At 62.1% G+C, this 115,343-nt stretch carries 86 protein-coding genes (2 of these 86 cut by a window edge); 32 read left to right on the top strand and 54 right to left on the bottom strand.

All coding sequences use genetic code 11. The features are described 5' to 3' along the window. From HY962_08945 to HY962_08920, 6 genes are all read left to right on the top strand, one after another. Positions 1 to 62 carry the end of a glycosyltransferase gene (locus HY962_08945; GenBank protein MBI5647050.1) on the top strand. It extends 1,969 nt beyond the left edge of the window, so the window shows 62 of its 2,031 coding nt (coding positions 1,970-2,031); its start codon lies off the left edge, out of view; the stop codon is at positions 60 to 62. Positions 63 to 68: 6 nt separating this feature from the next. Beyond that, the gene (locus HY962_08940) at positions 69 to 1,019 is read left to right on the top strand and encodes an acetyl-CoA carboxylase carboxyltransferase subunit alpha (protein MBI5647049.1); all 951 of its coding nucleotides are present in this window, start codon (positions 69 to 71) and stop codon (positions 1,017 to 1,019) included. A 4-nt stretch (positions 1,020 to 1,023) separates the two neighbouring features. Then, positions 1,024 to 1,452 (top strand): acyl-CoA thioesterase, encoded by a 429-nt coding sequence (locus HY962_08935; GenBank protein ID MBI5647048.1) that lies wholly within the window; start codon positions 1,024 to 1,026, stop codon positions 1,450 to 1,452. Positions 1,453 to 1,699: 247 nt separating this feature from the next. Continuing rightward, positions 1,700 to 2,353, top strand: coding sequence for a hypothetical protein (locus HY962_08930; protein MBI5647047.1), 654 nt, complete (start codon positions 1,700 to 1,702; stop codon positions 2,351 to 2,353). A gap of 111 nt (positions 2,354 to 2,464) precedes the next feature. Then, complete coding sequence (locus HY962_08925) at positions 2,465 to 3,865, top strand: hypothetical protein (protein MBI5647046.1); 1,401 nt, start codon at positions 2,465 to 2,467, stop codon at positions 3,863 to 3,865. A 123-nt stretch (positions 3,866 to 3,988) separates the two neighbouring features. Then, positions 3,989 to 6,679 carry a patatin-like phospholipase family protein gene (locus HY962_08920; GenBank protein MBI5647045.1) on the top strand — a complete coding sequence of 897 codons (2,691 nt, stop codon included), beginning with the start codon at positions 3,989 to 3,991 and terminating at the stop codon, positions 6,677 to 6,679. A 53-nt stretch (positions 6,680 to 6,732) separates the two neighbouring features. Here HY962_08920 and HY962_08915 read toward each other — a convergent pair whose 3' ends face one another. The 20 genes from HY962_08915 to HY962_08820 form a co-directional block, all read right to left on the bottom strand. Beyond that, complete coding sequence (locus tag HY962_08915) at positions 6,733 to 8,196, bottom strand: leucyl aminopeptidase (protein MBI5647044.1); 1,464 nt, start codon at positions 8,194 to 8,196, stop codon at positions 6,733 to 6,735. 239 nt (positions 8,197 to 8,435) lie between these two features. Next, positions 8,436 to 9,443, bottom strand: a complete 1,008-nt coding sequence (locus tag HY962_08910; GenBank protein ID MBI5647043.1) for a bifunctional oligoribonuclease/PAP phosphatase NrnA — start codon at positions 9,441 to 9,443, stop codon at positions 8,436 to 8,438. A gap of 1 nt (position 9,444) precedes the next feature. Further along, positions 9,445 to 11,304, bottom strand: coding sequence for an ABC transporter ATP-binding protein (locus HY962_08905; protein MBI5647042.1), 1,860 nt, complete (start codon positions 11,302 to 11,304; stop codon positions 9,445 to 9,447). After that, positions 11,222 to 11,965, bottom strand: a complete 744-nt coding sequence (locus tag HY962_08900; protein MBI5647041.1) for an HAD family hydrolase — start codon at positions 11,963 to 11,965, stop codon at positions 11,222 to 11,224. Before HY962_08900 ends, HY962_08905 begins: the two co-directional genes overlap by 83 nt. Before the next feature lie 34 nt (positions 11,966 to 11,999). After that, positions 12,000 to 13,286 (bottom strand): serine--tRNA ligase, encoded by a 1,287-nt coding sequence (gene serS, locus HY962_08895; GenBank protein ID MBI5647040.1) that lies wholly within the window; start codon positions 13,284 to 13,286, stop codon positions 12,000 to 12,002. Positions 13,287 to 13,372: 86 nt separating this feature from the next. Continuing rightward, positions 13,373 to 14,311, bottom strand: a complete 939-nt coding sequence (locus HY962_08890) for an NAD(P)-dependent oxidoreductase (GenBank protein MBI5647039.1) — start codon at positions 14,309 to 14,311, stop codon at positions 13,373 to 13,375. Beyond that, positions 14,308 to 15,210 carry a carbohydrate kinase family protein gene (locus HY962_08885; protein ID MBI5647038.1) on the bottom strand — a complete coding sequence of 301 codons (903 nt, stop codon included), beginning with the start codon at positions 15,208 to 15,210 and terminating at the stop codon, positions 14,308 to 14,310. Before HY962_08885 ends, HY962_08890 begins: the two co-directional genes overlap by 4 nt. Further along, the gene (locus HY962_08880; protein MBI5647037.1) at positions 15,207 to 16,280 is read right to left on the bottom strand and encodes an MCE family protein; all 1,074 of its coding nucleotides are present in this window, start codon (positions 16,278 to 16,280) and stop codon (positions 15,207 to 15,209) included. Before HY962_08880 ends, HY962_08885 begins: the two co-directional genes overlap by 4 nt. Continuing rightward, complete coding sequence (locus tag HY962_08875) at positions 16,277 to 17,017, bottom strand: ATP-binding cassette domain-containing protein (GenBank protein MBI5647036.1); 741 nt, start codon at positions 17,015 to 17,017, stop codon at positions 16,277 to 16,279. Before HY962_08875 ends, HY962_08880 begins: the two co-directional genes overlap by 4 nt. After that, complete coding sequence (locus HY962_08870; GenBank protein ID MBI5647035.1) at positions 17,017 to 17,757, bottom strand: ABC transporter permease; 741 nt, start codon at positions 17,755 to 17,757, stop codon at positions 17,017 to 17,019. The genes HY962_08875 and HY962_08870 overlap by 1 nt, the downstream gene beginning before the upstream one ends. A gap of 218 nt (positions 17,758 to 17,975) precedes the next feature. After that, positions 17,976 to 18,377, bottom strand: coding sequence for a type II toxin-antitoxin system MqsA family antitoxin (locus HY962_08865; protein MBI5647034.1), 402 nt, complete (start codon positions 18,375 to 18,377; stop codon positions 17,976 to 17,978). After that, positions 18,374 to 18,682, bottom strand: coding sequence for a hypothetical protein (locus HY962_08860; GenBank protein MBI5647033.1), 309 nt, complete (start codon positions 18,680 to 18,682; stop codon positions 18,374 to 18,376). Before HY962_08860 ends, HY962_08865 begins: the two co-directional genes overlap by 4 nt. 16 nt (positions 18,683 to 18,698) lie before the next feature. Next, complete coding sequence (gene hppD, locus HY962_08855; protein ID MBI5647032.1) at positions 18,699 to 19,814, bottom strand: 4-hydroxyphenylpyruvate dioxygenase; 1,116 nt, start codon at positions 19,812 to 19,814, stop codon at positions 18,699 to 18,701. Between the two features lie 136 nt (positions 19,815 to 19,950). Continuing rightward, positions 19,951 to 20,856, bottom strand: a complete 906-nt coding sequence (locus tag HY962_08850; protein ID MBI5647031.1) for a class I SAM-dependent methyltransferase — start codon at positions 20,854 to 20,856, stop codon at positions 19,951 to 19,953. Positions 20,857 to 20,942: 86 nt separating this feature from the next. Then, complete coding sequence (locus tag HY962_08845; protein MBI5647030.1) at positions 20,943 to 22,940, bottom strand: OmpA family protein; 1,998 nt, start codon at positions 22,938 to 22,940, stop codon at positions 20,943 to 20,945. 18 nt (positions 22,941 to 22,958) lie between these two features. Continuing rightward, the gene (locus HY962_08840) at positions 22,959 to 27,047 is read right to left on the bottom strand and encodes a choice-of-anchor D domain-containing protein (protein MBI5647029.1); all 4,089 of its coding nucleotides are present in this window, start codon (positions 27,045 to 27,047) and stop codon (positions 22,959 to 22,961) included. A 1-nt stretch (position 27,048) separates the two neighbouring features. Next, positions 27,049 to 28,590 (bottom strand): DUF1501 domain-containing protein, encoded by a 1,542-nt coding sequence (locus tag HY962_08835; GenBank protein ID MBI5647028.1) that lies wholly within the window; start codon positions 28,588 to 28,590, stop codon positions 27,049 to 27,051. A gap of 13 nt (positions 28,591 to 28,603) precedes the next feature. Then, complete coding sequence (locus HY962_08830) at positions 28,604 to 30,139, bottom strand: DUF1800 domain-containing protein (GenBank protein MBI5647027.1); 1,536 nt, start codon at positions 30,137 to 30,139, stop codon at positions 28,604 to 28,606. Between the two features lie 106 nt (positions 30,140 to 30,245). Continuing rightward, positions 30,246 to 31,247: an aspartate-semialdehyde dehydrogenase gene (locus HY962_08825; protein MBI5647026.1), complete on the bottom strand. Its 1,002-nt coding sequence runs from the start codon at positions 31,245 to 31,247 to the stop codon at positions 30,246 to 30,248. A gap of 18 nt (positions 31,248 to 31,265) precedes the next feature. Further along, positions 31,266 to 34,457 (bottom strand): PD40 domain-containing protein, encoded by a 3,192-nt coding sequence (locus HY962_08820; protein MBI5647025.1) that lies wholly within the window; start codon positions 34,455 to 34,457, stop codon positions 31,266 to 31,268. 245 nt (positions 34,458 to 34,702) lie between these two features. On the opposite strand from HY962_08820, the gene HY962_08815 reads away from it, so the two are divergent. From HY962_08815 to HY962_08800, 4 genes are all read left to right on the top strand, one after another. Next, positions 34,703 to 36,460 carry an amidohydrolase gene (locus HY962_08815; GenBank protein MBI5647024.1) on the top strand — a complete coding sequence of 586 codons (1,758 nt, stop codon included), beginning with the start codon at positions 34,703 to 34,705 and terminating at the stop codon, positions 36,458 to 36,460. 143 nt (positions 36,461 to 36,603) lie between these two features. Continuing rightward, complete coding sequence (locus HY962_08810) at positions 36,604 to 37,479, top strand: hypothetical protein (protein ID MBI5647023.1); 876 nt, start codon at positions 36,604 to 36,606, stop codon at positions 37,477 to 37,479. Positions 37,480 to 37,497: 18 nt separating this feature from the next. After that, on the top strand, positions 37,498 to 38,325 hold the full coding sequence (locus HY962_08805) for a hypothetical protein (GenBank protein MBI5647022.1): 828 nt from the start codon (positions 37,498 to 37,500) through the stop codon (positions 38,323 to 38,325). Between the two features lie 126 nt (positions 38,326 to 38,451). After that, positions 38,452 to 40,086, top strand: coding sequence for a BamA/TamA family outer membrane protein (locus tag HY962_08800; protein ID MBI5647021.1), 1,635 nt, complete (start codon positions 38,452 to 38,454; stop codon positions 40,084 to 40,086). 62 nt (positions 40,087 to 40,148) lie between these two features. On the opposite strand, the gene HY962_08795 is transcribed toward HY962_08800, so the two are convergent. From HY962_08795 to HY962_08725, 15 genes are all read right to left on the bottom strand, one after another. Further along, positions 40,149 to 41,879, bottom strand: coding sequence for a DEDD exonuclease domain-containing protein (locus HY962_08795; GenBank protein MBI5647020.1), 1,731 nt, complete (start codon positions 41,877 to 41,879; stop codon positions 40,149 to 40,151). Positions 41,880 to 42,126: 247 nt separating this feature from the next. After that, the gene (locus HY962_08790; protein MBI5647019.1) at positions 42,127 to 42,783 is read right to left on the bottom strand and encodes an ATP-binding cassette domain-containing protein; all 657 of its coding nucleotides are present in this window, start codon (positions 42,781 to 42,783) and stop codon (positions 42,127 to 42,129) included. After that, positions 42,780 to 43,793: a 4-hydroxythreonine-4-phosphate dehydrogenase PdxA gene (gene pdxA, locus HY962_08785; protein ID MBI5647018.1), complete on the bottom strand. Its 1,014-nt coding sequence runs from the start codon at positions 43,791 to 43,793 to the stop codon at positions 42,780 to 42,782. Before pdxA ends, HY962_08790 begins: the two co-directional genes overlap by 4 nt. A gap of 108 nt (positions 43,794 to 43,901) precedes the next feature. Continuing rightward, on the bottom strand, positions 43,902 to 45,266 hold the full coding sequence (locus HY962_08780; protein ID MBI5647017.1) for a GWxTD domain-containing protein: 1,365 nt from the start codon (positions 45,264 to 45,266) through the stop codon (positions 43,902 to 43,904). Next, complete coding sequence (locus HY962_08775; GenBank protein ID MBI5647016.1) at positions 45,263 to 46,633, bottom strand: sigma-54-dependent Fis family transcriptional regulator; 1,371 nt, start codon at positions 46,631 to 46,633, stop codon at positions 45,263 to 45,265. Before HY962_08775 ends, HY962_08780 begins: the two co-directional genes overlap by 4 nt. Then, a complete protein-coding gene (locus HY962_08770) occupies positions 46,630 to 47,880 on the bottom strand; it encodes a PAS domain S-box protein (protein MBI5647015.1) in 1,251 nt (416 codons plus the stop codon). The genes HY962_08775 and HY962_08770 overlap by 4 nt, the downstream gene beginning before the upstream one ends. Positions 47,881 to 47,956: 76 nt before the next feature. Next, positions 47,957 to 49,939 carry a DNA topoisomerase (ATP-hydrolyzing) subunit B gene (gene gyrB, locus HY962_08765; protein ID MBI5647014.1) on the bottom strand — a complete coding sequence of 661 codons (1,983 nt, stop codon included), beginning with the start codon at positions 49,937 to 49,939 and terminating at the stop codon, positions 47,957 to 47,959. Positions 49,940 to 49,958: 19 nt separating this feature from the next. Then, positions 49,959 to 51,374: a tRNA uridine-5-carboxymethylaminomethyl(34) synthesis GTPase MnmE gene (gene mnmE / locus HY962_08760; GenBank protein MBI5647013.1), complete on the bottom strand. Its 1,416-nt coding sequence runs from the start codon at positions 51,372 to 51,374 to the stop codon at positions 49,959 to 49,961. After that, positions 51,371 to 51,664, bottom strand: a complete 294-nt coding sequence (locus HY962_08755; protein MBI5647012.1) for a DUF721 domain-containing protein — start codon at positions 51,662 to 51,664, stop codon at positions 51,371 to 51,373. The genes mnmE and HY962_08755 overlap by 4 nt, the downstream gene beginning before the upstream one ends. After that, positions 51,661 to 52,788 (bottom strand): DNA replication and repair protein RecF, encoded by a 1,128-nt coding sequence (gene recF, locus HY962_08750; GenBank protein ID MBI5647011.1) that lies wholly within the window; start codon positions 52,786 to 52,788, stop codon positions 51,661 to 51,663. The genes HY962_08755 and recF overlap by 4 nt, the downstream gene beginning before the upstream one ends. Positions 52,789 to 52,790: 2 nt before the next feature. Beyond that, positions 52,791 to 53,918, bottom strand: a complete 1,128-nt coding sequence (gene dnaN, locus HY962_08745; protein MBI5647010.1) for a DNA polymerase III subunit beta — start codon at positions 53,916 to 53,918, stop codon at positions 52,791 to 52,793. A 171-nt stretch (positions 53,919 to 54,089) separates the two neighbouring features. Beyond that, positions 54,090 to 55,652 carry an Rne/Rng family ribonuclease gene (locus tag HY962_08740; protein ID MBI5647009.1) on the bottom strand — a complete coding sequence of 521 codons (1,563 nt, stop codon included), beginning with the start codon at positions 55,650 to 55,652 and terminating at the stop codon, positions 54,090 to 54,092. After that, complete coding sequence (locus HY962_08735) at positions 55,649 to 57,268, bottom strand: hypothetical protein (protein ID MBI5647008.1); 1,620 nt, start codon at positions 57,266 to 57,268, stop codon at positions 55,649 to 55,651. The genes HY962_08740 and HY962_08735 overlap by 4 nt, the downstream gene beginning before the upstream one ends. Further along, positions 57,265 to 57,783 (bottom strand): TlpA family protein disulfide reductase, encoded by a 519-nt coding sequence (locus HY962_08730; GenBank protein MBI5647007.1) that lies wholly within the window; start codon positions 57,781 to 57,783, stop codon positions 57,265 to 57,267. The genes HY962_08735 and HY962_08730 overlap by 4 nt, the downstream gene beginning before the upstream one ends. Before the next feature lie 62 nt (positions 57,784 to 57,845). Next, entirely contained in the window at positions 57,846 to 58,448 is a 603-nt protein-coding gene (locus HY962_08725) for an HAD family phosphatase (protein ID MBI5647006.1), read from the bottom strand. Positions 58,449 to 58,801: 353 nt separating this feature from the next. On the opposite strand from HY962_08725, the gene HY962_08720 reads away from it, so the two are divergent. Then, positions 58,802 to 59,257, top strand: a complete 456-nt coding sequence (locus HY962_08720) for a hypothetical protein (GenBank protein MBI5647005.1) — start codon at positions 58,802 to 58,804, stop codon at positions 59,255 to 59,257. 143 nt (positions 59,258 to 59,400) lie between these two features. Here HY962_08720 and HY962_08715 read toward each other — a convergent pair whose 3' ends face one another. The 8 genes from HY962_08715 to HY962_08680 all read right to left on the bottom strand — a co-directional run bounded on the left by HY962_08715 (position 59,401) and on the right by HY962_08680 (position 66,920). After that, positions 59,401 to 60,060 (bottom strand): CoA pyrophosphatase, encoded by a 660-nt coding sequence (locus HY962_08715; protein ID MBI5647004.1) that lies wholly within the window; start codon positions 60,058 to 60,060, stop codon positions 59,401 to 59,403. Further along, positions 60,053 to 60,916, bottom strand: a complete 864-nt coding sequence (nadC, locus tag HY962_08710; GenBank protein ID MBI5647003.1) for a carboxylating nicotinate-nucleotide diphosphorylase — start codon at positions 60,914 to 60,916, stop codon at positions 60,053 to 60,055. Before nadC ends, HY962_08715 begins: the two co-directional genes overlap by 8 nt. A gap of 10 nt (positions 60,917 to 60,926) precedes the next feature. After that, positions 60,927 to 61,508: a gamma carbonic anhydrase family protein gene (locus HY962_08705; protein ID MBI5647002.1), complete on the bottom strand. Its 582-nt coding sequence runs from the start codon at positions 61,506 to 61,508 to the stop codon at positions 60,927 to 60,929. Beyond that, a complete protein-coding gene (locus HY962_08700) occupies positions 61,495 to 62,373 on the bottom strand; it encodes a DUF3108 domain-containing protein (protein MBI5647001.1) in 879 nt (292 codons plus the stop codon). The genes HY962_08705 and HY962_08700 overlap by 14 nt, the downstream gene beginning before the upstream one ends. Positions 62,374 to 62,383: 10 nt before the next feature. Then, a complete protein-coding gene (locus HY962_08695) occupies positions 62,384 to 63,991 on the bottom strand; it encodes a S41 family peptidase (protein MBI5647000.1) in 1,608 nt (535 codons plus the stop codon). Between the two features lie 334 nt (positions 63,992 to 64,325). Further along, entirely contained in the window at positions 64,326 to 65,072 is a 747-nt protein-coding gene (locus HY962_08690) for a glycosyltransferase (GenBank protein ID MBI5646999.1), read from the bottom strand. 14 nt (positions 65,073 to 65,086) lie between these two features. After that, positions 65,087 to 66,145 carry a hypothetical protein gene (locus HY962_08685; protein ID MBI5646998.1) on the bottom strand — a complete coding sequence of 353 codons (1,059 nt, stop codon included), beginning with the start codon at positions 66,143 to 66,145 and terminating at the stop codon, positions 65,087 to 65,089. Further along, on the bottom strand, positions 66,129 to 66,920 hold the full coding sequence (locus HY962_08680) for a hypothetical protein (protein MBI5646997.1): 792 nt from the start codon (positions 66,918 to 66,920) through the stop codon (positions 66,129 to 66,131). Before HY962_08680 ends, HY962_08685 begins: the two co-directional genes overlap by 17 nt. Before the next feature lie 336 nt (positions 66,921 to 67,256). On the opposite strand from HY962_08680, the gene rlmN reads away from it, so the two are divergent. The 3 genes from rlmN (at position 67,257) to HY962_08665 (ending at position 72,012) form a co-directional block, all read left to right on the top strand. Then, entirely contained in the window at positions 67,257 to 68,351 is a 1,095-nt protein-coding gene (rlmN, locus tag HY962_08675; GenBank protein ID MBI5646996.1) for a 23S rRNA (adenine(2503)-C(2))-methyltransferase RlmN, read from the top strand. 137 nt (positions 68,352 to 68,488) lie between these two features. Continuing rightward, positions 68,489 to 69,121, top strand: a complete 633-nt coding sequence (locus HY962_08670) for an ABC transporter permease (GenBank protein ID MBI5646995.1) — start codon at positions 68,489 to 68,491, stop codon at positions 69,119 to 69,121. 287 nt (positions 69,122 to 69,408) lie between these two features. Then, entirely contained in the window at positions 69,409 to 72,012 is a 2,604-nt protein-coding gene (locus HY962_08665; protein ID MBI5646994.1) for an ATP-dependent Clp protease ATP-binding subunit, read from the top strand. A gap of 77 nt (positions 72,013 to 72,089) precedes the next feature. Here the strand turns inward: HY962_08665 and apaG are convergent, their stop codons facing one another. The 5 genes from apaG to HY962_08640 all read right to left on the bottom strand — a co-directional run bounded on the left by apaG (position 72,090) and on the right by HY962_08640 (position 76,488). After that, entirely contained in the window at positions 72,090 to 72,473 is a 384-nt protein-coding gene (apaG, locus tag HY962_08660; GenBank protein ID MBI5646993.1) for a Co2+/Mg2+ efflux protein ApaG, read from the bottom strand. Between the two features lie 100 nt (positions 72,474 to 72,573). Next, positions 72,574 to 73,317 (bottom strand): LPS export ABC transporter ATP-binding protein, encoded by a 744-nt coding sequence (lptB, locus tag HY962_08655; protein MBI5646992.1) that lies wholly within the window; start codon positions 73,315 to 73,317, stop codon positions 72,574 to 72,576. A 9-nt stretch (positions 73,318 to 73,326) separates the two neighbouring features. After that, positions 73,327 to 74,133 carry a TatD family hydrolase gene (locus HY962_08650; protein ID MBI5646991.1) on the bottom strand — a complete coding sequence of 269 codons (807 nt, stop codon included), beginning with the start codon at positions 74,131 to 74,133 and terminating at the stop codon, positions 73,327 to 73,329. Continuing rightward, positions 74,120 to 75,370: an AmmeMemoRadiSam system protein B gene (amrB, locus tag HY962_08645; protein ID MBI5646990.1), complete on the bottom strand. Its 1,251-nt coding sequence runs from the start codon at positions 75,368 to 75,370 to the stop codon at positions 74,120 to 74,122. Before amrB ends, HY962_08650 begins: the two co-directional genes overlap by 14 nt. A 107-nt stretch (positions 75,371 to 75,477) precedes the next feature. After that, entirely contained in the window at positions 75,478 to 76,488 is a 1,011-nt protein-coding gene (locus tag HY962_08640; protein MBI5646989.1) for an ABC transporter ATP-binding protein, read from the bottom strand. A gap of 151 nt (positions 76,489 to 76,639) precedes the next feature. Between HY962_08640 and HY962_08635 the strand changes: the two genes are divergently transcribed. The 14 genes from HY962_08635 (at position 76,640) to HY962_08570 (ending at position 89,139) form a co-directional block, all read left to right on the top strand. Beyond that, positions 76,640 to 78,850, top strand: a complete 2,211-nt coding sequence (locus tag HY962_08635) for a SpoIIE family protein phosphatase (GenBank protein ID MBI5646988.1) — start codon at positions 76,640 to 76,642, stop codon at positions 78,848 to 78,850. Beyond that, the gene (locus HY962_08630; GenBank protein MBI5646987.1) at positions 78,847 to 79,236 is read left to right on the top strand and encodes an STAS domain-containing protein; all 390 of its coding nucleotides are present in this window, start codon (positions 78,847 to 78,849) and stop codon (positions 79,234 to 79,236) included. The genes HY962_08635 and HY962_08630 overlap by 4 nt, the downstream gene beginning before the upstream one ends. Positions 79,237 to 79,254: 18 nt before the next feature. Then, positions 79,255 to 79,695, top strand: coding sequence for an ATP-binding protein (locus tag HY962_08625; protein MBI5646986.1), 441 nt, complete (start codon positions 79,255 to 79,257; stop codon positions 79,693 to 79,695). 133 nt (positions 79,696 to 79,828) lie between these two features. Continuing rightward, complete coding sequence (locus tag HY962_08620; GenBank protein ID MBI5646985.1) at positions 79,829 to 80,386, top strand: adenylate kinase; 558 nt, start codon at positions 79,829 to 79,831, stop codon at positions 80,384 to 80,386. Then, a complete protein-coding gene (locus HY962_08615) occupies positions 80,383 to 81,342 on the top strand; it encodes a hypothetical protein (protein MBI5646984.1) in 960 nt (319 codons plus the stop codon). Before HY962_08620 ends, HY962_08615 begins: the two co-directional genes overlap by 4 nt. A gap of 20 nt (positions 81,343 to 81,362) precedes the next feature. Continuing rightward, positions 81,363 to 82,469: a hypothetical protein gene (locus HY962_08610; protein ID MBI5646983.1), complete on the top strand. Its 1,107-nt coding sequence runs from the start codon at positions 81,363 to 81,365 to the stop codon at positions 82,467 to 82,469. Positions 82,470 to 82,601: 132 nt separating this feature from the next. Further along, entirely contained in the window at positions 82,602 to 84,161 is a 1,560-nt protein-coding gene (locus HY962_08605) for a PglZ domain-containing protein (protein ID MBI5646982.1), read from the top strand. Positions 84,162 to 84,165: 4 nt separating this feature from the next. Then, complete coding sequence (gene tsaE, locus HY962_08600; GenBank protein ID MBI5646981.1) at positions 84,166 to 84,639, top strand: tRNA (adenosine(37)-N6)-threonylcarbamoyltransferase complex ATPase subunit type 1 TsaE; 474 nt, start codon at positions 84,166 to 84,168, stop codon at positions 84,637 to 84,639. Next, positions 84,636 to 85,325 (top strand): tRNA (adenosine(37)-N6)-threonylcarbamoyltransferase complex dimerization subunit type 1 TsaB, encoded by a 690-nt coding sequence (gene tsaB / locus HY962_08595; protein ID MBI5646980.1) that lies wholly within the window; start codon positions 84,636 to 84,638, stop codon positions 85,323 to 85,325. The genes tsaE and tsaB overlap by 4 nt, the downstream gene beginning before the upstream one ends. A gap of 207 nt (positions 85,326 to 85,532) precedes the next feature. Next, a complete protein-coding gene (locus HY962_08590) occupies positions 85,533 to 86,372 on the top strand; it encodes an acetyl-CoA carboxylase carboxyltransferase subunit beta (protein ID MBI5646979.1) in 840 nt (279 codons plus the stop codon). A gap of 23 nt (positions 86,373 to 86,395) precedes the next feature. Continuing rightward, positions 86,396 to 87,256, top strand: coding sequence for a pantoate--beta-alanine ligase (locus HY962_08585; protein MBI5646978.1), 861 nt, complete (start codon positions 86,396 to 86,398; stop codon positions 87,254 to 87,256). Beyond that, positions 87,253 to 87,651, top strand: a complete 399-nt coding sequence (locus HY962_08580; GenBank protein MBI5646977.1) for an aspartate 1-decarboxylase — start codon at positions 87,253 to 87,255, stop codon at positions 87,649 to 87,651. Before HY962_08585 ends, HY962_08580 begins: the two co-directional genes overlap by 4 nt. 47 nt (positions 87,652 to 87,698) lie before the next feature. After that, positions 87,699 to 88,496 (top strand): NTP transferase domain-containing protein, encoded by a 798-nt coding sequence (locus HY962_08575; protein MBI5646976.1) that lies wholly within the window; start codon positions 87,699 to 87,701, stop codon positions 88,494 to 88,496. Positions 88,497 to 88,500: 4 nt separating this feature from the next. Next, positions 88,501 to 89,139 carry a threonylcarbamoyl-AMP synthase gene (locus tag HY962_08570; protein ID MBI5646975.1) on the top strand — a complete coding sequence of 213 codons (639 nt, stop codon included), beginning with the start codon at positions 88,501 to 88,503 and terminating at the stop codon, positions 89,137 to 89,139. On the opposite strand, the gene HY962_08565 is transcribed toward HY962_08570, so the two are convergent. The 6 genes from HY962_08565 to HY962_08540 form a co-directional block, all read right to left on the bottom strand. Next, the gene (locus HY962_08565) at positions 89,136 to 89,678 is read right to left on the bottom strand and encodes a hypothetical protein (protein ID MBI5646974.1); all 543 of its coding nucleotides are present in this window, start codon (positions 89,676 to 89,678) and stop codon (positions 89,136 to 89,138) included. The genes HY962_08570 and HY962_08565 overlap by 4 nt on opposite strands. Positions 89,679 to 89,687: 9 nt before the next feature. Continuing rightward, positions 89,688 to 91,703: an OmpA family protein gene (locus HY962_08560; GenBank protein ID MBI5646973.1), complete on the bottom strand. Its 2,016-nt coding sequence runs from the start codon at positions 91,701 to 91,703 to the stop codon at positions 89,688 to 89,690. 76 nt (positions 91,704 to 91,779) lie between these two features. Further along, a complete protein-coding gene (locus tag HY962_08555) occupies positions 91,780 to 98,103 on the bottom strand; it encodes a hypothetical protein (GenBank protein ID MBI5646972.1) in 6,324 nt (2,107 codons plus the stop codon). A gap of 16 nt (positions 98,104 to 98,119) precedes the next feature. After that, positions 98,120 to 102,463, bottom strand: a complete 4,344-nt coding sequence (locus HY962_08550; protein ID MBI5646971.1) for an SBBP repeat-containing protein — start codon at positions 102,461 to 102,463, stop codon at positions 98,120 to 98,122. Between the two features lie 55 nt (positions 102,464 to 102,518). Beyond that, entirely contained in the window at positions 102,519 to 107,948 is a 5,430-nt protein-coding gene (locus tag HY962_08545; GenBank protein MBI5646970.1) for a hypothetical protein, read from the bottom strand. A 122-nt stretch (positions 107,949 to 108,070) separates the two neighbouring features. Then, positions 108,071 to 109,999, bottom strand: a complete 1,929-nt coding sequence (locus HY962_08540; protein MBI5646969.1) for a sulfatase-like hydrolase/transferase — start codon at positions 109,997 to 109,999, stop codon at positions 108,071 to 108,073. A 164-nt stretch (positions 110,000 to 110,163) separates the two neighbouring features. Here HY962_08540 and HY962_08535 point away from each other — a divergent pair, with 164 nt between their 5' ends. From HY962_08535 to HY962_08520, 4 genes are all read left to right on the top strand, one after another. Then, positions 110,164 to 111,336 (top strand): acyl-CoA dehydrogenase family protein, encoded by a 1,173-nt coding sequence (locus tag HY962_08535; GenBank protein ID MBI5646968.1) that lies wholly within the window; start codon positions 110,164 to 110,166, stop codon positions 111,334 to 111,336. A 33-nt stretch (positions 111,337 to 111,369) separates the two neighbouring features. Further along, a complete protein-coding gene (guaB, locus tag HY962_08530) occupies positions 111,370 to 112,845 on the top strand; it encodes an IMP dehydrogenase (GenBank protein ID MBI5646967.1) in 1,476 nt (491 codons plus the stop codon). 209 nt (positions 112,846 to 113,054) lie between these two features. After that, positions 113,055 to 114,092 (top strand): aminopeptidase P family protein, encoded by a 1,038-nt coding sequence (locus HY962_08525; GenBank protein ID MBI5646966.1) that lies wholly within the window; start codon positions 113,055 to 113,057, stop codon positions 114,090 to 114,092. 3 nt (positions 114,093 to 114,095) lie between these two features. After that, on the top strand, positions 114,096 to 115,343 hold the 5' portion of the coding sequence (locus tag HY962_08520) for a glycosyltransferase (GenBank protein MBI5646965.1). The gene runs 60 nt beyond the window's last position; the window shows 1,248 of its 1,308 coding nt (coding positions 1-1,248); its start codon is at positions 114,096 to 114,098; the stop codon falls past the right edge of the window.

Genomic DNA, 115,343 nt, shown 5'->3' with positions numbered 1-115,343 from the left:
TCCTGAGAACCTTTGTCACGTACGCAACCCGGCGTTCCCGCGCCCAAGCACACGGAGAATAACACCCCATGGCCAAAACCGTACTCGATTTCGAACGACCGATCGTCGAGCTGGAAAAAAAGATCGAAGAGATGAAAGCGGTGATGCAGGATCTCGAGATCAGCGATGAAATCGCCGCGCTCGAGACGCGCATCGAAGAGCTGCGCCGTTCCGTCTATTCGAATCTCACGCGCTGGCAGAAAGTGCAGCTCGCGCGGCATCCCGACCGGCCGTACACCCTCGACTACATCGGCAAAGTATTTTCCGACTTCGTCGAATTACACGGCGATCGCACCTTCGGCGACGACAAGGCGATAGTGGGCGGCTTTGCCCGGCTCGACGAAATGTCGGTGATGGTGATCGGTCATCAGAAGGGGCGCGACACAAAGAGCAACCTGTACCGCAATTTCGGCATGGCGAATCCCGAGGGATACCGAAAGGCGAAACGGCTCATGGAACTCGCGGCGAAATTCAACAGGCCCGTCATCACGCTCATCGACACTCCGGGTGCCTACCCCGGGCTCGAGGCCGAGGAGCGCGGGCAGGCCGAGGCCATCGCGCGCAATCTCTTCGTCATGTCGCAGCTTCCGGTGCCGATCATCGTCGCGATAATCGGCGAGGGCGCCTCGGGCGGCGCGTTGGGCATTGGCGTGGGCGACCGCATCCTCATGCTCGAAAACACCTGGTACTCGGTCATCGCCCCCGAATCCTGCTCGAGCATTCTGTGGCGCAGTTGGGACTACAAGGAACAGGCGGCCGAGGCGCTCAAACTCACAGCCCCCGATCTGCTCGCCGCGGGGATCATCGATCGTATCGTGCCGGAACCTCTCGGAGGCGCGCACCGCAATCCTTCCGAAGCGGCGATGCTGTTGAAGGACGCGCTGCAGGAGGAGATCGCGCCACTCGTGCGCATGAAGCCCGAGCAGCTCGTGAAGGCGCGCATCAAAAAATTCTCGCGCATGGGTGAATTTGCCGAGTGACCCCATGACGGCCCCGATCATCAGCCGCCACACACTGATCCGGGTTCGGTACGCCGACACCGATCAGATGCAGATCGTGTACAACGGCAAATACCTCGAATACTTCGAGGTGGGCCGCACCGAATTGCTGCGCTCGCTCGGCCTTCCGTACGCGGAACTCGAAAAGACCGGCGCGCGGCTCCCGCTCGTCGACGCGTTCTGCGAATACATCGCCCCCGCCCGCTACGACGATGTTCTCGACATCCGCAGCAGCGTCGAAACGTTCCGTTCACCGCGCCTGCGCATCCATTACGAGATCCGGCGCGAGGACGGCGGCCTGCTGCTCACGCGCGGGTACACCACACACGCGTGGCAGAACATCGAGACCGGACGTATCATCAGACCCCCGCGTTTATTCCTAGAAGCCATGGAATCCGGACTGCCGGAATACTGAAACACTCTCCAACCGGACTGCGTCCCACTGGGAGGGGTACAGTCTCTATATTATAAAACTTTCACAGCACGGCGCGCGATAATGCAATTATTGCATTCCGAATTTCGCTGCATCGTAGCGAAGCAGCGTTTTTGGTATCCTTTTGGGCCATTTGGTAGGAATTACCCTATGCCAAGCTCTCGGCATTGTTCTTGTCCCGTTTTTTGCATCCACAGGATTTGGACGCGTGAATCAGGACAAAGGAACTATGAAATCAACGATACGTAACTCCGTCATTGCCGTGTGTGCGGCCGCAGCGATCTTCGGCTTGGCCTCGTGCTCGGATCCATTCATGCCGGTTCTCCCGAATTGGGATGTGCCGATGAATGTGCCTTTCGCCTCGCAGAAAATCACCGTGCAGGATCTGGTGGCACAGGACACGTCGATCATGATCAACATCGGCCTGGACGGTTCCATCACCGCCACGCTCCGAAGCTGCGTGTACATCGACACGATCAAGTACACGCTGAAGCCCGACGTTGTGGAAAAACTGCGCATCGCCGACAACGGGAAGTTCGTCTTCGAGCTGGAGAACCACCTCCCCGTCGACGCGGTGATAGAGCCGGCTGTGCTTGATGAGAACTACCGGACCTTGTTTGTGCCGAAGCTGGAATCCGGCGACCTGATGCGCGTGGCGCCGGCTGTTGTGGCAGGCAACAACGAAGCCGTGATTCCGGTGAAGTCGCGTATCGAAGTGACACTTGGCAATTCGGATTTCCACAGGATCATCGAAGGGACATACGTGATGGTCCGCCTCACACTATCAACAACGGGAAGGATGCCGGTGACATTGAGCATGGCAGACTTCATCCGCCTGCAGACCTACGCAAAAGTCACCATTACTTCGGACGTGATCCTATAATCCAGGAGAGTCGCAATGAGTCAGGTCGAAAAATCCCTCACCCTCGCCGTTGTCATCTGGCTGGTCACCTTTGTCGCGCTGAGCGCGCTCTAACAGGATCGGTACACAGCCATGCGCAGCCCCAGCAATTCGCCCCGCCATTTTCTCACGGCCGTGTTCTGCGCCGCGCTCATCGGTGCCGCAGGCGCGTCCGCCCAGGATGTCTACGCCCCTGCGCGAGTCGCGGCAGCCGCGTACAGCAACCTGGCAGTGGTGCACGGGGTTGATGCGCTTGGAGTGAATCCGGCCCAGATCGTCCTCCCGAAAGGCAGCACCGTCTCGGTCTCGGTACTGCCGTTTACGTTCAGCGCGGGAATGGACTTCCTCTCGTACGAAACGTATCAGAAGTTCTTCGTCGGTGTTCCGAACAACGGCACGCGCATCCCCTACTATTTGAGCGACGCGGACAAGGCCGAAGTGCTCGGATCCTTCCGCGGCAACGACGGGAGCTTCCACACGAGCACAAGCGCGACACTCTTCGCCGCAACGGTTTCGACGCGGGCAGGGTCCTTCGGTTTCAGCATGCGCGACCGCATCGCGGGCACCGCGATACTTCCGCGCGCCATGGTGGAGTTCCTTCTCGACGGCAACACCCCCGGCCGCACCTTCGACTTCGGCAGCACGCGCATGACCTCGTCCTGGACGCGGGACTATGCGGTCACCTACGCGCAGCGCTTCGCTTTCACGCGGCAGTCGGCGCCGGCGATCTCGTTCGGCGCATCGTTCAAAATCGTACACGGGTTCGGGTATTTCGGACTCGACCGCTTCAACACCTCCTTCACTACGGATCCTGACTCCTTCGTCGTGACGGGCCATGCGGGTATGCACGCGCGGTATGCCGGCACGGAATGGATGGAGCAGGGCAATGTCTTCGCGTACTCGTTGTTCCCGACCCCCGCGGGTACGGGCTTCGGACTCGATCTCGGCTTCATGGCCGACATGACACAATCGATTCGTATTGCCGTCGCGATCAACGACATCGGCAGTGTGGTGTGGAATCGCAATGCGAAGGAAACCGCCGCCGACGAGGATTTTACTCTCAACGACCTGACCACCGGCGACCAGTTCGACGCGATACGCGAGAAGATGAACGGCAAGGAACGTTTGATCGGGTCCTTCACCACACCGCTTCCGACGGCCGTCACACTCTCCGCGGCATTCACCGCGCACCGCTTTCTCGGCGGTCCGCATCCCCTGGTCATGACCATGGCGCTGCGCGAGGGATTCAACTCCGTTCCGGGTAATTCGACTGTCCCCCACGTGAGTATCGGCGCCGAATTCGAGGCCATCGAACAGTTGCCCATGCGTGTCGGCATCGGTCTTGGCGGAAATCTCCCGGCAATGCTGGCTGTGGGTGTCGGGCTCCGCATGGATTCGTTCACGCTCGATGTGGGCACAAGTTCGCTCGACGCGCTTTTTGTCACACCTCACACCTCCGCCTCGTTTGCAGTGACAGGCCGGCTCGATTTCTAACCTCAGCCCCTCCGGCCTTGTTGCGTAGACGCCCCCGCCGCATAGACGCGGCAGGGGCGTCTCCATGTTCATGAACGTGTTCCCGGGGTTTGGTTCTGCCTGGCACGATCGCTACTTTTTGAGATGGTGCTTCACATTCGTCGATTGGCAGCCTGCATCGTGTTCGCGGGATTCATCTGCGGGCAGTGCGTTCACGCGCAGGAACTGCCGCGAACCGACGTCGAGGCACAGACATCAGCCGACTCCCTGCTGCCACGCGTCTGGCGGCCTGTGAGACCGTTCGGCTCGCAGCTCTTCCCCGAATGGCGGCGTCCGAAGATCGGCATCGTGTTGAGCGGCGGCGGTGCGCGGGGCCTGGCGCAGATAGGAGTGCTGAAGGCGCTCGTCGAGGCCGGAATCACGCCCGATGTGGTAGTCGGGACGAGCATCGGGAGCATCATCGGGGGCTTGTTCGCGGCCGGATATCAGATAGATGAGCTCGAAACAGCGATCAAGGCCATAGATTGGGACGAACTGCTCCGATTATCGAACCAGAGCGGAAGGGAGAATCTCTTCATCGATCAGAAGCCGGTATCGGACCGGTCCATTCTCACGCTGCGTTTCGACGGACTGCGGCCCGTGCTCCCCACATCCGTGTCGAACGGACAGCGGCTCACGAATCTTCTGAACGAACTGACACTCAACGCGCCCTACCATTCTCGCGATTTTGACGCGCTCAAAATCCCCTTCCGCGCAGTGGCGACCGACTTGTACAGCGGCCGCCGCGTTGTGCTCGGAAACGGCCCGCTGGCCGAGGCCATACGCGCAAGTGCCACGGTGCCCGTGCTGTACGCGCCCGTGATGCGGGATTCGATGGCGCTCGTCGACGGCGGCATGCAGGCGAATATCCCTGTGGATGTGGCGCGTGAACTGGGCTGCGACATCGTGATAGCGGTGAACACCACCAGTCCTCCGCGCCAGCCCTCGCAGATTACCAATCCCATCGAAACGCTCGACCAGGTGCTGAACGTACTGATGGAACGCAGCAATACCGAACAGCTCCGCCGTGCCGATATCGTGATAGAACCGGCGCTTGGCACCTTGCTGGCGACGGATTTCCAGATGACCGACACGCTCATCATCCGCGGATATCGTTCCGCGACGGAGCGCATCCCGGCCATCATTTCCACTGTGCGCCGGGCAGTGGACACGCTCCTGGCGGAGCGCACGGACGCGGCTCCCGCAACCGTCGTGATGGACGGGGTGACACGAGGCGGAGAGGATACAGGACAAGGGTCCGCACTGGCCGACAGGCTGTTCTCGAAGGCCTTCCGAAATTCCGCGAACCGTATCGACATGCCTGCGGCTTCGATCATCCGCGACATACAGGTCGAGGGCGCGCGGAACGATCACGCGTTGCGTGTCATCGCCGAAACGCAGTCGTCGCTGTATCGTCCCATGACCGGCTCGCGCGTGCGTCACCTGTGTGAAAACGTCCTGCGGTATTACCGGTCGCTGGGGTACGCGCTGGCTGACGTGACGATTCTCGAGGCCGACACGCTTCGCGGGTCGATATCGCTGCGTGTGCGCGAAGGGACCATCGCGGGAATAGATGTCGTGGGCAACACACGCACGAACCCGGTCGTTATCCTGCGGGAACTGCCCTTCCGCGAGGGGGAAACCTTCCGCGTGCAGGAAGCCCGCGCGGGATTGAACAACCTTGCGGGCCTGGGACTCTTCCACCAGGTTTCGCTCGAGATCCGCGATACGGAGGGGGGTCCGCGTGTGGTCCTGCACGTGGAGGAGCGCTCGTCGCAGGAGCTGCGCGTCGGTGTGCTTGTTGATGCGGAGCGCAACGCCCAGTTCGGAATCGATCTCCGCGACGCGAACATCTTCGGATCGGGCAGCGAACTTACCGGCCTGTTTTTCGGCGGCTTCGACAACCGGCGCTATGAGGGCGTGTACAATACGAACCGCCTTTTTTACACGAACCTGAACATGTCGCTGCACGGCTACTATGATCTGCGGGATTATTCGGTGTATACCGACGCGCCCGTGCAGAAGCCCAACCGATTCGAGCGCGAGCAGATAGCACGTACACGACTGGTGCGGTACGGCGCAAGCGCCACAGCGGGCATGTACGCGGGACGCTTCGGAAACCTGTATGCCACGGCACGTTTCGAGGATCAATCACTCCGCACGATCGACGCAAACACCGCCGAACCGCCGGGCGACGAACAGCAGACGGTGGTTTCGATCACACTCGGGACCACGATCGACACCCGCGATCGTTATCCCTATCCTACACGCGGCATGCACTTCGCCTTCGCGTACACGTCCGCACAGAGCGCCCTCGGCAGCACACGCGCCTTCAGCAAGGTCGCCACATCGTACAGTGTGGTGCTCTCCGACCAGCATGCGGACTGGTCCCTGCAGCCCCGCGTTCTTTTTGGCTACGGCGACCGCACCATGCCACGCGCGGAGGAATTCCGGCTGGGAGGCATGCAGATGTTCCACGGGCTGCGCGAGAATTCGTTCACCGGGCAACAGATATTTGTCGCAAGTTTTGATGCACGCTGGCACATCCCGCTGCGCATCCTTTTCGACAGCTATCTGTCGGTCCGCTACGACATCGGGCGGGTGTGGGAGATACCGGAACAGATCAAGTTCAAGGATCTGCGGCACGGTATCGGCCTGACTGTTGGTCTGGACACGCCCATCGGGCCGGCCGATTTTTCCATAGGCCGCAGCATGATGTTTGTAAAGGGCGCAAACGCGACGTACATGCGGCTGGGGCCCGTACAATTGTCGTTCTCGATCGGAACGGGATTCTGAAAATGAAAGGGCGGCTTGAGGGCCGCCCTGTATTCACACAACATTTCCCGGCGTCAGTTCTTTTCAGACACCGTGCGGAAAAATTCCGTCAGGAGACGCACGCCGACGCCGCTGCCTCCCTTCGGCGCGTAGTCGCTGGCCTCGTCGAGGATGGCGGTTCCCGCGATGTCGAGATGCACCCACGGTACGTCGCCCGTAAACGCCTTCAGGAACGCGGCGGCCGTGATTGCTCCACCCCACCTGCCGCCGATATTTTTCAGGTCGGCGACGTTGCTTTTCAGCATGCTGGAATACTCGTCGTACAGCGGGAGTTCCCACACGCGCTCGGAGGTCTGGTCGCCCGCTGTCCGGAGCTGATCCTTCAATTCATCGCCCGTGCCCATCATGCCCGTTGCATACGAAGCCAGCGCCACGACACAGGCGCCCGTCAATGTCGCAAGGTCGATGATACCCGCGGGTTTGTAGCGCTGCGCATAGATCAGAGCGTCGGCCAGAATCAGGCGCCCCTCGGCGTCGGTGTTGAGCACTTCGACCGAAGTGCCGTTCGAATAGCGGATGATGTCGCCCGGACAGAGCGCCCCGCCGCCCGACATATTGTCGGTCGCGGGAATCAAGGCGACCACACGCACGGGGAGTTTCAGCTTGGCGATAACCTGCATCGTGCCCAGCACCGCGGCGGCGCCCGCCATGTCCATCTTCATCTCTTCCATCGCGGCGGCAGGTTTGATCGACAGTCCGCCCGAATCAAACGTCACGCCCTTCCCCACCAGAACGTAGAGCGGGAGCCGACGCTTCGTCTCGTTGTACTCCATGATGATGAAGCGTGGTTCCTTCTTGCTGCCCTGATTGACGGCGAGCAGGCCCGACATCTTGTGCTGCTCGATTTCCTTGCGGCCGAGCACGACGGCCTTGAACGTGTGTTTCTTCGCGATGGCCGTGGCCTCTTTTGCGAGTGTCTCGGCCGACACTTCGTTCGGCGGCGCATTCGTGAGATTGCGCGCGAGTTCGACGCCGTCGCACACTGTGGCTGCAACATCGATGCCCACTTTGAGACGGCCCTGGAAGCCCTCGTCGGCAGTGACGAACTTGCATTCCTTGATGGGGGTCTTTTTCTCGTCGGGCTGCTTGCTCAGATATTTGTCGAATTTGTACGCGCCAAGAAGTGTGCCCTCGACAACCGCCTGCACCATCGCCTCGAAGGAAATGTGCACGTGTTTTTTGACGATGTCCTCGGTCGGACAATGCACGGCCACCGAGGTGCTCACAAAACGCATGGCATCGCGTACGCCGCGTCCCGCGGCGCGTCTCAGAGCTTCCGCGTGCAGAGCGTCTTTTGTTCCGAGTCCCACAAGAACAAAACGCAATCCGCCGGAGACAAAACTTATAGACTCGCCCGCCTTGCCAAGGAAGTCGCCACGCTCGCGCATGTCGAGTAGCTGAGCTTTGAACGGTGCGCCGGCCGCATCGGCGGCCTTCTTGAACAATATGTCATCATGGACAAAAAACAGAATGTGCACATCCGCTGGAATTCGCTCCGGTGAGCCGTAAAGTCCGGTGCATTTCACCATGGGGGGTCCTCGATCGATGGTTGCGGGGATGCGGGTCGCTGCTGGGCGCCTGAGTCCCTCCGGTGGGAAGACGCAGAATTGTGATGTCGAACAACCGGGTGGCGCGTGACAGGCGCGTGAATGGTAAACAAAGAAATGTAAACATGCAATACAAACGGAACGAAAAGCGGAGGGCCCGCGTCGGATTGTTACTGCCCGTCGAAAAGTTCCTGGAGCCCGCGTCGTACCCGGTCGATAATGTCGGCAACATCGGCGCCGTCGAGGGTCGCGCCGGCGGCGTACCGGTGCCCGCCGCCGCCGAAACGCTGCGCGAGCGGCTGTATAGACACGTCCCCGCGCGAACGGAAACTCACCTTCACTCCGCCGGGCATTTCCGTCACGAGCGCGGTGGCCAGAACACCGCGTATCGAGAGTCCGTAATTCACGATGTTCTCGACATCCTCGATCAAGCCATCCGTCGCATCGAGATCCTCTTTTGTGACGGCGAGCAGTGTGGCGCGTCCATCCGCGAGTGAACGGATTCCGGCCAATACGCGCCCCACAAGACGCGTTCTCCTCATGGGATATTCGTCGTAGATCCGCCGGTACACGTCCTGCGGCTGTACACCCGCGTCGAGCAGCTCCGCGGCGATACGAAACACGCGGGATGTTGTCCTTTCAAAACGGAAGGATCCCGTATCGGTGAGAATGCCCGTGTACAGGGCCTCGGCGATGGCGGGGGTCAGACCCTCCTCCGCTTCGATGAGATCGAAAAGGATTTCAGCGGTCGCACACGCGTCGGACCGAAGGCAGTAGCCATCGGCAAACGGCCGCGGGTCGAGGTGATGATCGATAACAAGGATGCGGATGCCCGCGGATGCGGCCACGTCTGCAATGCGGCCCATGCGTGAAGGGGCGTTCATGTCGACGGCCACGAGCAGATCAGCGCTGCCGAACAGTGCGTCGTGCTGCGCCGGATCGTATTCCTCTATGCCCGCGCCGTCGCGCAAAAAGTGCAGGTTCTCGGGTATCGGCCAATCGACCAGGACGCGCGCCTGCGTGCCCCGTGCGCGGAGAAACAAGGCGAGGGCGCCCGCGCTTCCAAGTGCATCTCCGTCGGGATTCAGATGTGTGGTGATCAACACCGATGCCGCGCCGCGTAATTCCTCGCGCAGGTCGGCAAGCGTCAGCATCGGAATCGAGTCGCCTCCGCGCATGTTACTCCAACTCCGCGAGTTCTTCGGTGAGCAACTGCTTCATGTGAAGCTCGGCGTACTCGCCGCCGAGCGCCACGAGCTGCTCGTGCGTGCCGCTTTCCACAACCGTCCCGTCACGGAGCACGATGATGCGGTCTGCGTGTTTGACTGTGGAGATGCGGTGGCTGATGATGATGCTCGTGCGCTCGCGCATCACCTCGCGGAGACGTCCGAGGATCTCCTCCTCCGTGTGTGTGTCCACCGCCGAAAGCGCGTCGTCGAGAATGAGTATCGCGGGCTTGCGGAGCACGGCTCGGGCCAGACTCACACGCTGTTTCTGTCCGCCCGAAAGCGTGATGCCGCGTTCGCCAAGCACGGTCCCATATCCTTGCGGGAAATCGCGCACATCCTTGTCGATGCGCGACACCCCGGCGGCCCAGGTGACGTCATCCTCCGTCGCGCCGTCGACGCCGTAGGCGATGTTCTCGCGTATGCTTTCGGAGAAGAGGAAGGTTTCCTGCGTGACATACGCGATGTGCCTGCGCAGCACGGCGAGGGGGATGTCGCGCACATCGCGTCCATCGATGGTCAGCGACCCGCCCGTGACATCGTACAGCCGCGGGATGAGGTTTACGAGTGTGCTCTTGCCGCTGCCGGTGTGCCCGATCACCGCGAGAGTCGTCCCACGCGGAATATCGAGATCGATCGAACGGAGCACGTCGCCCGCAGCGTCGTTGTAGCGGAAGCGTACGCCGCGAAATTCGATGCGGCCCTCGAGCGTGCTGATTGTGAGATCCGTGCGATCGGTGTCGCGGATTTCCGGCTCCTCGCTCAATATCTTGTCGATGCGTTTCATGGACGCCGATGCGCGCTGCACGAGGGAAATGACCCATCCCACGGCGATCATCGGCCAGATCAGCATCGATACATACATCATGAACTGGGTCAGTTCCCCGAGGGAAAGATCGCCGAAGGCCACCTGCAGACCGCCGTACCACACGACGACTATCACCGACAGTCCGATCAGCATCATCAACAGCGGCATGAAGAACGACTGGACACGCGCCATGCGCATGTTCTTCTCCATGTACAGTCGGCTCAATTCGTCGAAGCGCGCGATCTCGTGCTCCTCGCGGAGGTACGATTTTACGACGCGGATTCCGGAGATGGATTCCTGTGCGCGTGTAGTGACCACGGAGTAGTGCGACTGTATGTCCTCGAAGCGTTTGTGAATCAGCGTGCCGAGGCGGTTCACCGCAAAAGACACAAACGGCAGCGGCAGCAGCGCGTAGAGCGTGAGCAGGGGGTGTATGCTCAGGAGCAGCGCGAGCACAATCACAAAGGTGAAGAAGGTCTCGACACTGTACATCACCGCCGGACCCACAAACATGCGCACCGCGGCGATGTCGTTTGTGGAATGCGCCATGATGTCGCCCGTCGGCGTGTTCTGGAAATAGCGCAGCGAGAGTTGCTCGATGTGCCGCATGAAGTCGTTGCGCATGTCGTTCTCGATGCGCCGCGACGCCACGATGATGGTGCGCCTCTGCAGAAACAGGAACACGCCGCTGACGGCCGACGCGAGCAGCACGTACAAGGCGTATCGCACGAGGTCGTCGGTCGTACCCCCCGCCTTGATGGCGTCGATGGCTGCGCGGATAAGCGCCGGCGCAAGTACCGCGAAACACACGGACAGGACGATCGACACAATGCCCAGCGCTATCGTGCCGCGATGACGCCGGAAGTAGGGTAAAAGACGGAGCAGGGATTTCAAAGATGGTTCTTTCGCGAATGGGTGACTGCTACATAACGCCGGAAAGCCGTTCGATGATTCCCGGGACCTCGTCCCAACTCCACGCCACCGCCTGCGCGCGTGTGGGGGCATCGCCGTTAAAGGACATGGCGCCCGGGTCACCCCGGAAAAGTATGGCCTGCATACCCGCATCCAGTGCGCCGTCGATGTCCGTTCGTTCGATGTCGCCGATATGCACCGCGTCGCCGGCATCCGCCCCGAGGGCTGATAGTGCCGTCGTGAAGGCCTTGAGATGCGGTTTCGATACGCCGGTCTCGTCCGAGAACACCATGGTGCTGAAATGCCGCGCGACATCGTGATGTTCGAGCACCGCGCGAAGAACGCGTCCGGGAGAAAAGGCAGTATCGGAAATAACGGCCAGGCGGCGTGTGGCCGCAAGCCGTTCGAGCGCGTCGGCGGCGCCCGGCAGCAGCGCGGGCATTCCCAGCAGGATACTGTCCTCGAACACGGTGACCACGCGCGCATGTTCGTCGGCCGCGACAGACACATTCAGAAACGCCCACAGCGCCGCCACGCTTTCATCCGCGCTCGGTGTACGTTTTTCATCGAACCATGTGCGCTCGAAGGCCGCGTAGATGTGTTTCATGCCTGCGGCAAGGAGATCATCGTCCCACGCCACCCGGTGTGTGTGCAGCAAGTCGCGCAGCGCTGCATTGCGCGCGCGGCGCCGCGCCTCGCCGTTCGAAGTGTCGACGAGTGTGTTCCAGAAATCGATGGTGACTGCGCGTATCATGCGCCGGCGTCCGAGCGGCTGAGAATCCCGGCGATCAACCGATACTCTCGAAGCCGGTGTAGCGGCGCAGCGCCTCGGGTACACGTATCGTTCCGTCGGCCTGTTGATTGTTTTCGAGCAGGGCCACCATCAGCCGCGATGTTGCAAGTCCTGAACCGTTGAGTGTGTGCACGAATTCGGGTTTGCTCTGTGCATCCCGCTTGAAGCGAATCATTGCGCGCCGCGCCTGGAAGTCCTCGAAGCACGAGCACGATGACGCCTCGAGCCATTTGTTTTCGCCGGGCGACCACACTTCGATGTCGTATGTCTTCGCCGAGGCGAAGCTCATGTCGCCCGTGCACAGCAGCAGCACGCGGTACGGCACGTTGAGTTTCTGCAGTATATCCTCGGCGTCGGCGACGAGCGATTCGAGTTCGTCGTACGATGTCTCGGGCGTCGTGAATTTCACCATCTCGACCTTGTTGAACTGATGCACACGGAGGAATCCCTTGGTCTCCTTCCCGTACGATCCCGCCTCGCGACGGAAACACGCGGAATACCCGCAGAACTTGATCGGAAGCTGCGCGCCCTGCAGCACTTCGTCGCGGTAGATGTTTGTGAGCGGCACTTCGGCGGTGGGAATGAGGTACAGGTCCTCGTCGACGCAGCGGTACATGTCGTCGCTCATCTTCGGGAGCTGCCCCGTGCCGCGCATCGAGGCGGCGTTCACAACAAAGGGCGGGAACACCTCGGTGTAGCCGTGCTCGGCGAGATGCAGGTCCAGCATGAAATTGATGAGCGCGCGCTCGAGTGTCGCGCCCTTGCCGGTGTACAGCGGGAAGCCGCTGCCGCTGAGCTTGGTGCCGCGCTCGAAATCGAGCATCGCGTGTTTTTTGCCGAGTTCAATGTGGTCCAGCACGGGCGCAGGTGTCTCGGCGTTTAATCCGACTGTCCCCTCGGGCACCCAGCGACGTACTTCCACGTTGTCGGCGGCGCTGCTGCCCACCGGCACGCTCTCGTGCGGCATGTTCGGAATGTACAGGACGAGGTCGTCGATACCGCTCTCGGTGTCGCGCAGTTCGGTATCGAGTTCGGCGATACGATCCGATACACCTTTCATCTCTGCGATAAGAGCGTCGGCGTCTTCCTTCGCCTTCTTGAGACGCGCGATTTCCTGGGACACGGTATTGCGACGGCTCTTGAGTCCTTCGACTTCACCGATGATGGTCCGCCGGCGCAGGTCCAGTGCGAGGACTTCGTCGAGACGGTCCTTTTCGTTCTTCCGTGTTATTCCCGTGCGGATGGCGTCCGGATTCTCCCGGATGCGTTTCATGTCGAGCATGTTCGATGTCCTTCTAGTCTCAAAATCTGCAACTCGGTAAGATACAGCGGACGGCTCGAAGAGAAAAGGCGCGGACCCGCGCGGCTTCAGCGCGATGCGCCGGGAAGCAGGTCCAGATGCTGCGCACCGTGTTTGTACTGACGCCGAAGGCGCAGAAGTCCCTGCGACACGTCGCTGAGCCGGTACCGAAACTCCGACTCGAATTTGAGCGTGACAAAGGTGCTGCACAGCGGACGGTTCGCCGCCTGCCCGATGTCGATCGAGGTGGTTTCGCCTATCAGCGCCGGATCGAAATCGAACGTGCTGGCGATGCGCCGCGCAAAGGTGTAGCGGTCGATGGATTCGGGTCCGGACACATGGTACAGACCGGTCGCGCGGCTTTCACTGATCTTCAGCAGCGCGTACGCGAGATCGTCGACCAGCGTGGGATTGCCGATCTGATCGGTCACGACGCGGAACGCCGTCTTTTTCTCGAGCATCGCAAGGACCCAGGCCACGAAGTTCGTGCGCACGTTGAAGCCCGTGCCGTAGAGCACCTGCGTGCGCACCACCACACCGGGCACTCCGCTGGAAGCCAGCGCGTTTTCGGCCGCGAGCTTGGATTTGCCGTAATAGCTCAACGGATTCGGCCGCGAGGTTTCGCCGTAGGCGATGTCTTTCCCGTCGAAGACGTAGTCGGTGGACAGTTGAACGATACGGCACGAATCGAGGCGACGCGCGGAGATAAGCAGGTTCTTCAAACCGTCCACATTGAGCCGCCAGCATTGCTCGCGGTCGGTTTCACATCCGTCGACGTCGGTCATCGCCGCGGTGTTGATGATGACGTCGGGTTTGTACTGCGTGACGAGACTCTTGACGTCGCCGCGTTGTGTGATATCGAGCTGTTGATATTCGAAGCGCGGATTTGTAAAAAAGGTCTCGGAGGCGAGATCCGTCAGAAGCAGTGTGTGATCGGACTCCTGCGCAAAGACCACGGCGATTTTCTGACCGAGCAGTCCATGCGCGCCGGTGATGAGAATTTTCATGCGTGCTCCTGCACAATGTGCGAAAGGCCCGCCATGCCTTCTGATCCGCGCAGCGTGGCGACAAACGCGCCCGCGCGCGCGGCGCGGGACGCGGCCTCAGTGGCCGGAAGGCCCTTCGCGAGAAAGTACGCCAATGTCGACCCGAACGTATCACCGCAGCCGGTGGAGTCGACAACGGTGTCGAGCGGTACAGGTGCGATGTGTGTCTGTCCTTCGGCGGTGAAGAGTGTCGCGCCGCGCTCGCCGCGTGTGACCACAAGCAGGCGCGGTCCGCTCCCTTCGAACAGGGCGTCGGCCCGCGCGCGTTCGTCTCCTTCGACAGGCACAAAGGCGGCAAGTTCCCTCTCGTTGCACTGCAGCACGTCGGCCGTCGCCGCCCAGCGCCGCCAATCCTGCACGGGATGTGTCGCCCGGTGTCCGTCCCTGCCGACACGGTACGCGATCATGTGGAGGTCGAGGTAGATGAGGCAGCGTGTGGCGGCACGCAGAGACTCGGCGGTGTCGAGCGTGAGGTCCTCGCCGGTCATGAAGTTGATATACACGAGATCGCAGCCGTCGAGATGCGGGGCAAAACGCTCGAAGGGAATGGGGCCGAGACTGCGCACGAGCTGTGTGTTGTACTGCGCCTGCGCGTCGTGGAAGAGACGCACACGGGTTGTTGCGTCGGACACTTTCCAGATACCGCGCGTGTCCAGGCACGGAAACTCGCCCACCGCCCGCTGGAAGGAATCCCATGCGTCGGCTCCGGCCGGAAAACATGGGTATACCACATCCGATGTGGTGGAAATGGCGCCGAAGGCCGACACCGGGAAGTGAATGCCGCCGAAGCTCTCGATGACGGGACCGTTGTACGGATGTATTTCGTCCAGGACAAGATGCCCGAGAATCAGGATTTTCATTGCCCCTGCTTCGACGGTTCCGGCGCCTGCAGTGCGCGCTCCAGCTCGCGGATGCGCGCCTCGCGTTTGTCGAGTTCCGCGGTGCGTGCGCGTAATTCGCGCATGATCTTCTGATACGCGGGCGTCGGCGCGGGCGCGGTGTCGATGTCGTCACCGCCGAAGACGCGCCCAAGCAGCCAGTGCTGCCGCATAGCGTAGATGCTCTGGGTCAGTTGATTGGCGGCGTTGCCCGCGTCGTATGCGACGTCGTTGAACGAACCGACGAGCGTGACAAGTGAGTCGTATAGCTTGCGGTCGGTCAACAGCGCCCCGGCGGTGCCGCGGCCATTGTTGAGATTTTCGAGCAGTACGGCAAGCTCGCGGGTCGCGTCGTTCACGGTGCCGAGTGTGCTGTCGGAGCGCTGCACAAGACCGTCGACGTTTTTTGTGACACGCTGCAGGATGTCGGTCAAACGCACAAGTTGTGAGGTCGCGATTGTCAGTCCGCTGTCTACCTTGCCCGTGATGCCCGCGAGGTCCGCGTACAGCGCGTCGTCGCGCAGCAGACGGCCCAGGAATCCATCACCGTTGTTCAGGCGCACAAGCAGAGTTTTGATCTCGCTCGCGATGATCTTGGAGGTGTCGGTGATGGCGGACACGTTGTCGGCGAGTCCTGTCAGTGCAAACGGGGGCACGCCCTGGATGAAGTCGTTGTTCCCCACCGACGGGAGTGCGGGCGACCCGATGATCAGGTTGATGATTTTGTTCCCGACGAGGCCTTCCTGTTTGATCTCGGCCTTTGTGTCGGCCTTAATGAAGGGCCGCACCGATTCGTCAAGGCGTAATTCGAGCCGCACCGAGTCGGCATCCTCCGACAGACTGATGTCGGTGACGGAACCAACCGTGTAGCCGGAGAGAACCACATAACTGCCCGGCTTCACACCCTCGGCGCTCGAGAAATTGACGAGCACGGTGAAGGTGGAACTGAACATCTGCGTCTTCTCGCCGACGAGAAAGATGGCCACAACAAACGTGATCACACCCACAAAGATGAGGAAGCCGACGCGCGCGCGCGATAGCTGCTGTTTCATACTGCCGCCTGGAAGAAGGAACGTACCAATGGATCGTCGTTGTGTTTCAGGTCTTCATACCCGCCCGAATGGGTGAAGATACCGTCCTCGAGAATGTAGATGGTGTCGGCCACGATGCGCGCGCATTCGAGATCGTGCGTCACGGTGATCGACGAGATGCCGAAACGCTGTTCGAGGTCGAGGATAAGCTCGCTGATTTCGCGCGCCGTCATCGGATCGAGTCCCGCGGTCGGTTCGTCGTACAGCACCATGTCGGGCCGCGTGATGATGGCGCGTGCGAGACCGATACGTTTTTTCATGCCGCCGCTCAATTCCGAGGGCATTTTGTCGACGGCGTCCTCGAGACCGACAAGCTCGAGCTGCTGCATGACACGGTCGGTGATCTCGGCCTCGCTCATGGAGGCGTGTTTCCGCAGGGGAAATTCGAGATTCTCGCGCACGGTCATCGAGTCGTACAGCGCCGCGTACTGAAACACGTAACCGATGTTTTTTCTGATGCGGTTCAGGTCGCGCACGCCCATGCCGATAACCTCTTCGCCACGCACCCGAATACTGCCGCCCTCGGGCGTGAGCAAGCCGACGATACTCTTCAGCAGCACGCTTTTGCCGATGCCGCTTCTGCCCAGTATCACCTCACTCGAACCCGTGTCCACACGCATCGAGACGCCGCGCAGCACATGGTGGTCGTCGAAGGATTTGCGCACGTCGCGCACGTCGATCATCGGGATGTCGTTCATCAGGACCCGAAAAAAATAAGTGTCAGTTGAATGATCACCATGTCGACAAAGATGATGTTGAGCGAGGCGAGCACCACCGATGTGGTCGCAGCGCGACCCACGCCCTCGGTGCCGCGCGTGGTGTTGAAGCCCTCATACGCGCCGATGAGTCCGATGATGTACCCGAACACGGCCGTCTTGCCCACACCGGGCACGAGGTCGAGGAATTTGATGGATGAGATCGTTTCGGAGAAGTACAGTTGGAACGTGGAGTTCGAGGCCAGCGCTTCGGCGAGGAAGCCGCCGAAAATTGCGAGAAAATCGACATACGCCGTTAGCAGCGGCAGCATGATTATGCAGGCCACGATGCGCGTCACAACAAGGTAGTTGAACGGATCGACGGCCGAAACCTCGAGCGCGTCGATCTGCTCGGTCACCTTCATCGAGCCCAGCTCGGCGCCGATGCCCGACGAGACGCGGCCCGCGACAATCAACGCGGTTATCACCGGACCAAGTTCACGCACTATGGTCAGCGCGATCATTGCCGGAAGAAAGGAGCCGGCGCCGAAACGGTCGAGCGTGGGGCGTGACTGCAGCGCGAGAATCAGTCCCATGATGAGACCCACGACGGTGAGCAACGGAATCGACTTGGCTCCGAGTTCGTCCATGTGCTTCCGGATTTCACCGAGTTCATACGGCGGCCGGAAGACGTAGCGGAAGAACCGCATGCCGAACATCGTGATGCCGTACACCTCTTCCATAGCGCGCACGGCGCGCCGATAGTACAACTCAACGAGTGAGGCGAGTGCGCTGGGAATCAAAGGAAGCATTCGTGTGTGATCGAGACTGTCAACAAAGCTAGGACGCCGGGCAGCGAATTGCAAAGGAAACACTGCGTCGACGCCCGCACTCGATGGCGGAATCCACCGCCGGTCCGCTCTCGGAAAGGCCAACCGCGCGGCGATGTGACACGTGGGTACTACCGCTCAGAGTCCTCCCATTCCTCGAAGTCGGTCTCCATCAGTTTGGAGATCTCCTCGTCGGAGGTCAAGGGCACATCGCTCTCCTCATCAGCGGCGTCGAAGGCACGTTCGCTGGGCTGCTGACCCTTGCGCTTTGCAGCCGCCTTGGCGACGGTGAGCGGATCGGTGAAACCGTACACCGGCACGTCCATGGTGCGCCGCGGAGCACTCTTTGTGAGAGCGAACATTTTTTCCTGGGTGTCCGCACCGAGATACTCCTCGCCGCAATGGGAACACACGCCGGCTGGAACGTCCTCGAATACCGTGAGCGTGTCGCCGATCCAGGTCTCGACGCGGATGTGGCGTTCCTCGACGGCGCTGCCGCAGTAGGAGCAGGAACTGTAACGTCGCGATGTCATTCTTCGTCCGCTTCTTGTTTTGGTGGCGCGGGGGGCTTGCGATGGAACAGGCCGACGAGGCGGACGGTAGTCCCGTCGCCCGTCTGCACACAGACGATATCGTGCCTCCGCGTTGTGTCGCGTGTTCCGAGCGCGCATGCAAAATCAGGGTACGCGAGCACGTCCTCGTTCTTTATCTCCGAGATGGTCAGGGAGGTGACGAGGTCCGTGACCGCGTATCCGTCGCGGGTGAGACGCTTGAACATCTTTCGCGTCAGTTCGACGCGCCCCTCTTTCGCGAGGCGGCGCACGCGTGCTTCGTTCATGGGGATGGGTTTCCTGTCAGAGGTTGCCGCGGCGGTCCTGCTCACGTTCGATGGATTCGAACAACGCCTTGAAATTGCCCTTGCCAAAGCTCTCGCCGCCCTTGCGCTGGATGATTTCGATGAAAAGCGTCGGCCGGTCTTCGACGGGCTTGGTGAACAACTGCAGCATGTAGCCCTTGTCGTCGCGGTCCACCAGTATGCCGAGCGGCGCGAGCTGCGCAACGTCCTCGTCGATGGGCCCGACACGGTCGAGCAGGCCGTCGTAATAGGATGCGGGCGTGTCGAGGAATTCCACGCCCTGCGCGCGCAAGCGTGTGATGGTGTCGACGATGTTGTCGGTGATCATCGCGATGTGCTGCACGCCGGGCCCGTTGTTGAACTGGACGTACTCCTCGATCTGCGACTTCTTCTTGCCTTCCGCCGGTTCGTTGATCGGGAATTTGATCCATTTGTTGTCGTTCGACACCACCGTGGAGCGGAGCGCGGAGTACTCGGTCGAAATGTCCTTGTCGTCGAACGACACGAAACGCGCGAATCCGAATACGTCGTTGTAGAACTTCACGGTCTTGTCCATCTCGTCCCATCCCACATTCCCCACCACGTGATCGACGTAGCGGAGCCCGACGGGACGCGCGATCGGATCCGCAGCGACGGGGGTGAAGCCCGGAAGGAACGGACCGGCATACGCGCTCTTGTCGACAAAGGTGTGAACGGTATCGCCATACGTGGCAACAGTCGCGTAGGTGACCGTGCCGTGCTCATCGGATTCGATGTACGGTTCGGCGATCGAGCGGGCACCCCGGGCTATGGTCTCGGTGTATGCCGCTCGGGCATCCGGACATTCAAACGCCACGTCGCGCACGCCGTCGCCGTGTTTGACGAGGAAGGGTGTGATGGTCCCGTCTTCCGTGAGCGGCGTCGTAAGGATGAGGCGGATGCGGTCCTGCTGCAGCGCGTACGAGACTTTACCGCGCACGCCGGTTTCCGGTCCGCGGTATCCCACCAGCGTAAATCCAAAGGCGTAGCGGTAGTAATACGCCGACTGCTTGGCGTTGCCGCAGAAAAGCTCGAGGTGGTGAACGGCGCGCAAGCCGAGCGCGTTCTGGGTCTGGTCTGTCGATTCGCGATGCATGATATGGTGGCTCCGTGAGTTGCTGGATCGTGCCGCTGCCCCTCCCCGCCGCTTACACGTGCCGTGAGCGGATCGGTTCGCCGAGCGGGATGTCAGAATGCTGGAAAGATACGGAATACGCGCAAAAACGCGAAAATCAGCGGGGCCGGTACGACGCTTTTTTTCGCCTGTCGCGCGGATGGAGCCAGTCTTTGTGAAAATGGGGACATCCGTAACAGACGGCATTGTGCGGAACGGGATGCAGGCAGCGTCCGTCGGGAAGTGTGCGCTCCGTTGCACCGGTCAAAAGACACGGCACCACGCGCAGCGACGTATCACCCACCGCGGTTTTTGTGGCGATATAGACCACGTGATTCGACAAGGTCGGGAACATGGAGGCGAAGCGTGTTTGCCAGAAACGCAGCAGCGGAATTTTAAAGCAGGATCCGGTGCGTGTCTCGATGCCGAACCATGGCGACAAAAGCTGCGCGAGTGAAACGTGCGAGTAATGCGCCACATGTCCGTAGCGGCTGAATTCGATCGTCGAAACAAACCCTTCCTCTCCGACTTTCCGGAACAGCTTGTCCGTTCCAAGGAACGTGGCCAGGCGGTTGCCGAGGCAGTAGATATTGGGCGTTGTGATGACGAGCCGGCCACCCGGAGCCAGAATGCGGGCGAATTCGGACACAACCTCCTGCGGGAACGTGATGTGCTCGATGACCTCGGTGAATATCACCATATCGAAGACGGCATCGTCGAGCGGCATGCGCTGCGCGTGTTCGGTCGTGTCGGCCAGTTCGTGGAGGTTGAAGAGGTGCGGGCGGACGTCGGATGGGAAGCGCTCGAGCACCGAGGGAAGATAGTCGAGCACGTGCAGTTCCACGTCGATCCCCTGTGTCTGCGCGACCTCGCGCAGATGGTTGATCAGCGACCCGGTTCCGGGTCCGACATCAAGGATGCGCATGCCGGGTCGCAGCAGCGGTTCCACGAGGCGTTTCACCACCTCGATGTTTTCTCCCGCGTCGTACGACGCCTGCAGTGTGGCTTTTATCTTCGCGAGCATGGGTCTTTCGACGTGTGAATCAGAAACACCAGAATGGACAAAATATGCCGCGAAGCTTTCAGAATGAAGCGGACCGGCTGAAGATACTACTGACCGGCGACAGGCGTTTGTACATGCACCGACACGGTGCGGCAATAGAACCGTCCTTCGGGCAGCGCGTTGTCGTAGAGATCCGGCGCTTCGCCGATACCGCGGGCCTCGAGCGATTGATACACGGGGCTCTGCAGAAGCAGAATTTTTTTAACGTTGTCGGCACGCGCCGCGGACAGTTCTGCATTGTGCTGTTCCTCTCCGAGCCGGTCGGTGGAACCGGTGATCAGCACTGTCGATTGGGGGGTAATCGCCTCGGCGACAAAACGCTGTATCATGCGCTGATTCATCGGCAGAATGTCCGCGCGATCGAAATCAAAGACAATCAGGCTCAGGCGTCCGATCTCGAAGGAGTTCTGTTTTTTTCTGACGGGGATCTGCAGTTCCGAACTTCCCGTCGCTCCGTTCCCGTCGGTCACCGAAAGAGTCGCGACGAGTGGAATGTTATCGCGCACCTGCGCGGCGAGTGTGTCGCCAAGATTCCACTCGAGCGCCGCTGGAGGCGTGCCAGATCCTGCGAACTCCGCGACGGGCCGCCCGCCCTGCGTCACACGCAGCAGCCACTGCATGATTCCGGCGTTGCCCTCGCCGGCCAGCGTCATGGTCACGGTGGGCGGAGTGATCTTGAACTCGCTGAACCGTTCATGCACGACGGGCCGGAACAGCTCTGGCGATGTCGAGATGATGTCGACACGCCTGTTTTCCTCGTCGCCCTCGGCGTAGGCCTGGCTCGTCGGTATCGGGGGAAGCCGCTGTGTCGCGAGCACGAGCCGCTTCGAATCGATGCGCCAGACGTCGATGAGATAGGTGGCCACCGCGCGTGCGCGCGCCATTGCCAGCGACGTGTCGCCGCGTTCCTCGTCCTTGTCGTCGGTCGAACCGATGAGCGTGATGCGCGCGGTTGGATTCTCACACATCCGCGATCCGATGATGTCGAGGATGTGGTAGTAGATGTCGAGCGTCTTGCGGGGCAGATGCTGTTCGGAGAAGGAGTCCGCCTCTCCCGCTGTCGACCTGCGGTACTTGTCCGGCAACTTCGCCGATGCCCTTTCGAAAAAGAGGTATGGCAGAATCGGGAAGGTCTCCGTCACAAACGTCTCCGTAATGTCGACTGCGACATCGGTGGCCGTCTCGAGCCGCGCTATCGGCGGCGCGGGAGGCGCGGGCGGAGGAGGAGGTGGTGGTGGCGGCGGCGGGGGCGGTGGCGGCGCCTCGACGGGCGGAGACCAGGTGACACTCACGCCGGCGCGCGCGTGTGCGATTTTCCAGGCAGGCCCCGCTGCAGCGTCGGTCAGCGGATGTGTGTACACGATTTCGGGCGACACTTCCACATCGCCGCGCAATGGTATCGAATACCCTATACCCCCTGCAATCGCGGTACGGAGTTTTGTGTCGGCAATCTCCCCTTCCCCGTTCGACCGCCGCACCTGATAACCGGGAAACAGCGCTCCCGCGGGTGAAAGTATGCGCTCGTCCTGTGCGTAGCGCGCGCGAAACAGCGGGGCACCGACACTGATGCCCGCGGTGAGATACAGCGGCACGGAGAGCGGCATGACCTTGAACGCTGCCTCCACAAGGCCGTAATCGAGCTGCACCGTCTTTGTGTACTCGCGCACAAGCGGAGCAAATTCATTGTTGTTGCCGGTCGGCACGATGATGCCATTGTCGCATATGGTGCGCAATGTGCCGCCGAGCTGCGCCCAGCTTACACGCGTCGTTCCGCGCAGCCAGGGCAGCAATTCGGCCTCAGCCACCAGTCCGGCGGTCCCGCCGGACCCGCGTCCGTATGTGAAACTCCCACACCCTTCCGACAACGGCAGCACATCCTGCCGTGTGTTGTGCCACGCGTATCCGTATCCCGCATGTACTCCGAGATGCCAGCGCGGCTGCGCGGCGAGGTGCCCCGCGCCGATTATACAAATAACTGCGGCGAGGGCGAGGCGATGCGGCGCGCCCAAAATCGCGGAATGTCTCCCAATGCGTGTGTGTGTCATAGGTGCAGTGGCGCGTGATTACTGCGTGACGAGCATAGTGCGTGTCGCGGTGAAGTTGGCTGTTGTCATGACAAGGTTGTACAGGCCGCTTGCAATACCGGTGGCGTCGAACACAAGCTGGTAACGTCCGTGTTGATACGGCGCATCGGTGAGCACCGCGGCAAGGCGGCCCCGTGTGTCGCGCACCTCGATGCGTACCTGTGTGTCCTCGAGTGTTTCGAAGACAACGGTGGTGCGCGTGCGAAAGGGATTGGGGAAGTTCTGCGCCAGTTCATAGCGGTTCGCGCTGGTGACGATGCGCTGCACGCCGCAGCGCGGATTTATGGTGACGGTGCGAATGCACCCGTCGCCGAACAGCGCTATGAAGAAGGTCGAATCCGACGCGAAGTCGATGCTGTCGGTGCGCAGGAAAAAGCGCATGGAATCGGATGCGGCTACACGAAAACTGATGTATCCGATCGGTCCCGCGCCGACATTCTGATTCCCTCGCAGCGAGATTTTTACTCCTTCGGTACGAAGGGTATCGCGCGCTGCAATCCGTGTGTAGACGGGCTCGAAGCCAAGATACTGCAGTGCGCGGCGGTGGTATTGCACCACAAGATCGATGTCGAGCGGATTCTGCGGTATGCTGCGGTTCAGGGTCACGGGCAGTCGAAGCACCTGACCGATTTCGCCCACAATCGTGGTGTCCACGCAGATTGTGGTGAGCCAGGGCGGCGTGTAGCCCTCGCCCGAAATGCTGATCGAGGTATCGCGCTCGACGCAGCCCACACGCGTGACAAGCCGCACCTTCGCAGTGTACGTGACCGCTGCCCGCGGCAGGAAACCGAAGTTCAGCGACACACGCTGACGCGGCGCGATGACAAGCGGCAACGACCCGCTGTAGGAAAACACGCCCTGATCGGGCAGGAACGATACGGAGTCGATGTACAGCGTTTCGAGGTAACTCGGATTCTGGAAGGCGACGGGCGCCGGGGCCGCGGCGACACGCACGGGTGTTGCGGGAAACACAACGGCCGTGCGGTTCGGGATGAACTGCAGAATCCGCCCGCCAACAAGATTGATGGTGAACGTCTGCTGCCCGAGCCGTGTGGTTGCGGCGATGTGGAGCTGTGCCTGCGACTGTACCGAGGGCGAACGGTCGGGATGATACACGACATCGATGCTGTCCGCAAAGCGCGGGGGTGTCGCACGCGGCGGCGTTCCGCTGAAGGTGCGCCCCCGCCATTCAAACGCCGCGGCGTCCGGGCCGGTTAGCCAGATGGAATCGACTGTGATTGGGACGCTGCCGTCGTTGACAAGGCCGATGACGCGCACCACGCTGTCGCAGCGGCTGACTTCGGAGAAAACGACAGTGGACCACGGCACAAACAGCGGCACGATAATGCCGCGTCCCGTGAGATCGCCGGTGCAGCGCGTTGTGCACGGATCGGTGGACGTGGCCGTGATGGTTCCGGAGTACACGATGTTTGTTGCGGGCGCAAATTGCACGCCCACGAGCATCGTGTCGCGATAGCCAAGCACGGAACCAACCGGTGGCACCGCCGATACAACACTGAATCCGGGAGGCAACGGCGGAATCGATTCAACACGGACGGGTGTGGGACTCGGATTTGTCAGTTTCAGTATCCGGGTCTGGCTCGTGCCTACTTCCACATCGCCGTAATTCGTCATGCCGTCGATGGTGAGTTTCGGTTCGATGTTTGTGCCCGTCAGCATCATGCGCAGGATGCCGTCAGGTCCGTCGGTGTCGAATACGAGGTCCGCGCGTTCGGTAAGGAAATCGGGGGCGCCGTCGGGGCAATACTGCACCGCGTAGCGCCGCTGCGCTCCCGCGGAGAGAATCTCTCCCGGCACGGGCACCGGAGCGATAAGTGTGAATTTCGTGGAACCCGCGATGGTCACGGACCGCAGTGTCACTGGTCCGCCCGTGGCGTTGGTGACGGTCACTGTGTCGACGCGGCAGCGGCAGTTGATCACGTTGCCGCTCTGCACGTATGGCGGTTCGAATACCAGCGTCCCGAAGACGCCGTTGCCGACCAGCACCACCTTCGTGATGGTCTGACATCCCACATCCTGAAAACACAACGTGTCGCGGTATGCCTGTGCGCCGAGCGGACGGAAAGTAACCGCGACGGGTTGCGCCGCAGCGGGTGCAAGCGAGAAGCGGCTGCCTCCCGCAAGCGAAAACACGCGGCCGGAGGAGAGGTATACAAAGATGTCGCGCGTGTCGATCCCGTCGTTGCGCAGCGTGACCGGTAATGTGGCGCTGCGGCCGACTGTCACAGTGCCGAAGTTCACGAGTGTGTCGTTCGCGGCAAGTCGCAGGTCGATGATACGTCCGCGCAACGGTATGCTGCGGTACACGGTGCATCCGCGGAATGCGATGCGCACTCGAGCCGTGTCGGTATAGACGCCTTCGACATTCGAACGGAAACGGATGTACATGCGGTACGACTGTCCCGGCCTCGCCGTGAAAGGCATCGCGGTCGGCGTGCTGAAAGCGGCGTTCGTGAACTCGATCGTTTCAACCGTAAAGTTCTCACCTGACGTGTTGCGCAGGAAAAATTCCTCGGCGAGGTTCAGCGAGCGGCGGCACGGAATGCCGGGCCGGTCGAAATCGATGGACGAAATGGTGAGGCGCGCAATGTTCACACTGCGTCCCGATACGGGGATCAGACCGCTGCCCGGGCAGGGATCGTCGGAGATGACGCGCAGCGTGTCGGTGAATGTTCCGGTGTCGGAAGGTTCAAAACGGAGAAGGATGTCGCGGCATTCACCCGGCGCCAGCACCGCGGGCGCGGTCCATCCCGAAGGCAGCGCGGTGAACGCGCCGTTGGTGAAAGTGAATCCGCCGACGGTCAACGGCCCGCTGCCGGCATTGCAGAGACGCAGTGTGGTGTCGGATCTCTTTGCGTTCTCGCAGCCAAAAAGTGTGTCGAACACGACGCGGGGCATCGACGGCGCAAGCCGTGTTGCGCGGACAATATCGACCGGTATCACAACAGGCGCGTCACAGCCGTTGAGCGGTGTGACAACGACCTGAGCGCGTATGAGTCCGGAGATGCGCAAGTTCGTCCGCACCGGGACCAGCACCGGGGTGTTCTGCGACAGCGTCAACGAGGTCGCACCGAGGGAGAACGACCCCGCGTCTGGTCCGGCTAGCGCGAGTGACACACGCTGGCCGCAGGCCGACGTATCGGTGATGGTCACGTTCAACACGGTGTCGGAAATGCACCCGAGCGGCAGGGAAAACGCCGACGGAGTAATAAAGATGCTCGGCGGCACGGAGCGTGTTGCCGGACGGAAGTCGGCCGCACCGCGCCGGTTGCCGCGGCCGTTGAAACGCGAGGCGTCGCAGAGCACGTCGCCCGCGCCTTCATTCAGGCGGAAATACAGGATCAGCCCCGGTTCACTGCCGCGAAGCGCGGCGTGGCGCTGACAACGGAGTTCATCATCCGGTATTATGCGATTCCAGATGCGGAATTCGTCCACCGTTCCTTCCAGCGTTCTGAAGCGCGCGGGATCGTTCGATTGTCCGTTGAAGCTCGCGATCTGAAGATAGCTGATGGTGGATCGGATGCCGCGCAACGGATACTCGCTGTTTCTGCCGCGCGCCACGAGGCGGCCGTCGATGTACAGACGCGCCTCCTGCGTGCCGCCGTCCCACATCGCCGCAATGTGTATCCATGTGTTGTACAACATCGGCGCCTTCACCAGCGTGTTGTCGAAGGGACCGAATCCCGTCGAGTCGTTACTGAGTTCGAAGGCGAGCGAGTCGGTCGCGTCGATGTAGAGCAGCCATTTGTCATCGCGGTCGGTGCGCGGTCCCCATACGCCCGCCAGCGCCTGCATCACGCCCGGGCGCCGCACAACCAGGGCCCACATCTCGACGGTCATGGCGTGTGTGGTCTCGATGCTGTTGAGCGTCGGCGTGTTGAAGACGTCCACATAGTCGAGATCTCCGCCCGGGAAGTACAGGGCATTCCCGATGCAGGATTTGTCGATATCACAGGTCGACTGCGCGCGCAGCAGCGGCGCGGCCGAGACTATCATGGCGGCAAGAACTACGGCGCGGCGCAGGCCGCTGTGTGCAAGGACAGGCATGTCACCGCACAAGAAGTGTGCGTGTCACCTGCTGCCCGTCGACGCGGAGCTGATAGAAGTACGCACCAGGAGCCGCGTCGCGGAACGACACCGGCACACGATGCCGGCCCGCCTCGTAGCGGCCACGCGCGGCGACGGCGACTTGCCTGCCCGTCGCGTCATAGACGAGAAGTTCGACGGGCGCGGCGCGGCCGAGAATAAAACCCAGCGTGGTCTCGCCGGATGCGGCAACGGGATTCGGATGATTCTGCAGCAGCTCGAACTCGCGCACCGCGGACGGATCGGCCGCGCCGCTCGAGGAACGGATCAGCGGCAGCGGAATGAAGCGGCCATTGAGGAGCTGTGTCACATCGTCCTTCGGGACGTCGAACCAGTGCTCGAGCAGTTCCGAATAGATTTGCCTGTACTCGAAGGTGTACACGAGATCGCCGCTCGAATCCGTCACGTCGAAATCCGGATCCGCGCCCAGCACGCCGCTGTTCACCGGCTCGCCGAAGACGAACTGCACCGACGCCGTGCCGTGATCGGTGCCGCTGCTTCCGTTCTCGTGCGTGCGTCTGCCGAATTCCGACATGGTCAATCCGACCACGTTCTTCGAGAGCCCCTGATTCTGCAGGTCGAGAATGAACTGCTCCGCCGCGTCGGAGACGGATTTGAGCAGACTGGCATGACCGCCGAGCTGATTGCTGTGTGTGTCGAAGCCGCCGAGATACACCATGAACACGCGCGATTTGAGTCCACCCGAGATCAGGCGGGCAACAAGACGGAGCTGCTGGGCGAGTCCGCCGGACGCGTACGTGCCGACGTTGCGCCCCGCGTTGAACGCGTCGTTCACGCGCTGCGAGTAGGTATCGCTCTGTTCCTTGATCGCGCGGATGAAGAGATATTCATCGCCGTAAGGCGTGCCCGACGGCACTGCTTCGTCGATCACGTTGCGCCCGAGTTTGAAAAATATGTCGGGATCGGCCAGCGTGATGCCCATGTTCCCCTTGCGGCTCTGCAGCATCAGCGACAGTGTTCCGCCGATCTGCACCGCGAAGGGATCCGGCGGCAGTTGCAGCGGGAAGGTAGGATATGTGGCCTCGAGCCAGCGGCCCAGCCATCCAGTGTGCAGCACCTCGGCCGCGCCCGACCCTGTGAGCCAGATGTCCTGCGAGCGGAAATGCGACCTGTTGGCGTTCTCGTAGCCCACACCCTGCACCGCGGCGAGTTTGCCCGACTCGAACAGATTCCGCATGCCGGTCATCTGGGGATGAAATCCCATGGTCGGATTGGCGATCTTCAGCACCTGCGCGGGAGGAATGCCTATCGTCGGGCGCCTCTCGTAGTAGCGCGAATCGGTGAACGGCACGAAGGCGTTGAGCCCGTCGTTGCCGCCGAACATCTGTATGACGACGAGGATGTTGTCGTTCTGCGCCCAGGCCTCGGGCCGGTGCGCGCGCAGCGAGCCTGCGTGTACGGGAATGCCGCCGAATACGAGAGGAACCGAGGCCACGCCCGCCGAGGCGAGAAGAGACTGCTTCACAAAGTCGCGACGTTTCATGGATTGGCTCCGCTCAATGAAGTTGGAAATCCGGGGCGGACACGATGCGCACGAGCATGTTTCGGACGTTCAGCTCCGAATTTGGCGCGTCGATGTTCCATTCGTACACGGGCGCGCCGCCCAGCATGGTCTGCAGGTACCCAGCCCGGCGTGCGGTCGATACTTTCACGGGCAGCAGCAGCGTGAGGATCTCGTCGAGCAGCTTTTCGGCGTCGCGGTAGTTGTCGAATTGTTTGATCCACGCCACGGCGTCGACAGGCGTCTGCGAGCCGCCGCCCGGATACTGCCCGGTGATAAAACGCTCGGCGATGGATTTCCGCAGTGGATACGTCGTGGTGCTGATCCAGGTCCGGTACCCCTCCCATCCCGCCACGTTCGGCGGATCCAGAAGGTTCTGCTCGATGGCACGCATGTCGTCGGCGAGCCTGCCCCCTCCGGGATGTGCGGCGAACTGGCGGGCAAGTCCGACGGAAAACACCGCGGGACTCTTGATCATCGCGCCGATATTCACGGTGTCAAAAAAATGCGCGCTCTTGAGCAGCGTTTCGACCACTATTTTGAGGTCGTAATTGTTCGAACGTAATAACGCGGCAAGTTCGTCGACGATGGCCCCGTCGACCTGGGACGGGTTGTTGTACACAAAGGCGAGATACAGTTTGCGGCAGATGAACCGCGCGACGGCCGCATCCTCGAAGATGATGTCGACCACGTCGTCGCCCTCGAAGCGCCCGTCCAGGGATGAACGCCCGACTATTGTGCGGCCCATGAAGGTCTTGTTGCCCGAGTCGTGGTACAGCGGATTAAAGGTCGCGTCGAGGGATGTGAATTCGTCGAGCCGCCAGCCGGTAAGGCAGCGCGCCGCCTCTTTGATATCCTGCTCCGTGTAATGTCCCTCGCCCATCGAGAACAGCTCCATCAGCTCGCGCGCGTAATTCTCGTTGGGATTTCCGCCCGTGTTGATTTCGCCGTCGAGGTAGCGGAGCATCGCGGGATCGTGGTTCACCTCTTTCATGAAGTCCCGGAAATTGCCGAGCGCGAATACGCGGAACAGTACATTCTGTTGATAGAGGTACTGCGGCACCTTTACCACCGCGCTCTCGCTCGTGATATGCCCGTGCCAGAACAACGTCATCTTCTCGATGATGTTCGTGCCGCTCGCCACCATGAGGTCGGCCCACCAGGCGCGCAAGGATTGAGTCAGCGACTTGTTGTGCGCCTCGTAGGCGTCCTTCTCCGGCTGCGTCGTGGGCCGGTTGAAAATTTCGTTGACCCACGATGCGGGCGCGGGCGGCTCGGTCGGCGCCTCGAGAAGACGATCCACCAGCTCTGTCGGCTGCATGGTCAGCGCCTCGCGCACCGCGGCGTAGGTCGGCAGGTATGTCGCGCGGCGCAGCAGATGTGATGCACGCAGGGCGTCCCACGGCTCGGAAGGCGTGGGATTCCAGGGTTCAAGACCGGCCAGTGTCCGGCGCGAGGAGCCGTACAGCATGGGCGGGAGCGCGCGCCGTCCGCTTCGGGACTGCGCCGGGGTGTCGGTAATCGAGGACATTGCTCACCGGGTAATTATGGATACCGTCTGACCGAATATAGGTCGCCGGACACCCGCGTGGCAAGGCGATTACTGCACCCTGCAGTTTTTTCTTACAACAGCGCGGCTACACGCCGCCCTTCGCCCACAGCTCGGCGATCTGCACCGCATTCAGCGCGGCGCCCTTGCGCAGGTTGTCGGACACGATCCACATCGCAAGGCCGTTTGCCACGCTCTCGTCACGCCGGACGCGGCCGACAAACACCTCATCACGTCCGTCGGCATGTGTCGCCAGCGGATACGCGCTGTTCTGCGGATCGTCGACGAGAAACACGCCGGGCGCTCGCTCGAGAATCTCGCGCACCGCGCGGATATCGTAGGGCTTGTCGAACTCGACGTTCACGGATTCGCTGTGGCAGTTCGCGACGGGCACGCGCACGCAGGTGGGAGCGACCTTGATGAGCGGATCGCCGAGAATCTTGCGTGTCTCGTCGATCATCTTGTACTCTTCCTTCGTGTAGCCGTCGCTGTAAAACATCGCCACCTGCGGCAACGCGTTCGAGAGTATGGCGTGCGGGAAGGGCGGATTTTCAACGGGCAGCCGCGCCATCTCGTGCGAGAGCTGCGCCATCCCGCGCTGTCCCGCGCCGCTCACGGCCTGATATGTGGAGACGACGATGCGGCGGATATGGAATGCATCGTGCAGCGGCTTGAGCGCGACAACAAGCTGTATGGTGGAACAATTGGGATTCGCGATGATACGCTCGTGCGCCGCGTGCATCGCGCGGGGATTCACCTCCGGCACCACCAGCGGCACGCGCGGATGCATGCGGTATTCACTGCTGTTGTCGATCACCACCTTGCAATGTTTTGCCGCCACCGGCACCCATGCCTTGCTCACGTCGCCGCCCGCCGCAAAAAACGCTATCTCGGCGTGAACAAATGCCGCCTCGCTCAGTTCCACAACCTTGGGGCGATGATCCTTGTACATGATTTCCATCCCTGTGGATCGGGCGCTTGCAACGGGCACTATCCTGTCCACCGGAAAGGAGCGCTGTTCCAGAACCTCGAGTATTTTCCGGCCGACCAATCCGGTCGCGCCTACCACGACGACGTCGTACAGATTCATAGGTTCCTCCGGGGATTGTCAGAAATCTGCGCCGAGCGAAAAATAATACGTGGGTGTCGAAAATCCGGATCCGAGGTACGACCAGCCGACATCAAAACGAAGGGGGAAGCCGAGGAACCACATGCGCGTCCCGAAGCCGGTTCCAACAAGAAGATCCTCGTTGACGATCCCGCCGTTCTCGTCCCTCCCGAATCCCTTGAACTTCGAGAAGTCGTTCATCGCGGTGCCCACATCCACAAACACCGCCGTGTTGATCGACTGCAGGATGTAAGGCAGCACGCCGCCGAGGAAATACTTCACCAGCGGAAAGCGCAATTCCGCATTGCCGAGCAGCACCTTAGTCGCGATGCGTGCCGCGTAGTTGTATCCGCGCAGCGGCAGCACCGGTGTGAGGAAGGCAAAATCGTCGACGTCGTCTATGGGCACGCGCCCCGTCTCGAACGTGCGGTTGATCCAGTTTTCGGTGCCGCCGATAAAGAAGCTCTGCGGATTGCGTCCGAAACTCGCCCCTGCCGCACCTCGGAAGACCACGGAAAAATCGTCCCAGAACTTGGTGTACGTGCGGTAATCACCAAAGAGCGAAAAGAACTCGAGGGAATTCGAACCGACCGCAGGACTCCCCGTGAAGCGGATTTCGTAGCGCGAACCGCGGACGGGCGACCAGGTGCCCCAGAGACTGTTGTCATGCACGTATGCTATTTCCGGCAGCACGATCCAGCGCTTGGTGATCGGGATGCCGGGCGTCTCGAGATTCTCGCGTGAAATGTTGATGAGGCCGAGTCCGCCTTCTATCCTGTTGAACTTGTCGAGGGCGTACACGCCGATAATGGAACCGCCGAACTGGCTGTAGCGGTATATGTCCTCGGTCACGATCGCGGTGGTGTCGTCGATGGGCTGTACAGTGGGTGCGAAGAGGAAACGCGCCGTCTGATACGCCGAGAACCCCCAGTCGATGCGCCCGGGCAGATAGTAGTAGGCGATGGCGAGGTCGCTGTTCTTCAACTCGCCGTTGAAGTTTCCCTGCAGCATGATCTGATGATTGCCGAGCATGTCGCTGAAGGAAACGGCGGCAGTGCCGAGTACGCCGTAAAATGTGTTGTAACCGCCGTTGCCGTAGACAAAATCAGGGGAGAAGCTGATCTTGTATTTGTTCACCACATAGTCGCCCTTCTCGTCGATGTTTTTCTTCAATGCAAAACGGTCGGGCTTTTTCTTGTCGTCAAGCACCCGTTCACCGGGCCTGAACGTCAAGCGCCCTCCCTGTGATGCAACCGCGTTTGTGTCTCGTTCGCCTTGCTGCAGGCCGAGTGAAATGGAGATGTCGCCGTACGACTTCTGGTCGGACGAGTCCGATCCGGCCACACGGACAGGCGCCGCGGAGTCGGCCTGCGCCCCGCGCATCGCGGCTGCACGATCCAGCTCGAGGCGACGGAAAAATTCCGTGCGCTCGAGTGCCGGCAATGCGGGCAGGTCGAAGGGCGATTTGAGCAGGAACACATCGAAGCCCGCCTCGTAGAGGGAGGCAAACGCGAGCTTGTTGCCGTCGCGCGAGAGCGAAAGCTGGTACACGCCGGACATCGAATTGGTGATCGGATACTCCTGGCCCGTCTTCAGATTGCGCAGGTAAATGTTGTTGATGCCGTTCATGTCGGAGATGAAGAGCATGCGCGTGCCGTCGGGATGCATAACAGGGTAGGACTCGCCCGCGCGCGGCGTGTCGGTGATGCGCGTGATCCTGGCTCCCGCGACACCGACGGCGTACACGTCGGTCTGCGAGTAATCGTGCTGCGATATATCGATGTCGGCCGACACACCGTCACCGGAAAGAAATGCTCCACGATCCGAAACGAAATACACCGTCGTGCCGTCCGGCGACCAGGAAGGCTGTGCGTCCGAGAAAATGTCGTTTGTGAGATTCGTCGCCTGTTTCGCGGCGAGGTCGTACACCCAGATGTCGGACTGCCGCGCGGAATTTCCCACAAACGCGATCTTGTCGCCCTTGGGGGACCAGGAGACCGAGAAGATGCCGTCCATATGTACGTCGAGTCGCGTGCGGTCGCCGGTCTTCATGTCGATGACGAAGATCGCGTCGTCGGCGCCCGCCTTCACCGCGAGAGCGACCGACGCACCGTCGGGCGACCATGTCAGTCCGGGCGTGAGCAGATGCAGTTCCTCGAAGTCGGCAGTCGTCTGCCCCTCCACAAGGTGCTGGATGTCCCCACCGTCCGTGGCCGACATCGTGTACACGCTGAAGTAATCGTCGCGGTCCGAAATAAAAGCGATCCTGTCACCCGCGGGCGATATCGCAGGACTCGTGTTGTAGAAGTTCTTCAGTTTCGTGTGATTCGTCAGCCGCTTGGCGTAGTCCTCCACCATCACCCGTTTCGCGACATCGGGATAATACAGGACCTTCTGCTCCTTTGTCCAGCGTTCCGACAATTCCTCCACGGTCAGGCCGATGGTGGATTTGAAGCCTTGGTCCAGGTTGCGTGTTGAGCGGACGCGATTCAATATCTCCCCGACCTTCTGCTTCCCGTATTTCTCGGCGATGTACCACCAGACGGATTGGCCGCCGCGGTACGCGAAATAGCCGCCGAGTCCGCGTATGGGCGGGAGATAATTGCTGGTGGTCGCGTCGCGCAGGAACATGTCGGAATTGGTGTCCCACCCGCCGCGCGCCGTGTACTCGGCGAGTCCCTCGTTGAACCACAAAGGCAACTGCAGGCGAATGCTGTTCTCGATGATGGATTGGATGGATCCGCCGTAGAACATCTCGTTGATCACGGCGTGCACCAGTTCGTGGTGGATCACATGCCGGAACTGCTCGTACGATCCTTCGAACGGGACAACAACACGATTCTTGAACAGCTCCGTGACCCCCCCGATGCCCTCCTCGAGATACTCGTCGATGGCGTTTGTCTGTTGGAAATCGTTGTGCGAGTTGTACACGAGCAGGGGGATGCGATTGCTGATCTGATACCGGAACGTTTCCTGAATCTGCTGCAGGGCCGCCTCCGCCGCATTCGCGGTGAAGCGCGCCAGATGCTCGCCGTCCTTCGTGAAATAGACGTCGAAGTGGCTCGACTGGATATAATACCACTCGAAGGGCGCGTACTGCACCTTGTTCTTGCCGAAATACTGCGCCGACGCGTCGGGCGCGGCCGCGAGCAGTGCCGCAAGGAGGAGGACTGGAAGTATGAGTGGACGCATGAAGCCGCGGAATGTTCGTGAATGAATGCTGTATCCCGGCGGTGCGGACTTCACGCGGTAGCAGACACCGCCTCGTATCGTGTGCCCCTGCCGCGGGCGCCGCACCGGCAAAACATCCGGATTGGGTGACGCGGAAAACTAACGCGGGAATGAGGCCGAATCAAGGGACAATCCCGTCATCTTCCACATTGCAATCCAAACGCCATGCCGGTACATTTCGCGTCAACATTATCGGATTTTGTAGCATGGACACCACGCTTCGCCATTCCCCCGCCATAGTACTCCTGATTCTTATGACACTCGCCGTCCCCGCGCACGCTCAGGATTCGCCCGGCGTCCTTTTCGTCAACGCGACCTTTCATACCATCGATCCCGCAAATTCCACCGCCACGGCGATGATTGTGGGCGGCGGACGCATCCTGTTCATCGGCCCGGAGAAATCGCTTCCCGCGGAATACGCGTCCGCGCCGCGCGTGGATCTCGGGGGCCAACACGTTTTCCCCGCCTTCACCGACGCGCACGGCCACCTGTTCGGATTTGCGGAGGAACATACAATCCTGCGTCTGCATGGCCTCTCATCCAAAGAACTGGCCGTGTCGCGCGTTCGCGACCGCGCCGCGCAACTCACGTCCGGCGCTTGGATACGTGGCCGCGGCTGGGATCAGAATCTGTGGGCCGACAAACAATTCCCGCACAGGCGCGACCTCGATCTTGCTGTGCCGAACCATCCCGTATTCCTCTCGCGCGTCGACGGTCACGCGGCATGGGTGAACAGCGCCGCCCTCGGCGCCGCGGGCATCACGCGCAGCACACCCGATCCGCCCGGCGGACGCATCCTGCACGATCCCGACGGTGAACCCTCGGGACTGCTGCTCGACAACGCGGTGGATCTTGTTCGCGGCCGCATCCCCCTGCCCGACCGCGAGGCGATGGCGGCGCTGTACCGCGACGGCATGCGGCGCTGTCACACGCTGGGCATCGCCGGCATGCACGATATGGGCCTATCAGCAGAACAGATCGACGCGCTGCAGCTCCTGATCACCCGCGACGATTTCCCCTTCCGTCTTGTGGGATATATAGATGGCCGTGGCAACGCGTGGGAAAAATTGCTCGCGGAAGGCCGCATGATGCTGGGCGACGGGCGACTGACACTCGCCGGACTGAAGCTCTACGCCGACGGCGCGCTCGGCTCGCGCGGCGCGCTGCTGCTCGCCGATTACAGCGACGATCCGGGCAACCGCGGCATCGCCATCACAAACATCGACACCATACACTTCGAGACCGTCCGCGCAATCCGGGCAGGATTGCAGGTGTGCGTCCATGCCATCGGTGACGGAGGGAACCGCCTCACCCTCGACGCGTACGAGCGCGCACTCGCGGAAGCCGGGCGCCCGATGCATGCGTTACGCGTCGAACATGCACAGGTGATTGCGGATGACGATATCCCGCGTTTTGCACGACTGGGTATCATCCCGAGCATGCAGCCCATCCACTGCACGAGCGACATGTACTGGGCCGAGAGTCGTGTCGGTCCCGACCGGGTGCGCGGCGCCTACGCCTGGCGAGCGCTCATCGATGCGGGCGCATGGATACCCGCTGGAAGCGACTGTCCGGTCGAGGACCCGAATCCCCTGTTGGGCATCCATGCCGCATGCACACGCCAATCACCCGATGGCATCCCGGCATCGGCTCACGATATTGAAACGCGCTTCAACCGTGGAGGCGCATCTTCTCCGCGCGCCGAACAATACCAGGACGGATGGTATGGCGCGCAGAAACTCACGCGCTCCGAAGCGATCCGCGCCTACACGATCTGGGCAGCCAGGGCCGCAGGAGTCGACGGGGAATTGGGCAGTCTCGAAGAGGGCAAACGTGCCGACTTCATTGTGCTCAGCAACGATATCAGCAACACCCCCGCGGAGGACCTGCTGAAGACCACTGTCGAACGGACGTACGTGGGTGGTGAGCGGGTCTATGAGCGCGCGGAGAACACGCCCAGGTAGCGCGTTGCGCGAAGGCATATCCCCTAGGACGGTGCGGCATCACGCTCCAGTGCTGCCGCACACTGGTCCCTATTTTTCCCCTCCCGGAATCCCTGCTCTTTCGTATCTTGCATGGTTGTATTCGAAATAGTATGAGTCCCTGTATGTCCATTCGTGTCACCCCTCTCCTCCTCATGTGCGCCGTCCTGACACTCGGCGCCGTCGCGCAGAAACGCGAGCTGACATATCAACTCGCCGAAGGAACGACGATCAAGTACAAGAGGCTGGAGAATACAACCGGCATGGCCCACACGATGAAAGGGCTCCTGACGGAGATGAACAAATCCGTCGAGTCGTTCCTGACCATTCGCGTCGAGAAATCCTCGCCGGAACAACTGGTTCTTACTGTAGTGCAGGATACTGCGCTCGTGACCGACCGCGCGGTGAGTCAGTCCCCCGGAGTGGACTTCGACAACGTATTGACGCGTCGTCCTGTGCGTTTGACCCTGAGCCGGAAGGGTGCCCTGTTGCGCGCCGAACCGCTTGCCCCGCTCGAGGTGCAGGGATCCCCTATCCCGGTGAATCCGGGCACGTTCGCCCGTCGCGCCATGGTATTCCCCTCCCTGCCGGCACGGACGTTGTCTGTCGGCGATACATGGACCGATTCAGTCAGCGACACTGCCCGGCCACGGTACAAAGATCCGACACTTGGCGAAGGAACGGGGCTCCGCTACACGCAGGCCCAGACGAACTACCACGTGGATTCTCTGGTAAAGCTGCATGGCCGCGAATGTATAAAACTTACATGGAGCGGCACTGTCAGCGCGGAAGGCAAGGCGCTGTTCTCGTCGAGCGAGCGGTTCACCGAAGACGAAACCACCGTCGACGGCACTCTGTACGTCCGTGTTTCCGACGGACTGCCCGTCCGGTTTACACTGCGCACGCGCAAACAGTCGACCGTGGCCGTGTTCGAACAGGAATCCGAAGTGCTGCCCTCCTCGTCCACCACAGAAACGACACTGATCTATCTACCTTCTTAACCAATCACCGGAGAACTCATGAAACGCCCGTCACTCGCGATGCTCGTGCTCGCGGCCCTCGTTGCCTGCGCGCCTCTTGCGTCCGCGCAGAACGCCATTTACAAATTCAAACAGGGAAAACCCTACAAGTACCTCCTCGAGTACAAGCGCGACGTGATTCAGGAGATGATGGGCAACACCATGAACATGAGCATGGAGGGTACCGGGAGCGCGGTGTACACCATGACAGCCAGGCGCGAGAACGGCGACATGGACATCACCATGAAAATCGAATCGTGCCTGCTCCTCATGGAGTCGCAGGAAGGTACACAGACCTTCGGTGAGGCGCTCAAGGATCGCGAATTCAAATACACGATCGCATCCAATGGCAAGGTGCTCGACCGCGACACCACCGTGGAATTCCCCGAGGATCCCAGTTCGCAGATCGTCGCCGAAATGATGGGCATCATGGTGCCTCTCGACGCCGAGAAACTCGCGTCCGAAAAAACCTGGGAACGCAACAAGATCGACACCCTGGGCGAGGGCGACAACACCACGATGCTCACGCGCAAGTCGATCTTCGAGAACAAGGGCACGAAGGATCTCAACGGCCGCTCCTGCACCGAGATAGCCGTGAAGACCGTCAAGAACTCGGAAGGCCGCATGGTTCGCGGCGATAACGACCTGGCCATGACCGGCGAGGAGAACGGCGAGGGTTCGCTTCTGTATGATCAGGCGGAGGGCCTCCTCATTACACTGAACATGACCGAAAAGGGCGAGCAGACGATCTCGCAGGTCGGCGGTGGTTCGATGAAGGTGAACATCGCCATTTCAACGACCAGGAAAACCGAGTACATACCGGACTAGAAATATGAACAGCGCGCGCGGGGGAGCAACAAACTCCCCCGCCGTGCGTATGATCGATGGTTCGGCCGTATTATCCGTGCGCCGACGTTCGGGCAGCTTCCTGTATCATCACGATCGAGGTACACCATGACACTCCGCTCCATCGCACTGTCTCTCCTCTTCCTGTCCTTCGCGGCTGCCGCCGCGACGGCGGCGCCCGTACACGCGGCGCAGGGCGAGGCTCCGGTCGCTGCATCGGACTCCGTGAAAAAAACCGTCGACCTGAAGGCCGAGCAGCAGCGGCTCAGCGCCGAGCTGCAGACACTCACACAGCAGTTGTCCGACATCAAACGTCAGTTGGAAAGCGGTGACAATGACGAGGCCCGCGAACGGCTCGCCGATACGGAACGCCGCGTGAAATCGCTCGAGAAGAAACTGGCCAAACTCCAGGCGCGCATCGACGCGGGCGACACCGTCGCCGAACTCGACGACGCGGAGGACGAGGAAATGTGGGATGAAGGCGATTTCGAGTTCGGTGAAGACTGGACGCTCGCCGACGGAAACGTCGATGACGACGAGGACCAGTTCTCGTTCAAACCCGACCTGTACCGCAAGATCCCGGGCGCCTTCACCATTCCCTTCCCGCTCGCCACGGGCTTCGCAGAGACCATCTTCCGCTATAATCGCGTCGATGGAGTATACATCGGGCTCGCGAAACCCAAGCGCCTGTACTGGCACAGCCAGCCGCATCTGGTCGGTTCAGGCTCGCTGGGCTACGGCTTCGCGAATCACCGCTGGCGGTATTCGCTCGGACTCTATCTCCCGTTCTACTTCGACAACATGATCGTGGACTTCGGCGGCGAAGGCCATTCGGTGACCGATTCGAAGGATCAGTGGGCGGTGGATCTGGAGGAGAACACCGGCATGGCGTTTTTCGCGCGCGAGGATTTTATGGACTATTTCAACCGCGAGGGCTTCTCGGTCTCGGCGTCATGGGCATATAAAGGACCCGAGAGTCTGAATCTCCGCGCATCGGCGGCCTACCTGCACGACACTTACGACAACCTCCGCCGGTACACCAACTGGTCGCTGTTCGGCGGCGACAAAGTGTTCCGTCCGCAGCCGTGGATAAACAGGGGTAATATCAACTCGCTGATCTTCAACGTCTCGGCGAGCACCACCACACCCACCTCCTCGTCGGCGCACGGCTGGACGGCCACGGCGGCGTACGAGATGGCGGGCGGCGCGACAAAGGGCGATTACGAATTTACGCAGGTGACAATCGACGTGCGCCGCTATCAGCCGCTGCGCGATTTTCTGAATCTGAACGTACGCGGCCGCATCGTGTTGAGCGACGGCGATGTGCCCGTGCAGAGAGCCGTGGAACTTGGCGGCCTCGGGACGCTTCCCGGATATCGTTTCAAGGAATTCGGCGGCACCAATGCGGCGATCGTCAATGCCGAGCTCATCTTCCGCAACACCCTGTTCGAGGAATCGAGCGATTGGGTTGCGCGTGCCGTGACGAGCATCAACCTCATTCTCTTTGCGGACGCGGGCGTGGTCAGCGACGCGGCCCTGGTGTCGGGCGCGGCGGATTTCCGCACGGGACTGCTCGACGCATCCTTCAGCGACACGTTCCTGAGCCGCCAGTGGAAGAGCGACTTCGGCGTCGCGATCGGCAATGCCGACGGCAATTTCCGCATCGGTGTCGCGTGGCCGATGGTCAAGACGGCCTTCTCAGAGGATGCACGTTTTGTGCTGCGCTTCTCGCGCCCGTTCTGACACACCTGCCGTACTACGAGCACGGAGGCCGGGTTTTCCCCGGCCTTTTTTTTCGGACGATATTACGCCCTTTCCGCGAAGCGTGCCGGCGCCTCGTCCCTGCCCAGCCCGCGCACCGCCGCGTACACCGCGTCGATCAGCGCATCGCGTGTCTGATGATCGTCGGCCTCGATCACGACGGACTCATCACGCCGCGTGAGGCACCATGAGGCGATGATGCGCATCTCCGCGATGTCTTCCTTCCCGCCGAGGAACAGTTCGTTCTGGCCGCTGAAGAAGGACTCCGACAGCAACGTGCGCACATTCTGCCGCGTGCACGCGCGCTGATCCAGCAGTTCCTGCGCCACGAGCATGCCGGATTTCATGCAGTGCACCTCCACGAAGGTGCGACGTGCGAGAGTGACGATCACCAGATTCTGATAACGGACCGAGCGCGCCATGACACGCTGCTGCCGCACGATACGTTCGAGATCGCGCAGACGGTCGCGCACCGACGCCGCTCCTTCGAAGTCGAGCGCCTCGGCACGCGACTCCATCGCCGCCCGCAACCCGTTGAGCACCGAGTCGTGCCGACCGCGGAGGAACTGTCGCACGCGCTGCACCTCCTCGGCGTACTCCTCGGCAGACTGCAGTGAAGCGCAGGGCGCGCCGCAGCGTTTGATGTCGTAGTACAGGCACGGGGTTGCGGTATCGCGGGGCGTGATGCGTCCGTCGCATTCGCGAATGAGGAAGATGCGATCGATCACCTCGAGTGCGCGTTCGACGGCGAAGCGCGAGCTGAAGGGTCCGTAATAGTCGGCGCCGTCGTCCTCCATGTCGTAGGTCCAGGAGATCGTCGGGAACGTGTCGGCGCAATCGATGCGGATGAACGGATACGCGCGCGCACTTTTAAGCAGCGCGTTGAAGCGCGGCTGATGCTGGCGTATGGCCCGCGCCTCGGCGAGCAGCGCCGACAGTTCGGTGTCGGTGGTTTTCCAGGTGATGGACGCCACCGCGCGCGCGAGTTTGAGGACCTTTTCGCTGTGCCCGACATTATAGCGGAAATACGAGTGCACGCGGTCCGACAGATCCCGCGCCTTGCCGATGTAGATGATGTGACCGCGCGCGTCGTGGAAGAAATAGATGCCGGGTTCATGCGGCAGGGCCGCCAGGGCCGGCTGCAGTTTCAGGAAGTTTTTCGGCGGTGTGGTGACCCGATACACCGGTTTGTTCTGGAACGAGAGCAGGTCGCCCAGATCAGCCACGTCGTGTTCCTCCGACACCATGCCGGCGAAGTGCAGCAGGATGCGGGCGGTCGTTTCCGCGTCACCCGAGGCGCGGTGCGCGCGGGGATTGCTGATGCCGAGATGGCGCGCGATGGAGCCGAGATTCTTCTTCGCCAGCGCGGGAACGAGGCGCCGCGCGAGGCGCGCCGTGCACAACACCGCGTTCTCCAAAGGCGCGAGCCCCGCGCGCCGCAGCGCGGCGTCGACGAAGGAAAAGTCGAAACGCGCATTGTGTCCGACAAAGACTGCGTCGCCGATGAATGCGCGTATGGCCGGCAGCACCTCGTCCGCATCGGGAGCGGAGTAGACCATCTCGTTGGTAATGCCCGTCAGTTCCGTGATGAACGGTGGAATGAACTGCCTGGGATTGATCAGCGTCTGGTACTTCTCCACCACCCGTCCCTCCGCCACACGGACGAGCGCGATTTCCGTCATCCTGTTGTGGTCCGGACTCAAGCCCGTCGTCTCAACGTCGCATACGACGAATTCCGCATCGGGAATCTGCAAGGCATGAAGCGGCGGTCGCATGGTGGAGTGAGGAGTTGGGAATTAGGATTTAGGAGTTAGGAATCGGGAGTTGGGATTGGAGACTGGGGACGAGGGACGAGGGACTGGGGACGAGGGACTGGGGACTGGGGACGAGGGACTGGGGACTGGGGACGAGGGACTGGGGACTGGGGACGAGGGACTGGGGACTGGGGACCGAAATAACTATCTGGAGGAATGTAACGCTTGGTGTCTACTATCTACCATCTACTCATCTACCATCTACTTATCACACCACATCATAAAAATTCCGATTCTGAATCTTGATGACACGGCCGGGACGTTGGACGAGCAGACCGTAGTCGTGCGTGGCAATGATGCAGGCGGTGCCACGCTTGTTGATGCGATCGAAGATGGCAAGGATGTCGCGGGATGCGACGGGATCGAGATTACCCGTGGGTTCGTCCGCGAGAAGAATCACGGGATCGTTCACCAGCGCACGCGCGATGGCCACGCGTTGCTTCTCGCCGCCGGACAGGTCGGAAGGCATGGCATGCTCCTTCGACGAGAGCCCGACCTCCGAAAGCACCTTGTGCACGCGCGGCCCGATCATCTGTCGTTTTGCGCCCGTGACGTGCAGCGCGAAGGCGACATTTTCGGCGACGGTGCGGTCCTCGAGCAGCCGGTAGTCCTGAAACACGATGCCGATGCTCCGCCGCAGAAAGGGAATCTGCTGCCTCCGCAGCGCGGACGAATCGTATCCGCCCACGCGCACGCGGCCGAAGGACGGCAGCACGTCCATGTATATGAGTCGCAGAAAGGAGCTTTTCCCGACGCCGGTCTCACCGATGATGTACACGAACTCTCCTTCCGAAATCAGAAGGTTCGCCCTCTCGAGCACGACCTGCGCGCTGAAGGTGAGACGGACGTTGTGGAATTCTATCATCGACTCGCGCCCGCAGAGGCGATGCCGCGATTAACCGCGATGGTTCGCGCCGCGAGTATCGCCTCTCGCATACTGTCGGCGCTCGCGATGCCCTGCCCCGCGATGTTGTACGCGGTGCCGTGATCGGGCGATGTGCGGACGATGGGCAGACCGGAACTGACGTTGACTCCCCGCCCCCGCGCCTGCAGCTTGAACGGAATGAGTCCCTGATCGTGGTACATGGCAACGACCATGTCGAAGAGATCGCGGTTGTGCGCGGAGAAAAAGCCGTCCGCGGGAAAGGGTCCTTCAACGGCGATGCCCGCCGCCCGTGCCTCCGCGATCGCAGGCACGATGGCCTCGATCTCCTCGCCGCCGATGGCGCCGCCGTCGCCCGCGTGCGGATTCAGCGCGAGCACCGCGAGCCGAGGACGCTGCACGCCGAAATCCGTCTCGAGCGCGGAACGGCCGGCCTCGATGGTGCGCAGCACGCGTTCGTGTGTCACCAGCGGCGCGACCTCGCGCAAGGGCACGTGAATGGTCACCAGACCCACGGTAAGCGTATTGCTCCGCAGTATCATGATCACGCGGTTGGCCGCACCCGCCATCGCGGCCAGCATGTCGGTGTGGCCCTTGTACGGACTGCCGGCAAGCGCTATCGCCTCCTTCGAGACCGGCGCGGTGACCAGTGCCTCGGCGCCGCCGTCGCGTACTGCCGCATATGCGGCTTCGATCGCACGTATCGCGTGCGCGCCCGCCTCCGCGGTCGCGCGGCCGATCTGCGACGGATCAAAGACGCCGCCTGTGTCGAACAGCGAAATGCCCCCCTCGCGGGCCTCTTCCAACGATGTGATGCGCGAAAATTCAAGTCCCGTGCCCAGGCGCGATTCACGCCACTCCATACACTCGGCCGGACCATAAACCACCGGGCGGCACTGGGTGAAGAGATCGGAGCGGACAAAGGCCTTGAGTATGACTTCGGGCCCGACGCCATTGACGTCGCCAAGCGAGATAGCGATGACTGGTTTCATGCGTTCGTGTGTGATACGGATCAACGGCGGCACATGGCGCGCCGAGGGTGAGAGGGGATGGGACGAAATCTACGTCGCGCGCGGTCGAGATGAAACCGCCGCCGTTCGCTATTGTGACGCGAGTTTGTAGTTGCCGTTCTTCTGGCGATCGATGAAAATGAAGGTGCGCCGCAAATCGGGATACTCCCAGGTCTCCTCGGCGGGAGAATCCGGCGCGAGCACACGCTGTACATCCCCCGGCGGACCGTACAGGATGTAGATCTTTCCCCTGTCGGTCAGCGCGCCGTTGGGGGCGGAGAGTGTCTGATACGCGTAATACGCCTCATCCACGCGGCGGAAGTATTCCACAAGCAATTCGTTGATCGCGGTGCCCGGGGTCGGATCTTTCTTCCGCCACCAATCAAGGATACGCTGCATGAGTTCCTCTTCGGGACCGCTCTCGAGATCCTCGGTTTCCTCTTCCGTCAGAATGTGCCGCATGACGAGCAGCGCGAATTGCGGATCCTGTATCGAGAGAGGCATGTCCTTCCAGTACACACGGAGGCCGCTGGATACGGTGTCGACGCGGTCCTCGTCGGTCGCGCGCGCGGAGAGGCGGTACATGCCCGGATCGAGCGTGTCGGTGGGCAGTGCAAACACAAACAGCGAGGCATCTGTTGCTGTCGTTTCCAGCAGCGGAAACGATGCCGCCAGTCCCGCGCTGTCGACCACCGTGGCGCCCTTGAGCACCGCGACGGGCTGGGTCGCGTATTCCCAGATCACGGCACTGGGCGATCCGGGCGTCGCGGCGCGAGACATCGTGAAGGTCCATTTCGCCTCGGGAGAGGCGACACCCGCGACCGCAATCCGCGACGGCCGCGCGAAGGGGACGCTACGTCCGAACACCGCCACCGAAGGGGTCTGCGCGTCCTGATCGGACCACGAGAGCGGAATGATGGAACTGATTACCGGACCTTCCTGTCCGAATTTTTTGACCGTGAGATGCTGGCGCAGCACGCGTTCGCGCGTCGAGGTGCCGTCGCCGACGGTGATGGCCAGGGTGTAGACGCCTGGATCGCAGCGGAAACTCCGGTGCATGAGCGCGAATTCGTCCCGCGAATTTGTCGCGAGATAACTTCGCGCCTCGACGGTGGCCCGGTCGTGCGCCGTGGCGACAGTCCCGCCCTGTGCATCGAGCAGTTCATACGACACCTCGAGCCGTCCGGCGAACAGCGAATCGCCCGCCCGCTCGGGCACGCGCTGGAATACGATATAATCGTGCGTCACACGCACAAACGCGTCGATGCGGCAGTGTCCGGCGGGAGCGGGAAACTGGTGCAGTTCCACCGCGATAAGATCGCCGTAGGCGGGTGCGGCCGGGGCCGCGGGGGTCGGGGAAAAGCGCAGTGCCTGCGCCCGTCCGTCTGCCGCGAGGATCAGGGCCGCCGCGAGGCACCATACGCGCAGTTGCGTGATTGTCGATGCGTGTTTCATGGTTCCTCGATGCGGTATTGCTGGATTTTTCTGTACAAGGTGCGGCGGTTGATGCCGAGTATTTCCGCGGCCAGCGAACGTTTCCATTCGACGTGCGCGAGCACGCGCAGAATGTGCTGCCGCTCCATGTCCTCGAGTGTCGTGTCGACGGGGCAGGCCTCGCCCGCGCGCCGCGCCGCCGTGCCGCCGTGCTCGCGCACGTACGGCGGAAGATCGTCGAGCGTCATGCGCGGACCGCGCGCGAGAATGAGCGCGCGCTCGAGTACGTGTTCGAGTTCGCGCACATTGCCGGGCCAGGTGTGCCGGAGCAGCGCCTCGAGCGCGTCGCGCTCGATGACGGGCGTCTCGCGCCCCTGATCGGCCGCAAGGCGAACGAGGGCGTGATCGATGAGCATCGGCACGTCCTCCATGCGCTCTCGCAGCGGGGGAATGTCGATGGTCACAACATTGAGGCGGTAGAACAGGTCCTCGCGAAAATCGCCGTGCGCCACGATGTCGCCGAGGTCGGTCTTCGACGACGAGATCACGCGGACGTCGATCTTTCGTGTCGCGTTCCCGCCCACGGGACGCACCTCCCAGTCCTCGAGCACGCGCAGAAATTTCGCCTGCATGTGCATGGGCATGTCGGCCACTTCGTCGAGGAATATCGTTCCGCTGTCGGCACTCGCGAGCAGACCCGCCTCGCGCGTCACCGCGCCGGTGTAGGCGCCTTTCTCGTGACCAAAAAGCTCGCTCTCGAGCAGCGTCTCGGGCAGCGCGCCGCAGTTGATCGCGACAAACGGCGCGTCCTTGCGCGCACCGCCATGATGGATCGCGCGCGCGATCAGTTCCTTCCCCGTGCCGGATTCGCCTGTCACGAGCACGTTGGTACGCGTGTGCGCCACGCGGCCGATCACGTCGAACACCTGGCGCATCGCGTCGCTGTGTCCGATGATGTTCCCGAAGGAGTACCGGCGCTGCACCCTTTCACGCAACACCTCCACCTCGCGCTGCAGGAGATGCTGACGGACCGCCTTCTGCAGAACCACCAGAAACTCGTCGTAGTTGAAGGGTTTGCTGATGTAATCGAACGCCCCCTCCTTCATCGCCTGCACGGCCGCGGTGACGGAACCGAAGCCGGTGATCATGATCACCACGGCCTCGGGCATCTGCTGGCGTATGTGTCCGAAAAGTTCCAGGCCGCTCATGCCGGGCATCTGCACGTCGGTGATCACGACGCCATACACCGTCTCCCCGAAATGCGTCAGGGCCGTGCGCGGGTCGGAGAACGTGTCGACTGCGATGCCGTGGCGCTGGAGGTAGCGCTCGAGTACGCGGAGCATCTCCTGGTCGTCGTCGACGATCGCGACGGGCACTGCGGGCGTCATGTCTCCTCCAACCTCCGCAGGGCGAACACGACGGTGAACACCGATCCCTCGCCGGGTGTCGATTCGGCCGTGATGCTTCCCCCGTGCTCCTCGACGATGCGGCGGCACACAGCGAGGCCGAGCCCCGTGCCCTTCCCCACGTCCTTCGTCGTGACAAAGGGATCGAACACACGGGCGAGCAGTTCGGGTTTCATGCCCGGGCCTGTATCGGATATACGGATGCGGATCTCCTTTTCGTCGGACCGCGCCTCAATGCCGATCCGCCGCGCGCGGCCGTCCTCGACAGTCGCCAGGGCGTCTATCGCGTTCACGAGCAGGTTCAGAAACACCTGCTGCATGTGGTGCGGATCCGCGCGAAGCTGGGGCAGCCCGGCCGGAACGTCCACGGTGATCGCGACGTCAAGTTTCTCGGCCTTGCCGCGCAGCAGCGAGACTGCGCGCAGCAGTTCAAGGCCCATCTCGATGCGTTCGAAACGCAGTGGTTGCGGACGCGCAAAGGCGAGCAGTTCGCGGATCAGGTTCGCGATGCGGTCGGTCTGGCCGATGATCGTCTCGAGGTCCTCGCGCTCGGAATGTCCGGCGGGCCTGTCGAGCAGCAGCACCTCGGCAACGCCCGAGATGATGTTGAGCGGGGTGCCCATCTCGTGCGCGATGCCGGCGGCGATCTGCCCGAGCAGCGCGAGCTTCTCGTTCTGAATCACCTGGCGCTCGAGCTGCCGCATTTCGGTCATGTCGCGGATGATGGCGATGGTGCCGAGTATCTCGTCGGCCTCGTCGCGCAGCAGCGTCACCGACATGCTCGCCATCACAGCGCGCCCGTCGCGCGTCACGAGCTGGGTGTGATGGTCGCGCACAAATCCGTCCCGCAGAATGCGCTCGCGCAGCAGCGCGTTTTCGTTCCGCCGCGCGTCGGCGGGCCAGAGGAATTCGACCGTGCGGTCGAGAACCTCATCCTGCGTGTAGCCAAATGTGGCCTCCGCGCCGCGGTTCCAGAAGAAGATGCGTTCGCCATTTTCGACGCCGATGATCGCGTCCACCGCGTGCATCACCACATGCTGCACGAATCGTTCGTGCACAGTCTTGCCCTTTTTCACGAAGGCGATCGTCTCCGTCACCGCGTCGGTCACAACCTCGCGCAGCGCCGACTTCTGCTCGTCGCTGAGCGTCGTGTCGCCGAGGATGCGCGCGATGCGGGCATCCATGTCGAGGAAGTAATCGTGCAGAAGTGAATGGAGTCGCGATTCCACGGGGCGATGCTCTCAGGGTGTGGGGTTCCGCGCGGAGGGCGCGTTTTCCGTTACAACACGCGACGGAAAAAAAGAGTTACACGTCGAGGTTGCGGACGTATTTTGCGTGCTTTTCGATGAACTGCCGGCGCGGTTCCACCGCGTCGCCCATGAGGATCGAGAACAGGCGGTCGGCCTCCGCGGCGTTCTCCATCGTCACCTGCATGAGTGTGCGGGTTTCGGGATTCATCGTCGTCTGCCACAGTTGCTCGGGGTTCATTTCGCCAAGACCCTTGAAGCGCGAGATCACGATGCCGTCCTTGCGTGTCGCGACTTCCTCCGTCGCTTCTTCGGCGGTCGAGGTTTCGTCGTCGCGCGCGCCGCGGAGAACCTTGATGATTTCGTCGCGCTCCTCGTCATCGAAGGCGTAGCGCTCCATGCGGCCTTTTTTCAGCTTGTACAGCGGCGGCTGGGCGATGAAGACGCGGCCGGCGTCGAGCAGGTCGCGCATGTAACGGAAGAAAAACGTCAGGAGCAGTGTGCGGATATGGCTGCCGTCGACGTCGGCGTCGGTCATGATGATGATTTTCCCGTAGCGCAGTCCGCTGAGATCGAAGTCGTCGCCGTTCCCGATGCCCACGCCGATGGCCGAGACCATCGCGTTGATCTCCTCGTTCTCGAGGATTTTATGCAGGCGCGCCTTTTCCACGTTGAGGATTTTTCCCTTGAGCGGAAGTATCGCCTGGAAGCGGCGGTCGCGGCCCTGTTTTGCCGAACCACCCGCGGAATCACCCTCGACGAGATACACTTCGCAATGCTCGGGATCGGTGATCGAGCAGTCGGCGAGTTTCCCCGGCAGGCTCAGCGATTCGAGCGCGTTCTTCCTGCGGGTCAGGTCGCGCGCCTTGCGCGCGGCCTCGCGCGCCTCGGCGGCGCGCAGGGCCGTGTCGATGATGCGCCGGGCGATGCCGGGATTCTGCTCGAGATGCATGGCGAGCTGTTCTCCGATCACCGTCTCGACGGCGCTCTTTGTTTCGCTGTTGCCGAGCTTCGTTTTTGTCTGCCCTTCGAACTGGGGTTCGGCTACCTTCACGCTGAGCACCGCCGTGAGTCCCTCGCGGAAGTCGTCGCCCGAGATCGTGATCTTCGCGCCTTCCTTGAGCAGGTTGTTCTTGTAGGCGTAGTTGTTCATCGACCGCGTAAGCGCGGTCTTGAATCCGATGAGATGCGTGCCGCCCTCGTGCGTGTTGATGTTGTTGACGTAGGTGTAGATGTTTTCGGTGTACGAATCGTTGTACTGCAGTGCAAGTTCCACGGGCGTGTTGTCGCGCTCGCCCTCGATGTAGATCGGTTCCTTCATGAGACTGGTGCGGTTCGCGTCGATGTATTTGACAAAATCGCGCAGCCCGCCCTTGAAGAAGTACGTCTCCTCCTCGCCGTTGCGGTCGTCGCGAAGGGTGATCTTGATGCCCTTGTTGAGATACGCGAGTTCGCGCAGGCGCTCCTCGAGCACGTCGAATCGGAAGTCCCGCATTTTGAAAATCTCGCCGTCGGGCAGGAAGGTGGTTGTGGTGCCGGTGCGGCGGGCCTTGCCTGTCGCGCGCACTTCACTGGTGGGAATGCCGCGCGCGTAGGTCTGCGTGAATACCTGTCCGTCGCGCTGCACCTCGACCTCGAGCCATTCCGACAGGGCGTTCACGACCGACACGCCGACACCGTGCAATCCGCCCGACACCTTGTAGGTCTGCTTGTCGAATTTACCGCCGGCATGCAGCATACACATGACGACCTGCAGGGTGCTGACTTTTTTCACGGGGTGCGGTCCGGTGGGAATGCCACGGCCGTTGTCGGACACGGTGCACGAGCCGTCCTTGTTTAGGGTGATGCTGATCGTGTCGCAGTACCCGGCGAGGGCTTCGTCGATCGAGTTGTCGACAACCTCGTTCACGAGGTGGTGCAATCCGCGCTGGCTCACGTCGCCGATGTACATGGCGGGCCGCTTGCGCACGGCCTCCAATCCTTCCAGAACCTTGATGCTGCTTTCTGAATACTCTGTTGTGGCTGCGATGTCGTTGGTCATGATATCTCTGTGCTGATGGTTATTTGCCTATGCAGAATCGTGCGAAGACGGCATGGAGCACGTCGTCGTTGGTGACGTCGCCTGTGATCTCTCCTAGCGCCGCAATGGCGGCACGGGTGTCGAGGGCGACGAGTTCTTCGCCCGCTCCGCCGTCCAGCGCGGCGGTGGCGGAATTGAGCGCGGCGGCTGCGCGGCGGAGGCAGTCCGCATGCCGCGCATTGGTGACAAGTGCCTCGGCGCCGGACGCGGCGGGCAGCCGTGTGCGCGCGTGCACGCAGAGCCGCGACAGCAGCGTGAGTATTCCCTCGCCGCTTCGGGCCGAGACGCGCAGGACGTCCGGGTCCTCGGACAGTGCGCCCGAAGCTTCGCCAAGCTGGTCGATCTTGTTCAGGACGGTGAGGAACGGTGTGCCCGTGTGCAGTGACGCGTGAAGCGCCTGTGCGGCGTCGTGCGCAAACCCGAGCCCGCCGGTTTCGGCCGCGTCGATAACCCAACAGACGGCATCGGCCTCCGCAAGCTGCTCGCGGCTGAATTCGATCCCCGCCTGCTCGGCCTCGTCCCGCGCCCCGCGCAATCCGGCGGTGTCCACAAAGCGAAACGCGGTTCCGTCGTGTGTCATCATCTCCTCGATGAAGTCGCGCGTGGTGCCGGGCGCGTCGGTCACTATCGCGCGGCGCGTGCCGAGCAGCGCGTTGAACAGACTCGACTTGCCCGCGTTCGGACGACCGGCAAGCACAACCTTGAATCCATCGCGCAACAGGCGGCCGCCCGCATACCCGTTGAGCGCGGTCGCAATGGCCGCACGCGCCGCGATAAGTTCGTCGCGGAGCTGCGCGCGTGTCACGAGTTCGACGTCTTCCTCGGCAAAGTCGAGATTCAGTTCGAGCAGCGACAGGCAGCGGACGAGCCGTTCGCGCATCTCCGCGACCGCGGCCGAAAGACGCCCCTGCATCTGCGCAATGGATGCGAGCCGGGCCGCGTCGGAACGCGCGTGTATCAGATCGGCGACGGCCTCGGCCTGCGCAAGATCCAGCCGTCCGTTTAGAAATGCCCGGCGGGTGAACTCGCCCGGTTGTGCGTGGCGCACGCCCTGCGCGAGCACGCGGTCGAGCACCGCGCGCGACACCACCGTGCCGCCGTGACAGGATATCTCGGCGACGTCCTCTCCCGTGTATGAAGCAGGCGCGCGGAACAGTGTCACAACCGCCTCGTCGATAGTCCCGCCATCGCCCGAGAGAATACGGCCGAAGTGCGCCGTGTGTGACGCAGCCGCGCGCAACCGCTCACCCGCGGAAAAGGTTGCCGCCGTCGCATCGATGGCGGCCGGACCCGACACGCGTATCACGGCGATACCTCCCGTGCCGGGCGGTGTTGCACATGCCGCGATGGTGTCGTGCGCGCCTGGGGAGCGCAGTGTCCGCGGATCCGCATTCATCGCACCACAACGTCCACGACAAGGTCCTCGTGCAGGGCCTCGTTCAGTTTTTTCCGGAGTTCGTCGCGGCGCAGCGACAGTTCCTGCCTCCACGCGGCGTCGGGCACGTGCAAGTGCAACACGCCGTCCTTGAACCGTGTCGGTGTCGCGTGTTTCGCCACCGCCGCGCCGGCAAGTTCGCTCCAGCGCACAAGCAGCTCGTGCTCCCGCACCTTGCGCTCCATGCCGTATTCCTTCAAGGCGTCGCGGAGTGCGCCATGGAACGGCGTAATGCCACCAAGCGGTCTCATGCGGCCTCCGCGTGCGCGTGGACGCCGCCGTCACTCACACGATACAGAGCGCGCTCGTCGGGCAGACCCGGCAGCGCATCGAGTATCGCGTGGTTGGCGGTGGTGATGAAGGTCTGCCCGAGGCGCGGTATCACCGCAAGGATGCGGCGCAGCCGCGTGTCGTCGAGTTCGCTGAACACGTCGTCGAGCAGGAACATCGGACGCTCGTCGAGGTGATCGTTCAGAAAGAACCACTCCCCCGCCTTGAGGGCGATGAGCAGGGTCTTGTGCTGGCCCTGTGAGGCGTGCGCGCGCACATCCATGCCGTTGAGTGTTATCTCGAGATCGTCGCGGTGCGGACCCACCGACGTCACGCCGCGATGGGCGTCGCGCTCGAGCGCGTGTCCCAGAGCCGCGCGGAATTGTTCGGCCGCGTCGCCCGCGTCCATGTCCACAACGGCGCTCTGCACATACCGGAAGGCGGGCAGTTCGCGGTCTTCGACCACGTCCGACATCGCGCGCCGGAAATAGGGGTCGTATTCGACAACAAACGCCCTGCGCCGTCGTGTGATGCGCACCGCGCACTCCGAGAGCGTCGTATCCCATGCCTCGAGCTGCGCGCGAAGCGCGTGTACGCGATGTCCGTGGTCGGAGAGCAGCGCGTTTCGATGACGAAGTATGCGCCGGTACTCGATGAGATCCAGCAGGTATTGGCGGCTTACCTGCGAGACGACAAAGTCCATAAACGACCGCCGTTCGGCGGGGCCGCCTGCGGTGATCGCCCGGTGCTGCGGCGAAAGAGTCACGACGGGGAATCGTCCGATGAGATCAGCCGCGGCTTCGAGCGGTGCGTTGTCGAGCTCGATTTTCTTGCGCATCGCCACCTGCACGCCCACGGTGTGGCGCACGCCGGAATCGCTGTGGAATACACCGTCCGCGCGCATCGACTCCTCGCCGCGCCGAAGCAGCGTGCGGTCGGCCGTGGTCACAAAACTCCGCGTCGTGCAGAGCAGCGACACCGCCTCGAGCACTGTCGTTTTTCCCGCGCCATTTTCACCCCACAGCAGAATGATGCCCGGGGGACATTCCAGTTCGCTCTGCCAGTGGTTCCGGATGTTCTGGATGCGGAGATGAGTCAGGATCATGATTACGCGTTGAGGCGCAGCGGCATCACCAGCATCAGGATGTCGAGATCCTCCGGCTGCGTCGTCGGGGCGAGCAGTCCCGCCCGCGTCGCGGAGCTGAACCGGAAGGTCACGTCGTCGCTTTCGAGATGGGACAGCGCCTCGGAGATGTATTTTGCGTTGAAGCCGACGTCGAGATCCTCGTCGGCGCTGAATGTCGAGGCCACGGTCTCGCGCGCCTCGCCGCCGAAATCCACGTCCTCGGCGAAGACGCGCACCATGTCTTTCGTGATCGAGAAACGGATCTGATTCGTCACCGCGTTCGAGAAGATGGAGCAGCGGTGCACGGCCGCGATCATCGCCGTGCGGTTAACCTCGAGAAGCTTGTCGTTCTCGAGAGGGATGACACTCTCGTAATTCGGGTAGCGCTCGTCGATGATGCGGCTCACAAGCTGCACGTCGGCGAGGGTGAAGCGCACATTGGTCTTGCCGAAGACGAGCGACACGGTGCCCGCGTCTATCGACCGCAGCACCAGCGTCAGGGCCTTCGAGGGGATGATCAGCTCGCGTTCGCCGCCGGTGTTCACCGCCGCGAGTGCGCCGGTGTGTTTGATGCGCACAAGGCGGTGTCCGTCGGTGGCCACGGCGCGGAACTCGCCGTTCTTCCACTGGAACAACACACCCATCATCGAGGGACGCAGGTCGTCGGTGCTGACGGCAAACGCCGTCTTGCCGATGATCGCGCGCAGCAGCGACGCGTCGAGTTCGAAGCCGAAATCCTCGGCCACGCTCTCGGGCTCGGGGAAGTTGGCGGCGGACTCGCCGGCCATCCGGTATTCGCCCTGTTCGGTTTTCAGCAGGACGCGGTTCGTCGAGAGGTCGGCCTGCACGGTCACGTCCACCGACGTCAGCGCGCGCAACGCCTCGTTGAGCTTTTTCGCGGGAATCGCAAGCACGCCGTCCTTCATGCCGTTCACGGGCAGGGTCACGCGCATCGTGATCTCGAGATCGCTCGCCGTCAGCCGCAGGTCGTTGCCCGTGAGTTCGAACAGCACGTTCTCCAATATGGGGAGGGTCGACTTCGCGGGCACGACGCTGATGATCTTGGCCAGCGCCTTGCTGAGGTCATTGCTGATTACCGAGAATTTCATGGGCTCCTCCGGATGTGGTCGCGATAAACCGCCGAGCGGCGGCGCTCGTTTCCCCCTTTCCGCTGCGCGGGAGAGGGGCAAAAGGGCATTCCGATGTATCGTTGAAATATACCGAAAATCCGCGCGCGGTTCAATGCCGCGCGCGGACCCCGGCTCCGTCTCGGGACGGAGTTATGTGCGGTACTGCGAGGTGATGTCGGCGTTGCGTTTCCGCGAGAGAAAACGGAACTCGTCGATGGGGAGCGTCGCGTCGGGCGTGATGGTGATGCGCAGGAAATGGCGCAGCATCAGACGGTTCAACACCGAGAGCGTGCCTTCGGTGAGATACGCCGCCATGGTGGGATGAACGATGAGCGTCAGCCGCAGTTCGCGCGAATCGACCCTGAAACGTTTCAGCCACCGCTCAATCTCGGTCAGCATCGAGGTCTTCGACTGCACACGCCCGGTGCCCTGGCAGGTCGGACACGTTTCACTGACCGACACCTGCACACTTTCGCGCACACGCTGCCGCGTGATCTGCATGATGCCGAACTCCGACAGCGGCAGGATGGTGAACTTCGCGCGGTCGCGGCGCATCTCGCGGCGCATCTCGTCGAAGACGCGCCGGTTGTTCTCGTCGTTGAGCATGTCGATAAAATCGATCACGATGATGCCGCCGATGTCGCGCAGACGCACCTGTCGCGCGATCTCATGCACGGCCTCGAGATTCGTGCGCAACGAATTGAGTTCCTGCTCGGCTTTCGCCGCGTAGCGTCCGCTGTTCACGTCAATCACCGACATGGCTTCGGCACGGTCGAAGATGAGATACCCGCCGCTCTTCAGCCACACCTTGCGGTGCATCGATTGCGCGATCTGTTTTTCGAGACCGAAGCTGTCGAAAATCGGCTCCTTGCCCCGGTACAGTTCGACGGCGTCGACTTTCGCCGGAGATACAAGGTTCACATAGGCGCGGATTTCGCGATACAGCTTGCGCGAGTCTGTCGCTACACGCGCCACGTCCGACGAGAACAGATCGCGGATCGCGCTCGACGAGGCGTTCATGTCCTTGTGTATCAGGGCGGGTGCCTTCGATTTCCGTATCGTCCGCTCGACCTGGCGCCAGGTCTGAATGAGCGACTGCAGATCGGCCCGCAATACGTCCTCGTTCTGCCCCTCCGCGACGGTGCGGATAATCACCCCGAAGCCCGGGGGCAGTATCGAACGCGCGAGTTTGCGGAGCCGGCGCTTCTCGCGGAAGTTCTGAATTTTTCGCGAGACGCCGACGGTGTCGTCGAAGGGCATCAGCACGATGAATCGTCCGGGCAACGACACTTCGGTCGTCACACGCACGCCTTTTGTGCCGACGGGCTCCTTGAAGATCTGCACCACCACGTCCTGCCCGCGCTGCAACTGCGGCGTGCGCATGCCGCGGTGGCGGCGACTGGATTTCCGATCGTCGCCGGATTCATCCTCGTCCTCGGTGTCGACGCCGTCTTCGTCGCCGGTGATCGCACCAAAATCGTGGAAGTTGTCACCCACGTCGGAAAAATGGAGAAACGCATCCTGCTCGAGACCGATGTCGACGAACGAGGCACGGATGCCGGGCATGACTTTCGCCACGGACCCGAGGTATATGTCGCCAACCATACGCTCGCGCTCGTCGGACTCGATAAAGAGCTCCGCGAGGCGGCCTTCTTCGACAATCGCAATCCTGTGCTGATTGTCGGTGGCGTTGATAATGATTTCCTTGGTCACAACTGCGTCAACAATTGGAAACGCACGCCTTCGAAGGGCTGCACGACGCGGCAGATGCCGTTCGAGCAGATGAGTCCGCCGCGCTCCGTGCCGTAACTCACGGTCGCGGTATGGACATTGCCGAGGCGGTACGAAAACTCTCCGGTGATCCAGCTTTTTTTGCCCGAGGGATCGTTCGCGTCGTTGGTGAATTCGCCGCGCAGCGATACCGCCCACGTGGGAGCGCGCGAGAGTGTCACCGATACGAACTCGTTGAAGAACGAGCGCTCATCGGGTGCGTAGGTATTGTCATGCGCCCACTGCTGTTCGAGGCTGATGCCGACGCTGTAGGCCTCGTCGAGCATGAGTTCGAGACGCACGGGAATTGTCGTGCTCGTCTGCACATGCGCGTCACGCGTCACTTCCTCGTACGGCGCGTCATAGCGGCGGTTGAAGGCGGCGCGCAGATACGATTGTCCGTCGAAATACCACTCGACCTCGGCATACGCCTCCCAAAACGGGGAGAACTCGGCGTCGAGCGCGGGGAAGAGGTCGTTCGTCTTTTTGATGGTGCGGAATGTGCCGCCGGGCAGTTGCAGATAACTTTTCTGCCGCGAGGCGACAGCGCCGTTGAGCGCGACGGTGAGTGTCGGGGAGAGGGCGTAAAACGCGTCGATCTGCCAGCCCACCTCGTCGTTGAAATCGATGGTGTGCGGCCGCCGCACCAGAAGTGTGAAGGCGTGTTCCTTGTGCACGATCGGAGGATTCTGCATGGGCAGCATACGCGTCGGACGGTTCACATCGGTTTTCTCGAGCGGATTCACCGGATCGAACTTGTAGTTCTTGTACTCGAAGGTGGCGCCAAAACCCGATTCATGGGTGTACGAGAGACTGCCGTACCATGCGTCGCCGCTGCGGTCATACCGCGTGTCGCCCGCAAGCTGATGGCGCATGCCGAACGAACGCTTGAAGGAATATTCCGCGGAGAGATCAAATCCGAGAAGGTGCAGAGCCATCGTGGCTCCGAGAATGTCGGCGTTGATCTCGTTCCAGACCGGTCCGCGCGGCGACTCGCCGCTCACGCCCGTGAGACTTGCACCCAGACGCAGCATGTGGACGGGAGTCACTTCCACATAACCGCTCTTCACGGCATAATTCTCGACGTAGGCCGAATTGAGCAGGTCGTAGTACCGCATCGTGCCCACAGCCATGATCGCGTTGAGGTAATCGTTGTGATACTCCCCGCGCAGTCCGTCGAGACCCGTGTCGTAATTGATGGCCCGGTTCTCGAACAGATTCATCGAAAGCCCCTTGCCGTAGAGCGTGAAGAAGTCGCCCGCGCGCAGTTCCAACCCTTCACGGGCATACTCGACGTAGCGTTTGCGTATGCCCTGATACCGCGGACCAAACTCGGGGGGATCGTCGTACAGATATTGAAAGCCGACAGTGAAGTCGTTCCAGAACAAGCGCACATTGGTCTGGTTCTCGAGATACTCCTTGCGCTGCTCCGTCCCGGAGATCATCTGTGTGCCGTTTCCGTAGCGGAGAAAGTTTCCGACGGAATACTGCACCTGGGCAAGTGCGGAGGCGGGGGCGGCGAGAAGGAGAACCAGTAGCGCTGCGCGGCGCGCGCTCACAACTGCCCCACCAGCTTGGCGACGTCGGCCTCGATCTCTTTTTCATCGCCGGCGATAAAGCCCACGCGTTTGGCGGCGAGCTTGCCCTGCGAGTCGAGAATCAACGAGTACGGCATGCTCTGGCCGTTGAGCTTCTTGAACACTTCACTGTTCGGATCGAGCAGGAACGTGTACGGCAAGCCCTGCGCTGACAAGTAGGCCTTCACTTTCGCGAGACTGCGGGGATTGTCGGTGTTGATGGCGAGATATCGGACGTTCTTGTCCTTATATTTCTCGAACATGGGTTTGAGGGCCTTCATCTCCTGCTTGCAGGGCTCGCACCACATGGCCCAGAAGCTGATGATGAGGGCGCCCTGACGGGGCGTGGCCTCGGTGCCGCGCATGTCGGCGAGCACCTGCTGCAGCGACTGCTCGTCGCCGTTGATGTCGCGCAGACGGAAGTCCACGCCGGTCAGATCCTGCGCCGCGGCGCCGGCCGCGAGCAGGAGGAGGAGGGAAACGATGCGGAATGTCATGTCACTTTCCTGATGGGGGAAGGATGGAAGATCGAGGGGGAAACGCCGCGGCCCCGCTTTGCCTAACAGATGTCGTAGGCGCGGAGAGTGTCCGTGAGGCCGGACGTGGATACAAATTGATGCGCCCGTATGCCGAGCCGCGAGGCGGCATCGACGTAGGACTTGATATCGTCGAAATACAGCGTCTCATCAGGAGCGGCACCCGTGCGCGCCAGGGCCTCCGCAAAGATTCGCGGATCGGGTTTGCGCATGCCGGCTTCATGGGAGAGAACGCAGGAATGGAATGGGACAAATACTTCGGGAAAACGTGCGCGCGCATATTCGATGTGCAGCACATTGGTGTTGGACAGGAGCACGAGCCGGTGCCTTCGCGCAAGATCCGGGAGCAGAGGTACCAGTTCCTCGTTTTTCCAGAAGATGTCGCTCCACAACCGGGAAAATGTCGGGAGATCCACAGCACCTGATAGTTCCCATGCACGCACGACAGCCGCGTGGAACTCCTCGGGCGAAACAGCACCGGTCTCAAACTCCTCCGTCAGCCGGATAAAATCGCCGTGCTCCTTCCCTTCCGGCCGACGCGCCCCCTGTTCCAGACGGCGGGCAATCAGGCGGTGGTCGAAATGGAGCAGAACATTGCCCAGATCGAAAATTATGGCACGGATCATTGCGGGGGACGGGTCGCGCCTGCGCGCTGCATTTCTTGACACCTTCGCGTTGTCTCCGCCGCACTCTGCGGGCGGCACACAAGCGCGGAATAAGATATGAAACATAGGGATTTTCGAATGCGCAATCAATATCACGTACTGGCAGATCCGTGCCTCCTGTCTCCTGTCTCCTTCCTCCTGAATCCTAACACGAGCATGAGAAGACAGGAGACACGACCGGTATTGATGTTAACAGATCAAAAAACACAGGGACGAATTTGTGACCTAAAGCCGCCGCAACATCGGGCAACAGGCCCGCGTACGATGCAGTGATTCACCCAACAAGTTCACGTTTTGCTGCCGAGGAGGATATCATGAAAACCGCCGTTGCCATTTGTCTTGCGCTTGTGTTTGCCTGCGCGACTGCCTTTGCAGCCGCCGAGTCACCGGAACCGCCGAAGCAGCTGTCCGAGAAACAACTCGCGACGATCCGCGTCAGCATCGAGAAAAACCTGCAGGATCCGAGCGCGGAGATCCGTTGCTCGACCGTGCAACTTGTACTGGAACTGAAGGAAACGTACCCCGACCTCGACTTCGATTACGCGCTCATTCCGCTGATCGGCATACTGAAAAGTGACGAATGTGCGGAAATGCGCATCCTGGCGGCACGCACGCTGTACGATTTCGACAGCGAGCTTGCACACTTCGCCGTGTCACGCCGCGCCCTCTATGACTCGAACGAGCGCGTCGCCCGCCACTGCGGAAATCTCGCGCGCTCGTGGGAGCAGCGCGACGCAGCAATGGGCGAAGCCACTGCAAGTCTCGAGTAAATTCCCCCGCACGGAGCGGCGGGCATACCGGGATTTTGTGTGAAGAGCGCGTTTCTTTGCGCATGCGTGTCATCGAAGACCTCCTCAGCACTTCCGCGGGAAGAACGCCTCGAATAAGACGGGCACATCGTGCCCGTCTTGCATTAATAGCCCCTCGACCCGCTCTCGGCCAGCACCGCGCGTATCCTGCGCACGAGTCCCCGAAAGATGAAGGCGGTGGCGCCCCAGATGGTCTCGTTGTCGTAATGATAGTAATACACGTCGCGGGTGAATTCGTTTACGTGGACGGTGCGTATCTCGGCGTTCCCCTCGTCGGCGAGAAACGCGAGAGGCGCGGTAAAGACACGAGACACCTCGGCGGGATTCGGGGCGAGCTGCTCGAGTGATCGAATGATGCCGACCACCGGACTGATCACGTAGCGTGACGGCGTCCATATTTCGTCGATCTCGCCCAACACGGAAATATCGGATGAGGGTATCCCGATTTCTTCGTGGACCTCGCGCAGCGCTGTTTCAACCGGCGTCTCCCCGCCGTCCGACGCTCCGCCGGGAAAGGACACCTGCCCCCGGTGATGCTCGAGTTCGTCGGTGCGCCGCGTGAAGAGCAGATGCCAGCGTCCGTCGTGACAGACGAACGGAACCAGCACCGCTGAACGGCGGAAATCCTCGCGCGCCACCCTCGACGGCGTTTCGCTCGTCACTGCGCGGCGCAGCATGTCGATGCCGAGTACCGTGTCGTGCGCGCCCCGGTGCCCGTCGGCCTCGGCTGGACAGAACGCGTCGTGCAGCAGGGTGTCACTCATCCGCGGCGATATCGAACGAGATGTCGAGCGCCTTGACCGAGTGTGTCAGCGCGCCGACCGAGATGGAATCGACGCCGGATTCCGCGATGTCGCGGATCGTTCCCTCGTTGACGTTGCCCGAAGCCTCGACCTCGATGCCTGGTCGCCGCGTTTTGATCAGACGCACGGCGGGTGCGAGTTCGTCTATGGGAAAATTATCGAGCATGATGACGTCGACACCCTCGCAGGATAGTGCCTCGAGCACGTCCTGCAGCGAGCGCGTCTCGACCTCGACACGCAGGCGCCTATCGCGCGGAAGCCGCCCGCGCACCATTTCGACCGCCGATGTGATGCCGCCCGCGGCCGCTATGTGATTGTCCTTGACCAGCACCATGTCGTCGAGCCCGAAGCGGTGGTTCGTGCCGCGTCCGTCGCGCACCGCGCGCTTATCGAAGGCGCGTAAGCCCGGCGCGGTTTTTCGTGTGTCGAGAATCTTCACCTCGCGTCCTTCCACAAGCTTCACCATCGATGCCGTCATGGTTGCGATGCCCGACATACGCTGCAGAAAATTCAGCGCGGTGCGCTCGGCGGTGAGCATCGACGCGATGGGTCCGCGCACCGTCGCGATCTTCATGCCACGCAACAGAGGCATGCCGTTCCGTATGTGTGTTTCGAGGTGCAGGCGCTCGTCGACCATGGCGAGCACGGTTTCGACGACGTCTATCCCGGAGAGAATGCCGTTCGCCTTGGAAAGAAAAATGCCGGTGCCCGGCAGGTCGGTCGGAATCGTGCACTCCGTGGTGATATCGCCGAGGCCCACGTCCTCGCGCAGGGCGTTCCGGATTGCCTCTTCCATGCGTCCGTCTAGCGCGCTCATGCCATGCTCCTCATCCGCGCCGCAGGCGCAGATACGTGTCGAAATCCATCGCCTGTCCGAGATCGTCGTGTGCGCGGTATTCGTTCACGTAATGCATGTAGTGCTGCGCCGAATCCGCAATACCCCGCCGCTCTTCGTCGCTCAGGCGGCGCGCGATTTTGCCCGGCACGCCGGCGACGAGGCTGCCCTCCGGCACCTCGAAGTGCTGGCGCACAAGCGTCCCCGCGGCAATGAGCGATTCGGGAAACACTTCGGCGCCGTCCAGAACCACCGCGCCCATGCCTATCAGCACGCGGTCGTGAATCGTGCACCCGTGCAATGTCACGCCGTGACCGATGGTCACGTCGGCGCCGATGTTCAGCGAGTACTGGTTCCAGGTCACGTGCAGCGTGCTGTTGTCCTGCACGTTTGTGCGCGCGCCGATGCCGATGGTGTTCACATCGCCGCGAATGACCGCGTTGCACCAGACGTTCACGTCCTCGGCGAGTGTGACGTCGCCCACGATCACGACGCCGTCGGCGAGGAAAACGCTGGGATGGATGTCGGGGAGTTTTCCCTGATACGGGATGATTCGTGCGTTAGTTTTTGCCATAGCGGGGCGGGATCCACCCGGGTTTTTTCCAGGAAACGAGTTCGAGTCGGACGCTGCCGAGTATCACGTGCATCTTTGCGTATATCGGTACGGATGCGGCGTCCTTGCTGAACCACCCCTCGAAACCGCCGGTGAGCCCGAATATGCCCGTGAAACCGGTTTCGCCGTCGAGCTTCACGGTGTGGATCGGATACGGCACGGCGTCGATTTCCATGTCGTCGTCTTTCACACCGAAGTTGATCGTGGTTGTGGCCTTTGAACGGTACATGAGGACGGGGACGTAATCGGTGTATCGCTGCAGCGCGTGCGCGCGTGCATAAAAGAGGAGCGACAGTCCGTCCTGCCAGCGCTTGCCGTCGAGGGTCAGCGTGTCGTAATGCTCGGGGATGGGGTCACGGCCGATCCGTTCGCTGATATACACCACGTCCCGGTTCTTCGGGAAGGTGTAGTTGATGTACTTGTTCAGCGTGTCCTCCACGTGTTCCTTCGTGCTGAACGAGGTGCTCGTTACCTGCTCGTTGACCGTGCTTTGGAAACGTGTGAGAAGTGTGACAAAGGGTATGCCCTTTGCGGAACGGATGATGCACTCCATTCTGTAGTGCTTCGTGACACTGTCCACCGCCAGGCAGCGGGCCGTAATGGTCCCGAGCATGAAGGTCAGATAGCGCACCTCGTACACAAGTTCCTCCCCGCGCTGAAAGACGGCGAGGTTGGCGGGACGCGCGGGCTGCGGCGCCGCGGCCTGCACGGGAACGTCCGTGCTCACCGCAGTCGCGAAGAGGACGGCGGCGGCAGACGCTCCGAGGAGAAGAAGACGGCGCGCCGCGGGGAAGCGGCGCGGCCGTGATGTGGTGTGCCGTTTCACGGCTGAAGGGCTATTTCAGTCCGGCGATTTTTTTGGCTTCCGGGAACAGTGTCCGCGCCTTGCGGAATTGCGGATCGGCCTGCAGCAGCGCGCGGAAGAAACCCTCGTTGCCGAAGAGATTGCGCGCAATCTGCGCCTTGATGAGCGCCTTGATGTAGTCCAGGTCCTTCTGGTACTGTTCCTTGACGAGCGGAATGTTTTTGCTTTCGCCGAAGGACACGAAGGATGCGAGCAGTTCGTCATCGACGCTGAATTCGTTTGTAAAGCGCTGCGCCTGGTCCTTGCCGTACTTCTGCCGGAAGGCGGGGCCGTTCTTGTCCATATAACCGCTGATGAACTCGAAGAGGCGCGCACGCATCTTCGCGGCGTATTCCGTGAGATTGTCGACTTTGACGATGTAATCGGGCGTGATACCGCCGCCGCCCAGCACGGTGCGGCCGGCGTCGGTCTTGTATTTCGGACGCGAGGTGTCGGCCTTGTCCTCGTGATGTTCGATGTTGTCGCCCTCGGCCTCGGACTTGTCGCCGGCGGTCTTGTAGTACTCCTCGTCCGACTTCCCGTCGTAGGGCCGCTGAATGATGCGTCCCGACGGCGTGTAGTACCGGGCTGTCGTAAGACGGAAGGCGGAGCCGTCGGGCAGATCGAACTGCCGCTGCACCAGGCCCTTGCCGAAGGTGGTCTCGCCGACGATGAGTCCGCGGTCGTGATCCTGCACCGCGCCGGCCACGATCTCCGAGGCGGAGGCGCTGGCGCGTGTCACAAGCACGATGAGCGGGAGGTCCTGGAATTCGCCCGCGCCATTGGCATTGTAGTTCTCGTCGAACTGGGGGCTGCGGCCCTTCGTGTACACGATTTTCTCGCCGCGCGCGAGGAATTCGTTGGCCATGCGGAACGACTGCTCGAGGTAGCCGCCAGGATTTCCGCGCAGATCGAGGATCAGTTTCTCCATGCCCTTGGTGCGCATGTCGCGCAGGCCGTTGATGAATTCCTGATAGGTGTTCGATGCGAAGCGGTTGATCACCATATACCCCGTGCCGTCCTCGAGCACGAAATAGGTGTCGACACTGTAGAGGGGGATCTTGTCGCGTGTGATCGTGAACTGCAGCACGTCCTTCACCCCCGCGCGGACGATGTCGACCACAACCTTGGACCCCTTCTCGCCGCGCAGTTTCTTCTGCACGTCGTCGTTGGTCACCTTCACAGAGCTCTGTCCGTCGATCTGCACGATCTTGTCACCCGCGAGCAGACCCACCTTCTCGCTCGGACCGCCGAATATCGGCGACACGACCGTGATGGTGTCGTGCAGAATGTTGAATTCGATGCCGATGCCTTCAAAGCTTCCCTTAAAATCCTCCTGCACCTTCACGAGAGATTTCGGATCGATGTACACGGAGTGGGGATCGAGATCCTTGAGCAGACCTTCCACCGCCTTTTCGACGAGCCGCGATGTCGACACTTCATCGACGTAGTATTTCTGCGTGAAGCTCAACACGTCCTTGAACTTGTTGAGCTGCTCGTAGATGTTGTCCTCCGAGATCGCCTGGATCTGGGCGCCGAGAAAGACGCCAAAGAAGAGGAGAACAAAAACGGACGCTAGGGAGAAACGTTTGCGGAACATGCTGACGGCCTTTATCGAGCGTGAAGTGATTCCAGTGGGTATAATTTTATGAAACTAGCGACTTTTCGAGCAGCAAACAATGCGATTTCTTATCGCCCTCCGTGCGGTATCTGCAACCGGCGCGGCAGGCCGAGCTGTGAAACAGAACGCCGGACAAACGGGTCTCTCTACTCGAACATATGATTCCGCACACCTGTTCCTGCGGGGCCGACTTTCTTTTCAGGCAGCCCGGCCGCCGCAGTCTGATGCTGCCGCATGTTTCGTGGCCAGGCGAGGCCGGCTCCGTTCGCGCACCTTTTCAGGTACCGTCGCATCGTTGTCTCGAACACGCGGCCTACCGCACAGTCTCCCACTCTTTCGATGCGGAACGGTTCCGAACGACGACGGAAAAGGCATTCCGCGTCCAGCCCCACACGATACGCAGGTATCCATAGCGGCGGAAGCGGCGCGGCGACTCGTACATGGTGATGCCCGGCAGGAACACAATCGACCCGCGGCGCCGGACGCGACGGAAGAGGTCGTAATCCTCGCCCGCAGCGAGCAGCGGATTGTAGCCGCCGAGTTCTTCGAAGAGCGAACGCCGCAGTATCTGGCACTCGCCGCGGCCCATGCCTTCACCGATCAGATTCAGAAAACGCACGTAGGCGTTGTGCACGATGTGAAACAGCCAGTCGGACAGACGCTGTTCGGCGGGAAAGACGTGTACGGCGCAGGTCGCGCCCGCGACACGCGGCGACGCCATGCTTCGTTCCACCGCCGCGAAAAAACGGAACGGATCATCGAGTGTCACATCGGCATTGATGAAGACGAGTATCGCGCCCAGCGCGGCGCCTGCGCCTGCGTTACGTCCGGCCGCGATGGTCTGACGTCCGGGTTCCGTATGACGCACGACGCGGCAGCCGCCTTCCTCCGCTATCGCGCAGGTCGCATCGGTGCTGCCGCCGTCGCTGAGGATGAGTTCGAGCCCGAAGCGCGCTCGGATCCCCTCGTCGAGTTGCCGCAGCAGCGAAGGCAGAAGTTTCTCCTCGTCGAGTGCCGGGATCACGACGCTGATACGCGGCGCGGAAAGTGACGGGTCCATGGAAGCTCGTCCTTTCAGAAGTAGAGCCCGTATCCCACAAAGTCGGGCGAGATACGGATCGCCGGCGAGGGGAAATGCAGGAAGTTGAGCGCCTCCTTGAAGGTGCGCATGAACCAGCTCTCGCCGGGGATGATCTTGGTCATGTCGTAGTCGAGCGCGATAAGGATATTTCGCTGCTTTTTATCGGGATTATCCATGTCGCGCACGGAGGTGCCGAAGGCGAGCGCGAGCCACTCGGGCCACCAGCGCTGCCACGAGGCGGGAAGCAGGCCGTGTATATGGACGGCCATCCAGTATGTCTGCCCTTCGTAATCGTCGATCGCGTTGCCGTGATGCAGGCCGTCGCGGTATTTCTTTGACGGGAAATAGGTGAATTTGGGCTGGAAGTGCTCCATGCCCGGCACCGCGTACTGGCCGTACATCCATCCGGCGCCGAGAAGATCGGCGTAGGCGTCGCCGGGACTGAAGCCCCAGTCTCGCGCGAAACCGTCCTCGAACTCGACATAGAGTTCAAAGAGCGCGCCGATCACCGAACCCCAGGCGGCGGAGGCCCCGCGCGACACACCCACCCATTCCACCGATTTCCTGCCGAGGAACGAGCAGAACGCGCCGCCAAGGAAGTGGCCGGCCTTGTCTACATTGAGCGCGTATGCGGCGTCTTCCGTAAAGTGAAACGACGTGCGCTGGTCCTTCCACCACGCGTTCATCTGGTACATGTGCACACCCGTGATGGTGATCGTGAGCGCTCCGCCCATGATCGCCGCGTGGTCCCATCGTATACGCGTGTGCTCGGGATCGTACCCCTCGAAAGGCACGGGATATGGATCCTCGACAATGCCTGTGGCCGCATACGACGGCAACGGATAACGGAGCTGCATTTTCAGATCGTTGTATCCGTTTTCCGGGCCGCCATGCCGCGTAATCACCGCTGTGCCGGCCGTTTCATCCATGCCCGGGCTCGCGGATTCCGAACGTGTCGCGCTCACCTGTGCATGCAGAGAGAAGCCCGTGGTGACGATCAGCATCACGATGGGAAGAAAGTTGCGCTGAAACCGGCTAAAAATACAGGCCATACCAGACAGTCGTGGGGGTGAGACGCACAGCGGGCGCGGGGAATTTGATGTAATTCAGATAGTGCTTTATCGTTTCCCACAGTCCGTTATCGGATGGGAGGATCTGTGTCACGTCCACATCGAGCGCGAGAAAAATCTCGAGATTGCCGGGATGGAGTTTTGTGTTGTTCTTCTCATAGCCGTCGAGCGCGTCATCCACGCCGACGCCAATCGCGACAGCCAGCCAGTCGGGCCAGTACTTTTCGCTCGAGGAGGGCAGATACGAATTCACCTTGAACGAGAGCCAGTACGTCTGATTGATGTAGTCGTCGTTCCAGGTGGCGCCCCCGCCGGATTTGATCCATGAGAAGTACTTGTCCGAATACTGCCAGTAGCTGAATTTCACATCGGTCGCGGCAAGAGCCGGGAAGTAATGTTTTGCGGTGTAGTACAGCGCTCCCGCACTGCCTATCCCCACATCCCACACACTGTAGCCCCAGCGCGGCGCAAAACCGTCCTTCAGTTCGATGACCATCTGCACAAAGACGCCGAGCCCAAATCCCAGCCAGACGGCGCTGCGCTCGGGCACCCGCGACCAGAGCAGGGCGCGGGTGAACATGTCGGCGGCGATGGAACCGCCGTAGAAATGCGCGAGTTTGTCGATGTTATGCGCATACTTCAGATCACCACCGTCATCGAAGTGGAAACTCGTCGGCTTTTCGGCCCACCAGGTGTCTTCGAGATACGCGTACGTGGCACCGAGTGTGCCCAGAGCCGCGCCTCCGATGAGTGACAAACGCCACGGATCGACTCCGCGCTGCGCGGGTACTAAAGAGACAAGACTGTCCGATTTTGAGCGCGCGGAATCCTGCTCGACGTTTCCGGAACGCTCTTGTGCAGGAGCACTCCATGTGCAGACCACAAGGAACGCGGTTAGAACAGCGGCGGAATATCGGCATCGTTTTCTCATCCGAAACATCATCAAATGTACACTTTTCCCCCATCACATGGCTAGCTCTATTACCCTCTTTCCCTTCCCCCTTCCCTCTACCCTCTTCCCCCATCCCCCTCCCCCCATCCCCCTTCACCATTCTCCCTTTCCCCTTCTCGCGGATAGTGTTAGATTTCATGCATGGAAGCCCTCAACCTGTTCGGACAAACACTCGACGAGTTGCGCTCGCTGTTACAGGAGCGCGGAATGCCTCGGTACCGGGCGGAGCAGGTGTTTTACTGGATGTACAACCGGCGCGTCACCGATTTTGGGCTGATGACAAATCTGCCGAAGGCGGAAAGAACAGCTCTGGCTGAAAGCTTCCGCATCACACATCCGGTGATCGCAGGCGAACAGAACAGCGCAGATGGAACCCGGAAATTCCTGTTTACACTTGAAGACGATTTGCGTGTCGAGACGGTGTTAATTCCGTCGGAGACCGAGGAAGCGGGCAGGCCGAAACGGCTGACTCTCTGTCTCTCGACGCAGGTCGGGTGTCCGCTCGACTGCGCGTTCTGCGCCACCGCCTCGATGAAAATGCGCCGCAACGCGCGCGCCTGGGAAATCGTGGGACAGTATTTCGGGGCGCTCGCCGCGAGCGGCCAGCGTATCACGAATCTCGTGTACATGGGCATGGGCGAACCGATGCTCAATTACGACGAGACCATGAAGTCGATCGACCTCATCACGCATGAAACCACCTGCGGGGTGGGATCCGCCCATATCACCGTGTCGACAGCGGGTCTGGTGGACGGCATACGACGCATGGCCGACGAACAGCGCAAGGCCAAACTCGCCATCTCGCTGCACAGCACCGACGATGCGCTCCGGTCGGTCCTCATGCCCATTAACCGCAAATACCCTCTGTCGGAATTGATTGCGGCAGCCGAGTATTACTACCGCGCAACGAGACGTCGCATAACGTGGGAGTACATCCTGTTCGACGACCTGAACGACACGGAGGCCGACGTGCAACGGCTGCTGCGGCTGATGCGGCGCGTCCCGTCGAAGGTGAATCTGATACCCTTCCACCCCATCGACTCCGCCCTCTCGCATCCGCCGCGCCTCGAACTGCGGCCCAGTCCTCCGGCCCGAATCGAACGTTTTGCGGAGGCGCTGCGCGCGGGCAATGCGACCGTGATGCTGCGCAGCAGTTCGGGCCGCGACATCGACGCCGCCTGCGGGCAGCTCGCGGTGCGATCCCACATCCGGAAACGCGCGGTGACGACGTCATGACGGCGTTTGGCATCGACCGGCTCGGCGCACGCACATTGCGTTTCGTCCGCGAAGTGGGCGAGGTCGCCTCATTGCAGGTTCGCATCATCCGCAGCACGTACCGGATATGGCGCGACCGCCGTCTCGTGTTCGAGCAGATGGCGCATATCGGCGTGGGCTCGCTTCCACTCGTTCTGATTATCGGACTGTTCACCGGCATGGTGTCGTCGTGGCAGGCGGCCTATCAATTCCAGGGCATGATCAGCTTCTCCCTCATAGGCGGTGCGGTGAGCCGCGCGATCTTTATCGAACTGGGCCCCGTCCTCTCGGCCATCGTCATCGCCGGACGCGTGGGCGCATCGATCGCCGCGGAACTCGGCACGATGAAAGTGACCGAGCAGATCGACGCACTCGAAAGTATGGCCATCGACCCCGTGCGCTATCTCGCGATGCCGCGTTTTGTGGGCGCGGTGATCATGATGCCCGTGCTTGTTGTCTTTGCCAATGCCATAGCGCTGATCGGGGCCTTCCTCGTCGCGAACTTCTTCCTCGGCATCACCTCACAGGTGTTTTTCGGAAGTGTGCAGCGGTTTTTCGAATCGAAGGATGTGATCTCTGGTCTTGTCAAGGCCGTCGCTTTCGGAGGCGTGACCTCGATACTGGGCTGCCATATCGGCTTCCGCACAAGCGGCGGCGCTGAAGGCGTCGGTCTCTCCACCATCCGCGCCTTCGTCATTTCAGCCGCAATGATTCTGATCCTGGATTATGCCCTTTGGATGGTCATTTTCTGAGCGTAGTGCGGTCTGAGATCGATTTTCATCTCGAATGCCGATCTGTTCTGAACACAGCGGTGCAAGACGGTACACGCATGAGAACAGGCGAGAGGCAGCTTCCGTGGGACCATGTTCTGCGATGGCGGGAAGGGCTAGCCACGTGAGGAGACAGCAGCAGGGAACGGGTCCGACACGTATTTGCCTTGTTCCCACCGGGGTGCGGTGGTATTTTGTTATGATGTCGCGAAACGATTCCCGCTCCGGGCGTGTTCAGGCATCAGTCCCATTAGATTACGGAAGACACCATGGAAGGCAATTTCTCGAATAGAGTGCAGGAAGTGATCCGGCTCAGCCGCGAAGAGGCATTGCGGCTCGGTCACGATTATATCGGGACGGAACACCTGCTCTTGGGGGTTATCAGGGAAGGCGAAGGGATCGCCGTCAAGATTCTGCGGAACCTTGGCGCGGATCTGTATAAAATCAAAAAGACCATCGAGGACACGGTCCGGTCCTCCGGCGGCACACTGACCATCGGAAACATCCCGCTGACGAAGCAGGCCGAGAAGGTGCTGAAGATCACCTATCTCGAGGCCAAGCTCTACAAGTCGGAAGTGATCGGCACCGAGCATCTCCTCCTGTCGCTGCTTCGTGACGACGACAACATCGCGGCGCAGATCCTCGCGCAGTTCACCGTGCAGTACGATACAGTCCGCAACGAACTCGACAATATCCTGAGCGGCAAACCGTCGCAGGCCCCGCGCGGCGAGGCCTCGTCGACTCCGTCGGAGCCGGCACGTGGCGGCGCCGCGGGCGGATCCGGTGGCGAGCGCCGTTCCGAACGGACGAAGACACCCGTGCTCGACAATTTCGGACGCGATCTGACCAAGTTGGCGATCGAGGACAAGCTCGATCCGATAGTCGGCCGCGAGAAGGAAATCGAACGGGTGGCCCAGGTCCTTTCCCGCCGCAAGAAAAACAATCCGGTGCTCATCGGCGAGCCCGGCGTGGGCAAGACCGCCATCGCCGAGGGTCTCGCGCTGCGCATCATCCAGAAAAAGGTCTCGCGCGTGCTGCACAACAAGCGCGTCGTGACCCTCGACCTTGCGGCCCTCGTCGCGGGCACGAAGTACCGCGGCCAGTTCGAGGAGCGCATGAAGGCCGTGATGAACGAGCTTGAAAAGGCGGCCGACATCATCCTCTTCATCGACGAGCTGCACACGATAGTGGGCGCAGGCGGCGCGTCGGGTTCGCTCGACGCATCGAACATGTTCAAGCCCGCCCTGGCGCGCGGCGAGATACAGTGCATCGGCGCCACAACACTCGACGAGTACCGTCAGTACATCGAAAAGGATGGCGCGCTCGACCGCCGCTTTCAGAAAATCATGGTGGATCCCACCACCGTGCCCGAGACGATACAGATTCTCCGCAACATCAAACACAAGTATGAAGAGCATCACGCGGTGCGCTTCACCGACAAGGCCATCGAGGAGTGCGTCCGTTTGAGCGACCGCTACATCACCGACCGCTACCTGCCCGACAAGGCGATCGACGTGCTCGACGAAGCGGGTGCACGCGTGCATCTGCAGAACATCGTCGTGCCACAGGAGATCGTCACCTTCGAGGAGGAGATCGAGAAGATCAAGCTCCAGAAGAACCAGGTCGTGCGAAACCAGAACTTCGAGGAGGCCGCGCGCCTGCGCGACATCGAGAAGCGCCTGCTGCACGACCTCGAGGAGGCCAAGCGCAACTGGGAAAGCGCATCGCAGTCGATCGTGCACGATGTGGACGAGGAGGTGATCGCCGACGTCGTCTCGATGATGACCAGCATTCCCGTCAACCGCATCGCGCAGTCGGAATCGCAGAAATTGCTGAGCATGTCGGAAGAACTCAAACGCGAGATCATCGGACAGGACGAGGCCATCGACAAATTGAGCCGCGCAATTCGCAGGACACGCGCCGGTCTCAAGGATCCTTCCCGTCCCATCGGTTCCTTCGTGTTCCTCGGTCCGACAGGTGTCGGTAAAACCGAGATGGCCAAGGTGCTCGCGCGCTACCTGTTCGATTCGGAAGACGCGCTTGTGCGCATCGACATGAGCGAGTACATGGAGAAATTCTCCGTCTCACGCCTCGTGGGCGCGCCTCCGGGCTATGTCGGCTACGAGGAAGGCGGCCAGCTCACCGAAAAAATCCGGCGCAAGCCTTACTCGGTCGTTCTGCTCGACGAAATCGAGAAGGCCCACCCCGACGTGTTCAATATCCTCCTGCAGGTACTCGACGATGGTCTCATCACCGACGGACTTGGACGCAAGATCGACTTCAAGAACACGATCCTGATCATGACGTCGAATGTCGGCACGCGGGAAATCAAAAAACACGGGCAGTTCGGTTTCGCCGAAGCCCCCCGCGAGGAGAACACGTACAACGACATGCGGCGCACGCTCGAGGATTCGATGAAGCGCCTGTTCAATCCCGAATTCCTGAACCGTATCGACGAGACCATCGTTTTCCATCCCCTGTCGAAGGATCACATCTACTCGATCATCGACATCGCGACGCGCAAACTGTTCGAGCGCATCGACCACATGGGACTGCGCATCGAGTTCACGCAGGAGGCAAAAGATTTCATCGTCGAAAAGGGCTACGATCCGGCCTTCGGCGCGCGTCCGTTGCGCCGGGCTCTGCAGACCTATGTCGAGGATCCGCTGGCGGAAGAAATCCTCCGCGGCAATTTCCCCGCAGGCAGCAACGTGAGCGTAAGTTTCAACGCCGAGGCGGGCGCGCTCGCCTTCGGTCACGCCGCCGATTCGGCTCCGGCGCCCGCGCCGCTGAACGAACCGCCCGCGGCCAACACGCAGTCCGAATCAGACGAGCCGGTGCTCGAGGGCGAGAGCGGTCAGGACAAACCCTGAGATTCGTTCCTCCACAGAAAAAAAACAGGCAGCGCCATACGACGCTGCCTGTTTTCTTATCGTACCAGCCGCCTGCGTCAGTTATTCCAGGCGCGGAGCGAGAAACGCGGTATAACCGCCTCGAACGTGGAGCCGTCCTCACGCTGCATGAGATACGTCCCCTCCATCGAACCCTCGAACGATTTGAGCACGCAGAAGCTGTTGTACTGGTGATTTGCGCCGGGGGCGATGACCGGCTGCTGGCCTACGACACCGTCGCCCTCGACCACATACTCCTCACCAGCCGAATCGTGAATCTGCCAGCGGCGGCGCAGGAGTTGGACGTTCGATGTGCCGTGATTCTCGATGACGATGAAGTACACGAAAAAAAACTCGCGTTTGAGAACATTGGACCGTTCCTCGAGGAAAAACGGCTGCACGCGAATGGTGACTCCCTGGGTTGTTTCTGTGTATGGTACCATGGTCGACCTCCTCTCTCGTGTTATCGAAGTTGCGAGGACATTGCCCCGTCCCTTCACCACGTAACGCGGGATCAGGGTGGGAAGTTTCCGGGGATACCGATCAGTACCGATCGAGCTTGAAGCTTTCGCCGAGATAGATGCGGCGCGCGTCGGCGTCGTTTGCCAGTTTTTCCGAATCGCCTTCCATGAGGATATCGCCGTCGAAAAGCAGGTAGGCGCGATCGACGATGGAAAGTGTCTCATGCACGTTGTGATCGGTGATCAGCACACCGATATTCCGCTGTTTGAGCGCGATGACGATGCGCATGATGTCTTCGACGGCGATGGGATCCACGCCCGCGAAGGGTTCGTCGAGGAGGATGAAGCTCGGGTTGGTCGTGAGGGCGCGCGCGATTTCGGTGCGCCGTCTTTCCCCGCCCGACAACATGTATCCTTTGCTGTTCCGAATGTGCGCGATGTTGAAATCGACCATCAGTTCCTCGGCGCGCCGCTTGCGTTCGTCCCGGCCGACGCCGGTCACCTCAAGGATGGCGAGCAGGTTTTCCTCCACCGTCATCTGGCGGAATACCGACGCCTCCTGAGGCAGATATCCGATGCCCTTGCGCGACCGTTTGTACATGGCCAGCGGCGTGATACGTTCGCCGTCGAGGAACACCTCACCCTCGGTCGGTTTGATCATCCCGGTGATCATATAGAACGTGGTGGTCTTGCCCGCCCCGTTGGGCCCGAGCAAACCGACGATCTCGCCCTGCTGCACGGACACGCTGGCGCCCTTCACGACATACCGCTTGCGGTATCGTTTCTTGAGGCCTTCGGCCCGGAGGAGGCGCGGCGTTGCGTTCATGCAGGCAATCTAGCCGCTCGTGGCATCATGTCCAACCCGTTGCGTAAGGTCGGGTAGACGGAACAATTCCACGGCGTTGCGCGTTGTCACTTCGGCGACGTGTGCGAGACTGCAGCCCCGCAGCTCCGCGAACTTCGCCGCGATCAGCGGGATCCGCTCCGGTTCGTTTCTCGTTCCCCTGTGCGGCACGGGGGCCATAAACGGCGCGTCGGTTTCAAGAAGAATGCGGTCGTCGGGCACTCGTGCGAGAACATCGGACAGAGTGCTCTTTTTATACGTCACATTGCCTGTGAAGGAGATGTGAAACCCGAGCGCGAGCACACGTTCGGCGTACGCGGGGGAGGATGAGAAGCAGTGGAACTGGCCGCGCAGCGCTCCATCCTGATGTTCGGCGCATATCGCCAGCAGATCGTCGTCGGATTCCCTGTTGTGCAGGATGACAGGCAGATCGAGCCGTCGGGCGAGGGCGAGCTGCGCATGCAGGGCCTCCCACTGCCGTTCCTTCGGCGAGTAGTCGTAGTAGTAGTCGAGGCCGATCTCGCCGATGGCCACGCAGCGCCTCCGCATCGCGTGTTCCTCGATCATCTCGAGCGCGCCGTCGGGGAGCGCGGCCGTGTCGTGCGGGTGCACGCCCGCGGTCGCGTACACGCCCTGATGCCTGTCCGCGATATCGGCCGCGCTGCGCATGGTGTCGAGCGTGGTGGCGGGCACGATGAAGCGCCCCACGCCGGCCGCGCGCGCGCGCGTAAGCACCGCGTCGAGGTCCTCGACAAAGTCGTCCCAGAACAGATGGCAGTGGGTGTCAATGAACTCCATTTCGATCCCTCCAGAATGACATCGCGGCGAAAGAGACGGCCGAGGCGCGCTCTTCCTCGTGCCAGACGTCGTAGGCGAGCAGGGACGCGCGGTCGGGCACGGCGATATCGAGGAAGGTGCTGATACACGAGAATCCGTCGATGCGCGTGCCGTTCATCGTGGAACGGAGCTGCGCCACAAAATCGGGATAGTCGAGCCGCGCGAGCGCGTCGAGCTGCCGCGCGTCGGAGGCCCGCACGCTGTCGAGCAGCGCGGCGGCGTCTTCGGTGTCGCCGAATTTCCGGCCGAAATGCGACCAGTCGACACTTACGACGTACGCGACACGGCGGCCGGACTCGACGAGCGCCTCGCGGAAGCCGGACACAAAACGCCGGTACCGGGGATCGGCCTGCGGTCCTCCCGACTCGAGCGTGTATTCGAAGGAGGTGCAGAGCACGGGCAGGATGCGGGGCATACGCTCGCGGAAGACGTGCTGCAGGAAAAGAATCTGGAACTCGATAGAGTGCTCGCGCCTGTGGGCCGCATCACGGCCGGTGAACTTGTCGCCTGTTTTTTCACGCAGCAGCGACAGAAGTTCCGTGTCACATCGCGCGACGCCGAGCGGCGTTTCGAAGTGTTTTCCCGTGAGGAGAAACAGATCCTCGCTCGAGTAGTGACTCGTGCCCAGCACGACCACGGTGTCGGGTTCCGCGTCGCGCAGCGATGCATAGGCGGGGACGTACACATGCGGACCGATCTTCAGATCGATGTGTGGAGCCAGGATTCCGATCGGCGCCGCGTGCTGGGAAGCGGCGGCATCCACGAACAGCGCATCAAAAAACGCCTTCAGTTCCGGCGCCTTCGACGGATACGATTGTCCCGCGTGGACGGCAGGCCGCACTGTGAGTTTCGCAAACGCGGCGTCTTCCCTGGCGCGGAGTGCTTCAAAGCGCTGATTGTGCAGGAATCCCGCGTTGTCGAGCAGGAGCGCGAGGCCGGCTATCTGTTCCGCGGGCAGGCGCACCGCATCGGCGTCGAAGATGCGATCGCTGAGTTGTGTCGCGTTCAGCTCGCCATCGAAGGCGAGCATCAGCGTCCACGCCTGCAGCGAAAGCGAGAGAACACGCTCGCTGTATCCGTTCGGATCACGAAGTATAAGGATCTGCTCGCCTTCCGATTCGACGGGAACCGGTTCAAGATCAAGGCGGAGCGGTGGAATAGGATGCGTCGTGTAGTCGCTGTTCTCGCGATCGGTCATACGGTTGGATTTCTAGGTGGAGAAAACGCCGCGGCCGCCGGGAAAATTCCGGTCCGCATTACATGGAAAAATCCCGCGCACAATAAGTTCGTGCGCGGGTGATGCCGTCATGACACGGACTCCGCGCGCGCAATCCCGCCCGCCTCGTGGCATTGCGGATAGAGCAGGCAACTGACGAGACGTCCCTCCGCGACCGTCGCAAGCCGTGGCTGCACAAAGGCGCACGCGGGCTGCGCCTCGGGGCAGCGGGGATGAAAGGGACATCCCCCGGGTATATCGACGGCGCCCGGCGCTTCGCCATGCAGCACGGTATGCGCGACAGGACGGCCCGGCACCGGCGCGGGCATGCTGGCCACCAGCGCCCGCGAATACGGATGAAGCGGTTCGGTTGTGACGGCGGCCGCCGGACCAATCTCGACGATGCGTCCGAGATACATCACGGCGAGATCGTCGGCGATATGCCGGAGCACGTGCAGGTCGTGCGAAATAAAAAGATAGGTCAGTCCGAATTTTTCCTTGAGATCGAGCAGCAGATTGATGATGGCCGCCTGAATCGATACATCGAGCGCGGACACGGGCTCGTCACACACGATGAACTCGGGTTCGACGGCCAGCGCGCGTGCTATCCCGATACGCTGCCGCTGGCCGCTCGAGAACTCGTGCGGATATCTGCGTGCATGGAAGGTGTTGAGCCCGACCGTCTCGAGCAGTGCGCCGATGCGCGCGTCGGTGTCGCGCGCCCGCGCGGCGATGCCGTGGACAAGGAGAATTTCCGACAGCATGGCCCCGATCGAGAGCCGCGGATTCAGGGAGGAGAAGGGATCCTGAAAGATGATCTGCATACGCTTGCGGATGCGACGCAGCTCCTCGCGCGGAAGGGCCAGCACGTCGAGGCCGTCGAAGGACACAGATCCGGCTGTTGCTTTGACCAGCCGGAGCACGACCCGCGCAAGGGTGGATTTTCCGCAACCGGATTCGCCTGCGAGTCCGAGTACACGGCCCCTGTCGATGGTAAATGTGACCCCGTCGACCGCGCGCAGGTACGAGGTGGACGCCGCTGTCCATCCGTTCTGAAGCGGATACCATTTGTGTACGTCACGAACGTCGAGTATGGGCATGGAATGGCTGCGTCGATCCTCGTTGGAAGATACGCGGAAAGCCGCACCTCGTCAAGGCGCCGGGAACGCAACAAGCGCATTCCGCGCGCGTACACGGGAGGATGTGCCCGAAGGTTTTTCACGTTCGCCCAAAATTCGCGATACTTGAACCATGACACTGAATCGCCGACTACTGTTCCTGCTCTCGGGTGTGACCTTCGCGGCCGATTTTGTCTACATGATCGCGCGGCAGGCCCTGGTGCGATCGTCCGCCGGAGGCGACCTCTTCCACGGACTGCTCCTGCTTGCCGGGGCTGGGACCTTTGCGGTGGCCTGGACGCGCCGTCAGCGGGACGGCGAACCAAATCCTGTGCAGATGATCGGCAGTACCGTCATCACGGCGACAGTGCTGCTCGTGACCCTCGGACTGTTCCGCATCGGCTCCATGATCTCGTTCGAAAACATGGACGGACGGCTCGTGCCCGACGGCATTACGAGTGTGATCGTCACCCTCATCATGGGCATCGCGTCGGGCATCGCGTCGATCCTGCTCCTGTTCACGTTCACCGAGCTGATCTTCATCAAACGCCGGCGCAACACCCGGCGCAACTACCTGGTGATGCTCGGATTTTTTGCGGCCTACGCGCTGGTCTTTTCGATCCTCTCCATCCGGCAGGAAGAGGGCGGCGCCACGTACATCTTTGTGTCCTTCGGTCTCGTGTTGATGATGGTGGTGAATTCGTTCCGGTTCTCGTGGATCCTGGTGCTGACCCGGCGCGAAAAACTCGCCAATCTCGGACTCTCGTTTTTCGGCTTTGTGTTCTTCATCATCCTGGCGGTCGACGCCTCCGTGTTCGATCTCAGCGCCGCCGACAGCGACGTGTACAAATCGGCACTGGCGTACTTCCATCCCGTGATGGACGCATTTTTCTCGACCACGATGCTGTTCGGCGCGATATACATGGGACTCGGGTTCGCCAGCACCCTCATGCACCTTCCCACGGCGAAGGAATTCGACCGGAAGAAGGCTGAGATCTCGTCGTTCCAGAACATGAGCCGCCTTGTGACCGAAGTGTTCGACCTCGACGATCTGCTTTCGACATCGACACAATTGGCGCTCGATATCACGGAGGGCGGTTCGGCGTGGATCGAACTGTTCCCCGCCGAGGTGTACCGCGACACGCCCGAGCGGCCCGCCGACCGCGAAGCCGCGCTCGAGCGCACGCCGCTGCCCACCACCGTCTCGCTCCGCAACATGAGCGAGGAACAGCGCAACGCCCTGCGCTTGAGCGACGGGCGTCCGCTGCACGCACTCGTCCTCGAAACGGGGAAAGGTGTCACGATTCACGACCTTCAACGCGACCGGCGCATCGACCACACGGGCGCGGCGGTGCCGGCCGGCACACTCGCGCTGCTGCCGCTGCACGCGTACGGCGGCATTGTCGGACTGCTTGCGATCCATAAAAAGACCGCGTACGAATTCGACAAGGATCTGCTTCAGGGCGCGTCGGCCTTTGCCGACCTCGTGTCGGTGGCCCTCGAGAACAGCCGGCTCATAGCGGAATCGTTATCACGCGAACGGTTCAAGCAGGAACTGCTGCTTGCGCGGCAGATGCAGCGCAGCCTCCTTCCCTCCCTGCTTCCCATCGCCGAGACATACGACGTGTACGCCGAGTCGATCCCGGCCTTCGAAGTAGGCGGCGATTACTACGACATGGTCGCGCTCGACGAACGGCAGCTCGGCATCACCATCGGCGACGTGTCGGGCAAGGGCGTATCGGCCGCGCTGTACATGGCCCAGGTCAAGGGCATATTCCAGTCGATGAGCGGCGACATGACCTCGACGCGGGCGCTGCTCCGTCGCATGAACGACACCTTGTGCAGGACGATGGACCGGAAATCGTTCATCAGCCTGCTCTACGCCGTACTCGACATACAGAGCGGCTCCGTGCGATTTTCCCGTGCGGGACATTGTCCTCTTCTGTATATTTCCGGCGGCTCTTCCAGGTATTTGCGACCGAACGGCATGGGACTCGGACTCGACCCCACCGAAAGGTTCGCGGATTCCATCGAAGAGGAAGGGCTGGTCCTGGCTCCCGGCGACGTGATCGTGCTTTTCACCGACGGTGTGACGGAAGCACGGGACAAAAACGGCGAGGAGTTCCATTTTGAACGTCTTGCCGACATAGCGGAAAAACACGCGGGCGAAAGCGCGCGCAGCATTGGAGAGGCAATCATCGACGCCGTTCGCAGATTCACCGGCAACGGCGAAGCACTCGACGATCTGACCCTGCTGGTGCTCCGCTGGAACGGCACCACGACACGACACGAGACTATGACTGACGAACGATATTATTCCGCATCAGGAGGTTCAGCCGTATGAGCGATTTCAAGGTCGGAATCCGACAGATCGAAGGAGTGACGGTCCTGGATCTCAAAGGATATCTGGACGCGCACACCGCTCCTGATCTGGAACATGCATTTCAAAAAAGCATCGACAGCAGCCGGTTCAACCTGGTCGTCAATTTCCGCGATCTCGCCTACATCAGCAGCGCGGGACTGGGCGTGCTGATGCAGTTCATCGAGGACGTGCGCAAAAACAGCGGCGACATCAAGCTCACGAGCATGTCCCCGCGTGTGTACAACGTCTTCGACCTGCTCGGCTTCCCCATGTTGTACGAGATTTACAGCGAAGAAACCGAGGCGATCGATCGATTCCGGAACAATCCGGCGGACAGCCCGTACCAGAAACACGGAACGGGCGAGTAACTCACCGGGTAGCAGACCGTGACAACGTCGACTCCACACATCGAACGCACGCTGGAGATCAGCAGCAGAACAGAGCTGCTGGAACAGGCCAGGAGTTTCGTCTCCGAAGCCGCCCGCACATTCGGTTTCGGCGACGACGACGTATCGAACATCGAGCTGGCGGTTGACGAGGCCTGCACCAACATCATCAAACACGCGTACCGCGACAATCCCGACGGGCGCATCCGCCTCACCGTCAGCACGTCCGACGACCTGCGCTTCACAGTCGTGATCCACGACAACGGTGTCGGCTTTGATGCGACACATTACACGATGCCCGACATGCGGGAGTATTTCCTGAAGCCGCGCAAGGGAGGCCTGGGCATTGTGCTGATGAAACGATTGATGGACGAAGTGGAGTACGACGTCCGCCAGGGCCGTTCGAACAGCATCCGTCTTGTGAAGTACCTGCACCGCTGAAGCGCGGGGGCTCGGATTATCGGATGCGGAACGGGTTCCGGCCAGTTGTATAGGCCGGAGAAAAATCCGTACTTTTCACTACTCCTTCGTGACGGAGCACGCAACCACCGCATCCACCAAATCTGAGGTTCGCATGCGCCTGATTCTCTTCGGCCCGCCGGGCGCCGGAAAAGGCACGCAAGCCGCGTACGTCGCGGCGCATTTCTCCATCCCGCATATTTCGACCGGCGATCTTTTCAGGGCGAACATCACGAAGCAGACGCCGCTCGGGATCGAGGCCAAGCGGTACTCGGACGCGGGCGAGCTTGTTCCCGACGCCGTGACAAACGCGATGGTGCGCGACCGACTGGGCGACGAGGACGCGGCACGGGGTTTCCTGCTCGACGGCTACCCGCGGACTACGGCACAGGCCGACGAACTTGCAACGATGCTCAAAGAGCGCGGCGCCGTTCTCGACGTGGTCGTCAACCTGCTTGTTCCCGATTACAAGCTGATCGACCGCCTCATGAAGCGTGGACGTTCCGACGACACCTTCGACACGATCTCACGCCGACTCGACGTGTATCACGAGACCACGAAGCCGCTCATCGGCTACTACAAGACACTCGGCATACTGCGTGACGTCGACGGTGTCGGCGACATCACCGAAATCACCGAACGCATTTTCGAGGCACTCGGACACACCGCATGAATCCCACGCGCGGATCGCGGGCGCTGCTGCTCCGCCTTGGCGCCGCAGTGCTGATGTTCCTCCTCGCGCCCGCCGCGCGCGCCCAGTCGATGGGCGACCTCATACGCACACTCGGCGTCGAGGCGCTGGCGCGCGACTATCTGCGTCCTGGCGCGGACGCGATCGGCTACAGCTTCAACAGCGGGCTGTACCATTCCGCGCGCGTGGATTCGGGACTGAACATCTGGTTCGGTCTTCGCGGCGTCTGGACGTACGTGCCCGAGAGTGATGCCTCCTTTGTCGCGCTGCTCCCCTCGTCGCTCGTCGCGCTGGGGTATCCCGCGCGTGTGACGACGGCCACGGTTTTCGGGGGTGAAGGCGCCGTGCTTCATTCAGGACAGGTTGATCCGTCCGGCAACCCGTATCCCGACATCGCCCTGCCGCGTGGCAACGGGCTGCGCAGCACCTTTGTGATGCTGCCGCACGCCACGATCGGATCGGTCGCGGCGACGGAGATCATGGTGCGCGGCATTCCGCCCATCACCTTCGATCCCGAGATCGGAAAGATCAGCTTTGTCGGCATCGGCGTGAAACACAGTCCGACGAATTACCTGCGCCTGCCCTTCGACATCGCGGTGATGGCCGCGGCGCAGCGGCTCGAGATCGGCCGCATCATGCACGTCTCGAACCTGAACGCGAACGTGCATGCGAGTCTGCCCATCGCGATCGCGGAACTGTACGGAGGTTTCGGTTACGAGAGTTACGACATCCGCGTGGCGTACACCTATACGCCCACCTCGCCCGATCTGCCCGCGGAACTGCGCACGCCGCAGAGCATCGAACTCGATTTTGCACGCGTCAATTTCCGCTTCACGATCGGCGTCACCCTCACCTTCCTGCCACTTGTGGATGTCAACGCCGAATACAGTTTCGGTGTGCAGGACAACTTCACACTCGGCGCGGGATTGCATCTCTGACAACCACGAAAGCCACGATCATGGTACGACGTATCCCGGCGCTCTGCGCGCTGCTTCTTGTGCTTCTGCTCCCCGCTCCGCTGCGCGCGCAGTTCGATCAGGGTTTTACCAAACGTCTGCTCGAGGAATTTTCGCTACAGCTTTTCGGGGAGAACGCAAGCGGGTTCATGGGACCGCTCGTCATCGTGTCGAACGTGGGAGCGAATCATGGTTTCTACCACTCGGCCCATGTCGAGAAAACCGACCGTCTGTCTTTCGAATTCTCGGTACAGACCGTCTACACCTGGGTGCGCGACGATCAGCGGAACTACACGGGGCACATTCCCTACGCCGTCAGACCGACCGACAGCGACACGCTGAAGGCCTTCAAATCGCTCGTGCTCGAACCCGCCGTGCGCGACGGGAAAATGTCGCCGACACTGACCACAGCGACCGTGTTCGGAGGCACGGGGTCGTGGTTCCGCATTCCGAAGGAATATCTGTGGTTCGTTCCGCCCGATCAGTTGAAGCTTCTGCCCGATTCGCTGCAGCTCACCAACGGCACGAATCAATCCACCGTTTTCGCGGCCATTCCGCAGCTTCGCATCGGGACGTTTGCCTCCACCGACATGCTGCTCCGCTATATTCCCCCGGTGACCTTTGATAAAAACATCGGCAAGTTCTCGTTCTTCGGTGTGGCACTGCGTCACAGCATCAGCAACACGCTCACGAATCCGCGTCTAGGCGGACTCGAGTCGTTCCCTGTCGATCTCGCGGTGCTTGTGAGTTACGAACATTCCACCATCGAAAACACAGTGGGTACGACGCGCGCGAAACTCGACGCGGCCACCGACATGCTTTCGGCCAACATCCACGCCAGCCGCCGCTTCGATTGGATAGAGCCGTTTGCCGGCATATCCATCGAGTACCTCTCGTCTTCCGGCACGTACACATTCACACTGCCGCAGACGATCAAGGACCAGATCGGCTACGACATCGATCCCCAAAGGGCCAGCATCAGTCTCGACGATCTGACCGTGAAGGGGACGCTTGGAGTGGCGGCCCTGTTCGGGCCGGTGGATGTGTTTCTCAGCGCGGGACTCAGCAAACACGTGATATTCGGGGGCGGTGCCGCGTATCATTTCTAGTCCGCGCGTGATTGCCCGCAGAGCGATGACGGCGGGCGTCAGACTCTGCCTTGTTTGCCCCGGCGTGGTTTTGTAAGTTTTTTTTTCACGCGCGCCGCGCGCATTCCGTCACAGACGAGGGACATTCACCTGATGAGCGAAAACAAGGGCAGCATTCTCTGGGTCGACGACGAGGTGGAACTCCTCAAGCCCCACATTCTATTTTTGGAGCAGAAGGGTTTCGAAGTCCACACCGTCACGAACGGGGCCGACGCGATAAGCTGGGTCGAAAACACGCCGGTGGACCTCGTGCTCCTCGATGAATCGATGCCCGGCATGGGCGGCTTAGCCGCGCTCGCGCGCATCAAGGATGTGCGGCCGACACTGCCCGTCGTGATGGTCACAAAAAACGAGGAGGAAGCGCTGATGGAGGAGGCCATCGGCGAAAAGATCAGCGATTACCTGACCAAGCCGGTGAATCCGAGCCAGATCCTGCTTGTGGTGAAGAAGATCCTCGAGGGGCGTAAAATCCTCGGTTCGCGCACCGCGCAGGATTACATCCAGGAATTCAACGAGGTGTCGCGTTCACTGCTCGGACCGATGGATCTCGAGGAATGGACGTCGATGTACCGGCGCATCGTCGAACGCGAGAGCGAACTCGACGAGCACCCCGAACTCGGGCTGCAGCAGACCGTCGCCGACCAGCGGCGCGAGTGCAATCAGGAGTTCTGCAAGGTGGTGGAAAAAAACTACCGCGACTGGATCGAGGACGAATCGGTGGTGCTGTCGCCCAACGTGGTAGACCGTTTCCTGGTGCCGCATATCGAGAACAAGGGCCCGGTGTTTTTCTTCGTAATCGACTGCATGCGATACGATCAGTGGCTCATCATGGAGCAACACCTGCACGACCTCTATTCCATCAAAAAGGACTTCTATCTCGGCATACTGCCGTCGGCCACGCCGTACGCGCGGAACGCGATTTTCAGCGGGCTGTATCCGAGCGACATCGACCGCGTGTTGCCCGGGCTGTGGTCGCGCGGCGACGACGACGACTATTCGATGAACAAGAACGAGAAGGAATTGCTCGAGAAACTGCTGGAGCGGCGCCGCATACGGCTCCGCACCGAGCTGAAGTACTACAAGATCATCGATCCCGAGTACGGCAAACAGATGGTGGGGAACATCGCCTCGTTCGCGAAGAATCACGTGACCGCCATCGTCGTCAACTTCGTCGACATGCTGGCGCACAGCCGGTCCGACACGCCCATACTCAAGGAAATCGCGCCCGACGAGGCGGCCTACCGTTCGCTGACACGCTCGTGGTTCACCCATTCGTCGCTGTTCGCGATGTTCCGGCAGATTGCGAAGTTCCCCGACGCCACCGTGATCGTGACCACCGATCACGGGAGCGTGCGCTGCATGCGCGGCACCAAGGCCCTGGGCGACCGTGAGACATCGACCAATCTCCGCTACAAATTCGGCCGCAACGTCAAGGCCGATCCGAAGCAGGCGATGCTCATTCCGAAACCCGCCGAGTACCGTCTTCCCAATCGCGGGATGACCGTGAACTACGTGATCGCAAAGGAAGACTATTACTTCGTGTATCCGACCGACTACAACAAGTATCTGGCGTACTACCGCGACAGCTTCCAGCACGGCGGCATTTCGATGGAAGAGCTGGTGCTGCCGGTCATCACCATGCAGCCGCGCTGAGGCAATGCAGGCGCATCTCACGCACAGCGAAGAGGAGACGCGCACGCTTGCGGGCGCGTTTGCGCGCGCGCTGGAGCCGGGCGCGACCGTCGCGCTATCCGGCGATCTGGGCAGCGGCAAGACCGCCTGGGTGCGCGGAATGTGCGCGGCGTACGCGTGTGAAGAACAGGTGAGCAGTCCGACCTTCACCATCGTCAACGAATACCGCGGTGTGCGGCACGTGCTGCACTGCGACGTGTACCGGCTGCGGAGCATCGACGAGATGTTCGAGGCGGGCCTCGATGAAATGTTCGACAGCGACGCGGTGGTGCTTGTCGAGTGGGCGGAGAAAATGCTGGCCCTGCTTCCCTTCCCGCGCTGGGAAATACTCTGCGAGCACGGAGGCAACGAGGCCGAGCGACGCTACACGGTTGTACTTGTCGCCGACCAGGGATCGTCGATCCTCGAGGAGACGGGTGACATGGAGTCGATGCAGTGATACTCGGGATCGAGACCGCGACACGCACGCTGAGCGTGGCACTTGTAGAAAACGGGCGTCTGCTCGCGAGTATCCTACTACTCAGAGGGAATCTGCACGACGAGCTGCTGCTGCCCGTCACGGCGCAACTGTTCCAGAACGCACAGGCGGATTGGAGCGGGATTGCCGCGGTCGCGGTGTCGGCCGGACCCGGTTCCTTCACCGGACTGCGCATCGGCATGGCGGCAGCGAAAGGGATCGCCATGAGCCGCAATATTCCCCTGGTGGCCGTACCGACCTTCGATGCGCTTGCCCTGCACATCGCCGAATCGGGCATACCGGCGGCCGATGCCACTCTGGTAACAGCTTTCGACGCGCGCGGAGGCGACGTGTACGCAGCGCGCTACGAGATACACGGGGGAACCATGCATCGGGCGGCCGGGCCTCTCGCGGGCACACTCGACACGATCCTTCCGGGACTCCCCGACGGCACCTGGCTGGCGGGAGACGCGGCAGCCGCGCAGGCCGCCTTGTCCGACGGCAGGTACCGCGCACTGCCCGGCACGGATGCGGGCGCACACGCCGGAGCGGTGGCGCTGCTCGGCGAACGTCTGCATGCTGAGGGGCGGCACGACTCCATCGACGAATGCGAGCCACAGTACCTCCGCGAGTTCCGGACGACAACCCCGAAAATCGCTGGCAGGTAAACCGCGATTTTTCCCGAAAGATTCGTATTATAGTTGGTTTCAGAGGAACGGCAATCGCCGTTCGCCTCATTGCCCGCACTTCCCGTCCGGCATCACACCCGCCCGCAGCATGCCGGCGGAAAGCTGTCAGGAATCGTGTTCCACCGGAACGCCGGCATCATCGATCAATTCCGGCACGGAGAGACAGAGAAAGAGGAGAACGAGACCATGGCCTGGTTTAAACGAGATAAAAGCAGCATCACTCCGGCCCCCGCGAAGCGGGAGGCACCTGACGGCTCGTGGCTGAAATGCGAGAGCTGCGGCGAGATGATGCACGTCAAACAGTTGCAGACGGCGATGTACACCTGCATCCATTGCGAGGCGTCGTTCCGCGTCGGCAGCACGGAGTACCTCTCGATCCTCCTCGACAAGGGTTCGTTCACGGAACAGGACCGCAAGATGCGGGCCACCGATCCGCTCAAGTTCACCGACACCAAGCGGTACACCGACCGCATCAAGGCGACGATCGACAAGACCGACCTATATGACGCAATGCGGGCCGGAACCGGCAAGATCGAGGGCATCACCGTCTCGGTCGCGGCGATGGATTTTGGTTTCATCGGCGGGAGCATGGGTTCCGTCGTGGGCGAAAAAATCGCGCGTGCCATCGACCGCGCACTGCGCCTGCGCTGCCCGCTCATACTGATTTCAATGAGCGGCGGTGCGCGCATGATGGAGGGCGCCTTCTCACTGATGCAGATGGCGAAATCGAGCGCAAAACTGTCGCAGCTCCACGCGGCGCAGCTCCCGTACATCTCGATCATGCTCGACCCGACCACGGGCGGCGTGACGGCGAGTTTTGCAATGCTGGGCGACATCAACATCGCCGAACCGAAGGCCCTGATCGGATTCGCCGGTCCGCGCGTCATTCGACAGACCATCGGCCGCGATCTGCCCGAGGGTTTTCAGCGAGCCGAGTTCCTTCTCGAGAAAGGTTTCCTCGACCTGGTGGTACCGCGCAAGGATATGCGGAAAACGATCGCGCGGCTGCTCCGCCACATGGTCTAGAAATTTCCGCATCGCTCCTTCCCATGAAAACCATCACCGCCATACGCGACATGCAGCGCACGACGGACGCGCTGCGCCGCGACGGAAGGCGGATCGCTTTTGTCCCGACGATGGGCTACCTGCACGAAGGGCATCTGCAGCTCATCCGCCGCGCACGCGCCGAGGCGGATTTCACCGCCGTGTCCATATTCGTGAATCCCTCGCAGTTCGGTCCGAAGGAGGATTTTTCGCGCTATCCGCGCGATCTCGCGCGTGATTCGGCGCTTGCGGAACAGGCGGGATGTGATTTGTTGTTTGTACCGGAGACGGACGAGATGTATCCGCCGGGATTTTCGACCCGGGTCAGCATCGCCGGACTCGCGTCGGTGCTCGAGGGCGCGTCGCGTCCGGGCCACTTCGACGGCGTCGCGACCGTCGTCGCAAAACTGCTGAATATCGTGCGGCCGCACGTGGCCGTCTTCGGTCAGAAGGATGCACAGCAGGTAGCCGTCATACGCGCCATGCTCCAGGAACTGAACTTCGATACCGCCCTCATTGTAGAGCCCACCGTCCGCGAGGCCGACGGTCTGGCGATGAGTTCGCGCAACGTGTACCTCTCGCCCGAGGAGCGACAGCGCGCGCTGGCGCTGTCGCGCGCGCTCGAATCCGCGTCGGCCCTGTACGCGGGCGGTGAACGGCGCGCATCGGCACTCGCGGGCGCGGTGCGGTCGGAACTCGCGTCGACCCCGGGAGTGGATGTCGACTACGTGGCGGTAATGGACGCTGAAACATTCACCGACCCCGAGGCGGACTGTATGCGTCCCCTGCTCGTGGCAATCGCCGCGAAGGTCGGATCCACACGACTCATCGACAATACGTTATTACAGGAAATACCGCGGCCATGAGACTCCGCATGTGCAAATCGAAAATCCACAGGGCACGCGTCACCGAAGCCGAGCTGTACTACGAGGGCAGCCTGACCATCGACATCGAGCTGATGCGCCTTGCCAACATCCTGCCCTTCGAACAGGTGTCGGTGGTGAACGTCAACAACGGGAACCGCTTCGAGACCTACGCGATCACGGGTGATCCGGGCAGCGGGACGATCTGTCTGAACGGCGCCGCGGCGCGGCTCGGGCACGTGGGCGACGAGATCATCATCATCACCTACGCCGAGTTCGAGGAAGCAGAGGCGCGCGGCCATCATCCCACCATCGTGCTGGTCGATTCCGACAACAAGATGAAGGATGTGCTGACGGCGCCCGACCGCCCGATGCACGCCGATTTCCTCAACTGCTGACAGAGACACAGCCCCAGGCACCCTTCCCGACCGATTTTCGGAGTATCATGTCCTCTTCTCCTCTCGCTGCCGTCATCATGGCCGCCGGCCAAGGCAAACGCATGAACAATCCCTCGCTCGCGAAGGTCATGCATCCCCTCGGCGGACGGCCGCTTGTCGACCACGTCATCGGACTCGCGCGGAAAAACGCGGCGGAAAACATCATCGTCATCGTGGGTCATCAGCGCGAGAGCGTGGAGGAGTTTCTCCGCGCGGCGCATCCCGACGTCTCGATCGCCGTGCAGGAGCAGCAGCTCGGCACGGCGCACGCGGTGATGCAGGCGGGTCCCGCGCTCGCGCAGTTCGAGGGCGACGTACTGATCCTGAGCGGCGACGCGCCCATGACGCGGCCCGAGACCACGGCACGCATGCTTGCGCGCCATCGTGAGAGCGGCGCCTCGGTGACCGTCCTCACAGCCGTGCTGCCGGATCCGACAGGATACGGCCGCGTGATCCGCGGCGACGACGGGCGGATACTGCGCATCGTCGAACACAAGGACGCAAGCGACGAGGAACGCGCGGTGAACGAAATCAACAGCGGCATCTACGTCTTCCGCAAGGCGGACCTCTTCGATGCCCTGGCGCGGGTCGACAACCACAACGCGCAGGGCGAGTATTACCTGCCCGACGTCTTTGCGATGTTCGCACGCGAGGGACGGAGGATGGAGCCGTGCATCGTCGAATCGTTCGACGAGATTCGCGGCGTCAACACCGTGGAGCAGCTCCTCGAGATGGAACGTGTGTACGCCGCCACACACGGCACCGCGGCTGACGGCGGATACGACAATCGCACAGTACACGCGTGAGACCATGGCCGACCGATACGTACTGCACCCCGACAATCCCCAGCAACGGCTGATGACGGAAATCGTCGACCGTCTGCGCCGCGGCGCGGTGATGCTGTATCCCACCGACACCGTGTACGCGATAGGTTGCGACATCAAGAACAAGGAAGGCCACGAGCGCATCCGGAAGATCCGGCGGCTGTCGGACGACAAGCCGCTGACATTCGTGACCTCCTCCCTCTCCGACATCGCCGAGTACGCGCACATTTCCGACACATCGTATCAGGTGCTGCGGCATCTCGTGCCGGGTCCGTACACCTTCCTTCTGCCCGCATCAAAACTTGTTCCCAAACTCGTGCAGAATCCGCGCAGGAAGACCTCCGGCATCCGCGTGCCCGATCACATCATCTGCCAGGTGCTGATCAAGCAGCTCGACAATCCCTTGATCTCGATGTCGGCACGTCTGCCCGACGTCGAAGACGCGCCCGACATCGAGGACCTCTTCGAGCAGTTCGACAGTTTCGTCGACATCATCATCGACGACGAGGGCGTGTACCGTTCGCCCTACACGGGCGAGATCTCGACGATGATCGATCTCACCGACGACGTCCCGTCGATCGTCCGCCGCGGGCTCGGCCTCGAGCTGGCCGAAAAGTACATCTAGCGTCCGCGCGATTCCTGTTCCGACGGATATCCGAACCAGGCGCGGAGCGCCCCGAGCCAGGGCTTGAAGCCGAAGCGGCGCGCCTCACGATACGCGTCCGCGGGCGTGAGGCCCTCGACGTCGGTGCGATACTTTGCGATGATTGCGCCGGTGCGGTCGGCCCCGTGCGCGCAATGCACGTACACGCCCCCTCCCTGCAGGAGCGCGCGTATACGTTCCCAGTCCTTCGGTGATGGCGGATTGGTGCCGAGATAGACGGGCACGTACTCGATGCCGAGTTCGCGCGTCCATTCGATTTCGGTGCCCCCGCTTTTCGGCAGTGCATCCTTGGCGAGGTTGATCACCGTCCGCACCCCGTACATTCGCTTGAGTGAATCGAGTTGCGCGCGTGATGTGATTTTAGCGCCGCGATAATTGCCGTTCACCGTGGTGTCGAAGTTGGTGGGCAGCCAGGGGAAGGGTGAACGCACCTGCGCCGCGAGAGGCGCGGCGCAGGCACAGACACAGGCAAGAAGGATGAAGGCGGCGAGGCGCTTCATACGGCGGAATTATTTGGAGACCGGCGTCTCGACAACAACACTCACCGTGCGGCAGTAGAATCGTCCTTCGGGCGTTTCGTTGTCGTACATGGATGACTCGCCGGCGCCCTGCACCACGGCGTTGCTCGCATTGAGCGCCGAGGCGGTGGAGCGCGCGCGGCCCTCGGACAGGCGCAGGTTGTACTCAGTCTCGCCCAGTCGGTCGGTATGCCCGGTCACCTTGACGTTCGAATTCTTCGCGATGCGCGGTTTGATGAATTCCGCGATGCGCACGTTGCGCGCGTTGAGCGCGGGCGAATCGAAATCGAAGAGGATCAGGTTATAGCGGTCGATCTCGAGATCGGCCAGCCGTTCGGCGCGTTTTTTCTGGATGGTGATCTGCTCCACGGGGATAAGCGAATCGGGAGTGACCACAGTCTGATTCGCCGCGTCCTGGACGCGCAGCGCGTACACGATCGGCTCGTTGGTGCGCGGGATGCTGGTGCGTTCCTCGGCCACATTCCAGACAAGCGACGCGGGCGGCATCTCGCGGCCGGTCCACTCCTTCAGCACGCGGCCGCTCTGCCGGGCGGTAAGGCGCCAGTCCACGACACCCGCTCCCGCTTCGACGCGCGGGTAGAAGCGCATGACCGGCGGCGTGACGGTGCGCAGCGTGTCGCCGGTGATGACAGGGTCGAGAATTGCGGGGTCACTCGCGGAGATTTCGACGCGGCGGTTTTCGGCGATGCCGTCGGGCTCGGTGACACGCGAGGGAGTTTCCGGCAGACCGCGTTCCACGACACGCAGACGCGATTCGGGCACGCCCCATACGTCGCGCAGGTAATTGCGCACCGCAATTGCCCGGTTGCGCGACAGGGTGGTGTTGCCCTTCTCCGCTCCTTCGTCGCTGTTGCAACCCGTGAGCGTCAGTGTGGCGAAATTATTCGCGCGCATACGGCGCCCGATGATGTTAAGCACATTGTGATACATTTCGATGGTGCCTGTCGAACGGAGGGCGGGCATGTCGAAGGCCTCTGCCTGCTCCTTCGAGAGGCGCGCGTAGCGCGCAGGGATGGCGTCGGACTGTTCATCAAAAAACACGTAGTGCAGCAGAGGCCGCATCTCGGTGGAGATAAACTCTTCAACGCGCACACGGACCAGCGGCTGCTCGGTACCGTCCTTGTCCACACCGGCGGCGGTGATGGATGCGGCCAGCGCGGGGGGCGGCGGCGGCGGCGGGGGAGGAGGAGGTGGTGGTGGCGGGGGCGGCGGGGGCGGTGGCGCACTCTCCTTCGGAAGCCAGCGCACCGAGGCGCCCAGGCGCAATGTGTGCGCGTTCCACGAGAAGCCGCTGACGACCGGCGTCACACCGTAGGCAAAGATGATTTCGGGAGCGGCCACGAGCGTGCGATCGCGGTTGAGAGGCACTTCATAGCGGAGTCCCGCGAGAAGGGCAAGTTGTATCGATCCCGCGTCGGGTATGTCGCCGCTGAGCACATTCCGTGTGCGCGTCTGCGTATCCATGAACACGCCGCGGTCGGCCGGAACCACGATCTGTTCCTTCTGCTCGAAGGATCTTGACAGCACGAGTCCGAGACGCGGACCCGCCATAAACGACAGCGATTTCCAGAAGCGGTAATCAAAGAGCGGCTCGATTCCAACGGACGACAGAGTCGCGTCGATCGTGTGTTCAAATTCGCCCGGCGCGGCGGTACCGACAATGCTGACTGTTGTCGCTTCGCGCGACGACAGCAGCGCGCTGTATCCTGTGTAACCCGCGCGGATGTCGATGGACATGGTGCGTTCGAGCGGATACACGTACAGCACACCCGCCGTGAAACCCGTCCCATCCCCGCTCTCGAAACGCGGACAGCAGTTCGGGATGCCCGGAAGTTTGCTGAACTCGGCCGTGTGAAAGTTCAGATTATAATTGCCGTACACACCAAAACCGGCGCGCATCGAATCGGGATCAGCGGCCGGTTGTGAGATTGCGGATTGTGCCGCACAGAGAAGAAGCGTCAGGAAGAATGCCGACAGGCGTTTCATCGGGTCCTCGGGTTGGATCGCGTAATATACAAAAATTGGAGAGCCGGGAGCTAGCGTCCGCGCGACTGCAAGGACGTTATTTGGCGAGCATAAGCGGAAGGTACACGGCTGTTGCCGGTGTGAGGAGCACGCAGAAATATAGGCCCGAAGGCAAGGCCCCCGCGTCGAGAACAAAACGGTGGGTGCCGCGCGGCAGTTCCGCGTCGGCGAGCACAACCATCTCGCGGCCAAGCGCGTCGTGCACAGTGAGACGGCTGCGGCCCGCCTCGATGATATCGACCTCGATCACCGTGCTGGCGTTGAAGGGATTCGGCCCCACCTGCCGCAGGGACAGCGTCGCAGCGCCGTCGAAGAGGCGTGCGCCGCCTTCGCGGCAGATGGTGATGCGGATCATGCCCGTATCGAGACGCGCATCAACCGCGGCGCCTGCGAAGGACAACGAGTCGAGCACAAGCAGCGACGAGTCGCGGTCGCCCAGCGTGGCCACAAACAGGTATTCGGCCACGATGCCCCGATCCGATGCGAGCGCCGCATCCACCGGGACGCGCCGTTCGCGTCCCACGACAATCCCTTCGGGTGTGCCTCCCGCGGGCGCGAGCACGGACGCGTCGAAACGCAGGATGCCGCGCAGCCGCGTCGCACCTGCGGCTTGCAGGCCGCTCGACGACACAAGATCGAGGGGCAGGCGCACCAGATCGCCCGGCCGCGCAACAATGCCGGGAAGACTCAGCGCCGCAGTGGCACGGACCCCGTCCTGCACGTCGAACGGATCGGACCGCGCCGTGCAGCCGTCGGCATTCGACACCGTGACCACGTAGCGGCCGTTCCGTGTTATTCGGAGAATACGATCCGTTTCTCCGGTTAAATCGGCGCCGTCACGGGACCAGGCATACCCCGCGGCGACGGACGAGATGAGCGAATCCCCGCTGCGCGTGATCACGGGTTTCGGCGGCACCGGCAGCAGAAGGACGACGTGACCCGGCGACACACCCGTGCAGCCGTTAGAATCCGTCACCGTCACGGTATAGACGCCGGGAGCCGAGACGACACAGACGCGCGCGCCTGCCACTGTGGAGCCCGCGGCGTCGCGCCACGTGTACGACACGGCGTTCACGCCCGCGTCGAGAGAGATTGAATCGCCGTCGCAGAAGCCGCGGGGTCCCTCGATCACGGGACGCGGCGCCGCAAACCGGCGCAGGGTCACCGGCGCCGACTCGCCACCGCAGCCGGCGGCATCGCGCACGCGCACACGCACGACGGCGTCGCGCCGCAGTGTCAGAAAACGGTTCGATCCCAGAAGCGCGGCACCTTCAAGCCATTCATACGTCGCAAAACCGGGCCCGGCGTCGAGCAGCACCGAATCACCGTCACAGAAGTCCCTCGTGCCGATGACACGGATCACCGGCGTCAGTGAATCACCCACGCTGACCTCGAGTACCGTGGATCCTGCACACCACATCGCGCCCCGCCGCACGGTGACGCGCACAGTGCCCGTGCCGGCGGCGGACCATTCCACGGCGACCGCCGTGTCCAACAGCGTCGTGCGGGGCGTTCCGCCACGAATTTCCCAGAGAACACTGTCGCCGGGCTGCACAGACACGCCGTACACCGCCACCGATCCCCGGCACACCGTCGCCGGTCCTTCGATCACAGGGTGCGGCCGCACCACAACATCGACCGTTACGGGAGGTGTAGCGCCTTCACAACCCGCATCGTCCGTCACTGTCAGCGAGTACACCCCCGGATCCCGCACAACGATGCCCGGCGTATCCGCGCCTGTGGACCAGCGGTACCCGGTGTACACAGCATCCGCCTGCAGGACCACGCTGTCGCCCTCACAGAGCGTGGTCGATCCGTTGGTCGTGATAGACGGCCGCGGTGACGGGAGAACGTTCACCTGCAGGTCGAAAGTCGACGCGCACCCGGTGCTGTCGTCCCGCCCGAGCAGCGAGACGATGTACTGACCGGGAACGGACCAGAAGACGCGGATTGAATCCCCTTCCCTTTTCACCGAATCCGCACCGGCGGCACTCCACACAGCGGTGACGCTGCGCGGCAGCACTGCGCGATACTGGCCCGCAGCGCCCGAACAAAGAACCGACGGGCCTGTGGCCGATACGGCAGGCGGATCAGCGGCGCGTATCGGCAGCGGTTCAGAGCTGCCAGCACAGCCGGCGCTGTCCACCACCGTCACAGAGTAGAGGCCACCGGTCCGCAGCACAATCGCCGCGCTCGTATCGCCCGTGGACCAGCGGTACGACACATACGCGCCTTGCACAGTCAGGGACACGCTGTCGCCTTCGCAGAAGAAGGGACCCGGATCGGCCCGCACCACCGGCGCGGGGCGCGCGCGCAGAATCAGGCGCACGGTGTCGCGGCCTTCGCACCCCCCCGCATCCGATACATGCAGTATGTACCTGCCCGGCGCGGCCACCGTCAGCGTACGTGCAGCGACAGTTCCGCCTCCAGGCAACAGCCATTCATAGGTGGCATAGCCCGCACCCGCGTCGAGTGTGACGCTGTCGTTCTCGCAGAGCGTGATATCGCCCGAAGGAACGACGCCCGGACGCAGAATCGGAGCGACCGCCACGTCCGCAGCAGCGGTGCTGACACAACCAGTGGAATCGTCGATAATCGTCAGGACCACGCGCGCCGTTCCGGGAGCGCCCCAGCGCACGAGCAGCGTGTCGGTTGCAGCGCCCGAAAAAGGCGTGCCTCCCGTGACGGTCCAGCGATAGCTGTGTTTCGGATACAGAGGAGCAGTATATCGGGAAAAGCTGAACGGACACGCGCTGGCAGGACCTTCGAACGACGCGGCGCGGACGGCGTGCACCGACACCGCGACGGGCCGTGCGATTCCGGCGCAGCCGCCGTCGTTGTACACCGTCACATCGTAGAGCCCCGCGCGTTTGACAACAAGCCGGCGTGTGGTGTCGCCGGTACTCCAGCGCACCGATGTATATCCCGCGCCCGCATCGAGCACCGTGCTGTCGCCGGGGCAGATGATCAGCGGGCGCAGTGCCGTGATGACCGGAACGGGCAGCGGATACTGTGTGATTTCGACCGAGTCACGCGCCTCGCAGCCCTGGGCGTCGCGGACCAGCAGCGAGTACATTCCGCCCGCGCGCACGGTGATCGAGCGGGACTGTGCGCCGGTGGACCAGCGGTAATACGGGTATAGTTCCGATGCGGTCAGCACAAGACTGTCGCCCTCGCAGATCACACGGCGGCCGCTGCCGCGTATGCTCACACTGGCGGCGGGAAGTACAAACACCGTTACCGGTGACGTCCGCACACATCCGACCGCATCACGCACGGTGACTGTGTAGAGTGTGGTGACCGTGGGTCTGGCGACCGGTGTTGCGACGGTTGCGTTCGACAGTCCGGCGTCGGGCGACCACTGATAGGTGTAGGGCGGCGTCCCTCCATCGGCAAAGGCCGTGAGACCGGTGCCCGCGCCCGGGCATATCGTGCCGCCGCCGCGCGCTTCCGCGCGAAGGGTGCTGACACGCACCGTCACAGTGTCGACGGCAACACAGCCGAGGGCGTCTGTGATGGTGACGGTGTACGTCGTTGTCGAATCGGGAGCCGCCGTGGGATTCGGACCGTCGCTGAGGTCGAGGCCATCCGACGGAAGCCAGCGGTACCTGATGGGCGGAATTCCTTCCAGCACGGCCGCCGAGAGGCGCGCCCCGATGCCGCGACAAACAAACACCGACGCTCCCGCATCCACTTCCGCGTGCCGCACCACGATGGAAATCTGCGCCGTGTCCGCACAACCGATGGAATCCGTCACCACGACGGTGTAGCGGGTGGTGGTGTCGGGCGTGGCGCGCGTCTGCGCCGCGTCGGTCACCGTCAGAGTCGCCGCCGGCGACCAGCGGTAGGTAAAGGGTGCGATGCCTCCCACGGGTGCGACCCACAGCGGAACACTGCCACCGCGGCAGATGATCGTGTCGGGGCGGGTCCGTGTTTCGAGTGTCGAGAGCGAGACGCGCACAGGAGGTGACGAGGAATAACACCCCGTGGCATTCTTGACGAGCACGGAATACCAACCCGAGTCCGAGACCGTGCACTGCCGGTCGGTTGCGCCGGAAATTTTTCCGTTTTCGTTGTACCATTCATATGTGAGCCCCGCCCCGTCATTCGCCTCGAGAACAACGGAGGATCCCGGACAGAACCGAGTCGGTCCGAGCGCGGTCACAGTTGCGGGCACCGTGCATTCCTCGATCTTCAGGACGAAGGCATCCCACGGACCGCCCTGATGCGCGGCCTGCTGGGGATTCAGCGTCGGGAAATCGGTGCTGTTGGTTGTGCCGCAGAGCACCGCCGCGGCGCCTGCGGCCGCCACACCTGCGGCACCTTCATTCGCCTGGCCGCCGACATACGACGCAAATTGGAGCACGCCGGCAGACGAGAAACGCGCGACAAAGGCCTCGTCGCCCGGGTGTTTGAGCATAGGCGCATTACGCACGGGCAGCGTGGTGCTGCCTGTGCTGCCCGCGACAAGCGCGTTGCCCGCCGCGTCGAACGCGGCGGCGATGGCAATGTCGCTGCTGTTGCCCCCGTAGAATGTGGACCACTGCAGAGCACCACCGTTGGAATACACTGCGACAAAGGCGTCACCGAGCAGCGCACGGTCGGACTGCAGCGCGTTCAACACGGGAAAGTTGTCACTCTCCGTTGTGCCCGCCACGAGCACGCGGCCCGCAGCATCAATGGCAACCGCCTGCGCGGCATCCTCTTCATCACCACCCTGATATGTCGCCCACAGCCGCGCGCCTGCAGTATCCAGCACCGCGATAAAAGCATCGGAAGCTCCGCCGAACAGCGCCTGCTGCGCCGAGGCAGCGGGGAAATCCGTGCTTGCGGTACGTCCGGCCACTGCGATACCCGCCTGCGAGGCGGCAACGCCCCAGGCCTCCTCCGCGGCTGAACCGCCGAGGTAGCGCGCCCAGCGCCGCGTGCCGAGCGTGTCATATTTTACGAGAAAAGCATCCGAAAATCCTGCATTGTTCGGCTGTTGCGCGTTGAGCACGGGGAAGTCGCTGCTGAACGTCGAGCCGGCGATAACGACATTGTGTCCCGCATCGCAGGCGATCGAGAGCCCGCGCTCCTCGAGCGTACCGCCCGAGTAGGTGCTCCAGCGCAGGGCACCTTCTGGGGTGAAGGAGGCCGTGAAGGCGTCGAAATCGCCGCCGCGCGCAGGCTGCGCCGCGGAGGCGACAGGCAGATCGTCGCTGCGCGTCCAGCCGACGATGCTCGGACGTCCCGCGGCATCCACGGCCACATCGTAGGCGTAGTCGAGGTCGCTGCCTCCGAAATACGTGGCCCAGATCCGCTGACCGGCGCCGTCGAGCTTGACGAGAAACGCGTCGAAGTTTCCCGCTGAAGCGGGCTGATACCCCGCCGCCACGGGAAAGTCGATGCTCGCGGTGCGGCCGGTCACAAAAATATTCTGCTGCGCATCGATCGCCACGCCGTACGCCCAGTCTTCCCCGCTGCCGCCGTAAAACGTAGACCACACAATGCCCGGATCGATCACGAGCACGTGGGACGAATCATACGCGGCGGGTGCGAACGAGACGGTGTTGCCTTCGACAACATAATACGCTGCGACGTGTTCGCCCGCGGCACAGCGAGGATCGGGCGCATCCACGGCCGTCGTCCAGGCAACGGGCGCTTCTTCCACGATAGTGCCCAGAGGCGACCGCAGTTCCAGCGCACCGTCGGGGCGCAGCCGCACGCTGTCAAGGCCGTCGTAGCCGAATCGCACCGCGCGCGTATCGGCGCCAGGCCTGGCAACAAGATCGTATTTGACACCCTCGTCGCGCGCCGTGAACACGAGATCGATGCCTGGATATACATCGTGATACGTCAAACGCCCGTATGCGTGTACGATCCGGGACGGGCCCGCGACCGAATACCGGTGCACTGCAGAGGTCTCCGCGTCCGACGGCTCGAGCCGTGCGTGCCGCGATGCGCCAATAAAGGACAGATCAATCCGATAATACGAGACCAGGTCTTCACGTCCCCGGCCGGCATCACTCACGCCTGGGAGTACCGTCCCGTGATTCCGCCGGAACACATAACTGATCCCGTCGTCGCGGAAAAACACATCCAGTCCCTTCGCGCGCAGCACATAGCGGATATCGTGCCGTGCCGTGCCGCGGCTGTCGCGCACAGTTCCCGGCGTCTCGACAAAAACGGGGGCGGCGAGTACACCATGGTAACGTCCCGGTTCCAGTGGTCCCGTGTGTATATCCGGCGCCGCTCGCGCCGTGACGAGGCAGCAGGCGGCACAGACCATGCGGAGAACGAGCCACGTGATAGTCCGTCCCGCATGCCCGCGTCGGATTGTCGCAGGCGCTGCCCGCGGTCTGCACGCGATGGGGTGCATCGCGCCGTCTCCCGTGTTACTTGACGAGGGACATGGCGCGCAGCAGCGTCATGGACGGCGTCTGCAGCACGGCGTGATACAGTCCGGACGGCAACGCACCCGCGTCGAAGACAACGCGGTAGGCGCCCGGTTGTTTGTGTCCGTCCTCAAGTATCGCGACACATCGGCCGAGCATGTCGATCACCTCGAGGCGCACGGGTCCCGCCTCCACGACGGCATAGTCGATCGTGGTTGTCGCGTTAAAAGGATTAGGCCGGTTCTGCGCCAGAGTCGCAGGCACACTGCCGTCGAAAAGACGCACACCACCCTCGAGACAGGCGATGATCTGGAACTCGCCTGAAACCATGGTCGTGCGCACCGCACCGGCGTCCCAATTGAAGCGCTCGAGCGTGATGGGGACCCTGTCGACACGGCCGAGCATGGCCGTACATTCGAAGGTTGCGAGCACACCTATCGTGTCACGAAGCGGTCCGGAAATGTCGACGATGCGATCCGTTCCCTGCTGCGAAAACACCGCGCTGCCCGCGACGGGCTCGAGAATTTCGTTGTTGAACCTGAGGCGGGCTGTGAACGATCCTGCTCCCGCGGTGAGAAGATCCTCCGAAAACGTCAGCGTCACGGGCACGGACACACGCTCGCCCGGAGCGGCCCGCAAGACGGGCACGGTCACCGTCGCCAGCGCGATCCGCACCGGCCGCGGCGCCGAGAGCGCCGAACAGCCGAACTGGTTGGTCACACGAACCGTGTAGGTTCCGGAACGCGGGATGAGCAGGAAACGTCCTGTCTCGCCCGGCAGCGGCACACCGTTGAGCAGCCACTGATACCCGACCTCGGGTGTCGAAAAGAGGGTGTCGCGATCCTGTGTAATGAGAGGCTCGGCGGGCAACGGATTCACCACCACGTCCACCGTGGTAGCGCTGCCGATGCATCCGTTTGTATCGGTGACCGTGAGCGCGTAACTGCCGCTGCGCTTGACGACGATCGACCGGGTGCTTTCGCCGCCCGACCATGCGTATCGTACGAATCCCGGAGGTCCCGAGAGCGTGACGCTGTCGCCGTCACAGAACACGAGCGGTCCGTTTGCGGTGATCACCGGACGCGGATTCGGAAACACCGTCACCGTCACTACGCGCGACACGGCCGAACATCCCGTGGCAAGACCCACCAACACGCTGTACGAGCCGCTGCGTGTCACGGTGATGCTCCGGCTGGATTCGCCGGAAGACCACTTGTAGAGGACGTAGCCGGCTCCGGCATCGAGCTGCACGCTGCCGCCCTCGCAGAATACCGTGTCGCCCGTCACCGTCACCGCGGGGGTAGGAAGCGGATTCACAACGACAGTGACGCCCGCGGAGGTCGCGGTGCATGTGTTCGAATCGGTGACAGTCACCGCGTATGTGCCGCCGCGTTTCACGACAATGCTCCGCGTGCGATCGCCGCCGGACCAGAGATACGATCTGAATCCCGCACCCGCATCGAGCACGACGCTGTCGCCGTCGCAGAACGTGGTGGGGCCGAGCGCCGTGATCACCGGAGCCGGAAGCGGAAACACACGCACGAACACCGAGGTCGAATCGTCACATCCTGATACATTGCGCACGCGCACACTATAGCTGCCGCTGCGCGTCACGGTGATACGCTGCACGGTTTCGCCACTGCTCCACGCGTACGAGACAAAACCCGCGCCCGCGTCCAGATCCACGCTGCCGCCCTCACAAAAGCTGGTCGGACCCGACGCAGTGATCGCCGCGGTCGGACGAGGATTCACCACAACATCGACCTGTGACGAGGTACCCGTGCAGCCGTTGTTGTCCGTGACGGTCACTGTCACGCCCGCCGATGCCTTTAATGTGACGGTTTGCGTTGTGTCGCCGGTGGACCAGGTGTAACGGACGTAGCCGCCGCCCGCGTCGAGACGCACGCTGTCGCCGACGCAGAAGATGGTCGGGCCGGATGCCGTTATCGACGGGCGCGGTCGCACAAAGACCGTGATCGTCACGGGCGACGACGTCCCGCCGCAATCGTTCGAGTCGACGACGTCGACGGTGTACACTCCGCTCGCGCGCACGGTGATGCTGCGCGTGGAATCACCCGTGGACCAGTGGTAGAAACTGTAATCCGGACCCGCGTCGAGCACGGTCGAATCGCCTTCGCAGAACGACGTGGGGCCGTTCACTGCAATCGCCGGTGGTGGTGCGACCGTGCAGCCGAATTTCACGAGGAAGGCATCCCAGCCCGTGCCCTTTGTGCGCTGGGCTGCTCCGGACGTGACAGGAAAATCGGTGCTGTTGGTCCAGCCCGTGATGACGGCCGTGCCGCGCCAGTCGGCCGCGATCGCTGCGAGTCCGCGACTCGAGACCTCGCTTTCGTCGTCGGTGCCGCCGAAGTAGCTTGCCCAGATGCGCGAGCCGTCGCGCCGCATCTTGACAACAAACGCATCGAGTTTGCCTGCGCGCGCGGCCTGTGCCGCATCCCCTGTCACGGGAAAATCGAGACTGCGGGTCCGGCCTGTCACGATGATGTTGCCACTCGGATACACGGCGATACCGTTGGCGGCCTCCTCATCGCTGAGTGTGCCGTCGTTGCCGCCGCCGTAGAGTGTGAGCCAGTGCCGCGTGCCGTCGGGCATAAAACGACCGATAAACGCGTCCCACGTTCCGCGCTTGACGAGTTGAAACGCGCCGGCGCTGTTCGGAAAATTATTGCTCGCGACTGTGCCGCAGAGGGCGATGCTGCCGTCGCCGGCCGCGGCGACGGAGTATGCGTCGTCGAAGTACCAACCGCCGATGAGCGTGGAGAAGATGCGGCTGCCCGTCGAAGAAAATTTGAGCAGGATGCAGTCGCGTTCGCCTTCGAAGGCGGATTGAAACGCGCCGGCTGTGACAGGGAAATCGGGGCTTTCAGAATGGCCGCACACGATCACGTTTCCCGCGCCGTCGACCGAGATGTCGTGCCCCCAGTCCTCCTTCACGCCGCCGTAATACGTGGCCCAGGCACGCGATCCGTCCGCGCGGAATTTTGCGATAAACAGATCGTGATCGCCCGATTTTGTGAATTGGTACGTCGGGAACGATACGGGCAGGTCGCCGCTGATCGTGCGTCCCGTGACGAACACAGCACCCGCGCCATCGATCGCCACCGCGTCGATTTCCTCGAAGTTGGATCCTCCGAAATACGTGCACCAGCGGATGGTCCCGTCGGGACGGAACACTGCGATGAATCCGTCCGCATCGGGTTTTTTTGTTTCCTGGAACGCGCCGCGTGTCACGGGGAAATCCGAACTGAGCGTATAGCCGGCAACGGCCACGTCGCCGTTCGGCGCCACCGCCACACCCATCGCGAGGTCGTCGTCCGCACCGCCGTAATGTGTCGTCCACAACCGCGCGCCGTCGGGGGCGAACTTCGCGATGAAGGCCTCGGCCTTCCCCGCACTGCGTTCCTGAATGGACCCGGGCGTCGCGGGGAAGTTCGAACTTTCGGTCCATCCCACGAGGTAGACATTGCCCGCCTGGTCGATGGCCGTGGACGTTCCGAAGTCGGTCCAGTTGCCCCCGTAGTAGGTGGACCATTCAACAAACGGGTCCAATATCAGCGGCCGCGCGGTGTCGTACGCTCCGAGGCGGAACGAGAGGCGGTCGCCTTCGAGCACATACGCCGAGGGAACCACGTCGCGCGCGCCTGAGCCCGTGGCGAGGGTCGGTGGGTACGACACCGCATCCTGGTACACAAAGGGTGCGCGTTCGGTGATGGCACCGAGCGGCGTGTTGATGCGCAGATCGCCTCCCTGCAGCAGCGCGAGCCCCTCGGCTCCGATATAGCGCAGCGCGATACGTCCGGCATTTGTTCCTGGACCTGCGATGAACTCGTATTTCAACCGTCCCGCATCGAGCGTGAAGCGAAGATCGACGCCTTCCTGAATGCCGTGGTACGTGAGGGTTGCGCCGTCGGACTCGATCACTGCGGCCGCGCGCGCGCCTTCGAACACCACATCCACACGATAACTGCGAAAGCGCTGGCGGCGGGGCTCAATGGCGCAGGAATGGTCTTCCCCCGCGTGCGACTGCGCACTCCCCGCGACAGGTTCTGAGATGACATAACTGACCGCATCGCGGAAGAAGTAGGCATGCAAGGCGCCGAGATCGGTCTCGTACAGAATGTCGTCGCGGCGACGACCCTCGCTGTCGACGATGCGCCCGCGGTTCTGCAAAAAGACGCCCTGCAGATGTGTGGTCGGGGCGACGGACCTCGCGCCCGCAGCCGCATGCTCATGGCCCGTGGGAGCGCCCTGAGCGCCATTCAGGGCTGCGAAGAAAAACAGACTCAGGAGTACGGAATATCGTCGCGCAAGCATCGTTTTCATTGCCGGAGATTGTGGATCGTTGCTACGAGAAACTAGCCAATTTCGCTTGCCGATGCTAGCGAATACGCAATACCCCGTCACGTGTCTCGGCCGTGGCGGGTCCGCCCGTCCACCGGAACGATTCTATTTCGAGACGCTGCGGCCCCGCCCTTTCCGCGACAATGTGGACGGGGATCGAAGCGAGCACGCGGTCGCCGGGCCGCCAGGCGCCCTGCACGCGCATTACAAGATCGCGGGACTCGGTGCCGAGCACCGTCGAAGGATCGAGGGGTTCACACACTTTTTTTTTCACGCGGATCGCGGCCTCGAATCCCGTCACACCGCTCGCGGCGAGATTCTTCTCCGACATCAGACGCAGGACAAGCGCGGCCGTGTCGCCTTTGCGCACGGTTCCACCCGTCACTGTTGCAACGGCCGAACCGAACACGACCTCCACTGGACGCGATTCCACGGCGCAACCCGCCTTGTTCGACACACGAATCGAGTACGTCCCGGGCGCGCGCGCGATGAACTCGCGATTCACCGCTCCGCGTATCTGCGCGCCATTGCGTTGCCACTGATACGCATCGGCCACCGATCCGATCAGCGTGTCGCTGCGGCGCTCTATCGACACCACAGGCATCGGCAACACACGTACCACCACCGAATCCGACACTGCCTCGCAGCCGGCGGCATTTGCGACTGTCACCGCCAGCACCGCGTTTGCGCGGACAGCCACCGTCCGCGTGACAGCTCCATTCGACCACCTGTATGCGGTGAAACCCGTACCCGCATCCAGCACCGCCGTCTCACCTTCGCAGATCTGCACAGGACCGCGCGGAGTTACGAGCGCTCGCGGCACGGGAGAGAAGGTCACGGACACGGGCGCGGCATCGGCGGTGCAGCCCTCGGCGCTGCGCACCGACACCGCATAGGAGCCGCTGCGTGTCACATCGATGCTGCGCGTGGAACGGCCGTCGCTCCAGCGGTACTCCGCGAAGCCGGGGCCGGCGTCGAGTGTCAGCGGCTGTCCTTCACACAGAGCCAGGGGCGCGCTCGCCTCGATGCTCGGGGTTGGGCGCGGATTCACATGTACACGCGTACTGTCGACCGCGGTGCAGCCATCCTTGTTCGTCACCGTGAGTATGTACGTCGTGCTCGCATCCGGTGTCGCGCGCGGCCGCGCCGCGGCCGCGTCGCTGAGTCCCGCGGAGGGGCGCCATTCGTAGCGGAAGGGACCGCGCCCGCCGGAGGAGGCGGCACCGAGTACGGCCGACTCGCCGGCGCAGAGCGTCCTGTCCGCACCCGCGTCGGCGACGGGCACGGGATGAACTGTCACCTGCACGGTGTCGCGCGCGACGCAGCCGCGTGCATCCGTGACCGTGAGTCTGTACAGCACCGATGTGGATGGTGAAACGCTCGGACGTGCGCTCCGCGCGTCGCTCAATCCGATTGCAGGTTCCCACATATACGAATACGGCGGCTGTCCGCCGCTCGCCTCACCCCCGATGGTCCGCGACTCGCCGTCGCACATGACAAGGGGCGGACCCGCGCCCACCGCGGGGCGCGGGTGCACAACAACGGTCACAGTGTCGAACGATTCGCACCCGTACATGTTTGTCACACGCAGCGTGTACGTGGTTGTGAATTTCGGCGCCGCCTCGGTGTGATGGCGGCTAGGAGCGGAAAGTCCCTCGACCGGCGTCCATTCATAGCGCGGTTCTTCCGTGCGGTCGGCGGCCTCGCCTCCGAGTGTGACGGGACTTCCCTCGCACGATTCCATATCGGGGCCAGCATCGGCCTTGCTGCATGGCCGCACGAGTATCACAATCGTGTCACGCGCGGTACAGCCGTTGGCGTCGGTGACGGAGACCACGTACACTGTGCTTGAATCCGGATTCGCGATCGGGGTCGGCATATCGTACGCGCTGAGTCCGCGGCGCGGTTCCCACTGCCAGCGGAACGGCGCCGTGCCTCCACGCACACTCGCGGCCACTTTCCTGCGCGAGCCGCGGCACAGGGAAAAATCGGCGTCGGCCTTGACACGGGGAACGGAAGCAACCGCAACCAGCACGGTGTCGCGGCCCGTACATCCAAGCGCGTCGCGCACCGTCACGATGTAGCGCGTCGTCGAAGACGGCGCCGCGGTGGGAGTCGCCGTCTGCGCGCCCGTCAACCCTTTCGGGGGTGACCATAAATACGTGTACGGCGGCAGGCCGCCCGTCGCCGCCGCGCCGATCTCGGTCCCCGTGCCCTCGCATATCGTCACGTCGGGACCGGCCGCGGCGCGCACACTCTGGTTCACAGTCACCTTCACCGAGTCGCGTCCGGTGCAGCCGTTCGCGTCGGTGACGGTGAGCACATAGGTGGTCGTTTCGTCGGGTGAGGCGACGGGCTGCAACGTGTTGGTTGTGCTGAGCCCGGCCGCGGGCGACCACGCGTACGTGAAAGGCGCGCGGCCCTGCGCGGGATCGGCGGCAAGGCGCACGGTTTCACCCGGACAAATTGCATGATCCGGTCCCGCAAGAATGAGGAGGCGCTGCATCACGCGCACAAGCACGGTGTCGGTTTCGCGGCACCCCTTTGCATCCGTGACAGTGACGACGTACTTCGTCGTCGAATCGGGATGCGCCGAGGGCTGTGCGATTTTTGCGGAGCTGAGTCCGGCGGCAGGCGACCAGCTATAGCTGTACGGCGGCTGACCGCCTGTCGCCACAGCACCGATCGGTGTTTCCGCGCTCGGGCACACGGCGACATCGGGTCCGGCATTGATCACGATAGGCGGATACACGGTGACGGTGACCGAGTCCGTCGCGATACAGCCGTTAAAATCGCGCACAGTGACGGTGTACGTGGTGGTCTCGAGCGGTGACGCCGTTGGTGTCGCCGCGTCGGTTGTGCTGAGTCCCGTTGCGGGGGACCATGTGTACCAAAACGGACTTTGCCCGCCCTGCGGGGTGCCGCCTATCTGCGTCGAGGAGCCGCGGCAGATCGACACATCGCGGCCGGCGGAAATGCGCGGGAGCGCCTTCACAGTCACCACCACCGAATCGTTGGACCATGCGCCCTCGGCGTCGGTCACGGTCACTTCGTACACGGTGGTCTTGCGCGGCGCCGCGGAGGGCGATTGCACATTGTCGGCACTCAGACCCGTCGCGGGTTTCCACGCGTACGAGTACGGAGCCCTGCCCCCGCTGGCGGGCCCGCCGATCACGGCGCCTGACCCAATACACACGATCGTGTCGCGCCCGGCATTGGCAACCGGCTCATCAAAGATGATGCGCACAAAAAACACATCGGTGAAACCCGCGCGTTTTTTCTGGGCCGGATTCCGCACGGGGAAATCGGGACTGGCGGTGATGCCCGCGAGAAGGATGTTGCCGCCGCGCTCCGACGCGGCCGCGTGTGGTATCTCCTGGTCCTTACCTCCGAAGTACGTGGAAAAAACCAGACCGCCCGCGCTGTTCAACCGTGTGAAAAAGGCATCGTATGCGCCCGCGCGTTTGCGCTGAAAAGCGTCGGGCGTGACGGGAAAATTATTGCTCTCGGTGTGGCCCGCGATGACGATGCGCCCCTGCGGATCGACGCAGTGGTCGTCGACGATGTCGAGGCCCTTGCCGCCGAGGTAGGTGAGCCAGGCGAGTGTGCCCTTGCCGTCGAATTCCGCGAGCACGCCGTCGAAGTCGCCGCCCGACGTGCGCTGCGACGCGTTCGGAGACGCAGGCAGGTTCGTGCTTCCCGAATACCCGCTCAGGATGATGCGTCCGCCCTTGTCGCAGGTGATGCGCGCTGCGCGGTCCTCGCGTGTGCCGCCGAGGTAAGTGCCCCAGATCCGCGCGCCTTCGGGCGAAAACTTGAGAAGAAACATGTCGAAGGGCCCGCCGCCGTACGTCGCCTGTGCCGAGGGAGTGGTGACGGGAAAGTTCTGACTTTCGGTGTGTCCGGCCAGCAGAATATTGTCGGATGGATCGAGCGCGACGGTATTTGCGTAATCCATGCCCCAGCCGCCGATATACGTGGCCCAGGTGCGCGCGCCGACGGCCGAGAATCGTGCGAGAAAAAGATCGAAGTCTCCTTTATTTGTGGTCTGGAAGGCGTTGCGTGTCACGGGGAAATTTGTGCTGAACGTGCCGCCCGCGAGCACGATGTTGCCCGCCTTGTCGAGCGCGATGCCCGAACATTCGTCGGAGAGTCCGCCGCCGAAGTACGTGGCCCAGAGCCGCGCGCCCTCGCCCGAAAATTTCACGAGCGCGATGTCGCTCTTGCCGTTGTTCACGGGCTGATAGGCGCCGGGCGTGAGCGGGAAGTCGGCGCTGCTTGTTGTCGCGGCCAGCACAAAGGCGCCGAAACTGTCGAAGGCGATGTGCGGCTGCGTCTCCTCGGCCGTCCCGCCGTAGTAGGTCGCCCAGCGGATGTTGCGGTCGGAATCGAGTCCGGCGATGAAGAGGTCGAGATTGCCCGCGTTTTCGGACTGGAAGGATCCGGGTTTCACCGGGAAATCGGTGCTCATCGTGTAGCCGGCGCAGACCGTGTTGTTCGACGCGTCGATCGCGACCGCGGTGAGATAATCCGACGAGGCGCCGCCGTAATAACTGGCCCACTGCAGGAACGGATCGATCACCAGCGTGTCGCGCGTATCGTATGCGCCGAGCACAAATCCGAAACCGTGCGCGCGCGCCACGCGGGTGACGGACACGGGCGAGGCGACACCGTTGCTGCGCGTGTACACGACGGGCGCGCCGTCACGCAGCACCACGCGGCCCGCGTCCGATACACTCGCGGTGCCGTCGTCGTGAAGGTCGAGTTGTTCCCCGCCCGCGAAGTGCAGGCCGATGCGCGCGGGATCGGCGCCCGGCGCCACATGGTATTCGTACTTGATGCCCGCCGCCTCCGCGCGGAACACCAGATCGATTCCGGGATAGACGTCCCGGTACGTGATGACGCCGAAGGACGGAACGCCGGTGATGCCGGCGGCTTCGCGCGCGGTGTAATAGTTGCGCCGCACGGTGCGGACCTCCGCAGCTTCCACGCGCAGGCCGGGATGCGCACCGTCGAACAGCATGTCGATACGTCGCAGTCCGGCGGGCGCAACGGGCATGCCGGGCGATGCGCCGCCTCTTCGAAGGTCGCCCGCGTTTGCGGCCGGGACACCGGGCACCGGCAGAACGAAGTGTATGCCGTCGCGCGAGAAGTACACGCGTGCGCCGCCGCTCTCCGCGTAATACAACACGGATGTGGCGCGACTGCCGTCGCTCGCGTACACCTGCCCGTCGTTGCGGATGAAGTCGAGCGCGGGTGCGGCGGGCAACGCCATGGCAACGCTGCGCGCGCCACTGTCACCCGTCTGCGTCCCTGATTGTCCGGCTGATGGTACGAGCAGGCCGGCACCAAGCGCGGAGCGCAATCCTGTCACGGTGCCGTGTTTTGCGCCGCTGCTGTTCGGGACCGGATATATAAGATAAATAAGAGCTACAAGTACGACACTCCAGGAGACCCGGTATTTCATTCGCGATGCTTCCTTTTCCGACGCGGGCTTGAAGAATTTGCCTGAATTATTAACGAATTACGGGAAATAATTCAAGAAAAAAATGAAATCAGCAAAAACTAATCCGAATCGGAGAGCCGGGGTCACCGCGTGGTATAAAAGACACGATCATCGGAAATTGCGCGTGTCACACACTGCAGATAGGCCTCGAGCTGCCGCTTCATGCGCGCGCGCTGCTCCGGCAGTCGCTGCGAGAGGTCCGTGTGTCGCTCAGGATCGCGCCGGTACGCGTACAGGCCCTGTGTGTCCTGCAGGTCCGACGTGTACACGAGTGAATCGTTGAAGAGGCAGAGCGTCGGACCGTAGCGCAGCACCGCGACACGCTCGCGCGGTGAAAGCGCGGAGCGCCCCATAGAGGCGTGAGCTGCGGACAGATCGAGCAGGTCGAGAACCGTGGGCAGCACATCCACGTGCGAGGCGATGCGCTCCACTCGTCCCGCGGGCACAATGCCCGGAGCGTATATCAGCAGGGGCACATGGAACGCGGCGTAGAGGTTGTTCCGCTCGCCGAACATCGTGTGATCGCCGGTGATAAGAAACACCGTGCGCGAAAACCACGGCGCCGCGCGCGCCGCGCGGAAGAACTGGCCGAGGGCAAAATCGGAATACCGCATCGAGCGGTGAAAATCCGTTTCACCTTCCGCGCCGCGCACCTGCGCCTCCCGGTGACGCGGCACCTCGAAGGGCACATGCGACGAGAGTGAAAACAGCGCCGCGCAGAACGGCTCCTTCAAGGCGCTGATGTCGGCGCGCGCCTGCAGGAAAAACGGCTCGTCGTTCAGGCCCCACACGCCGTCGAACAGCGAATCGGCGGGTGCGGGATGATCCTCCCTGCCGTAGTAACGCATGAAACCCGAGAGCCGCGAGAATGCGTCGAAGCCCATCGATCCGGTCGCGGCGCCATGATGAAAACTCGTGGTGTATCCCTGCTCGAGAAGAATGGAACCGAGTCCGCGGAAACGGTTCGTCTCGGCCTTCGATCCGATGAGCGACGATTCGTAGAGGCCCGGCAGCGAGGCAAGAATCGACGGCAGCGCCTCGATGGACCGCTGGCCGTTGGCGAGAAAATTTGTGAAGAGCAGTCCGTCGGCGGCAAGCGAATCAAAGAACGGCGCGCGCGAGGGTCCGCCGGAAATGGATCCGATGTCGGAGGCGGTCCAGCTTTCCATCATGATGATCACCACATTGAGACGCCGTGGCTCCTGCGCCGCGCGTTTGCGCAGAAACACGAAGGCCGTATCGATGCTCTCTTCGCGATCATCGAAAAACAGTTCGCGCACGATGCCGCGCGCCTCGTCTTCCGCCATAAACGCGTATGTGGGAAGTGCCGGCTGAAAGTAGCTGCGCGCGACCGTATATGTACTGTTGAGCGCGAGCCAGCCCAGGGCGGGCACGGACGAAAAGAAGGCGTTCGACTGCCGCAGGGGCTTGAGCTGCAATCCGCCGCGTATGCCGATCACCGCGAGCACCACGGCCAGCGCGAGAAAGAGGAATTCGCGGATGAGGCCGCGCCGCTCCCCGCCGCGCCTGTGAGCGAACCGGACCAGGCGTAACGCGGCGGCAACAAAGACCGCTGCCAACACGACAAAGAGCAGCGTGGTCAGAGGATAGGCGGCGACTGTGCCCGGGAGCATACGCAGCAGGTCGGGCAGCATGGCGTAGGGTTCAAACAGCAGACGGCGCTGCACGGTGGGGAAATACGCGAAGTCCGCCACATTGAGCAGCACGCCCGCGAGATTGACGACGCAGAACAGTGTGAACAGTGTGACACGATACCAGCGATACCGCGAGGGCTGCCAGGGCAGAAGGTAGAGGACAAGCAAAGGGATGTTCACGAGGAACAGCGCGGCGATGTCGAAACGCACTCCATGCAGGAATCCCTCCGCGATATCCGCGCCGGGGACGGCTTCGAAGAAGTCGAGATTCGACCAGTAGAAACCCAGTCGCAGGCCGGAATACAGGAGCAGCAGAAAGAGAAACAGGAGTATGGACGTGCGAACGGGTCGTGTCATGGGCGCGTGCAGCGGTTGCCGAGGAGGACGGTGTGTGCGGGTCAGCAAATATACTCCCGGTGTCCGAGAATCGCAGGGCGGTGCGCGCGTTTGTATTTCCGGGCCGTGAACGATAAGTTGCTGTACTATTCGCTCGCGCCCCCCCTCGCATCGACAGTGCCAACATGACCGACACGTTTTCCGGAGTGGATTTCTACAACCTCGACACACTGCTGGGCGAGGAGGAAATTCTGGCGCGGAACACGGTGCGCGCCTGGGTGAGCGCCGAACTTTTGCCCGTCATCGAAGACGCGAACCGGAACTGCCGTTTCCCGGCGGAACTGCTGCCGTCGCTCGGAAATCTGGGAGTGTTGGGCGCCACGCTTCCCGAACGCTACGGCTGCGCGGCGTCGAACAACGTGGTGTACGGACTCATGATGCAGGAACTGGAGCGCGGCGACAGCGCCCTGCGAAGTTTCGCGTCGGTGCAGAGCAGTCTGGTGATGTACCCGATCTTCCGCTTCGGCAGCGAGGAGCAGCGTTGCCGCTGGCTGCCGCGCCTCGCGCGCACGGACGCGATCGGCTGCTTCGGACTCACGGAACCCGACCACGGATCCGATCCGGGCTCCATGACCACGCGCGCGAGACGTGACGGCGACAGCTTCGTGCTCGACGGCGCAAAGATGTGGATCACCAACGGCAGCGTCGCCGACGTCGCCCTCGTCTGGGCGAAACTCGACGGCGAGGTGCATGGCTTCCTTGTCGAAAAAGGGACGCCCGGTTTCACCGCGCCCGAGATGAAGGGCAAACATTCGCTCCGCGCCTCGGTCACCTCCGAACTCGTCTTCCAGAACTGCCGCATCCCCGCGGAGAACAGATTGCCCGACGCGCGCGGACTGCGCGCGCCCCTCGCCTGCCTGACACAGGCCCGCTACGGCATCGCGTGGGGAGCCGTGGGAGCAGCCATGGCGTGTTTCCACGCCGCGCGCTCGTACGCGCTGACTCGCACCCAATTTTCCCGGCCCATCGCGTCGTTCCAGCTTGTGCAGGAAAAACTCGCGTACATGCTCACCGAAATCACCAAGGCGCAGCTTCTCTGCCTGCAGCTCGGGCGAATGAAGGACGCGGGCACGATGACCTTTGCGCAGGTGTCGCTCGCCAAACGCAACAATGTCGACATCGCCCTCACCATCGCGCGCATGGCACGCGACATTCTCGGCGCCAACGGCATCGTCGACGAGTACCCCGTGATGCGCCACATGAACAATCTCGAATCGGTGAAAACCTACGAGGGGACGCACGACATACACACCCTGATACTCGGCCAGGAAATCACCGGCATCGCCGCCTTTACCTGATCCACGCTCACTCGCCAGAAGGATTGACACGTTATGAAGAAAAAAGAGATTCGCACCGGACTGACCTTCGACGACGTGCTGCTCATTCCGCAGAAGTCCGCCGTGCTGCCGCGCGAAGTGAGCGTCGTCTCGCGCCTCACGGCCCGCATCTCGCTCAACATCCCCCTGCTCAGCGCGGCGATGGACACGGTGACGGAAAGCGAAATGGCTGTCGCGCTCGCGCGCGAAGGCGGCATCGGCATCCTGCATAAAAACATGTCGATCGAAAAGCAGGCAGTGGAAGTCGACAAGGTGAAGCGGTCGGAGAGCGGCATGATCGTCCGGCCCATCACCCTCACGCCCGATAAAACGGTGAAGGATGCGCTCGACATCATGGACCGCTACAGCATCTCGGGCATCCCCATCGTCGATCACGAGGGCAGTCTCATCGGCATCCTCACAAACCGCGACCTGCGCTTCGAGCCGAATCAGGAGATTCTCATCGCCGACATCATGACGGTGGACAATCTCGTCACCGCGCCGCTCGGCACCACGCTCGAGAAGGCCGAGAGCATCCTGCAGGCGCACCGCATCGAGAAACTGCCCGTCGTTGACAAGAAGGGAAAACTGCGCGGACTGATCACCTTCAAGGACATCATGAAAAAGAAGCACCACCCGAACGCGTGCAAGGATAACCTTGGCCGCCTGCGGGTGGGCGCGGCGCTCGGCATCGCGGCGAACACGCTCGAACGCGCGGCCGCACTGGTGGAATCGCATGTGGACGTCCTGTTCATCGACACCGCGCACGGACATTCGAAGGGCGTGGTGGACATGCTCAAACGCCTGCGGAAAAAATATCCCGACGTCGACATCATCGCGGGCAACGTGGGCACGGCCCATGCCACCGAAGACCTGATCAAGGCGGGCGCGGACGGTGTCAAAGTGGGTATCGGTCCGGGCAGCATCTGCACCACCCGCGTCGTCACCGGCGTCGGCGTACCGCAGGTGACGGCGATCATGGATTGCGCGGCCATGGCAGCCAAGTACAACATCCCCGTCATCGCCGACGGAGGCATCAAGGTGACGGGCGATATCGCGAAAGCCATCGCGGCGGGCGCGGACAGTGTGATGATCGGTTCGCTCTTTGCGGGACTCGAGGAGAGTCCGGGCGAGAAGGTCCTGTACGAAGGTCGTACCTACAAAATGTACCGCGGCATGGGCTCGCTCGGCGCCATGAAGGAAGGCAGCAAGGACCGCTACTTCCAGGACGTCGAAGAGGACATCAAGAAACTCGTGCCCGAAGGCATCGAAGGAATGGTGTCGTACCGCGGCAACCTCGAAGACACCGTGTACCAGATGATCGGCGGCCTGCGGGCTGCAATGGGGTATTGCGGCGTCTCCACCATCGCGGCACTCAAATCCGACACCGAATTCATGCGTATTACCGCGGCGGGACTCAAAGAAAGCCACCCGCACGACGTCTTTATCACCAAGGAATCTCCGAATTATCAGGTCGGTTCGCGGCGCTGATGCCAGGTTATCCACAAGTCCCGCACCGCTTCCGTGGAGTGTCCCATTGCGGCTAGCATCATTTTCAGTTTAAAATCGGCGAAAACGCGCCGAATAATGGGTTTTCCCGACTCCGAGAAATGAGAAGCCGCACTTATCCACAAACTCGCACAGGTTATCCACAGTTTTCCACAGTCTGTGCGGAGCGCCTGCAACGTCTGCGCGTTTCTATGCGTGCGCGCAAGCTCGATGTGCTGCTCCTGCACCATCTTCCGAGCATACGGCATCTGACCGGCTTTACCGGATCGAACGCCCTGCTCTATGTGACACCGCGCGGCGGCGTGCTGGCGACGGATTCGCGGTATGCCACGCAGGTGCGCGATGAAGTGTCGGGGTGGCGCATCCTCGTGCCCGCCGACGGGCTGCTGACGGAGGCACTGCGCCGCAGTCTGCGCGGCACACCCCCCGCCCGTATCGGACTCGAGTACGCACGGGTAACCCATCAACAGTACCGTCACATGCGCAGTCTTTTTGCGGGCGCATCGTTTGTGGATATGTCGGGCATGCCCGACCGGCTTCGCTCCATCAAATCCGACGACGAAGTCGCGGCCATACGCGCGGCGGCTGGCATCGCCGACGACGTGTTTGTGTCGCTGCTCGATTGGCTGCGTCCGGGCATGCGAGAGCGCGAGATTGCCGCCGAAATATCGTACCGTCTGCGTCTGCACGGCGCCGAGCGTGATGCCTTCGAACCGATCGTAGTGTCGGGTCCGCGCTCCGCTCTTGTACACGGCCAGCCCTCCGATCGCGCGCTGCGCGCGGGCGATCCTCTGCTGTTGGATTTCGGCTGTGTGGTGCGCGGCTACGCGAGCGACATCACGCGCACGATATCCGTGGGCCGCGCGCGGCCAGCGATGCGGCGCATGCATGCGGCCGTGCTCGACGCGCAGCGTGCCGCCATCGACGCGGCGCAGGCGGGCGTCGACACGCGGGATGTGGACGCGGCCGCGCGGACCGTGCTCGATACGCGGGGATACGGCGAATACTTTTCACACGCACTCGGACATGGTCTCGGACTCGAGGTACATGAACTTCCGCGCTTGAGCCGCCTCTCGCCCGGCACACTCGAAACCGGCATGGTCTTCACTGTCGAACCGGGTGTGTACATACCCGGCAAAGGCGGCGTGCGCATCGAAGACGACGTGCTGCTTGCACCGGACGGCGGCGAACTGCTTACACAGGCGCCACGCGCGCTCATCGAGTTGTAAACGATGGGAAACGAAACACGCAGGCGGCGCGTGCTCGTCATCGCCTATTACTTCCCGCCTCTGGGTCTCAGCGGTGTGCAGCGCACGCTCAAGTTTGTCAAGTACCTGCCCTCCTTCGGCTGGGAACCGACAGTTCTCACCGTCGAGGACCGCGGGTACTTCGCGCGCGACGAGGGTCTGCTCGCCGAACTCGACGGGCTTCCCGTCGAGATTCTGCGCACGCCGTCTCTCGATCCCCTGCACCTTTTCCGCAAGAAGAAGGTGGTGCAGATGCCCTCGGGCCGTTCTTACGGCGCGGCGGTAAAGCTCGGCAGTTTTTTCCTCGTGCCCGACAACAAGATCGGATGGCGCAGGCATGCCTTGCGCGCGGCGCGCGCGGCGCACGAGCGGAATCCCTTCGACCTGATCTTCGCGACGGCGCCGCCCTTCACCGGTTTCCTCATCGCGCGCGACGCGCGCAAGCAGCTCGGGCTGCCCCTTGTGCTCGATTACCGGGATCCCTGGCTCGAGAATCCGCTGCACTCGTACCCGACGCCGCTGCACCGCTTCCTCCATCACCGCATGGAAATGAGCGTGCTGCGTTACGCGCATCATATCGTGACGATCAACCGGCGCATGAAGGAACTCACGCTCGGAAGTTCGCGCCTGCTGTCGCACAACGACGTCACCATACTGCCGCAGGGATTCGACCCCGCCGACTTCGAGGGATCCGTCGTCTCCGCCGACCCCACCCGCATGCACATCGTCTACACCGGCACCTTTTACATCGACCGCAGACCCGACAGTTTTCTCGAGGCGCTGTCGCGGTTTTTCGAACGCGCGCCGCGCGCGCGCGGACAGGTGATGGTCTCTTTCGCCGGAACCCCGCGCGAGGAGGACCGCCGCAAAATCGCGGCCATGAAACTCGACGACTGCGTGCACATGCTGGGCTATCTTCCGCACAGCGACTGTGTGCGGCTGACACGCTCGGCCGACGTGTTGTGGCTGACCATCGGATCGTCGCGCGGCATGGATGTTGCGTCCACAGGTAAACTCTACGAATACCTCGCGGCGCGCAAACCCATTCTCGCAAGCGTGCCCGAGGGCGAGGCCCGCCGCACGCTCGAAAAATCGGGTGTGGCCTTCCTCTCGGAACCAACCGACGTCCAGGCCATGACCGCGCATCTCGAAACGCTGCACGCCCGCTGGCGCGCACACTCACTGCCCGCGCCCGCGGACTCATTCCTCGCACAATTCGACCGCCGCCACCTC

The sequence above is a fragment of the Ignavibacteriota bacterium genome (assembly GCA_016218045.1).
Lineage (GTDB): Bacteria > Bacteroidota > Ignavibacteria > SZUA-365 > SZUA-365 > JACRFB01.
The sequence above is the reverse complement of the archived record's forward strand: the minus strand, read 5'-3'. Positions and strand labels throughout refer to the sequence as shown.

What these genes read in the sequence shown, in the direction of transcription:
- HY962_08865 (MBI5647034.1), bottom strand. Translation starts at nt 18,377, where the DNA reads ATGACATCGCGACGTTACAGTTCCTGCTCCTACTGCGGCAGCGCCGTC.
- HY962_08650 (MBI5646991.1), bottom strand. Translation starts at nt 74,133, where the DNA reads ATGGAGTTCATTGACACCCACTGCCATCTGTTCTGGGACGACTTTGTC.
- HY962_08880 (MBI5647037.1), bottom strand. Translation starts at nt 16,280, where the DNA reads ATGAAACAGCAGCTATCGCGCGCGCGCGTCGGCTTCCTCATCTTTGTG.
- HY962_08715 (MBI5647004.1), bottom strand. Translation starts at nt 60,060, where the DNA reads ATGAGTGACACCCTGCTGCACGACGCGTTCTGTCCAGCCGAGGCCGAC.
- HY962_08930 (MBI5647047.1), top strand. Translation starts at nt 1,700, where the DNA reads ATGAAATCAACGATACGTAACTCCGTCATTGCCGTGTGTGCGGCCGCA.
- guaB (MBI5646967.1), top strand. Translation starts at nt 111,370, where the DNA reads ATGAAGAAAAAAGAGATTCGCACCGGACTGACCTTCGACGACGTGCTG.
- dnaN (MBI5647010.1), bottom strand. Translation starts at nt 53,918, where the DNA reads ATGAAATTCTCGGTAATCAGCAATGACCTCAGCAAGGCGCTGGCCAAG.
- HY962_08665 (MBI5646994.1), top strand. Translation starts at nt 69,409, where the DNA reads ATGGAAGGCAATTTCTCGAATAGAGTGCAGGAAGTGATCCGGCTCAGC.
- HY962_08815 (MBI5647024.1), top strand. Translation starts at nt 34,703, where the DNA reads ATGGACACCACGCTTCGCCATTCCCCCGCCATAGTACTCCTGATTCTT.
- HY962_08585 (MBI5646978.1), top strand. Translation starts at nt 86,396, where the DNA reads ATGAAAACCATCACCGCCATACGCGACATGCAGCGCACGACGGACGCG.
- HY962_08870 (MBI5647035.1), bottom strand. Translation starts at nt 17,757, where the DNA reads ATGGAAGAGGTGTACGGCATCACGATGTTCGGCATGCGGTTCTTCCGC.
- HY962_08795 (MBI5647020.1), bottom strand. Translation starts at nt 41,879, where the DNA reads ATGCGACCGCCGCTTCATGCCTTGCAGATTCCCGATGCGGAATTCGTC.
- nadC (MBI5647003.1), bottom strand. Translation starts at nt 60,916, where the DNA reads ATGAGCGCGCTAGACGGACGCATGGAAGAGGCAATCCGGAACGCCCTG.
- HY962_08670 (MBI5646995.1), top strand. Translation starts at nt 68,489, where the DNA reads ATGGCGCATATCGGCGTGGGCTCGCTTCCACTCGTTCTGATTATCGGA.
- HY962_08900 (MBI5647041.1), bottom strand. Translation starts at nt 11,965, where the DNA reads ATGATACGCGCAGTCACCATCGATTTCTGGAACACACTCGTCGACACT.
- HY962_08630 (MBI5646987.1), top strand. Translation starts at nt 78,847, where the DNA reads ATGAGCGATTTCAAGGTCGGAATCCGACAGATCGAAGGAGTGACGGTC.
- HY962_08890 (MBI5647039.1), bottom strand. Translation starts at nt 14,311, where the DNA reads ATGAAAATTCTCATCACCGGCGCGCATGGACTGCTCGGTCAGAAAATC.
- HY962_08525 (MBI5646966.1), top strand. Translation starts at nt 113,055, where the DNA reads ATGCGTGCGCGCAAGCTCGATGTGCTGCTCCTGCACCATCTTCCGAGC.
- HY962_08540 (MBI5646969.1), bottom strand. Translation starts at nt 109,999, where the DNA reads ATGACACGACCCGTTCGCACGTCCATACTCCTGTTTCTCTTTCTGCTG.
- HY962_08610 (MBI5646983.1), top strand. Translation starts at nt 81,363, where the DNA reads ATGGTACGACGTATCCCGGCGCTCTGCGCGCTGCTTCTTGTGCTTCTG.
- HY962_08925 (MBI5647046.1), top strand. Translation starts at nt 2,465, where the DNA reads ATGCGCAGCCCCAGCAATTCGCCCCGCCATTTTCTCACGGCCGTGTTC.
- rlmN (MBI5646996.1), top strand. Translation starts at nt 67,257, where the DNA reads ATGGAAGCCCTCAACCTGTTCGGACAAACACTCGACGAGTTGCGCTCG.
- HY962_08850 (MBI5647031.1), bottom strand. Translation starts at nt 20,856, where the DNA reads ATGCTCGCGAAGATAAAAGCCACACTGCAGGCGTCGTACGACGCGGGA.
- HY962_08635 (MBI5646988.1), top strand. Translation starts at nt 76,640, where the DNA reads ATGACACTGAATCGCCGACTACTGTTCCTGCTCTCGGGTGTGACCTTC.
- HY962_08605 (MBI5646982.1), top strand. Translation starts at nt 82,602, where the DNA reads ATGAGCGAAAACAAGGGCAGCATTCTCTGGGTCGACGACGAGGTGGAA.
- HY962_08570 (MBI5646975.1), top strand. Translation starts at nt 88,501, where the DNA reads ATGGCCGACCGATACGTACTGCACCCCGACAATCCCCAGCAACGGCTG.
- HY962_08820 (MBI5647025.1), bottom strand. Translation starts at nt 34,457, where the DNA reads ATGCGTCCACTCATACTTCCAGTCCTCCTCCTTGCGGCACTGCTCGCG.
- pdxA (MBI5647018.1), bottom strand. Translation starts at nt 43,793, where the DNA reads ATGAAACCAGTCATCGCTATCTCGCTTGGCGACGTCAATGGCGTCGGG.
- HY962_08565 (MBI5646974.1), bottom strand. Translation starts at nt 89,678, where the DNA reads ATGAAGCGCCTCGCCGCCTTCATCCTTCTTGCCTGTGTCTGTGCCTGC.
- HY962_08705 (MBI5647002.1), bottom strand. Translation starts at nt 61,508, where the DNA reads ATGGCAAAAACTAACGCACGAATCATCCCGTATCAGGGAAAACTCCCC.
- HY962_08920 (MBI5647045.1), top strand. Translation starts at nt 3,989, where the DNA reads ATGGTGCTTCACATTCGTCGATTGGCAGCCTGCATCGTGTTCGCGGGA.
- HY962_08620 (MBI5646985.1), top strand. Translation starts at nt 79,829, where the DNA reads ATGCGCCTGATTCTCTTCGGCCCGCCGGGCGCCGGAAAAGGCACGCAA.
- HY962_08720 (MBI5647005.1), top strand. Translation starts at nt 58,802, where the DNA reads ATGAAAACCGCCGTTGCCATTTGTCTTGCGCTTGTGTTTGCCTGCGCG.
- HY962_08935 (MBI5647048.1), top strand. Translation starts at nt 1,024, where the DNA reads ATGACGGCCCCGATCATCAGCCGCCACACACTGATCCGGGTTCGGTAC.
- HY962_08840 (MBI5647029.1), bottom strand. Translation starts at nt 27,047, where the DNA reads ATGCCTGTCCTTGCACACAGCGGCCTGCGCCGCGCCGTAGTTCTTGCC.
- HY962_08830 (MBI5647027.1), bottom strand. Translation starts at nt 30,139, where the DNA reads ATGTCCTCGATTACCGACACCCCGGCGCAGTCCCGAAGCGGACGGCGC.
- HY962_08885 (MBI5647038.1), bottom strand. Translation starts at nt 15,210, where the DNA reads ATGAAAATCCTGATTCTCGGGCATCTTGTCCTGGACGAAATACATCCG.
- amrB (MBI5646990.1), bottom strand. Translation starts at nt 75,370, where the DNA reads ATGACCGATCGCGAGAACAGCGACTACACGACGCATCCTATTCCACCG.
- HY962_08805 (MBI5647022.1), top strand. Translation starts at nt 37,498, where the DNA reads ATGAAACGCCCGTCACTCGCGATGCTCGTGCTCGCGGCCCTCGTTGCC.
- HY962_08905 (MBI5647042.1), bottom strand. Translation starts at nt 11,304, where the DNA reads ATGCCCCCACACGCGCGCAGGCGGTGGCGTGGAGTTGGGACGAGGTCC.
- serS (MBI5647040.1), bottom strand. Translation starts at nt 13,286, where the DNA reads ATGCTCGACATGAAACGCATCCGGGAGAATCCGGACGCCATCCGCACG.
- HY962_08545 (MBI5646970.1), bottom strand. Translation starts at nt 107,948, where the DNA reads ATGAAATACCGGGTCTCCTGGAGTGTCGTACTTGTAGCTCTTATTTAT.
- gyrB (MBI5647014.1), bottom strand. Translation starts at nt 49,939, where the DNA reads ATGACCAACGACATCGCAGCCACAACAGAGTATTCAGAAAGCAGCATC.
- apaG (MBI5646993.1), bottom strand. Translation starts at nt 72,473, where the DNA reads ATGGTACCATACACAGAAACAACCCAGGGAGTCACCATTCGCGTGCAG.
- HY962_08775 (MBI5647016.1), bottom strand. Translation starts at nt 46,633, where the DNA reads ATGACGCCCGCAGTGCCCGTCGCGATCGTCGACGACGACCAGGAGATG.
- HY962_08910 (MBI5647043.1), bottom strand. Translation starts at nt 9,443, where the DNA reads ATGCGCGGAGGCGACTCGATTCCGATGCTGACGCTTGCCGACCTGCGC.
- HY962_08790 (MBI5647019.1), bottom strand. Translation starts at nt 42,783, where the DNA reads ATGATAGAATTCCACAACGTCCGTCTCACCTTCAGCGCGCAGGTCGTG.
- HY962_08825 (MBI5647026.1), bottom strand. Translation starts at nt 31,247, where the DNA reads ATGAATCTGTACGACGTCGTCGTGGTAGGCGCGACCGGATTGGTCGGC.
- HY962_08640 (MBI5646989.1), bottom strand. Translation starts at nt 76,488, where the DNA reads ATGCCCATACTCGACGTTCGTGACGTACACAAATGGTATCCGCTTCAG.
- recF (MBI5647011.1), bottom strand. Translation starts at nt 52,788, where the DNA reads ATGATCCTGACTCATCTCCGCATCCAGAACATCCGGAACCACTGGCAG.
- HY962_08560 (MBI5646973.1), bottom strand. Translation starts at nt 91,703, where the DNA reads ATGAAACGCCTGTCGGCATTCTTCCTGACGCTTCTTCTCTGTGCGGCA.
- HY962_08575 (MBI5646976.1), top strand. Translation starts at nt 87,699, where the DNA reads ATGTCCTCTTCTCCTCTCGCTGCCGTCATCATGGCCGCCGGCCAAGGC.
- HY962_08810 (MBI5647023.1), top strand. Translation starts at nt 36,604, where the DNA reads ATGTCCATTCGTGTCACCCCTCTCCTCCTCATGTGCGCCGTCCTGACA.
- HY962_08860 (MBI5647033.1), bottom strand. Translation starts at nt 18,682, where the DNA reads ATGAACGAAGCACGCGTGCGCCGCCTCGCGAAAGAGGGGCGCGTCGAA.
- HY962_08725 (MBI5647006.1), bottom strand. Translation starts at nt 58,448, where the DNA reads ATGATCCGTGCCATAATTTTCGATCTGGGCAATGTTCTGCTCCATTTC.
- lptB (MBI5646992.1), bottom strand. Translation starts at nt 73,317, where the DNA reads ATGAACGCAACGCCGCGCCTCCTCCGGGCCGAAGGCCTCAAGAAACGA.
- tsaE (MBI5646981.1), top strand. Translation starts at nt 84,166, where the DNA reads ATGCAGGCGCATCTCACGCACAGCGAAGAGGAGACGCGCACGCTTGCG.
- HY962_08685 (MBI5646998.1), bottom strand. Translation starts at nt 66,145, where the DNA reads ATGGCCTGTATTTTTAGCCGGTTTCAGCGCAACTTTCTTCCCATCGTG.
- HY962_08555 (MBI5646972.1), bottom strand. Translation starts at nt 98,103, where the DNA reads ATGCACCCCATCGCGTGCAGACCGCGGGCAGCGCCTGCGACAATCCGA.
- mnmE (MBI5647013.1), bottom strand. Translation starts at nt 51,374, where the DNA reads ATGAATGCGGATCCGCGGACACTGCGCTCCCCAGGCGCGCACGACACC.
- HY962_08780 (MBI5647017.1), bottom strand. Translation starts at nt 45,266, where the DNA reads ATGAAACACGCATCGACAATCACGCAACTGCGCGTATGGTGCCTCGCG.
- HY962_08940 (MBI5647049.1), top strand. Translation starts at nt 69, where the DNA reads ATGGCCAAAACCGTACTCGATTTCGAACGACCGATCGTCGAGCTGGAA.
- hppD (MBI5647032.1), bottom strand. Translation starts at nt 19,814, where the DNA reads ATGCATCGCGAATCGACAGACCAGACCCAGAACGCGCTCGGCTTGCGC.
- HY962_08590 (MBI5646979.1), top strand. Translation starts at nt 85,533, where the DNA reads ATGGCCTGGTTTAAACGAGATAAAAGCAGCATCACTCCGGCCCCCGCG.
- HY962_08835 (MBI5647028.1), bottom strand. Translation starts at nt 28,590, where the DNA reads ATGAAACGTCGCGACTTTGTGAAGCAGTCTCTTCTCGCCTCGGCGGGC.
- HY962_08755 (MBI5647012.1), bottom strand. Translation starts at nt 51,664, where the DNA reads ATGAGACCGCTTGGTGGCATTACGCCGTTCCATGGCGCACTCCGCGAC.
- HY962_08800 (MBI5647021.1), top strand. Translation starts at nt 38,452, where the DNA reads ATGACACTCCGCTCCATCGCACTGTCTCTCCTCTTCCTGTCCTTCGCG.
- HY962_08615 (MBI5646984.1), top strand. Translation starts at nt 80,383, where the DNA reads ATGAATCCCACGCGCGGATCGCGGGCGCTGCTGCTCCGCCTTGGCGCC.
- HY962_08690 (MBI5646999.1), bottom strand. Translation starts at nt 65,072, where the DNA reads ATGGACCCGTCACTTTCCGCGCCGCGTATCAGCGTCGTGATCCCGGCA.
- HY962_08845 (MBI5647030.1), bottom strand. Translation starts at nt 22,940, where the DNA reads ATGACACACACACGCATTGGGAGACATTCCGCGATTTTGGGCGCGCCG.
- HY962_08580 (MBI5646977.1), top strand. Translation starts at nt 87,253, where the DNA reads ATGAGACTCCGCATGTGCAAATCGAAAATCCACAGGGCACGCGTCACC.
- HY962_08535 (MBI5646968.1), top strand. Translation starts at nt 110,164, where the DNA reads ATGACCGACACGTTTTCCGGAGTGGATTTCTACAACCTCGACACACTG.
- HY962_08730 (MBI5647007.1), bottom strand. Translation starts at nt 57,783, where the DNA reads ATGACATTCCGCATCGTTTCCCTCCTCCTCCTGCTCGCGGCCGGCGCC.
- HY962_08695 (MBI5647000.1), bottom strand. Translation starts at nt 63,991, where the DNA reads ATGTTCCGCAAACGTTTCTCCCTAGCGTCCGTTTTTGTTCTCCTCTTC.
- HY962_08550 (MBI5646971.1), bottom strand. Translation starts at nt 102,463, where the DNA reads ATGAAAACGATGCTTGCGCGACGATATTCCGTACTCCTGAGTCTGTTT.
- HY962_08875 (MBI5647036.1), bottom strand. Translation starts at nt 17,017, where the DNA reads ATGAACGACATCCCGATGATCGACGTGCGCGACGTGCGCAAATCCTTC.